The sequence below is a fragment of the Nocardiopsis sp. NRRL B-16309 genome (assembly GCF_001279585.1).
Taxonomy (GTDB): domain Bacteria; phylum Actinomycetota; class Actinomycetes; order Streptosporangiales; family Streptosporangiaceae; genus Nocardiopsis.
This window is the reverse complement of the sequence record NZ_LGEC01000065.1, coordinates 172,051-283,539: the sequence shown is the minus strand read 5'-3', so window position 1 is coordinate 283,539 and position 111,489 is coordinate 172,051. Positions and strand designations below refer to the sequence as shown.

The window sequence follows — 111,489 nt, the reverse complement described above, 5'->3', positions numbered from 1 at the left end:
TGGGCTACCTGGCCGCCGTCGACCACGCGCCCACCCGCGTCGCCGTCGTGGCCGAGCGCACCGTGCTGTCCGTGCTGGAGGGCGGCTGCGCCGCCCCCGTCGGCGCCTTCGCCGAGTACGCCGACGGCCGGCTGCGCCTGCGCGCCGCCGTGGTCGCCACCGACGGCACCGACGCCGTCCGGGGCGAGCGCACCGCCGACCTCGACTCCGCCCGCGACCTGGACGCGGCCGTCGCACTCGGCCGGGACCTGGCCCGCGAGATGATCGGCGAGGGCGCCGACCGCATCGTCGCCGCGGCCTTCGCGGAAAGAGACATGTCCTAGGAAACAGACGGGCGGGGCGCCGACGTGGCCGCCGCAGCCCAGCCGTCACCGCTCCGGTCCCGCGCACCGGGGCACAGGCGACCCACACCCGAGGAGCCAGCACGTGAACGCCAACGCCATCCCCCGTCCGGAGGAGCCGCGCCCCGCCCCGCGCCCCGGGCACGTCGCCCTGGTCGGCACCGGCCCCGGCGGCGCCGACCTGCTGACGCTGCGGGGCGCCGAACTGCTGCGCCGCGCCGACGTGGTCATCACCCTGCGCGAGCCCGCGGCCGAGGAACTGGCCGGCTTCCGCGACGAACTCCTGGCGCACTGCTCCGAGGACGTGTCCGTGATCGAGGCCGCCGAGTGCGGCGGCGACATCAACGCCCTGGCCGTCACCCGCGCCCGTGAGGGCCGCCGGGTGGTGCGCCTGTACTCCGGCGACCCGTTCTTCGGCTGCCGCGGCGCCGACCTGGTGGCCGCCTGCGAGCAGGCGGGCGTGGAGGTCGAGGTCGCCCCGGGCGTCTCCGCGGTCACCGCCGTGCCGACCTTCGCGGGCATCCCGCTGCTGGGCGAGGGCCCGGAGGTGCGTCTGCTCAACGCCCGGCCGCACGGCGGCGCCGAGGTCGACTGGCACGAGGCCGCCGCCAGCGACGCCGCCCTGGTGATCCTGGGCGCCGACGCGCCCCCCGGTGAGGAGCCCGGCCACCAGGGCCCCGGGTTCGACGTCATGTGCAAGACCCTCATCGCCGGCGGGCGCCCGCCGGCCACGCCCGTGGCGGTCGTGCGGGCGGGCGGCACCACCCGCCAGACGACGGTCACCTCGACGCTGGCCCGGCTGGTCGCAGAGCTCAAGTCCAAGGACGCCAAGGGCCACCACGCCACCGCCCCGGCCCTGATGGTCGTCGGGGCGCCGGTGGCGCGCCAGTCCGAGCTGTCCTGGTACGAGACCCGCCCCCTGTTCGGCTGGCGCGTGCTCGTGCCCCGGACCAAGGAGCAGGCCGCCGCCCTGTCCGACCAGCTGCGCGGCTACGGCGCGGTGCCCGAGGAGGTGCCGACCATCTCCGTGGAGCCGCCGCGCACCCCGCAGCAGATGGAGCGCGCCGTGCGCGGCCTGGTCACCGGCCGCTACCAGTGGGTCGCCTTCACCTCCACGAACGCGGTCCGGGCCATCCGGGAGCGCCTGGAGTCCTACGGACTGGACGCGCGCGCGTTCGCCGGGGTCAAGGTCGCCGTGGTCGGCGAGGCCACGGCCAGGGCCGTGCGCGACTTCGGCATCCAGCCCGACCTGGAGCCGCCGGAGGACGCCCAGTCCAGCGCGGGCCTGGTGTCGGTGTGGCCGCCCTACGACGCCGAGATCGACCCCATCGAGCGGGTGCTGCTCCCGCGCGCCGACATCGCCACCGAGACCCTGGCGGCCGGACTGGACGAGCGGGGGTGGGAGGTCGACGACGTCACCGCCTACCGCACGGTGCGCGCGGCGCCTCCGCCCGCGCCTGTCCGAGAGGCCATCAAGGGAGGTGGTTTCGATGCGGTGCTGTTCACGTCGTCCTCCACGGTGCGCAACCTGGTGGGCATCGCGGGCAAGCCGCACAACACCACCGCCATCGCGGTCATCGGCCCCGAGACCGAGAAAACCGCGATCGAGTTCGGCCTGCGGGTCGACGTCGTGGCGCCGAAGGCGTCGGTTTCGGCCCTGGCGGAGGCACTTTCGGAGTACGGTGCCGCCAAGCGCCGCGAGGCCGTGGAGGCGGGCAAGCCCGTCCTCAAGCCGAGCCAGAAGCGCCGGGGCCGTCGCCGCAAGGTCTGACGCGCTGACACGCCCGCCCGTCACCCGCCTCGACCGACGCCCGCGGCGCGGTACCAACCGCCCACCACAGCCCACAGTCATCAGGAGCCCGCATTGACCGCCTCCGACGCCGCCTTCCCCGCCGCCCGGCCACGCCGTCTGCGCCGTGGAGCGGCCCTGCGTCGCCTGGTCGCCGAGACCCGGGTGCGGCCGGAGAACCTCATCCTGCCGATGTTCGTCAAGGAGGGCCTCACCGAACCGGTGCCGATCTCCTCGATGCCCGGCCAGGTGCAGCACACCCGCGACAGCCTGCGCAAGGCCGCCCAGGAGGCGGCCCAGGCGGGCGTGGGCGGCGTGATGCTGTTCGGGATCCCCGAGCACAAGGACGAGCGCGGATCGGGCGCCGACGACCCGGACGGCGTCGTGCAGGTGGCACTGCGCGACCTGGCCGCGGACGTCGGTGACGAACTCGTGGTGATGGCCGACCTGTGCCTGTGCGAGTACACCTCGCACGGCCACTGCGGGCCGCTGGAGACCAGCGGCCACGTGGACAACGACCTCACCCTGGAGCGGTACGCGGCCGTCGCCGCCGCCCAGGCCGAGGCGGGCGCCGCCGTGGTGGCGCCCAGCGGCATGATGGACGGCCAGGTCGCGGCGATCCGCCGCGGGCTGGACGGCGCCGGGTTCACCCAGGTGCCGATCCTCGCCTACGCCGCCAAGTACGCGTCGGTGTTCTACGGACCCTTCCGCGAGGCCGCCGAGGGGGCGCCGCGGTTCGGCGACCGCTCCGGCTACCAGCAGGACCCCGCCAACGTCCGCGAGGCGCTGCGCGAGGTGGCGCTGGACGTGGCCGAGGGCGCCGACATGGTGATGGTCAAACCGGGACTGGCCTACCTCGACATCGTGGCCAGGGTCGCCGAGTCCTCGCCGGTTCCCGTGTCGGCCTATCAGGTCAGCGGGGAGTACGCGATGATCGAGGCGGCGGCGGAGAAGGGCTGGCTCGACCGGGAACGGGCGATCGTGGAGACCCTCACCTCCTACCGCAGGGCGGGCGCCGAACAGGTCCTCACCTACTGGGCGACCGAGGCGGCTCGCCTGCTGAGGTAGCACGACCAGGCCTTTCGCCCCGGTCGCGGTCGCCGGGCGGCGGGCCAGGACTCGTCGGCCGCGCCTGGATCTACACACGACCACCGGGGGTTCCATGGCCGACGTCCTGTACCGACGGAAGCGACGGCATGCGGCGGACAGCATGCTGGAGTCAGCACTGCGCTACGCGCGTCTGGGATGGCCGGTGGTGCGCGGCGCCGGGCCCGGCCGGGACCGGGCGTGTACGTGCGACCGGATGGGCTGCCCCGACCCGGCGGCGCACCCGGTGACGATGGCGTGGGGTGTCGAGGCCAGCACCGACCCCGACCGCATCCGCCGCTGGTGGACCGCGACCCCCGACGCGAACGTGATCCTGCCGACCGGCCGGGTGTTCGACGTCCTCGACGTGCCGCGCGAGGCCGGGGTGATGGCGCTGGCGCGGATGGGCCGCTCGGGTGTCCCGGCGGGCCCCGTCGCGGCGGTGGAGTCCTCCCGCTACCTGTTCTTCGTGGCGACCCGGTCCCCGGTGGACGAGGACGAGTGGTGGTCCTGCCACCTGGACACCGTCCCCGAGACGGTGGAGGAGACCCCCGGGCTGCGGTGGCACTGCCGGGACAGCTTCGTGCCGGGCGCGCCCTCGGTGCTGCCCTCGGGCGGCCGGGTCACCTGGATCCGGGCGCCGCGCGACGAGGACGAGGCGGTACCGCTGCCCGACCCCATCGCGGTGCTGGACGTCCTGGCCGACGCCAGCGAGGAGTTCCCCAGCGGCTGACCGGATGGCCGGGCCGGGCCGGGCGGCGCGGAGCCGCCTGGGGGCATGTGGGAGCACGTGGGACCACTCAGTGCCGTTACCGGTCCCACCCCCTGGCCTGATCCGCGGAGCCGGTGGTCGGCTTCGCGCGAGGTGCCTCATCGGCCGATCCGCGCTCGCCGACCCACAGGGCCAGGGCGGTGCGGTCCCGCAGCCCGAGTTTGCGCAGGATGCTGGTGACGTGGTTCTTGGCGGTGCCCTCGGTGATGAACAGGGCGCGCGCGATCTCCCGGTTGGTGGCGCCCGTGCCGACCAGGCGGGCGACCTCCGCCTCGCGCTCGGACAGTGGCGAGTCCGGCCGCGGGGGAGCGGACGGTGACGCGGGTGGGGGCGGGGCGTCCAGCGCGGCCACCAGGAGGTCGGCGGCCCGACCGCCGAGGACGGTGTCGCCCCGGGCCGCCCGGCGGATCGCCGACACCAGTTCGTCGGGAGGGACGTCCTTGAGCAGGTAGCCGCGGGCACCCGCGCGCAGACCGCCGAAGACGAGTTCGTCGTCGTCGAAGGTGGTGAGGATGACCGCGGCCACGCCGGGGTGCTCCGCGCGCATGCGGGCGATGAGTTCGATCCCGTCCATGCGCGGCATGCGGGCGTCCACGAGGGCCACGTCGGGGGTGGGCCCGGCGGCGAGGAATTCCAGGGCCTCGATCCCGTCGGCGGCGTCACCGACGACCTCGACTCCCTCCTCGATCTCCAAGAGCTTCCGCAGCCCCTGCCGCAACAGGATCTGGTCGTCCACGACCAGGACCGACACCGTGCTCACGCGACCCCTCCCTCCGTCAGCGTGGCGGGCCGTTCCGCCACGGGAATCCGCACCCTGAGCCGGAAACCGCCGTCGGGCCGGTTGCCGGAGGTCACCGAGCCCCGCACCGCCGTCACGCGTTCGCGCAGCCCGCGCAGGTCGGCGTGCGCCTCCTCCAGTTCGGCGAGCAGTTCACGCGTGTGCGCGGACCGCTGGGCGGAGACCACGAGCCCGATGAAGGCCACGCCCGACAGGAACGCCAGGAACAGCAGGCCGGCCGCGTACGTCAGGCTGACGGCGATCGGGTCCCCGGGCAGGGCCAGGGCCGCGACGAGGGTCGAGCCGGACAGCAGCGCCGCGTAGCCGAGCAGTCCGGACATCCCGAACACGGCCACGGCGTTCATCGCGGCCACGCAGACCAGCAGGTAGACCGTGGCGTTGCCGAAGAAGACGACGCTCAGGGTGAGGACCAGGAAGACCGCGCTGGCCGCCTTGCGCGGCCAGGGGGCGGCGGGTGACCAGGCCAGCAGCGGCCACAGGAGGAGGACGAGTATCAGGCCCACCGCGCTGGAGAGGATGAGCCCGCCCAGCAGCGGATCCAGCGCCAGCAACGCCTCGCGGCCCTCGACGGCGAACGCCAGACCCATGGTCAGGCCCGTGGTCACGACCGTGCCCCAGAACAGCAGGTCGAGGGCGCGGGGCGGGCGGCGCTCGCGCGGTTCCACCCAGGAGGACAGGTCGGGCAGGGGCGTGGGCGACCTCATGCCCCGAGCGTAGCCGGACGGGAGCCGGTCCAGCGGAGCAGCGGGAGGTGCGGATGGCACGTTCCCGCCATGACCTCCGGCATGCCGCCCGTCCGGGTACGGACGTGACCGCCCCGTGCCCGGCGGTCGATGTGCCGCTCAGCTCCGCTCCGTAGATTCTCGGTGACGGTGGCGGACGGACCCGGAGGAGGAACGGTGCGGGAAGAGATGACGAGGGGCCGCGACGACGAGGAGGGCTCCTCCTTCCCCTGGGCGGGAGTGCTCCTCTCAGTGTTGGCGGTGCTGGCGATGCTGGGTGTGTCGGTGGCCCTGTGGGCGGAGCTGCCTACGCGGGCCTCCGGGGACGCGGCGTTCGGCGGTGACGGGTCGCGGCCCCCGCGCCTGCTGATGGCGGCTGCGATGCCGGGCGTCACGGCGATGATCGTCGGCTCCATGGCCCTCGGTCCACTCCTCGGTCCGGCGCTCCACCGAGGCATGGGCCTGCCCCGGCACTGGTCGGGCCGGTCCGACCGTGCGCTGATGAACGCCTTCCTGGTGCTCATCGCCGTGTTCCTGCTGGCCGCGCACACGGTCCTTCTGCACGAGGAGGCGGGCCGCGCGCTGTTCCTGCCCCTGGAACGACTTCTCGTCCTGTTCACGTCGGGGCTGCTGGTCGGGCTCGGGCTGGCGGTGGCGCTCCGGCGCACGCCTACCGGGAACGGACACGTGGTCGCCCGCTGGTGGGACCGCGCGCGCCGACCCGTGGGAGCGGCGGTCGTCGTGGTCGGCGCGGTGGTCGCCTCGGTCGGGTCGCTGCTCCCCGAAGCGGTCCACGCGGCGCCCCTGGTCGCCCTGCTCGCACCCGCGATGGCCCTGGGGTGCGCCGTCCCCCTGGTCGGCGACCAGAGCTGGAGGCACGGGAACCGGAGCGGCTCGTGAGGGCCGGGAGCGGCTCGTGAGGGCTCTGGCACGAAGCGAAGACCCGCGAAGGGAAGGTGGCCGTCATCACTCCGCCGCTCATCGGCATCCTGGTCCTGCTCTCCGTCATCGGCGTGCTCGTCCTCGGAGGGACCGTCGTACTGGCGGTCGAGACCTCCCGGCACGTGGCGCGCACCATCCGGGCGGGGCGGTGGGCGTCGATCCGGGAACCGCCCGGGTCCGCGTCCGTGTCGGCACCGACCGTCGTGGGCGCCGCGGGCCCCTTCTCCGTGGACCTGCGCGGACAGGTCCGCGCCGCCCATGACCTCCTGGAGCGCGCGGATTCCGCGGGCGCGCCCGTGGGGGAACTGCGCGGGCAGCTGGCCGACCTGGACCACCACGCCACGCGGATCGACGCACAGCTGGCGGCCTTCGACCGGACCCGTGCCGAGGAGGAGCACGAACTCCTCGACCGGCTGCGCCGACGCGCCGACACCGTCTCCGGGGCGCTCGGCAGTATCCGCTCCTACCTCGCGCGGGAGGAGGCGGACCGGTCCGACGCCGAACTGTCCGACACGGTGGAACGCGTCCGGATCGAGACCGAGGTGCTCCGGTCGATCCGCGGTGAGGACGCCCTGGCCGAGATCGAGCACCCGCCCCACGCGCCCACCGGGCCGGACGCGCGGTAGCGGCGGTACCGTCCGCGGCGCCGCCGGAGCCGTCGCGCGGGGCGGCCCGTGCGACGGCCGCCGTGGTCCCGGTCGTCTCCCAGTGGTGCCGCCTCAGATCCGCGCGGCGTTGACGACGATGCCGTCCTCGTCGCTGTAGAGCCACTCGCCGGGGACGAAGGCGACGTCCCCGAAGGTGACGGGAACGTCCACCAGCCCGGCGCCGTCCTTGACCGACTTGCGGGGGTTGGCGCCCAGGGCCTTGACGCCGAGGTCGAGCCCGGCCAGGGCGACGGTGTCGCGCACGGCGCCGTGGATCACCACGCCCGCCCACCCGTTGGCCACCGCCGACTCGGCGATCATGTCCCCCATCAGGGCGCTGCGCAGGGACCCGCCGCCGTCCACGACCAGGACGGCGCCCTCGCCGGGTGAGTTGAGGACCTTCTTCACCAGGCCGTTGTCCTCGTGGCACTTGACGGTACGGATCGGGCCGGAGAACCGCGCTCGGCCGCCCAGCTGACGGAACTGCGTGGAGCAGCTGCGCAGGGTGTCGCCGTGGTCGTCGATGAGGTCCGCGGTGGTGAAGGTCGTGGCCATGACAGCTCCGATGGGTGGTCAGACGGGTGGTCGCCCCCAAACTACTGACCGGTCACCCCACCGCCTTTCGTCGGGGCGGCGCGTCTCCTTCGTCGGTCCGGGCGTATTTCCGGCTCCGACGGCTCCCGCGGGTGCCAGGATGAGACCTTCTCGTTCACCCATCCTTGGGAGTGCAGTCACCCGTCGGACATCCGTGCGTTGTCCGATCGTTCCCCCACCGTGTGACTTCTCCCCGATCACCCCTTGGAGAGAGATGACCACGGAGATCCTCCGCGTCAGTTCGGCCTGGTCGCGCGCGGTGGTCGGTGCGGTCGCCGAACTCGACCCCGCCTGGCGGCACGCGTTCGACCTGGGCACCGAACTCCTGCTCGGAGTCTTCGCGGTGCTGTTCCTGGCCTCGTGGTGGCGCGCCCGGTCCGTCGACGCGCGCGCGGTGGGCCTGGCGCTCCTCGCCCCCGTCGCCACGGTCGTCGCCTACCTGGTCAGCCGCACCGTCAAGGAGGCCGTCGCCCAACAGCGGCCCTGCCAGGCGATGACCGACCTGGTCACCGCGGCCGCCTGCCCGCCCGCCGGCGACTGGTCCTTCCCCAGCAACCACGCCGCCATCGCGGGCGCCGCCGCGGCGGCCCTGATCCTGGCCTGGCGGCGCATCGCCGTCGTCATCGCGGTCTTCGCCGCGCTGGAGGCCTTCTCACGCGTCGCCGTCGGGGTCCACTACCCGCACGACGTCACGGTCGGACTCCTGCTCGGCGCCCTGGTCGCGACGGTGGTCTCGCTCGCCCTGGCCCGCCCGCTCACGCTGTTCGTCGAGCGCCTCGCGACCGTCGACCGCCTGCGCCCCCTCGTCCGCTCCGCCGGGTCCGACCGACCCGCCGACCGCCACGACGACGAGCACACCCTCACCCACGCCTGACACCCGCCCCGAACCGTGTGCCCTGCCCCGCCCCCAGAGCGGGGCGCACGTGTTCACGGGCTTCTCCGATACCTCGGGTCCACGGGTGGCCGACCCGACGGCCCACCCCCGTGTCCGGTTCTCCGAACCGGCCGGCTTCCATGACGGACTCTGCCTGAGCGGATGAGCCATGTTCCCGAGCGATGGCCGTCGCGACCCCAGCACGGGGGTCCACCGGGTCGTCCGCGTCATGCTCCGTGACTGAGCGGCTGCTCAGGGCCCTGAACGAGCCTCCGGTGCGGGGCGGGTCACGGTCAGGTCGGGGGGCGCAACTGACACACTGGTGACGTGGGTACTCAACAGACTTCCGCAGAGCTCTTCCGTCGGGCCACCGCCGTCGTCCCTGGTGGCGTGAACTCGCCCGTGCGCGCCTTCGGCGCCGTCGGCGGCACTCCGCCCTTCTTCGCCAAGGGTGAGGGCCCCTACCTCACCGACACCGAGGGACACCGGTACGTCGACCTCGTGTGCTCCTGGGGACCGCTGATCCTCGGCCACGCCGCGCCCCCGGTCGTGTCCGCCCTCCACCACGCGGTCGACGCCGGGACCTCCTACGGCGCGCCGACGCGGGGCGAGGTGGAACTCGCCGAGCTGATCGTGGCGCGCACGCCCGTGGAGAAGGTCCGCCTGGTCAACTCCGGCACCGAGGCGACCATGTCCGCGATCCGCCTCGCCCGCGGCTACACCGGGCGCAGCAAGATCATCAAGTTCGCGGGCAACTACCACGGCCACGTCGACGCCCTCCTGGCCGCCGCCGGGTCCGGTCTGGCCACCTTCGCGCTCCCCGACTCCCCGGGTGTGACCGGCGCGAGCGCGGCCGACACCCTCGTGCTCCCCTACAACGACCCCGCGGCCGTCGAGCGCGCCTTCGCCGAGCACGGCGACGACATCGCGTGCGTCATCGCCGAGGCCTGCCCCGCCAACATGGGCGTCGTCCCGCCCAAGGACGGGTTCAACGCCCGCCTCAAGGAGATCGCGCACGCCAACGGCGCCCTGCTGATCCTCGACGAGGTCCTCACCGGCTTCCGCGTCTCCGCCTCCGGCTGGTTCGGCCTGGAGGAGGTCGCCCCCGACCTCATGACCTTCGGCAAGGTCATGGGCGGCGGCCTGCCCGCGGCCGCGTTCGGCGGCCGGGCCGAGATCATGGACCGCCTCGCGCCGGACGGTCCCGTCTACCAGGCCGGAACCCTCTCCGGGAACCCGCTGGCCACGGCGGCCGGGCTCGCCACGCTGCGCGCCGCGACCCCCGAGGTCTACGCCCACATCGACCGCGTCTCCGCGCAGGTGGAGGCCGAGGTCTCCAAGGCGCTCAGCGCCGCCGGCGTCGCGCACCGGGTCCAGGGCGGCGGCAACCTCTTCACGGTGTTCTTCACCGACCGGGAGGTGACCGACTTCGACAGTGCCCGTACCACCGACACCGCGGCCTTCTCCGCGTTCTTCCACGCGATGCTCGACCAGGGCGTGTACCTGCCGCCCGCGGCCTTCGAGGCGTGGTTCTTCTCCGCGGCCCACGACGACGCGGCCATCGACCAGGTGGTCTCGGCCCTGCCCCGGGCGGCTCGGGCTGCCGCCGAAGCGCAGGGCTGACCAGTCCCGACACCGAGACAAGGACGAACACGATGACCACGACCACCGTCGTGCACCTGCTCAGGCACGGCGAGGTGTACAACCCGGACAAGGTCCTGTACGGGCGGCTCCCCGACTTCCACCTGAGCGATCGGGGCCAGCGCATGGCCGAGACGGCCGCCGAGTGGTTCGAGGGGCACGACATCGCCGCCCTGTACTCCTCGCCGCTGGACCGCACCCAGGAGACCGCGATCCCGCTGCAGAAGATGCTGGACCTGCCGGTGACGCTGGACGACCGCCTCATCGAGGCGGGCAACAGGTTCCAGGGGATGTCGCTGTCGGCGCGCTCGGCCCGCGATCCACGGGTGCTCAGACGGCTCTACAACCCGTTCCTGCCGTCCTGGGGCGAGCCCTACACCGAGATCCTCGCGCGGATGGTGTCGGCGATCAAGGTCGCCCGCCGGGCCGCCTGGGGCCGTGAGGCGGTCTGTGTCAGCCACCAGCTGCCCATCTGGACGGCCCGCCGCGCGGCCGAGGCGAGGCGGCTGTGGCACCGCCCGGACCGGCGCGAATGCAATCTGGCGAGTGTGACGTCACTGACCTTCGCCGATCACCGCCTGGCCAGTGTGAGCTACGCCGAACCGGCCGCCGCGCTGTACGTCGACGGGGCCTCCGTCCCCGGGGCGTGACCCGGACCGCACACCCGTCACGGTAAGCTGGGCCTTCGGGTGCGGTAGGTGTGCGTTTCCAGCGTCGGCCTCCCCGGGGTCCGCCCCGGATCGCCCGGCTTCCGCGCGTGCTCCGTACGCGCCGATGTCCGGCGACCCCAGCAGTCGCATCCGAACCCCTGCCGGTGCTCACCGCCAGCGGTTCGGCATGTCCGTACGCATCGTCAGCGAGAAGGTGATCCCATGGGTTCCGTCATCAAGAAGCGTCGCAAGCGGATGGCGAAGAAGAAGCACCGCAAGCTGCTCAAGCGCACGCGTGTCGCGCGTCGCAACAAGAAGTAGACCGGTCGCGGCCAAAGTCGTCTCTCCGCGGGCGTGGGCGTGCCCCAGGGCCCGTCCCCGACGCGGAGACACCTTCCTCCTTGCGTGGCGTTTGCCATCGCTATGGAATTTTCTGGGTGGGGCACCGTTGTGTCTCACGGGTCGCGGGAGCCGATTCGCCTTCGCGGTGAACGGTCCGCGGGCCGTCCGGATCTGACTTTCCGTCTTCCCAAGGAACGTGTCTCCATGACTCGTGTCGTCCTCGTCACCGGTGTCTCCAATCCTGTGGCCGCCAGGGTGGCCCAGGCCCTGAGCGCGGAGCCCGGTGTGCGCCGGGTCATCGGCGCCGACTCCGCCCCGCCGCCACGGTCGGAGGCCGGGCCGCGGGCCTCCGGTGAGAGCGGTGACGGCCCGGACGGGGTCGAGTACGTCCACGTGGGCCTGCACGACGAGAGCCTCGGCCAGATCGTCGCCGACTCGGGTGCGGAGATCATCCTGCACCTGGGCCTGGACACCGCGCGCGGTCCGCACCGGGAGGACACCCTCCTGGGCACCATGCGGGTGCTCGCGGCCGCGCAGCGCTCGCCCCGCGTCCAGCGGGTCGTGGTGCGTTCCAGCGCGAGCCTGGACGCCGACGACGCGGCCGAGGTCGAGCGCGACACGCTCGGCCTCCAGCGCCGCCGCCCGGACGTGTCCGTGGCGGTCCTGCGCCTGGCCAACCTCATCGGCCCCTCGGTCGACACCCCGCTCACGCGCTACCTGGGCGCGCGCTTCGTGCCCACCGTGCTCGGCAGCGACCCCCACGTGCGGTTCGTCCACGAGGACGACGCGGCCGAGGCCCTGGTCCGCATGGCGCTCAGCGACGAGACCGGGCACTTCGACGTGGCCGGCGCCGACTCGGTGCCGCTGTCGGACTGCCTGCGCCGGGTCGGCGGCCAGCGGCTGCCCGTGCCCGCCCGGGGCCTGAAGGTCCTGCGGAGCGTGGCCAAGCACGGCCGAATCGACTACGCCAGCGCGAGCAACACCAGAGCCGTGAGCGTCGGTCGGCTCGCCACCGGGATGGACACCGCGCCGCTGGAGAAGGCGTTGGACTGGACTCCCGCCTACAGCTCCCCGCAGGCGTTCGAGACCTTCGTCGGCAGCCGCGCCCACTCCACCCCCGCCCGGGGCGCCGGACTCCGGCCCGTCCACGTCCTCGCGCTCGCCCGGGCCACGCTGGGCCGCTGACGCCCACGCTCTTGGCCCAACGTCCTCGCCACACCCCCGGCGTTCACGAGTCCCAGAGGCCTCATCTGACTCACCGGCCTCGTACCTGAGTTCTCAGTAGTCTCGCCACACCCTTGGCGTTCGCGGGCCCCTGTGGTTCCGTCCTGCTCATCGGTCTCGTACCGGAGTTCTCGGTGGCCTCACCACGCTCGTGAGGTTCAGGGGTCGGACTCCCGGGGCTCCTCCGTTCGGGCCCCGCCGAACGGAACCTCGAAGCCCTCCAGGCCGCTACCGCCCTTTTCGGCCCTCTCGCCCCTCAGGCGCTCTCGTGGCCACCGCACGTCCCATGCGCCGCGTCCGCCAGGCCATGAGTCCTGCGCGGCTCGTGTGGCGGCTGCGGCCCGCTCAGATCGCCCGCGCCGTCCGGCGGTGCCTGATCGCGCGCATCGCCACCGCTCCGGCCACGGCGCCCGCCATCGCCGCGGGCACGGCCACCTTCAACGCCGTCCGGTGGCGTCTGAAGTCGTGCACCGGCCACCCGTGCGTGCGCGCGTACCGGCGCAGGTCCCCGTCCGGGTTGACCGCGTGCGGGTCTCCGACCAGGGACAGCAGCGGCAGGTCGTTGGACGAGTCGCTGTAGGCCGAGCACGAGTCCAGGTCCCACCCCTCGCGACGGGCCAGCGCGCGGACGGCCACCGCCTTGGCGGGGCCGTGCAGCAGGTCGCCGTTGAGCCGACCGGTGTACACCCCGTCCAGGTTCTCGGCCTCGGTGCCCAGGGCTCCGGTCAGGCCGAGGCGGCGCCGGATGATCTGGGCGAGCTCGACGGGCGTGGCCGTCACCAGCCACACCTGCCGCCCGGCATCCAGATGCCCCTGGACGAGTTCCCGCGTGCCCTCCCAGATGCGGTCCGCCATGGTGTCGTCGTAGATCTCCTCGCACAGCGCGACCAGGTCGCTCACCCCGTGGCCCGCGACGAAGGCGAGCGCGGCCTCGCGGGCGGCGTCGATGTGCTCGGGCTGCTCGCTCCCCGTGACCCGGAAGACCGTCTGGCCCCACGCGAAGCGCAGGAGGTCGCGGGTGGTGAACAGGTCGCGGGAGGCCAGCCCACGGGCGAAGTGGTAGATGGACGCGCCCCGCATGAGGGTGTTGTCCACGTCGAAGAAGGCGGCACCCTTCGTCGACGGGGGCACTGTGTCGTGAGGCACGGTCGTCTCCTGGCTCGGATGGGGGCGGTCCGTCGGCTGTCCGATCCGCCCGAGGGCGCGCGCTCCGCGGACTGGTCCGGTCGGGCGCCGGCCTGCCGCTCGCGAGGGGCGGTGTCCGTGGAACACGCCCTGAATGCGAGACTACGGCCACTCGCGGGTCGTGTGCGGCCCCAGGGATGCGGCCGGAATCCAGGTGAGGAAAATCACAGTGTGAAGTGCGGGTTCGCGCCACACTCTGCGGGATCGTCCCGGAAACTGTCCTCCCGATCCCGTATGGAGTGCACATCCACCCGTCTGAGTGCAGCATCATTGTCGGGATGGTGACGGTAGGACTGGCATTCGTAAGCGCGTTGGTGGGCTGGAGCGCCACCGCCGCGCTCGCCGCGTACGCCCAACGCCGTCCCAGCGTGGCCTCCGTCGCGTGGCTGGTCGCCGCACTGGGTATGACGGTCGGACTGAGCGCCGGCGTCATCGCGGCGATGTTCGACTTCGGCGATCTCACGTTCCGCCTGTTGCAGATCGGCATCAGCCTCGTCGGCCCCCTCTACCTGGGCTGGGGCGCGGTCGAACACGGCGTGCGGTCGTTCCAGGGCCGCTTCACCTCCCGCCTGTTCGTCACCGCGTTCACGATCGTTCCCCTGGTCGTCCTGAGCGTCGACCGCCTGAGCGGCAGGTTCGGCGCCTCGTTCCCCGGGCTGGCCGACCACTACGACCTCATCCCGCGCGTACTCGTCAACGGCGCGCAGGCCGTGGCCGTGGTCTTCCTGGTCACCGCCCTGATCGCGGTCGCCCGCCGCGGCGGCAGGGACCTGACCGCGGACCTGTCCGTGCTGGGCCTGGTCGCGCTGTCCCTGGTGCTCGCCGTGGTCGTGGGCCGCCTCGGGCTCGGACCGGGCGGCCCGGTGCTGATGCTCGGCGCCGTCGCCGCGCTGTGGGGCGCCTGCGCGCTCGCCGCCCGACCCCGGCGCGGGTCGGAGGACGAGTACGACGACTATGACGACTACGACGGTTACGACGACGAGTACGACGACTACTACGACGACGCGGACGCGGAACCCGCCGCGTCCATGGAGGAGCCCGTGCGCCGCAAGCGTCGCAACGCCGACACCTACGCCGACCACCGGGGCGGAGCACCCGTGCGGGAGGCCGCTCCCCCGCGCGGTCGCGGCGTCATCACGATCTACACCCTCGCCGAGGGGCAGGACGCGGGCTTCGACCAGCTCGTCGGCGCCGTCGTGGCGCACGTGGCCGAGCACGAGCCGGACACCCTGATGTTCGCCTGCCACACCGTGCCCAGTGCTCCGCTCCAGCGCATCGTCTACGCGATGTACCGCGACGAACTCGCCCGGGAGGAGCACGAGCGCCAGCCGCACGTGATCGAGTTCGCCCGGCGCGGTGCCGCCTTCGTAACCGCCACCAACGTGATCGAGCTGTCCCTGTCGGGTGCCGCCGCCAGCGACGGCCTCGCGGCCATGCTCATGCCGCACTAGGGAGTGTTCTTCTGAAGGCTTTCGGGTGAGCGAGCGGTCGTCAGGCCATCTCTCGCAGGACGATGTGCGAAGTTCAGCCTGGTTGTGCTGCACGAGCGCAGAGGCGCGGCGAGAGGGCAGCCTGGCGGCCGCGAGCCCGGAATGCTGCAAAAAACGCGACCTGGCCGCCCGAGGGTCCCTCCGGGCCGCGCGTGTCCCACCCGTCCGCGGGACCCCTCTCGACCGCAGGTGTCCCGCGTCCCCGCGACGACGCCCGCGCCCGCGGGCCCGCTTCGCCTCATCCGGTGACGGGATGTCTCGAACCGGTGACTTTACCCGCGGCCGTGGAACCCGCCCGGACCCGGCGGAGTCCCACCACCGGTTGAAGTACCCTTCCCTTTGGGTTTGTCATGACCGGCACCCGTCGGGTGCCGATGGCGTGTGACCTGGACCGGCCGGAAGACCCAGCCGCGAGGCGCGCCGGAGCGAAAGAAAGTGTGCTGGGATCCAGATGCGTAAGTTTCTCGTCGTCTTCCTGATCCTCCTGGTCGTCGTCGTGGTGGGGGCCGACATCGCACTGCGCGGCTTCGCCGAGCGCGCGGTCGCCGAACGGGTGGCGCAGCAGATGCAGACCTCCGAGCAGCCGGACGTGACCATCGGCGGCTGGGCGTTCCTGCCGCAGGCGGTCAGCGGCACCTACTCGGAGATCACCATCACCGCGGGCAGCGCGACCGTCCGCGGGGTGACGCTGGAGCAGATCGACGCGACCGCGACCGAGGTCGACGCGCCCCTGTCCGACCTCGTCGACGAACCCTCCGTGGTCGCCGGTCAGGTCGACGGCTCGTTCGTCGTCCCCTACTCCTACTTCAACCCCCACCTGCCCGAGGGCGTCACCATCACCACGGAGAACGGCGAGCCGCGCATCAGCGGCGAGCTGGCCATTCCGGAGCTGGGCGTGAGCACCTCCATCAGCGCGTCCGGCCAGTTCGACGTGGAGGGCGGGACCGTCACCGTCACCCCGGTCGACATCGAGGTCAGCGGCGCCCCCATCGACGTCAGCGACATGGTCGCCGACATGCTCACGTTCAGCGTCGAGGCCCCCGAACTGCCCTACGGCCTCACCGTGACGGAGATGGAGAACGTCTCCAGCGGCGTGCGGATCACCGGCACCGGCCAGGACGTTCCCCTGATGGGCTCCGAGGCGGCCTAGGTGGACGCGGTCGGCCTCGTCGCCCTCGCGGTGACCCTGCTCGCGGCCACCGCCGTCGGGCTCGCCTGGCGGCGGGGCCGGGGGCGGTTCCGCGAGCACACCGCACGGGGACCGCTCACTGGCGGCCCGACCGAGAGCGGAGTCCGGAGCCCGGGAGACCGGACACCGGCGGAGGAGGATCCCATGACCGCGCACGAGGACATCCGCGCCGACGGGGGGACCGGCGTGCCGCACTCCGCCGAAGCACCGCCCTCCGCCGACGTGCTCACGCCCGACGACATCGACGCCGGCCTGGGGGAGCGCGCCACACTGGTGCAGTTCTCCACCGCCTTCTGCCAGCCCTGCCGGGCCACCCGCCGCATCCTCGACGAGGTCGCCGGGATGGTCGCGGGCGTGACGCACGTGGAGGTGGACGCCGAGGCCAGGCTCGACCTGGTCCGCCGCCTGGGCGTCATGCGCACGCCCACCGTCCTGGTCCTGGACGCCGCGGGCCGGGTGACCAGGAGGGCGAGCGGCCAGCCGCGCAAGGCCGACGTCATCGCCGCCCTCGGTGACGCCGTCCCGTAGGGCTGTTCCGCGGACGCGCGTCGGCGTCGCGACCGGCGCGGACGTGAATTCATGTGATCCAGCACACCAGTGACAAACACGCCGCGCGGCCTGTAGCGTCTAGACGTGACTTCCTTGACGAGCGCGTATCTGACGAAGCGGCGGGCAGTGGACTTCTGCCGCGTCGCCGCCGCGCTCTGTCTGTGTCCTTAGGGCGGACGGGCCCGCGAGCCCTCGCCTCCTCCGTGCGACTGGCCCATTCCGTGCACGCGACTGGGGACATCACACCATGCAGGTCGACCCCCGAGGGCAGCGCTTCGCCGCGGCCCTGACCACCCTCGTACTGGCCACGGCCCTGGCCACCGGAGATCCGCGGATCCTCGGGTTCCAGGCCCTGGTGTTCGGTATCGCGGTGGTCGCGGGAGTTCGGTACTCGCCCTACGCGCTGGTGTTCTCCACTCTCGTGCGCCCCAGGATCGGTCCGCCCGGGGAGACCGAGGACGCCCGGCCGCCCCGGTTCGCACAGGGAGTGGGACTCGTCTTCGCCGCTCTGGGACTCGTCGGATACCTGGCGGGCCCGCAGGGGCTCGGCGTCGCCGCGACCGCCCTCGCCCTCTTCGCCGCCTTCCTCAACGCCGCGTTCGGCTTCTGCGCCGGATGCGAGGCCTACCTCCTCATGCGCCGCCTGACGGCGACGGGAACGGCTCGTTGAGCACGGCGGCACGACCCCCGACACCTGGGACGTCCGCGTCCCGACCCACGCACCGACCGCACACGCGACACCGCACAAGAAACACTGGAGGTTCCCTATGAGCCGCTCCGACGTCCTCGTGGACGCCGACTGGGTGGAGGCTCACCTGGACGATGACAACGTGGTCCTCGTCGAGGTCGATGAGGACACGTCCGCCTACGACAAGGGACACATCCGCGGCGCCGTCAGGATCGACTGGAAGACGGACCTGCAGGACCCGGTCCGCCGCGACTTCGTCGACAAGACCGGTTTCGAGGCACTGCTGTCGGCCAAGGGCATCGGCAACGACGACCAGGTCGTGCTCTACGGCGGCAACAACAACTGGTTCGCCGCCTACGCCTACTGGTACTTCAAGCTCTACGGCCACACCAACGTCCGCCTGCTGGACGGCGGCCGCAAGAAGTGGGAGCTGGACTCCCGCGAGCTGGTCAAGGACGTCCCCGAGCGGGCGGCCACCCAGTACACGGCGCAGGAGCAGGACCACTCCATCCGCGCGTTCCGCGACGAGGTCGTCCAGGCCATCGGTGCCAAGGACCTGGTCGACGTGCGCTCGCCCGACGAGTTCACCGGCAAGCTGCTCGCTCCCGCGCACCTGCCGCAGGAGACTTCGCAGCGCCCCGGCCACATCCCGACCGCGCGCAACATCCCGTGGGCCAAGACGGCCAACGAGGACGGCACGTTCAAGACGGCCGAGGAACTGCGCGAGCTCTACACCGAGGCCGGTGTGGACCTCGACAAGGAGATCATCGCCTACTGCCGCATCGGCGAGCGCTCCTCGCACACCTGGTTCGCCCTGCACGAGATCGTGGGGCTGGAGAACGTGAAGAACTACGACGGTTCGTGGACCGAGTACGGCTCCCTCGTGGGCGTTCCGGTCGAGCTCGGAGAGGCGGAGGCCAAGTGAGCGACAGCTGCGGAGCTCCGGTCGGCGGCGTCGTGCTCGCCGACGTGGACGCGGGAAACCAGGCGGTCATCCAGGGCACGGTGACCCGTGACGGCAAGCCGCTCAGCGGGGCCTACGCCCGGCTGCTGAACGCGTCCGACGACTTCGTCGGCGAGGTGGCCACGGGCGACGAGGGGACCTTCCGGTTCTTCGCCGCCGACGGCACCTGGAAGGTGCGGGTCCTGGCCTCCCAGGGCTTCACCGGTGAGTTCGCCGTGGAGGCCGAGGTCGGCAAGGTCGTCGACCTGCAGGTCGAGGCGTAGGGAGTGCTGTCGAAGGCGGACCGGCGGACGCGCCCCCGGAACGCCGTGGACGACACCCAGTAGGAACGCGGGGGCGTGACCGGCGGACGCCGGGACGCGCCCCCGAGCGTGTGCGAGGCGCCGGTGGCGGACGGGCAACCGTCCACCACCGGCGCCTCGCCGTGTCCGGGCACGCGGCAGGGGCGTTGGTCCACAGGCCGCGGGTGGTCCCCTGGGCCGTGGACGGTTGTCCACAGGCGCGGGCGGGGTCTGGCAGGCCGCCGCGCGTCCTGCTTCACTTGAGGCCGGGCAGGTGGCAGCATCGGCCCACACTCCGGCTCCGGTCGGAGCCCCCGTTGGACCAGACTCCGCTCACCGCCCTGGAGGGGGAGCGGACCGACTTCGAGGACGCCTCCCGACCCGTGCGGAGGGCGCCCCGATCCCCGACGCCCCCCACGGCGGTCGGTCAGGAGGTGTTCGTACGGTGCCCACACCACGGTCAGGCGGTACACCCCGAGCCGAGGCAGGCCGGACCTACCTCGGCTGGCGCCACGCCGTCCTGCTCCCGGCGCCGGGACCCGCGCCCCGCCGCCCCGCGCCCGCCGACGCCGAGTCGCTGAGCGAGGACTGGCTCAGCGGACAGCGCGACAGTGAGGCGCGCACCAACCGGCCGCTGTACTTCGCCCTCGTCGGGCTGGCCGTCCTGGCCCTGCTGTGCCCGTTCCTGTGGAGCGCGCGCGTCCTCCCCGGCAGCCTGGCCCTCGGCGGCGTCCTCGCCTGCGCCGCGGTCGCGGCGCCCATCTCCTTCGCGCTCATGCAGAGCCGCCTGGTGATCGCGGAGCGGCTCGAACGCGCCAAGGAGCGGCTGGCCGCCGAACGCGAGGAACGCGACCGCGCGCTGCGCGAGCAGCAGGAGGCGCACGCGCGCGCCTACGGCGAGTGGCAGGCCGCGGCCCGCGCCTTCGAGGCCCAGCCCCGCTGGTACGGGGTCACCGTCCCGTCCGGCGTCGGCTCCGTGGTGGTCACCGGCGGCACGGACACCGGCTGGTCGGCCCTGCTCACCACCGTGGGAATCTCCCGCCTGCGCGAGGGCGGCGACCTCACGGTCATCGACCTCACCGGGCACGCCGTGGCCCGCGAACTCGTCCATCTCGCCCGCAGATGCGCGGTCGCGCCCCGCCGCTGGGTGCTGCCCGCGGACCTGCCACGGATGACCCTGGGCACCAACCTCGACGCCGGACAGCGCGCACGCGTCCTGTCCGCGGTCGCCGCCGCGGCCGGGACGGGCGAGGGCGCCGACGCCGACGAGACCCTGCTCCTGCGGCTGATGGAGGTGCTCGGACCGCATGCCGGGATCGGCGCCCTCATCGGCGGCCTGCGCGCGCTCATCACGCCCGACGACGACACCGCCCAGGACGACGCCGCGCTGGCCCTGCTCACCGCCGAGCAGCGCACCCGCGTCCGTGAGCGCTGCGCCGACGACCCGGACGTGTGGGAGCGCGCCTGGGAACTGGAACGGCGCCTGAGCCCGTTCGAGTCGGTCGGCACCCGCGCCGAGGACGGCGACTACGCGCAGGTGAAGATCATCTGCACCGACCGGGCCTCCGGCGCTTCGGCGGCCAGAGCGTACGGCACCTACGCCGTGGCCTCGCTCAGCGAACTCCTGGAGGTCGGCTCGCCTCGCGAGGGCCCCGGAGGAGGGTCGCGCCCCGGCCGGGTGCGCACCGTCGTGGTGTGCGGGGCCGAGGCCCTGCCCGACGACGAGGTGGACCAGGTCCTGTCGGCCGCGGCCGGCGGCGGCGTGGAGGTCGTGCTGATGTTCCGGTCGGCCACGCCCGCCGCCCTGGCGCGCCTGGACGACCCCGCCTGCCTGTCGGTGGTGATGCGCGAACCCGGCGCGTCCACCGAGGCCCTCGCGCGCGCCGTGACCGCCTCGGCCGGGGGAGGGGGCACGGCCGCCGGGACGGACCTGCACCGCCTGAGCGAGGTGATCGGCGACGCGGTGCGGGGCATGGTCACCGAGGCCGGAACGGACCCCGACGCCGACCCGATGGCCGACATGGAGTCCGACGACCGCTTCTTCCCCTCGCCGCACACCGAGTCCGGCGCGGTGATCCGCAACGCCGCCGCCGCGGTCGCCCCGCTCGACCTGGTCAGACATGTGAGATCGGCCACCGCGTGGGGTCGGGCCACGGCCCAGGCGGCCGATCTCGACACGCCCGTGACGGCCGTGGAGAGCGAGGACGCCGCCGTGCGCCCCCTCGACCTCGGGGCGGAGGCCCTGCGCGAGCTCCCCGACACCGTCGCCGTCGTTCTCACCGGCGATGGCCCTGTTCTCGCCGACACCAACCCAGGTATCCTCACCCTGTCCACAGCAACACTGGCCACGGTGGACGACTCCCGTCACACCAGTAACGGCACTGCCACCCGCACGCGCGGGGGAGGTTCCCCAGCCGAACAGCCCGTCGAGGGCGGTCGGCCGAGGATCGCCCCACCCGGCGCCCCGGCGGCCGCGGACGACGGTCGGACGGACCGGCCGGCCCCGGTCGGCACCGGCGTCCGGGATCGGCGGGTACCGCCCAACCTGGGTCCACCGCCCGAGCGGTTGGACTGGCGGGTGTGATCACCGGTGGACACTAGGCTGTGCCCGAGACATCACCTGCCGTGCGGACGCGCACAGGCGCGGGTGATCAAGCGACGTGGAGAGTAGATTGAGCGACCTTCCCCTGCGTGCCCAACTCGCATCGGTCCTGGGCAGGAGTGCGGCCAGCCTGTCCCGCGCGACCGGGCGGGGGGACGGCTCCGTCATCGGTGGGCGGGTCGCGCTCAAGGTCGAGCCGGATCTGCTGACCAAGCTCGCCAAGGGCCGCCGCCTGGCGCTCATCAGCGCCACCAACGGCAAGACGACCACGACCCGGCTCATCGCCCAGGCCCTGCGCGAGTTCGGCGACGTGGCCACCAACGAGTACGGCGCCAACATGCCCACCGGGCACATCACGGCGCTCTCGCAGAACGCCTCCGCGGTCAACGGCGTGCTGGAGGTCGACGAGAAGTACCTGCCGCAGGTCCTGGTCGCCACCCAGCCCGCGTTCGTGGTGCTGATGAACCTCAGCCGGGACCAGATGGACCGCGCCTCGGAGATCAACCTGCTCGCCAAGAAGTGGCGGACGGCGCTCGGCAAGACCAACACCCACGTCATCGCCAACGCCGACGATCCCCTCGTGGCGTGGGCGGGGCTCGGCGCGGCCAACGCCACCTGGGTCTCGGCCGGTCAGCGCTGGAAGGAGGACTCCTGGTGCTGCCCCGAGTGCGGCGGCCACCTCAAGCGGGACACCGACCCGTACTGGGAGTGCCCCGAGTGCGGCCTGTCCCGCCCGGAGACCACGTGGGCGGTGGACAACGAGTCCGACACCCTCATCGCACCGGACGGCCAGCGGCTCAAACTCCGCCTGAACCTGCCCGGTGACGCCAACCGCGCCAACGCGGCCATCGCCGCCGCGACGGCCGCCGGGTACGGCATCCACCCGGAGCGCACGGTGGAGCGCCTGCGCGAGATCACCTCGGTCGCGGGCCGCTACACCTCCCTGGTCACCATGGGGGTCGAGGTGCGGCTCCTGCTGTCCAAGAACCCCGCGGGCTGGCTGGAGTCCTTCGCGGTCCTGGACCCGCCCCGGGTGCCGGTGATCCTCGCGGTCAACGCCCAGATCCCCGACGGCAAGGACACCTCCTGGCTGTGGGACGTGGACTACACGGTCCTTCGCGGCCGGCGCGTGTTCGTCATGGGTGAGCGCCGCACCGACCTGGCCCTGCGCCTGGAGACCGACGGCGTGGCCTTCGAGGTCGCCGACCGCGTGGACGAGGTGCTCGGCCGACTCAAGGCCGAGGACCCCGACATCACCAAGGTCGACGTCATCGCCAACTACACAGCCTTCCAGCAGATCCGCACGGCCTACGGCCGCGTGCAGTAGGGGAGACCAACCTCATGACGGACACCAGCAGCACCCTGCGGATCGTGTGGATCTACCCCGACCTGCTGAGCACCTACGGGGACCAGGGCAACGTCCTCATCCTCAAGCGCCGCGCCGAACTGCGCGGGATTCCCACCGAGGTCCTGCAGGTCACCTCCAGCAGCCCTGTGCCCGAGCACGGCGACATCTACCTGCTCGGCGGCGGCGAAGACCGGCCGCAGATCCTGGCGGCCGAGCGCCTGCGCAAGGACGGCGGGCTCGCCCGCGCCGTGGCCCGGGGCGCCTGCGTCTTCGCGGTCTGCGCGGGCTACCAGATCATCGGCGAGTCCTACGGCGACGACGAGTCCAACCCGCTGCCCGGCATCGGGATCCTCGACATCCGCAGCGGCCGCGGCCAGACCCGCGCGGTCGGCGAGATCGTCGCGGACGTGGACCCCGCCCTGGGCGTCGGCCGCATCACCGGGTTCGAGAACCACCAGGGCCGGACCGCCATCGGCCCGTCGGCGCGCCCGCTGTCCACGACCGTGCGCGGGATCGGCAACGACGACCGCACCGAGGGCGCCTACCAGGGCCAGGTGCTCGGCACCTACCTGCACGGCCCCGCACTGCCCCGCAACCCGGAACTGGCCGATCTCCTGCTGCGCTGGCGCGTGGGCGCGCTGCCCGCCGTGGCCCCGTCCTGGGGCGAGCGCCTGCACGAGGAGCGCCTGGCCGCCGCCCTGCGCTGACCCCGAGCGGGATCCCGAACCGACCGTGGAGCCCGGTGCGCCCTCGAAGGCGCGCCGGGCTTCGCCGTTTCTTTGAGCAGCACCCGGGCCAGGAGCTTTGGGTGATCCGCGTCCGTCGTGTACGGGCTTGGCCGCGTCCGTGAGCAGCACGGGTGCGGGGTGGTTCCGTCCGGGCGTGCCGGGCTGCGCTGGGTCCACGAGTGGAAGGCGGAACGGCAGCAGCGGTGGTCCCGTCCTGTGGTGTACGGGTTTCACGGGCCGGTGAGCAGGACCCGCGGGCCACAGATCCGGGTGCGATCCCTTGGGTGCTTGGGTGCTTGGGTGCTTGGGTGCCAGAGGGCCGGGTGTGATCCCGTGGGTGCGTGGGTGCGTGGGTGCGTGGGTGCGTGGGTGCGTGGGTGCGTGGGTGCGTGGGTGCGTGGGTGCGTGGGTCAGCCGAGGGCGGCGATGAGGGCGACGGCGTTCACCGGCAGGGCGCGGCACGGCCGCCCCTCCCGGCCATACGGCGGGAGGGAACGGACGGCCGTGCGGGTCAGGCGGGCTCTCCACCCTGCCCCGGGACGTCGGTGACGGACGCGGGGCGGTCGGCGAGGTGCCGCACCTGCTCGTCGTAGCTCTCCAGCAGGGACCTGAGCTGGCGGCGGGCCTCCTCCGGCACCTCCTGGGGCGTGCCGTCCGCCAGATGGCGCACCGCGGCCATGAGCGCGGCGATCTCACGGACGTGCATGGTCGCCCGGATGACCGTCGGTTGCACCCTTTCCAGTCGCACGGTCACGCCTGGGAGCTGAGGTACTGGCCGATCTGGCCCAGCTCGTCCTTGAAGGTGTCGAAGTCCTCCCGCATCCCGTTCAGGTACGCGCTCCAGCCCAGGCTCGACTTGGCGTAGTGCACGGCCTCCTGGATCTCCTGGTCGGTGGCGCCGAAGAGCTTCGCCGCCTCGGTGTGGAACAGCGTGCAGTACGTGCACTTGGTCTCCGAGTGCAGGGCGACGCCCATCAGCTCCTTGTACTTGTTCGGGATGAGCGTCTCACCGAGCTCCAGGTGCTTGAAGAGCTCCCACTCTGCGCCGATCAGCTCGTCCGGGATGGCGGAGAAGAAGTGCGGGACGAGGCCCAGCGTGTTCTTGATGTCGGCCTCGACCTCACCGCGGCTCAGCGTGGTCATGTCGGCCTCCTTCCTGCGGTGCCCGCGCGCAGGGCGCGGACCAGCGGATGAGGGGCGCGATGCCGGTCACGGGCGACGCGATGCCGGTCACGGGCGAGCGGCCGTCCGGACGCGGAACCGTGGTCCGCGCGGTGCGCCCCTCTCCCCAGTCTGTGGCTCTGACCTGCGCGAATCCACACCTGCGCGCGCGATGACCACCATCGGCCCCGCGAGCAACCCCTGCCGCGGCCGTCGGTGGAGTGAACCGGGTCGGGCCGTCCCGGGCGACAGGCCCAGGACGGCCCGGGAGCCGCGTGCGCGTCAGGCCGGGGAGGACTCCAGGCCCAGTTCCGCGGCCAGGAAGCGGCGCAGGTGGGCGCGCGCCTGCTCGATGCTCAGCGGCGGAGCGCCCCGCAGGCGGCGCAGGGCCAGTCCGTCGACCAGCGCGTCACCAGGGGAACAGCGGCCTCCAGGATGAGCCGCCGCCGCACCTCGGTGGGCTGGCGGGTGCGCTTGTCCGGCGCCCGGACTCCGGTGTCTACTTCGGGCGGCGGCGCAGGTCGATCTGGGCGTTGGCGCCGGTGTCGGGATCCACCACGACCTCCTGGCCCGCGGCGATCCCGTCGACCTCCAGTTCGGCGTCGGTGGGAGCCGCGCGCTTGAGCACGCCCAGCGCGATGGGCCCCAACTCGTGGTGGCGGGCCGACGACCCCACCCGGCCCACCTTGCGGCCGTCGAGCTCGATCGGGGCGCCCACCTCCGGCAGGCGCTCGGCGGTCCCGTCCAGGTGCAGCATGACCAGGCGGCGCGGCGGACGCCCCAGGTTGTGCACCCGCGCCACCGTCTCCTGGCCCGGGTAGCAGCCCTTCTCCAGGTGCACCGCGCGGCCGACCCAGTCCACCTCGTGCGGGATCGTGCGCTCGTCCGTGTCGACGCCCGCGCGGACCCTGTGGTGCGCGATGCGGTCGGCCTCGTAGGCCCACATCCCGGCGGGCCGCGCCCCGGCGGCGGTGAGCGCCTCGGCCACCTCGGTGAGCCGTTCGGCGGGCACGAACAGGTCGGTCTCGTCCATCGTCAGGCGCGCGACCACGCCCTCCAGCACGTCGCCGGCCGCGTCGACGGCCTCCGCGCGCTTGGGGCCGAGCAACGTCAGAACGGCGAAGCCGTCGCCGAGGTCGGCGACCTCCACGCGCAGCATGAAGCGCATGGAGTCCAGGAACGCCGCCAGGTCGGCGCCGCGCCCCGGCTCGGTGTGGATCCAGGTGGACTCGCCGTCGTCCACCAGCGACAGGTGGTGGCGCAGGTGGCCGCGGTTGTCCAGGACCAGCGCCTCGGTGCCCACGCCCGGTGCCAGGTCGCTCGTGAGCTGGCTGGTGAGGTCGTTGAGCCAGGTGAGGCGGTCGGGTCCGCTCACCCGCACCACGTCCCGGTTGCTCCGGTCCACCCAGGCGGCGGCGCGTTCGGCGGCACGGCCCTCGTGGGCGGGGTCTCCGTAGTGCGCGGCGACGCCGGAGTCGGTGTGCTCGGCGGTCACGGCACCGGGTGTGCTCAGCAGCGGCGAAGTCATACCGCCGAGCCTAGCCGCCCCGCCAAGTCGCTCGCGAGTGCGCCTCTGACCTGCGATGACGCGAGTCAGAAAAACACTTGCCCGGCGGGACCCACGGGACGTACTGTCGGTGGCACGCAGGAAAGGAGGTGGTCCGAAAGATGATTTCTCTCAGGACTGGCGAGGTGGCCGTCCGCTAGGACGACGCTCGCGTTCGCGACGTCGTTCGCCGCGAATCCACGACGGACACCCGGACCCCGGGTCGCCGGAACTCGTCCGACCGGCCCCACCCCCTCGGTGGGAGGACACCCGGGGTCTGCCCCTGCCCGCGGCCCGGCCGCGGAGCTACGTCCCGGTTGGCCGCGCGCCGGCCTTCTTCAGCTGGGCCGACATGTACGACCGCAGCTCGTGCCCCCGCGCCGCCAGGTCCCACGCGTAGCCCAGGGTCTCCCGGTCGTCGCCGAAGAGCCCGTAGAGCCGGTGCGAGGCGGTGACCTCCAGGCCGGTGATCGTGTGCATCACCGCGTTGGTGGCCATCTCCACCCGGTTGGCGAACACGTTGCCCAGGTAGGACTCTATGAACCCCTCGTTGTGGGTGATGAGCACTTCGAGGTGGATGATGTTCTTGTCGTCGTCCTTGGCGTACTGCGCGGTGTCGGCCTCCGACAGCGCGCGCCAGTAGCCGGACTCCTCCGTGATGACCTCGCCCAGCGTGCCGTCGGCCTTCATGCGCCAGGCCTTGCTGCTGTAGGTCAGGTACGGAGCGTCCGGGCTGTGGGAGAACTCGACCTCCTGCCCGAACTGGAACTCTTCCTCTTCGGCGTAGCCGGCGACGCCGACGCCCTCCCAGCGGCCGAGCAGGAAGGACAGTTTCGCCAGATCGGGGTGTACTTCAGCGTCCATGACGTCTGAGCGTAGCCGGATCGGAGCACTGTCACGTCCGCTCGGGCCGACCCCGGCCCCTGCCACCAGCGCGTCCCGGGACGGCCATGCCCAATTGGCCCCGCTTTCCCGAAGAACTGGTAAAGATTGTCTGCGACACGGTGTGGTCACGGGGTGTCGAACCCGCCGTCGTCTCCCACCCTCCGACGCAGAATTAAGGGGCGGCCTGTGTTGCTGGTCATCGGTTCGGCGCTGCTCTTCGCCGCGGTCGTCCTCCTGCCGCTCACCGTCATCGGCCTGCGCCGCTGGCTGCGCCAGCGCGGCGTCGCCCAGCTGCGGCCCCGGTCGCTCGCCGCGCTGGAGGGGCGACGCGTCACCCTGTCCGGTGTCGCCGCCCCCGGGCCCGCGGGGCCCATCACCTCCGGACTGGCCGGCGCGGAGTGCGTGTGGCACGGGCACGAGGTGCTGCGGCACTACTGGCCGCTCAACCACGACGGGGGAACCGTCCGCGAACGCGCCTGCGACCCCATCGCCGAGTACGGCGGCGAGGAGCTGTTCGGCCTGGTGGCCGAGGGGGACCGCGCCGACGGTGACCGCGTCTTCGTCGACCCGGGCGACGCCGAGACCCGTGGCGCCGAACTGTGCCTCAAGCGTGTGGTGGGACGCCCGCAACCGGGTGTGGCCGCCGCCGCGGACGACCTGTTGCCGCGGGTGCGCGGTCGGATCTCCGGAGTCTTCCGCGGCGAGACGATCGAGTTCGAGTACCGCGAGTGGGTGATCCGCCCGGGCGCACGGCTCCGCGTCAGCGGACGCGTCCAGCTGCGCGAGGGCCGGGTCGTGCTGGTCGCTCCCGAGGGCGGGAAGCTGGCCATCGAGCACGGCGTCGACGCGCAGCCCGCCCGTATCCCGCCCCGGCGCCGGGAGGCGGTCGCGCTCACGGTGCTCTTCGGCGCCTGCGCGGCGGTGGGGGCGGTGCTGGTCCTCGTCGGCCTGTCACTAGGCTGACCGACATGTCCCGTTCCTTGGTGATCAAGGTCACCGCCGGAGAGAACGACCCCGAGCGGTGCAACCAGGCGTTCACGGTCGCCGCGGCGGCCCTGGCCAGCGGGGTCGACGTCTCGCTCTGGCTGACCGGTGAGTCGGCGTGGTTCGCCGTCCCCGGCCGGGCCGAGGAGTTCGCCCTCCCGCACGCCGCCCCCCTGTGCGACCTCCTCGAAGCCGTCCTGGCCGCCGGCCGGGTGACGGTGTGCACGCAGTGCGCCGCCCGGAGGGAGCTGACCCAGGACGACCTCATCACGGGGGTGCGCATCGCGGGGGCGCCGTCGTTCGTCGAGGAGGCCGTCGCCGAGGGCGCCCAGGCGCTCGTCTACTGAGGTCCGCCCCCGAAGGCACGGCGCCCGTGCCGCCGGAGGCGACACGGGCGCGAGCGCCGAGGGCGCCCCCGGGGCGGTGGCGGGCGACGGGTGGGCTACTTCTTGCCCTGGTTGGCCACGGCCTCGATCGCGGCCTTGGCGGCCTCCGGGTCGAGGTAGGTGCCGCCCGCGTTGCGCGGCGTGAAGTCGTCGTCGAGGTCGTACAGCAGCGGGATGCCGGTGGGGATGTTCAGCCCGGCGATGTCGGCGTCGCTGATCCCGTCCAGGTGCTTGACCAGCGCGCGCAGCGAGTTGCCGTGCGCGGCGACCAGCACGGTCTTCCCGGCGGCCAGGTCGGGGACGATGGAGTCGTACCAGTAGGGCAGGGCGCGGTCCAGCACGTCCTTGAGGCACTCGGTGCGGGGCTTCAGCTCCGGCGGAAGCTGCGCGTAGCGGGTGTCGGCGGCCTGCGAGTAGGGGTCGTCGTCGGCGATGGGCGGCGGCGGGGTGTCGTAGGAGCGGCGCCAGATCATGAACTGCTCTTCGCCGTACTCCTCGCGCGTCTGCGCCTTGTCCTTGCCCTGCAGGGCGCCGTAGTGGCGCTCGTTGAGGCGCCAGGAGCGCTCGACCGGCAGCCAGTGCAGGTCGGCGGCGTCCAGCGCCAGGTTCGCGGTGCGGATGGCGCGCTTGAGCAGCGAGGTGTGCAGGATGTCCGGCGTGACACCGGCCTCCTTGAGCAGCTCACCGCCCCGGCGGGCCTCGTCCTCGCCCGTCGCCGACAGGTCCACGTCCACCCAGCCGGTGAACAGGCCCTTCGCGTTCCAGACACTCTCACCGTGTCGCAGCAGTACCAGAGTTCCCATGGGACCAAGCCTAGCCACTCCGCCCTTCCGCTCGGGCGCCCCCATCTCCTAACGCTGTTAGGAAGTACTCTCCGGCGGGGTCGCGGGCTCGGTGCCCGTGTGCGGCTCGGCCAGGTGGGCGAAGGCCCGCAGGTTGCGCATGTCGTGGCCGCGCTCGGCCCGCCACTTCCACTCCTTGCGGATCGCCGAGGCGAAGCCCAGCTCCAGCGCGCGGTTGAAGTTCTCGTCGGAATAGGTGAGCACGCATCCCAGCAGCCGGTCGACCTCGTCGCTCGTCACGCCCTCCAGCGGCAGGCGCCCGCGGATGTACACGTCGCCGACCTCGTCGGCCGCGAAGGCCATCCCGAACATGCCCGAGTTGCGCTGCATCAGCCAGCGGTAGAACTCGCCGTGGTTCTCGTCCGGCTGCCGGCAGAAGAACGACGTGACGCCGAGGCTGTGCGGCCCGACCTCCAGCCACACGAGTGTCTTGAGCTTGGCCCGGCCGGGGATCGTGACGAGGAAGGAGCCCTCCCGGGGGAGCTCCGTCTCCAGTCCGGCCTCGGCGACCGCCTCGGTGATCGCCCTCGCCGCGGCCTCACGCGCCGTCTGCGTCTGCACCTGCGGGTCCCTTCCGGTCATCGGCACGCCGCCAGGGGCAGCGCGCGCGGGGTGATGCTCGCGCGGTACACGTCCAACAGGTCGTCGACGGTCCGCGACCAGCCCAGGGTGGCGGCGTGCTTGGGGGCCGCCATCGCCAGCTTGGCACGCCAGGCGGGCTCGGCGATGAGGCGGTGCAGTTCGGCGGCGTAGTCGGAGGGGTCGTGCCCCTCCACCAGCACCCCGGACACGCCGCCCGACACGGCCGTGGTCAGCCCGCCCACGCGCGCGGCGACGACCGGGGTGCCGCAGGCCTGGGACTCCACCGCCACCAGGCCGAAGGACTCGGAGTAGGACGGCACCACGGTCGCCGTGGCCGCGCGGTAGTAGTCGGCCAGCCGCCGACGGTTCTGCGCGGGTTCCAGGCGCACCACGTCGGCCACGCCCAGGGACTCGGCCAGGTCGGTGAGCAGGAGGGGTTCGTTCTGGCCGACGCCGGACAGGCCGCCCACCACGCCCACCACCAGGCGCGAGCGCAGGGAGGGGTCGCGCTCCAGGAGTTCGGCTGCGGCGCGGATGAGGATGTCGGGGGCCTTGAGCCGCTGCACCCGTCCCACGAACAGCAGGAGCTCGGTGCCGGCGGGCAGGCCGAGCCGGGCCAGCGCCTCGGCCCGCGAGCCGGGGGTGAAGACCTCCAGGTCCACACCCGGCGGGATCGTGCTGATCTGGTGGTCCCCGGCGCCGTAGTGCTGTTTGAGCTGGCGCGCCTCGTCGTCGGTGTTGGCGATCAGCCGGTCGGCCTGGCGGACCAGCTGGTCCTCGCCGCGCACCCGCATCTCGGGTTCGGGCCGGTCGCCCTCGGCCAGGGCGGCGTTCTTCACACGGGCCATCGTGTGCATCGACTGCACCATCGGCACCCCCCAGCGGCGAGCGGCCACCACGCCCGCGCGTCCCGACAGCCAGTAGTGGCCGTGGACGAGGTCGTAGTGGCCGGGATCCCCCTGGGCCTCGGCGCGCAGGAGTCCGAAGATGAACGGACACAGGTGCTCGGCGAGCGTGTTCTTGTCGAGGTGGCCGAAGGGCCCGGCGGGGACGTGCCGGACGTTGACGCCCGGCGCCAGTTCCACCACCGGAGGCAGGTCGGCGCGGGTGGCGCGGGTGAACACGTCCACGGCCACACCGCGTTCGGCCATCCGGCGGGCGACCTCGACGACGTAGACGTTGAGACCGCCGGCGTCACCGGTGCCGGGCTGGTCCAGGGGGGAGGTGTGCAGGCTGATGGTGGCGACGCGGGAGGGGAGTGGTGCGGGGTCTCCCTCAGTCACGGTTCCAGACACCGGTGGTCCCTCCACGTCGTGTATACAGCCGCTGTCGTCAACAGCGACGAAGGTACACACTGTTCCCGCCTGGATTGTCCGAGGGGTCTGGTATTGACCGACGCCGACCTACGGTGTAGCGGCCCACCCCGACACCAGGAAGTCGACCACGTCGGGCAAGGAACGTTCCCAGGTACGGAAGTCGTGCCCGCCGCGCGGCCGGAGCGTGGCGACCGTCATACCGCGGTCGGTGAGCAGTCCGGCGAAGCGCTCCGCCTCGCCCTGGATGCTCCCCTCCTGGAGCGGGGTGTGCTCCTCGGTCCCCTCGACCAGTACGAACCGCAGGTCCTCGACGCCGTCGGAGTCGAGCAGGAGGTCGGGGCTGTGGTCCGCGGCGCCGTCCCCTAGCACCTCGTGGGGGTCGTCGACGCGGAAGTAGCCCGCCCAGCTGGCGACCTGCGCGTACAGGTCGGGGTGGCGCAGCGCCGTGGCGGCCGCCCCGTAGCCGCCCATGGAGAACCCGCCGATCGCCCGCAGGTCCCGTGGGCGTACGTGCTCTCCCTCGACCGCCTCGATCACCGGTCCGGTGACGAAGCTCTCCAGCGCGAAGCGGCCGTCGGCGGCGTCGGCCCACTCGGTGGTGGTGCCCCCGATCTCCTGGCCGTACGGTGCGGCGATGACGAACTCGACCCCGGCACGGCACATCTCCTGGTCCAGGAGCGGACCGAGGCCCTGCGCCATGAGGGTCTCGTGGGTGGAGGCCGAACCGTGCAGGAGGTAGAGGACGGGCAGGTCGGCGCTGTCGGGGCCCGGCGGACGCCGGATCCACAGCGGACGCTCGCCGCCCGGCGCGGCCTCGTCCGGCAGTGCCACCACCCGGTCCGTGCCGGGTTCGTTGCACACCGCGACCTGGCCGGGCTGGGGGATCGGTGCGGGGACGGGGACCTCGCGGTCGGAGGGGAAGCCGAGCCGACCGGTGGCGAGCGCGGGGCCGGCCTCGGGCGGGTGCAGGCCCAGCCGGTCCGCGACCCCCTCGGGCGGGAGCGTCGCCAGCGCGGCCGCGGCCGCGACGACGACGCAGGAGGAGACGAGAATGACGGCCCGTCGGGAGAATGTCGCGCGCACACCGAACCTCAGAGTCGGGAACAGCGGTCACCACGCCCGTGGGGAAACACCGCGGGTCGCGGGTAGTGACCGAGTGTAGTCAACTGTCTCCGTTTCGTGCCCGGAACGGCGGATCCGGGCCGCGGTCAGACCGCCACCACCGCGGTCAGACCTCCACCGGATGCCGCAGCCGCAGGTCGTCCGGGTAGGGGAGCAGGTAGGTCTGCTCACGCGCCCACACGACGTCCTCCGCCGCGCAGTGGTGGCGCAGAAGGGCCACGGGCAGGCTGAGCGGGGCCTCGCCCACCCGGTACGACTCGATCGCCTCCAGCAGGTCGTGCCGTCGGGCGTCGTCCAGCAGCGGGCTGAGCATCCCGAAGGCGTGCTGGAGCGCGTTGGCGTGCTTGCCTCGGCTCGTGCGCACCGCCATCGTGGTGTGGAAGGCCTTCGTGTAGGCCCTCGCGGTCTCCGCGCGCGGGGCGTCGCCGACCGCGGCGACGATGCGCCCGGTCTCCCGGTACCCCTCGGGGGAGTGGGACATCAGCTGGAGCTTGTGCCGCGTGTGGAACTCCACCAGGTCACGGGGCCGCCAGTCGTCGGACAGCAGGAGCCGGAGGCGGGCGTGGGCGAAGACGCGCTGGACGAAGTGCTCGCGCAGCCCCGCGTCCGAGAGGCGTCCCTGCTCCTCCACCGGCAGGTCCGGCAGCAGGCGGGTCAGGCGTTCGGCGAAGGCTCCGCGCCCCTTGCCGTGGACCCGGTTCGCCGCGTCGTCGAACACCGGGAGCGCCAGGAGGCCGCAGCTCGGCGACTTGTTCTTCAGCACGTAGCCGTCCACGTGCTCCAGGCCGCCCAGGTGCCGGTCGGCGACCGCGGCGAGGTCGTCGGTGTGGTCGGCGCCGTCCTTGCTGGAGATCACCCGGTCCGCCTCCCCGATCCGCTGCAGGCGCAGGGTCGGGCGCGGAACGCCCAGGCCGATCTCCGCCTCCGGGCAGACGGGCAGCCAGTCCACGTGCCGCCCCAGCTCGTCGGTGAGGAACCGGGAACGGGAATGGCCTCCGTTGTAGCGGACCGGGGCTCCCAGCAGGCAGCTGGAGACGCCGACCACGGGCCGGGCCGGTTCGGGACGGGAGGTGGCGCGCGGCTGGCTCATACGCCCACGCTACTGCGCACGGGCCGCTCCGACCAGGGAGACATCGCCTAGGGTGATGATTCAGCTCCCCTGTGTTCTGGAGGTTCGGTGTGCCGCCGAGCGTGATCGTCCTGTTCACCCAGGACCTGCGGGTCCACGACCATCCGGCGTTGGGCGCCGCCCTGGCCGGGGGCCGACCCGTCCTGCCGCTGTTCGTCATCGACGACCGCCTCGTGGACACGGCCGCCCGCAACCGGAACGCCTACCTCGCCGAAGCCCTCGCCGACCTGCGGTGGTCCCTGCGCAGCCGGGGGTCCGACCTCGTCCTGCGCCGGGGGGAAACGGTCGAGGAGGCCCTGCGCGTGGCGAAGGAGACCGGCGCGGACACGATTCACCTGAGCGCCGGAGTCAGCCGCTTCGCCGCCCATCGCGCGCGGCGGCTGCGGGAGGCCGGTGTGGCCGTGTGGGAGTTCCCGGGGCTCACCGTCGTTCCACCCGGGGAGGTCGTGCCCCAGGGCGGGGACCACTACAAGGTGTTCACCCCGTACTGGCGGGCCTGGGAGGCGTCCTCCTGGCGCGCGATCGAGCCCGCTCCGGACGGGCTGCCTCCCCATGGGGACCTCGCCCCCGGTGAGCTGCCGCGCTCGCTGGGCGACCGCGGCCGGGGCGAGACGGCGACCGACCGGATCGCCGGAGGGGAGGACGCGGCCCGGGCCCGGCTCCGGACCTGGGTCGAGCGCGGCCAGGCCGAGTACCCGGACCGGCGCGACGACCTGGCCGGGGCGGCCACCTCGCACCTGTCGGCCGACCTGCGCTTCGGCTGCCTGTCCCCGCTGGAGGTCGCCCTCGCGGGGCGGGAGCGTCCGGGACACGGGGAGTTCGTGCGCCAGCTCGCCTGGAGGGACTTCCACCACCAGGTGACGGCGGCCTTTCCGGAGATCGGCCGCCGCGACTACCGGGACCGCGGGCGCCAGTGGCGACACGACCCGGACGCCGTCGCGGCCTGGCGGCAGGGCCGGACCGGCGTGCCCGTCGTCGACGCGGGGATGCGCCAACTCCTGAGGGAGGGGTTCATGCACAACCGGACCCGGATGATCACCGCGGCGTTCCTGACGCGCACGCTGCGGGTGCACTGGCGCGAGGGAGCCGCGCACTTCGAGGACCACCTCGTGGACGGCGACGTCGCCGACAACCACGGCAACTGGCAGTGGGTCGCGGGGACCGGCAACGACACACGGCCCAACCGGGCCTTCAACCCGCTCCGCCAGGCGCGGCGCTTCGATCCCGGCGGCGACTACGTCCGCCGGTACGTCCCCGAACTCGCCGGCCTCCCGGGCGCACGCGTCCACACGCCGTGGCGGGAGGAGCGTCCGCCGACCGGCTACCCGCCGCCGATCGCCGACCCCGGGCACTGACCGGGTGCGGCGTCGGGCACGCGGCGCGGATCGCCGCCGGGTCCTGCCCGGGAAGCGGTGCCGTTCAGGCGGTGTCGAAGGCTCGTTGGAAGGCGGCCAGGGCGGTGTCGTCGAACAGGACCAGCCGAATCTCCGGCACCCGCGCCTCGGCCGCGTGGATCGCCTCGGCGGCGATGCGCGCGGCGTCGTCGAGCGGCCACCGGTACACGCCGGTGGAGATCGCGGGGAAGGCCACCGACTCCGCGCCGAGGTCCCGTGCCAGACGCAGGGACTCGGTGTAACAGGAGGCGAGCCGTGCACCGCGGTCCTCCGTGGTGCTGTGCACCGGCCCCACGGTGTGGATCACCCAGCGGGCGGGCAGCAGCCCGGCCGTGGTGGCCACCGCGTGGCCGACGGGCAGGCCTCCGCCGAGGTGCCCGGATCGCAGACGGCGGCACTCCTCCAGGATCGCCCCGCCGCCCTTGCGGTGGATGGCGCCGTCGACCCCGCCGCCCCCGAGGAGGGAACCGTTGGCCGCGTTGACGATGGCGTCCACCCGCTGCTCGGTGATGTCGCCTTTGGTGACGATGAGGCGCATGTCATTGCTGGTGCCCATGGTGGGACTCCTTCCCGGGTGCGCGTCGGCAGTATCGCCGTCCGGGTCGGCTTTCGGTAGGAAATCTCGGCTGATCCGTCAGGGCCGCACACCCGTGAACGGGCGGCTTGGTCCGCGCTCCGGAGCAGACGTGCGACTCGCCGACGCGGGCCGCATCGCCCCGCCCGCCGGGTGATCCGAATTTAACCGGGGGTACGACAGCGTGTAGTACTAGCCCCGGTAGACTCGGATCCATGAATCGGCTTGGCGAACTTGAACGCGCGGTGATGGATGTACTGTGGGCACGAAACGAACCAATGACGGTTCGTGAGGTCGGCAAAGCGCTCACCGAACGCGACCTGGCACACACGACCGTCATGACCGTGCTCGATCGACTCGCCAAGAAGAAGGTGGTCTCCCGGGCACGTGAGGGTCGTGCGTGGCGATACAGTCCGGCCGCGAGCCGTGAGGCCTATGTGTCCGAGCTGATGTTCGACGCCCTCGGTCAGACGGGGGACCGCGACGCGGCCCTGGCCGCCTTCGTCCAGTCCATGGACGGCCAGGAGGCTGAAGCGCTTCGGCGCGCACTCGGGGAAATCGAGCAGCCAAGGAACTAGCCCGTATGGTCAGTGCCGCACTTCTCTCTCTCATCGCGGTCGGCTGCCTCATCGCCATGGAAGCACTCCACCGGGCGAAGTGGCCGACCCGCGGCCCCTACACCGCGGTCATCACCTGGCAGGCGCTCGGCCTGGCCTGGGGGGTGTCGACCATCGGTGCGCTCCTGGCGTTCGGGCTGTCCTCCTACGAACTCGGTGCCGCGCACGGCCTGCTCGCCCTGGCCGGCGACATCGTCACCGGCCGACTCATCTCCTCCGAGCTGTCCCTGGGGGCGGAGGGCGCCAGCCACATCGTGGCCGTGGCGCTGGCCGCCGCACTGACCCTCGTGCTCTTCTACGGTCTCGTCTCCTCCTTCGTGCAGGTCGTCCGGGTGCGCCGCCGCCACCACGACCTGCTGGAACTGGTCGCCAAGGACCACCCCGACGTGCCCGGCGCGCGGGTGGTGGACCACCCGGCCGCCGCCGCGTACTGCCTGCCCGGTGTGCTGCGCTCCCAGGTCGTCATCAGCGAGGGGGCCCTGGCGGTCCTGGACCGCGCGGAGCTGGCCGCCGTCCTCGCCCACGAGAACGCGCACCTGCGCCAGCGGCACGACCTCGTCCTGCTGCCGTTCTCCTCCCTCAAACGCGCGTTCCCGCGCGTGCGCCTGGTCCGCACCTACTACGAGAGCGTGGCCCTGCTCATCGAGATGTGCGCCGACGACCAGGCCCGACGGCACAGCTCCCGCCGCGAACTCGCCATGGCCCTGCTCCGCTTCGGCGCCGCGGGCCCCGCTCCGGTGCCGGCCGGTGCGATGGCCGCCGTCGAGCAGTCCGAGCCGGACGTCATGCGTCGCGTCAACCGCCTCCTGCGTCCCGACGACGAACTCCCGTACCACGCGGGCGCCGTCATCATGGGCGGATCGGCGTTCCTGCTGGCCTTCGTCACCTGCCTCTGGCACATCCCGGTCTGACCGGCCCGGTCACCGCACACGTGTGATCCGGGCCTCGACCGGGCACTAATCGCGGGTCTGATCCGTTTAGTGTGGAGAGCGGGCGGACCCCCGTTCGGGACGTAGTCGGGAGCGTGCATGTACTTGATCTGGATGGCCGTCTACACGGCCACCTTCGTGGCCAGCCTCTACGCACTGATCGAGGCACTGCGCACACCGGCCTCCGCGTTCGAGATCATGGACAAGCAGAACAAGCGGCTGTGGGTCATCCTCACCGGTGCCGCGACCGGTGTCTCCCTGCTGGCGGTGCTCACCGGCACGGGGTTCCTCGTGATCATGGGTCTGGTGGCCACGCTCATCTTCCTCCTGGACGTGCGTCCGGCGGTCAAGGGGAGCCAGGGCGGGCGCAACAACGGCCCCTACGGCCCCTGGTAGGCCGCAGACCTCACGCCCCGGTCCCTTGGGGGCGATGGCCGGGCCGCGGACTCTCGTCCAGAGTCCGCAGCACCTGCCAGAGCGACTCCGCGTAGGCGGGGTCGCCCGTGTAGCACGAGTGGCCCAGGATCTCCGGTCTGCGGGCCTCACCCGGCGGCGCGTCGTAGGAGCGCGGGTCGGGCAGCGGCTCGGCGATGGCGACCACCTCGTCCTCCCCGATCTCCCCGGCGGCGTCGCGCATGCGGACCGGCCCGGCGATGGCGTCCGTCATCCGCCACAGGTTGCGCCAGTCCGAGACCCGCGTGCGCAGGTCGGCGAAGGCCACCGGCCCGAAGTAGGCGGGGAAGTAGCGCGCGTACAGCCGGTTCAGCGGTGATCCGTGCGTGATGAGCGCGATACGCCCCTGCGTGTCGGCGGGTAGCTGCCACACCGTGGCCGCCGCCAGCACCGACCCCTGGGAGTGCCCCGACAGCACCACACCCGTGCCGTCCTTGGCCATCCGCGCCACACGCGCGGCCAGCTGCGGGACCGCCCGCTCCGCGTAGGAGGGCGGCGCCAGCGGGTGCGCGACCCGCGGCCAGAACGTCCCCACGTCCCACAGGGCGCCCACCGCCTGCCGCGTGGGTCTGTCCCGGTAGGCGCTGCGCCCGATCCAGGCCAGGGCCACCAGCGCGAGGCCGCCGATGAGGGAGCCGATGGACACCAGCCCCGTCACCGCGTCCTGGGCCAGCAGCCCCAGTCGCCCGGAGACCGCCGCGTTCGCGGTCACCGCGCCGGCGACCAGGTCGCCGGACAGCGCCGCGTACAGCACCAGCGCCACCAACAGCACCGCCGGTGTCAGGAACACCGCCATCACCGACGGCAGCACCTCCGTCAGCCGCCCGAGCGCCCGCGCCCGGGCGATGTCCCATGTGCGCCGGTCCCTAACACTCCGGGCGTACTGCTCGGTGACGGCCGGTACGTGGGCCCGGGTGCCGCGCCGTATCTCCAGGGCGAGCACGGCCGCCGTGCCCAGGGCGATGGCCGCCTCGAACGCGAACGCGAGCTGGAGCCAGGAGTAGGCCGCGGGCGGATCCAGCGGCAGGCAGTCGCCTCCGGAGGAGCCCCGCGTCCCGCAGCCGCTCAGCCACAGCGAGCCCTGGTAGACCAGCGCGGCGGAGAACCCGCCGCCGAGCAGGGCGCCCAGCACCGCGGTCGCCGGGCCCGCCAGGCCGCGCATCGCCGTGCCGTCGTGCGCGCGGTCCACGGCGTAGAGCACCAGCGCCGCCACCAGGAGCAGCACGGCGAACGTCCCCTGGACGGCGAACAGCGTGTTGAGCGCCGTATCGTGCCCGGGCAGCCGACCCTGCGCGGACCAGCCCGCGCGCGGCCACACCGTGTACCCGGCGACCGCGACCGCGAGCACGATGGTGGTGTCGCGCAGGATCCGGCAGACCCGGTCCGCCCGCGCGTTCCAGCGCGGATCGGCCCCCGGCACGAGCACACTCGCCGTGCTCACGGCCAGCACCGCGCCCAGGAGCACGGCCAGGGCCAGGCCCGCGTACGGTCGCAGCCCCGGATCCGCGTCGCGCGTCAGATCGTCCTGGAGCGCCGGAACCAGCAGGAACAGGGCGACCATCCCCACGGCCACCGCGATGTGCGCCGACCGCAGCCGCGCCATGGTCTCGCTGTTGCGCCAGAACTCCGCGTGGCTGAGCGGCGCCTCGGCCGCCTCCCGCGGCGGCACCGGCGAGGCCACGACCTCGTAGTCGGCGGCGGTCCGCCGCGACAGCCGCCACAGCACCAGCACCACCGCGATCGGCAGCGCCGCGCCCACCAGGAGCGCTATGCCCGGAGCGGAGAGCGGCGAGTCGGGCGCGGCCAGGAAGCCCAGCCACGGCCTGGTGCCGGCACACGTCTCGCCCAGGCCCCCGCACTGCCAGGCGACCAGGTCCATCCCGATCCCGGCCGTGGCCAGCGTGATGAGGGCTGTCAGCGACAGCGCGAGCAGCCGCACGCTCGCCCCGTACACGTTGTTGGCCACCCGGCTCAGCCCGACGGGCTGTCGGTCCATCCGGCCCGGGCGCATCCAGTACGCGACGTTGAGCAGCATGAACGGCAGGAGCAGCAGCCACAGCGCCCGCGAGGAGCTTCCCGAGGTCAGGTTGCCCCACGCGAAGATCTCCCGCCGCACGCCGGGGACGGTCTCGGTGTCGGGCTCGCGGCGCCACCGGAAGAACCCGGCCAGCCGGTCGCCGCCCACCCGCATGGCGGGCTCGACGTCCAACAGCTCCTCCGCCTGCCCGCCGCTGACGCCGTGCACGCGCAGTTCCACCCGGTCGGTGAGGGGCCGGGGGCCGCCGGGGGAGTCCTCCCGAGCCAGCGGTTCCGCGGCGCCGGGGTCGACGGCGGGGGCTCCGGTCGCGCGAGCTTCGGCGGTGCCGGAGGCGACGGTGCGGGCGTCCTCCCGCGCACGGGGTTCCACGAGACGGGGTTCGGCGGTCCGGACGTTCTGGCCCGGGCTCGACGGCGGGGGCTCCGGTCGCGCGGGCTTCGGCGGTGCCGGAGGCGACGGCGCGGGCGTCCTCCCGCGCACGGAGTCCTGCGGCGGGGCCGGTGGTGTCGGAGGGGCGGTGGGGGGCGGTGGTCCCGGGCGCGGGAGAACCCGGTGGGGAGTCGTGGTCCTGCATACGCAGCATCCTGCCACGCTGAGTGGCCGAGTGACAGCGGTAACGTACGGCCTGTGGACAACCGGCTCCCGGCCGGATCCGCCCGGGAGCGCCGCCCTACTCCACCAGGTCCTCGTCGTCCACGTCCCAGGTGTTGCAGGCACCCGGCGCCTGCTCCTCCCACCCCGTCCGCGTCCACCACACGCCGTTGTCCACCGAGCCGTGCGTGCGCTCCGACTCCGGGCCGTCCTCCCGGTCCGCGGTGGCCGCGGCGTCCTCCAACAGCGACTCCAGATCGCCGTCGTCCAACGGGTAGGTGACCCGTATCGAGCCCAGGAACGCGCCCGCCAGGCAGTTGGCCTGCAGTTCGCTGCGGCGCGTCCACGCGTTGCGCCCCTCGGGGTCCGGCTCCAGCTCGCGCTGCTCGTGGTAGTACTCCAGCAGCCCGGACTCGCCCTGGACGTGGTGGCTGTACTCGTGCGCCAGCAGCGACGCGTAGACCACGCTGCGGGTGGCGCCGTTCCACTTCTCCACCACGTCCGAGGTGCCGATGTAGATGCTCGTGCTCGCCCGGCAGTAGAAGGCGCCCGCCGCCGACGGGTAGGGGCGGCACGGGCTCACCCCCGGCTCGGACCAGAACACCCGATCCGGCGGCTCGAACGGGATCCCCGCCCGCGCGAACTGGGTCGTCCACGCCTCGTCCAGACAGTCCGCCACCGCGTGGAGGAACCCCTCCATCGCGACGGCGTCGTCCACGTCCGGCTCGTCGACCGGGCAGGGCAGCGGGCTCAGCCGGTCGGTGCCGTAGAGGGGGTTGGCCACCAGGGCGGCGTGCCCCGAGGGCCGCTCGGCCTGGTCCAGGCCGCCCGAGGCCCCCAGCACGCCCGAGCCTCCCGAGGGCTCCTGCGCGGGCTTGTCGTCGGGGCTGGTGACCGCCGCCCCGTCCGGGCGACCGGAGCCCGCAGCGTCCGGCGGCACGTCCTCCACGACCGCGGTCCACGACAGCAGGGCGAGCGCGAACAGGGCCGCGAGCAGGCCGCCCACCATGGTGAGCGGCCCCCGGCCCGCGCGGTCCCCGCTCACCGCACCAGGCCCTCGTCCGCGTTCCAGGTGTCACAGGACGCCGGGTCCACGCGGTCCATGCCGTGGGCGGTCCACATCCGGCCGTTCTCCGCCGATCCGTGGGTCCGGTGGCGGCCCCGGTCGCTGCGCAGCCGGACGTCGTCGAGGATGTTGCGCCGCTCGGCCGGGCCGTACCCCAGCGAGTCGCCGGAGGCCCCGAGGAACACACCGCCCAGGCAGTTGGCCTGGAGTTCGTTGCGCCGGCTCAACTCGTCGGCCTCCTCCTGCTCCGCACCCGCCCGTTCGCTGTGGAACTGCGCCAGGATCCGCGACTGCCCCTGGACGTGGTGACCGTACTCGTGACTGATGAGGAACGTGTAGGCCTCCGGGTTCTCGTTGTGGGCCGAGGCCGCCACGATGTCCTCCAGCCCCAGGTAGAGGCCCTGGTTGGCGCCGCAGTAGAACGCCGCCGTGCCCTCCGAGGGGAAGGCCCCGCACGGGCTGTGGCCCGCCGCGGTCCAGTAGACGCGGTTGGGCGAGCTGAACTCCAGCCCGGCCCCGGCGAAGTAGTCGCCCCAGGCGTCGTCCAGACAGTCCGCGATGGCGTGGGCGAAGGTCTCCACCGACTCGGTGTCGTCCTTGTCCAGCTCAGGAGCCGTGCAGGTGACCTCGCCAAGCTCGCCGATACGGTACAGGGGGCTGTCGTTCAGCGGAGCGCTCTGGCCGACGGTCGTGGCGGGTCCGCCGCCGGTGCCGTGCGCGGTCCCGTCATCCGCCGTGGCGCCGCCGGTGCCGTCCGAGGACGTGACGGGTGCGCTGTGCTCCTCACCGGCCCGCGGTCGCGACCACGCGGGATCGGCGGAGTGCAGCAGTTCGGAGATCGCGAGGAACCCCGTGAACCCCATCGCGGCCAGACCCGCGGCCAGGCACAGTGACACACCGAGCCCCATCCGCTGGAGGAACCCCTGTCGCTCGGACCAGAACTCCGGACCCGCGGACACGCTCCGGCTCACGTTCGGCCCTCCACTGTGCGCGGGTACGCGACAACGCCCCGTGGCGACGCGGTCCCATCGGACCGGATAGGCTCTCGCGACATGTGGTGGGTCGGCTCCTGGCGCCCGGCCGTCGCGGTGGCGACGGCTCTTTTCGTGTTCTCCTCGCTGCTCCTGGTGCCCGTCGTGACCGGGACGCAGGGGCGGGCCCACGCCGCGACGGCGGCACCGGGCTCCACAGTACCGGGGGCCCGGACGTCGGCGGCTGGCGCTCCCGCCGCCGCGGACCCGGAGATCAACAACGACATACGCCTGCGGCTCGACCAGCGGGGGGCGCTCCACGGCGAGGAGACCCTGACCTTCGACGGGACCGCTCCCGAGACCTTCACCCGGTCGCTCACCGAGACCATGCTCTACGACACCGACCACGACCGGAACTTCGACGTGAGCGCGGTCTCGGCGACCGATCTCGGCGGCGACCCCGTGCCGGTCGAGACCGACAAGGTCGACGGCAAGCTGCTCGCGCGGATCCACACCGCCGGGACCGGCGGCGTGGTGCTCTCCTACCAGGTCACCGGCACCGTCAGCGAGATCGCGCAGGGCGTCCAGATGGAGTGGCGGGCGGTCGGCGGCTACAGCCACCACGTCGCGGCCACGGACGTGACCGTGACCGCGCCGCTTCCGCCCGAGGCGCTCTCCTGCCTGGCGGGGGAACGGCTCAGCGCGATCTACTGCACCGCCTCCGACATGGGCGAGGGCTCCGACCTCGCGCACTTCCTCCAGGCCGACATGGCTCCGCAGGACCGCCTGGACATCGTCGTCAACTACCCGGCCGGCACCGCCGAGGGCGAGCCGATCCTCACCCGCCGCTGGTCCCTCGTGTCGGCCTTCGAGGTCACGCCGCTGACCTCCAGCGTGTTCGGGCTGCTGCTGGTGGTGCTCGTGGGCGGCCTGGTGGTGCTGATCCGCGTCCGGGGACGCGACGAGCGCGCGCTGCGCAAGGAGGCCGCCCGGGGCGACCAGGTGCCCGTCGGAACCGGTGACCACGGGCGGCCCAGGTTCGAGCCGCCCGACGGCGTCCACCCGGGGCAGATCGGCACGCTGGTCAACGAGACCGTGGACATCACCGACCTCACGGGCGCGGTGGTCGACCTGGCGGTGCGGGGCTACATCCGGCTGGAGGAACTGCCCCACGAGCACTTCACGTCCGTGGACTGGCGGCTGGTCCGCCTGGACGGCCCGCCGGGGGAGTCCCTGCTGCCGTACGAGTGGCTGCTGATGGACGCCCTGTTCGGGGAGCACGCGACCGTGCGCCTGTCGCGTGTGGGGTCGCGGAGCACGGTCGACGACTTCCCCGCCCGCATCGACCGGGTGCGCGAGGAGCTCTACCGCGACATGGTCAGGCTGCGGTGGTTCGCCCGCCCGCCCCACCAGGTGCGGGGCCGCTGGAGCACCGCCGGCATGGCCATCACCGTCTCCGGCGTGGTCCTGACCGGCCTGCTGGCGGCGTTCACCTCGGCGGCGTTCACCGGGCTGGCGGTCATCATCGCGGGCGCGGCCGTCACGGCGGGCGCCCAGTACATGCCGGCCAAGACCAAGCTGGGCAGCTCGGTGTACGCGCACACCATGGGCTTCCGCGACTACCTGCTCAGCCAGCGGTCGGCGACCGCGCCGCCGGGGCAGCGGGTGGAGCTCTACTCGCGCTACCTGCCGTACGCGGTCATCTTCGACGACGTCGACCGGTGGGCGAACATCCTGGCCTCGGCCGCGCTCGCCGACCTCAGCGACGAGGAGCTCACCGGCGACGGCCTGGCGTGGTACACCGGTCCGCGGGAGTGGCGGATCGAGGACTTCGCGGACTCCATCAGCGCGTTCACGGTGATCCTCACCGGCATCATCACCAACAGCCGCCGCCTGGGGCTGCTCAACCAGCGCAGGCCGCGGTAGCGGTCCGGCGCAGGGGGCCGGGGCCGCGGTCGGCAACGCGCCCGAGGGACGGGCGGGAACAGAGGAGGAGGGACGCCATGAGGGCTGTGGTCCAACGGGTGTCGCACGCGTCGGTGACGGTCGGCGGCGAGGTCGTCGGGGCGATCGACCGGCCCGGACTGATGGCGCTGGTGGGCGTGACCCACGAGGACACCGAGGCCGAGGCCCGCAAGGTCGCGAGGAAGCTGTGGGGCCTGCGCATCCTGGAGGACGAGAAGTCGTGCTCCGACATCGGGGCCCCGCTTCTCGTCGTCAGCCAGTTCACGCTCTACGGCGACGCGCGCAAGGGCCGTCGCCCCACCTGGCAGGCGGCCGCGCCGGGGCCCGTCGCCGAACCGCTGGTGGACGCGGTGGTCAAGGAGCTGCGCGACCTGGGCGCGGAGGTCGCCACGGGGGTGTTCGGCGCCCAGATGTCCGTCGCCCTCACCAACGAGGGCCCCTTCACGGTCATCGTCGAGGTCTGAGGTACGTCACTCCACCGGCCCGCGGACGAGACCGGGGCGGGCATCGCCATTGGAGGAGGGGCGCCGAGCACCGAAGCGTCCGTTCGCGGGCCGCGCCGTACTCCCCGTCTGAGTCCTCGTTCACGCCCGTGTGCCGGTGCCCTGCCGGGGGACGGGGGTACGCCGGAGTGGCGCTCGAACGGGCACGTGCGCCGGAATCGTGCCCGAACGGGCACGTACGCCGGAGTGGCGCTCGACCAGGCACGTACGGCGGATACGCGGTCGGAAGCGGTCCACGGGCGCGCCAGCGGCCCGGAGACGGCGGTCCCGGGAGGTGGCGGGCCACGTCCCGGGACAGGGGGAGAGGGAGGGGTGGAGTCCTACTCCACCGCGGCGGTCACCGGCTCGAACTTGTAGCCCAGGCCGCGCACGGTCACGATGTACCTCGGGGTGCCGGGGTCCTCCTCGATCTTCGCGCGCAGGCGCTTGACGTGCACGTCGAGGGTCTTGGTGTCACCGACGTAGTCGGCACCCCACACACGGTCGATGAGCTGCATCCGGGTGAGCACCCGCCCGGCGTTGCGCAGGAGCACCTCCAGCAGCTCGAACTCCTTCAGGGGAAGCTGCACGTGGTCGCCGCGCACCGTTACCACGTGCCGCTCCACGTCCATGCGGACGGGACCGGCCTCCAGGGCGGCGGGCAGGACCACCTCGTCCTCGCCCCGGCGGCGCAGCACCGCGCGGATGCGCGCCACCAGCTCGCGGGACGAGAAGGGCTTGGTCACGTAGTCGTCGGCGCCGAGTTCCAGACCGACGACCTTGTCGATCTCGGAGTCCTTGGCGGTGAGCATGATCACGGGGACGTTGGACTTCTGCCGCAGGGTCCGGCACACCTCGGTGCCCGACAGCCCCGGCAGCATCAGGTCCAGCAGCACCAGGTCGGCGCCGGTGCGGTCGAAGGTCTCCAGGGCCACGGTTCCCGTGGGCGCCACGGCGACCTCGAAGCCCTCCTTGCGCAACATGTACGACAGGGCGTCGCTGTACGATTCCTCGTCCTCGACAACGAGTACGCGCGTCACTGTGCCGCCTCCTGACGGTCGGTGTTCCGGGAGGCTTCGGCCCCTCGGCTCTCGGGTCTGGGCAGACGCAGAGTGAACGTCGACCCGGACCCCTCCTTGCTCCACACGTTCACTTCTCCACGGTGGTGGGTCATGATGTGCTTGACGATGGCCAGGCCGAGACCGGTTCCGCCGGTGGCCCGGCTCCGAGCGGCGTCCACACGGTAGAACCGCTCGAAGATCCTTTCCAGGTCCTGCTGGGGAATCCCGATCCCCTGGTCCGCGACGCTGATGTCGACGCTGGTCCTGGACACGCCGACCGAGACGGCGACGCGCGTGTTCTTCGGACTGTAGGCCACGGCGTTGGCCACCAGGTTGCGCAGGGCCGTCCCGAGCAGCCCCTCGTCGCCGAGGACGGTGACGCCCTCCGCGCCGCTGCCGACCAGCTCGATGCCCTTGGCGTCCGCCGGCATGCGCACCGCGTCGAGGGCCTCCTCCACGACGGCGCCCAGGTCCACCCGGGTGGGCTCGGCCATCGGCTCCGCGCCCTGGATGCGCGAGAGCGTGATGAGGTCCTGGATGACCGCGGTGAGGCGGGACGCCTCGGTCTGCATGCGGTCGGTGAAGCGGCGCACCGCCTCGGGATCGTCGCTGGCGTCCTGTACCGTTTCCGCGAGCAGCGACAGCGCGCCGACCGGGGTCTTCAACTCGTGCGAGATGTTGGCCACGAAGTCGCGCCGGACGGCTTCCACCCGGCGGTGCTCGGTCTGGTCCTCGGCCAGGACGAGGACGAGCCCGGTTCCGCCCAGGGGGGCCACGCGTACCGCGAAGGACGTGGCGTCGGGGCCGAACTTGCGGACGGCCACCTCGATGTCCGTCTCCCGGATCACCCCGTCCCGCCGCACCTGCCTGGCCAGGGCCAGGAGTTCGGTGATGACGAGTTCCTCGCCCCGGACGATGCCGAAGGCGCGGGCCGCGGACGAGGCGCGCAGGACGCGGTCCGCGGAGTCGAGGACGACGGCTGAGGAGGGAAGCGCGGAGAGCACCTCGGCGATCCCGGGCGGCAGCGCGCCGCTGTCGGGACGAGGTGGGTCCGGTGTCCCGCGGTCGACCGCGCGGGTACGGAAGAAGGGACCGGCCAGGACACCGAAGACGATGCCTGTCACGAGTCCGAAGATGCCGGTCACGGCAGCGAGTAGTTCCCCTTGCACGGTTCGATCGTAAACGGACCGACTCAGTCTTTACCCTCCGAGGGACCGCGACACAACCGAGCTTCTTCCACCGTTCACCAACTCTTGGCCGACACTTCAAACAACCACTGGGAGCATTGACGCCATGCGCGATACCTACCACGAGGACCTCGACAGCCTGAGTGAACGCCTCGTCGAGATGACCAGGCTGGCCAGGCACGCGGTCGCCCGCGCCACCACGGCGCTGCTCGACAGCGACCTCACCGCCGCCCAGGAGGTCATCTCCGGTGACGAGGCGATCAACCGCCTCGACCAGGACATCGAGGACACGGCGTTCAGCCTGATGGCCCGCCAGCAGCCGGTCGCCTCCGACCTGCGGATGATCATCACGTCGCTCTACATGCGCGGTGACCTGGAGCGGATGGGCGACCACGCGGTCCACCTTGCGAAGATCGCCCGTCGGCGCCACCCGGACTCGGCGATCCCCAAGCCGGTCCGCTCGATCGTGCTGGAGATGGGCCACCAGGCGGAGATGCTGGTGACCAAGGCCGGCGAGGTCATCACCGAACGCGACCCCGACACCGCGCTGGAGCTGGACAAGGACGACGACCGGATGGACCGGCTGCGTCGCAAGCTGCTGCAGCGGATCCTCACCCCGGGCTGGGAGTACGGGGTGGAGGCCACCATGGACGTGACGCTGGTCGGCCGCTTCTACGAACGCTTCGGTGACCACGCGGTGCACGTCGCGGACAACCTGGTGTACATGGTGACCGGCGAGAAGCGGGAGGACTACGAGCCGGAGTCCTGAGCCGGGCCGAGTGGAGCCGCGCGTCCGGGGCGGAAAGGGTCGGAGGGGCACTCGAAAGCGGAGGGGGACGAGCGCCGACCGGCCTGTGTCGAAATCGTGACATGTATCGCTCCGGCGCGGGGAACCCTACCGGTTCGCGCCCCGACACGCTTCACCGGCCCCCTTCCCCCGGAGCGCGGGTCGCCCAGGCCAGCAGGGGTCCGAGCGCTCACTGACCTGGTCCGACCCGGCGTCGGTGCCGTTCGGGTAGACTTTGTCAAGCCCCAAAAAGGTACCCTTGACCTGCGTGTTCGCAAACCTATTAGGTACGTTAAGTCACAGATTCGTGGTATCCTTGTGGTAGCGGAAGGGGTACCTGTCACATGGCTTTCAAGGTCGGCGACACTGTTGTCTACCCCCATCATGGGGCTGCTCGTATTGAAGCGATCGAGACTCGCACCATTAAGGGCGAGGACAGATCCTACCTCGTTCTGAGGGTCGACAAGGGCGATCTGACGGTGCGTGTGCCCGCCTCGAACGCCGAGGATGTCGGCGTTCGCGACGTGGTGGGGCAGGAGGGCCTGGACAAGGTCTTCGAGGTGCTTCGCGCACCGCACACCGAGGAGCCCACCAACTGGTCCAGGCGCTACAAGGCGAACCTGGAGAAGCTGGCGTCGGGCGATGTCAACAAGGTCGCCGAGGTTGTTCGCGACCTGTGGCGCCGGGACAACGAACGCGGTCTGTCCGCCGGCGAGAAGCGGATGCTCGCCAAGGCGCGGCAGATCCTCGTCAGCGAACTCGCACTGGCGGAAAAGACCAACGAGGACAAGGCGGAAGCCCTCCTCGACGAGGTTCTGACGGGCTGAGGGCACGGTCGTAGAATCGCGTAATTGATGACGAATATGCCTCGGGTGGGCGTCGGAACCGACGTCCACCCGTTTGCTCCTGGACGAACCCTTTTCCTGGCCGGATTGGAATGGCCGGGAGAAGATGGTGTCAGTGGCCATTCCGATGGCGATGTCGCCGCGCACGCCGCGTGCGACGCGCTGTTGTCGGCCTGCGGGCTCGGGGATCTCGGATCCAACTTCGGCACGTCCGACCCACGGTGGAAGGGCGCGTCCGGTGCCGCCCTGCTCACCGAGACGGCCGCGCGCGTGCGTGCGGCCGGCTTCGAGATCGGCAACGTGGCGGTTCAGATCATCAGCAACCGGCCCAAGTTCGCGCCCCGGCGCGCGGAGGCCGAGAAGACGCTGTCAGAGGTCGTGGGAGCGCCCGTGAGCATCTCGGCGACCACGACCGACGGCCTGGGCCTCACCGGGCGGGGAGAGGGCATCGCGGCCGTCGCGACGGCCCTCTGCGCTCCCGGGGGCTGAGCGGCCGGGCTCCGTACGACGCGAGGGCCCCGGGGCGCACACGGAGGAAACGTGTGCGCCCCGGGGCCCTTTGCCATGCCCTGGGTGGGTTCGGGGTCGGGGGCTCGGGTCCGTGCGGGATCGGTCGGGAGGGGTCCCGGGTCGGTCTCGGTGGCCGTGGGCCCACGGCGGTGGCCGTCGGCGGGCCGTGTGGACGGGCCTGAGCCCGCACGGCGGAGGCCCGGGAGGGTCGAGTGCGGCCGGGGCCGTTGAGAGCGGCCGGGCCGAGAGCAGTCGGCCGGGAGAGCGACTGGGGCGGCTCGGACCGACCGGGCGGCGGCGGAGCTACTCCTCCGGGGGCAGGGGCTCGCTGCGTACGCGTCGGGAGGGCGGCTCGGCCGAGAAGTCCGGCATCGGGGGCCGCGGCGGCTTGAGGACCATCGACCGCTTCTCCACGGGCTTGCGCAGCGGCCGCTTGCGCAGGGCGGGGCGCTCCGGTTCGGCGGCGTACGGCGGGTCGGCGGGCCGTCCGGGTGCCGGGTCCGCCGAGGACTCGGGCGCGGGTTCCGTGCTCCGGTCGGGGCGCGGGGTCGATCCAGACTCGGGCGCGGGTTCCGTGCTCCGGCCCGGGTCCGAGACCGTTCCAGGCTCGGAGGTCGGGTCCGGAACCGATCTGGAACCGGGCGCCGGTTCCGCGACCGGGGCCGTCGTCCGTTCGGACTCGGACACCGGTTCCGGGTGCGTGGCCGCCGTCGGTCCGGGCTCGGACGTCCGGGACCGTTCCGGCCCGGGTCCGGGCTCGGTGGGTCGCGGGTGCTCCGGAGCAGTCGGTTCCGGCTCCGGTTCCGGGGTGGGGCGGGCCGCGCCGGGCGGTACCGTCCCCGAGACGTGGGGCGCGTGAGGCGAGCGTGGTGCACGGGTCTCCACCGCGGATCGCGGCGGAGTGGGAGGCACCGCGCCGGAGGGTTCCGGAGCCGGTGGGCCGATACGGAAGGCGGCGCGTACCTCCGGGCCCGTGTCGTGGTCGAGGGCGGGCGCGGGTGCCACGGGTGCGGTGGGCGCGGTCGGCCCGCCGGTGTGGCCGGCTCCGTCCCCGTCCCGGGGCTCCTCGGGGTCCTCGGGCTCCTCGCCGGGCGGGGTCCACACCGGCGGGACGTAGTCGTCCAGGGCGCTGGTGTCGGCCTCCTCCTCGGGTGGTTCCCAGAGGTCACCGGCCGGGGAGGGCTCGGCCGGAGCGACGGGTCCGGGCGGGACGTCCTCCTGGGAGGGCGCGCCGACGGGCGCGGTGCCGTCCGTGTCCGCGATGTCGTCGGCGTTTTGGTCCGAACGGTCGGAGCCCCGGCCCGAGCGGCCGTCCGTGCCCTCGTCCGCGGCCAGGCCGAGACGCGGCGCGCGCTCGTCCTGCCGCGCTGCCGCGTCGTTCCCCGGGGCGTCCGGTCCCACCGTCGTGGCGGACGTCGACGACGCGCCCGGTGCGGCGCGGTCGTCCGTCCGCACGTCTCCGGCCCAGGGCTCCGCGAAGGCCTCCGGCTCCGACGTCGCTCGGGACGACGTCGACACGGTCGACTCCACGCGCCCGTCAGGCTCCGTGGCCGTATCGTCGATTTCCCTGGTGCCGTCCGAGTCCGTGGCCCGGGTCGACGCCGCTGGCCCGCCGGGTAGGTCGGCTCCGGTCCCGGGCGCGGACCGGTCCTCCCGCGGCACGGCCGGGTCGGTGACGGGGGAGAGCGGCTCCTCGTCCTCCTCGTCCGACGACGGGAGCACCACGGCCGGTCCGGGTTCCGGTGCCGGGGGCCCGGTGACGGCCGGAGGCGCCTCCGCCTCGTCCGTCGTGGGGTCGCCGGGCGGGGGTTCGTGCTGGAAGCCCTCGTCCGTGAGGCCGTCCGCCACGTCCGGGCCGTCCTCGGTTCCGGTCTCCACGGGCGCGGGCCGGGCCGCTCCGGGTACCACCGGCACCGTCTCGACGGCGCGCTTGATCGGGTTGTCGCCCCGGCTCGCGCGGCGGGGCAGCGGAACCGTCGGGACGGAGGCCTCCGGCAGGTCCGGCTCCTCCGGTCCGCCCGGCTCGTCCTGACCGTGTGCCTCAGGGGCCGTCCGCGCGTCGTCCTCCTCCGAGGGGTCCTTCTCCGGGGCGTCGTCCGCGGGGGCGTCGGGCTGCGCGCGCAGGCGGCCCACGGGCGGTGCGTCATCGTCCCGAGGTGCGGCGGTCCGGGCCGGAGAGGTGCGGATGACGGTGTCGTCGGCGGCGCCCAGACGCAACAGCCGCGTGCTGAGGGCGCCGTCCTCCTCGTCATCGTCCTCGTCGAACTCGTCCTCGGGCGGGGCGACCGCCCGGGCGGGCAGCACCGTGGTGCGGTCCTCGTCGGGGCGCGGACGCGGGGACGTCCGCCGGCGGCGCCGGATGTGCGCGCGCACTGTCAGCCACAGCAGGAAGGCGACCAGGAGCGCGGCCAGGGGCGCGACGGCGACGATGACGTTGGCGACGCGCTGGTTCACCGACTCCACGAGCTGGAAGTTGCTCAGCAGCATGGCGCCCGCGGCCAGCAGGACCAGCGCGGGGATCAGGATGACGTCGACCCACAGGCGCTGCCTCGGCCGTGCCTCGCGCAGCATGTAGCTGACCCAGAAGGCCATCAGGACCAGCAGCGCGTAGGTCGCCGGGAACACGTGTGCCAGCGGGCTCCCCTCGTGTCCGCCGTACTCGGCGAACTGGAAGATGCCGTGGTAGGAGATGACGAGGGCGCACACGGCGATGACGCCGACGAACAGGGCGCCACCGACGAGAGCACCGGCTCCCGAGCCGCGACCTGCGGGCCGACTGTTCCGTGTCCCTGTCTCGGGGGCGTTGTTGTAAGGGGCCATCGCCATCGCAGCGTAGTCCAGCCGGTGGCGCTAACACGAGATTCCGGCCGATTACGGTCGCTTCCCGATCGGACGATGTCGTGTCGTTCTGTGGGCGTTTGTCAGGTTTTTGCCTGCGGTGGAAGGCGGCGCTCGGCGGCGGAAGCGAGTTATCCCATGCCCCGATGTCTCGAATACGGTTCAGTCCATATCCGGGTCGTGACCTGTCCGGGAGCCGATTCAGCCCCGGCACGCTCCACGTTTGTGACGCGGGGCCGAGGGGAAAGCGGATACGCTTGACAACGTGAGTCTGCGCTTCTATGACACCAGTGCCCGACAGGTCCGCGAGTTCACCCCGCTGCGTGAGGGGTGCGCCTCCCTGTACCTGTGTGGTGCCACCGTGCAGGCACCCCCCCACATCGGCCACATCCGGTCCGGCGTCAACTTCGACATCCTGCGCCGATGGCTGACCCACCTCGGCTACGACGTCACCTTCTGCCGCAACGTCACCGACATCGACGACAAGATCATCAACGTCGCCGCGGCCGAGGGCGTGCCCTGGTGGATGGTCAGCGAGCGCAACCAGCGCGCCTTCACCCACGCCTACGACGTCCTGGGCTGCCTGCCGCCCACCGTCGAGCCGCGGGCCACCGGCCACGTGCCCGAGATGATCGACCTCATGCGCCGGCTCATCGACGCCGGGCACGCCTACGCGGCCGACGACTCCTCCGGCGACGTCTACTTCGACGTGGGCTCCTACCCGCGCTACGGAGAGCTGTCCAACCAGCGCCCGGACCAGGTCGTGGAGTCCGCCGACGCCGCGCGCGACAAGCGCGACCCGCGCGACTTCGCCCTGTGGAAGGGCGCCAAGCCCGGCGAGCCGAGCTGGGAGACCCCGTGGGGCCGCGGCCGCCCGGGCTGGCACCTGGAGTGCTCGGCGATGGCCACCAAGTACCTCGGGCCGACCTTCGACATCCACGGCGGCGGGCTGGACCTGGTCTTCCCGCACCACGAGAACGAGCTCGCCCAGTCGCGGGCGGCCGACGACGGCTTCGCGCGCTACTGGCTGCACAACGGCCTGCTCACCGTGGGCGGCGAGAAGATGAGCAAGTCGCTCGGCAACTCCCTGCGCATACCGGAACTGGTCGAGAAGGTCCGGCCGGTCGAACTGCGCTACTACCTGGGCCAGGCGCACTACCGGTCCACCATCGACTACTCCGACGCCGCGCTCCAGGAGGCGGCCGCCGCCTACCAGCGGATCGAGGGCTTCGTCACCCGTGCCGTCGAGGTACTGGGCGAGGTCGTCCCCACCAGGGACGTGCCCGCCGAGTTCGCCGCCGCGATGAACGACGACCTCGGCGTCTCGCAGGCCCTCGCCGTCGTGCACGGCCACGTGCGCGAGGGCAATACCGCCCTGAACGCGGGCAACAAGGAGAAGGTCGCGGAACTGGCCGGGCAGCTGCGGACGATGCTCGGCGTCCTCGGACTGGACCCGCTCAGCGAGCAGTGGGCCAGCGGGGAACAGGGCCTGCGCGAGGTCGTGGACGCCCTGGTCGCGGTCGCCCTCGAACAGCGCCAGGCGGCCCGCGCCCGCAAGGACTACGCGGCGGCCGACGCGATCCGCGACCGGCTCACCGAGGCGGGCGTCGTGGTCGAGGACACCCCGCAGGGGCCGCGCTGGGACCTGCGGCGCGGCTGACGAAGGACACGCGCGGTGGCGCGGCGGCGTTAGTCTGGAAGTTCGCCGCCGCCCGCGCGCTGGTCGGCGGATTCCACCAGCCGGACACACGAGTGCTTCCGGCATGCTCGCGCGATGATGTACGGGGAGGCGGCGACCATGCCGGCGAAGAAGAGCAAGAAGGGCCCGACCAAGGGCAGCGGCGGTAAGGGCAAGCGTTCCCTGGAGGGGAAGAGCGGCACCCTGCCCGCCAAGGAGCGGCACTGGTACCAGGGCAAGCAGCGCGCCCGCGCGGCCAACCGCCCGGCACAGCCCGGTGGACAGCCGGGACCGCGCAACGAGCGCCGCGGTGAGGGCGCCGACCTGCTGATCGGGCGCAACCCGGTCGTGGAGGCGCTGCGGGCGGGCATGCCCGCCACCCGCCTGTTCCTGTCCAACAGCCTCGACCCCGACGACCGGGTCAACGAGGCGGCCAAGCTGGCCGGGTCCCAGGGCGTGGACATCGTCGAGGTGAACCGCACCGACCTCGACCGCCGCTGTGAGAGCAACGGCCTGCCCGACGCCACCCACCAGGGCATCGTGCTCCAGGTGCGGCCCTACCAGTACTGGGCGCCCGAGGGGCTGCTCGACGCCGCTCTGGAGGCGGACACCCCGCCGCTGGTCGTCATGCTGGACGGCGTCACCGACCCGCACAACCTGGGCGCCATCGCCCGCTCGGCCGCGGCGTTCAACGCGCACGGGATCGTCATCCCGGAGCGGCGCTCGGCGAGCGTCACCATGACGGCGTGGAAGACCTCCGCCGGCACACTCGCCCGCCTGCCCGTGGCCCAGGCCACCAACCTGACGCGCACGCTGGAGTCCTTCAAGAAGGCGGGCCTCTTCGTGGTCGGCCTCGACGCCGAGGGAGACACGCAGCTGCCCGAGCTGGAGCTGGCCACCGGCCCGCTGGTGGTCGTCGTGGGCTCCGAGGGCAAGGGACTCTCGCGCCTGGTGCGAGAGGCCTGCGACGTGGTGGCGAGCATCCCGATCGGCGGCGCGGAGTCCCTCAACGCCTCCGTCGCGGCCGGGGTGGCCCTGTACGAGGTCGCCCGCCGCCGCGGCGCGTCCGCCTAGGACACCAGCGGTCCCGGAGCCTGCTCCGGGACCGCTCTCCTGCTCAGTCCCCCTGGTCCGACCAGGGTTCGAGGACCACGATCGCGGTCCGGCCGGGCCGAAGCGCCGCATAGGCGTCAAGGTCCGTGCCCAGTTCGTTCCACCGGGCCCAGAGGCGGGCCCGCTCCTCATCGACGGCTTCCCGCCCCCGGACCCCGCGTCGACCGTCCACCAGCTCGACGTCGGCTTCGGGACGGGCCCGCAGGTTCAGCCACCACGCCGGCTCGGGCTCGGCCCAGCCGTTCATCGCGAGAGCGACCAGGTTCGGACCGTCCTGGAAGTAGGCGAGGATCATGCTGCGTTCGCGGCCGGTGCGGCGGCCGACAGTGGTCAGGCGCATGGTGCCCCAGCGACGGGCGGTCGGAGCCCAGAGACCGACCCGGCCGCGTGTGACGCGGTACAGGGCGCGGTGTACGCGCCACGCCGTCCGAATGAACCACCGCGGCGGAAGCCGCGTCGATCGCCTGCGTTCGTCGACCATGGCACCCCAGCTCTCGGTTGATCGACACTATCCCCTCGCCGACAGCACGCGACAGTGCCCGAAGCCCCCGTCGTCCGCGACCGGGGCCGGGGGCCGCCTGGATCCGCCCCTGAGGGCGGGGACGGGTTTCACCGCGGAGATGTCCCGGCTCGTGCACCACCAAGTAGGCCTGTGGGCGTTCGAACCGGTACCATTCGGGTGGACGCGCCCGAGGTCGTCAGGCTTTGGGAGCCCGCCAGCGTAGCTCAATTGGCAGAGCAATCGCCTTGTAAGCGATAGGTTAGGGGTTCAAGTCCCCTCGCTGGCTCTCACATGGTCTGACCTGGGACATCTTGAGGCGGAGTCACTCCGCTGACAGCCTCACCGCCTGGAGAGTAATCGCCTATGGGGCACCCGGCGTGTGCGCCGGGGACCGCGCAACCTTGCCGCAGGACCCCTGAAGACCCACGTCGACTCCTTCGTCCTGACCCTGCGCGCCGCCGATCGCAGTCCCGGTCGTGTCACCGCGGGCGAAGCGTTCGGCCGCCCGTTTCCGCACCTGGTGCACGGGGGAGGTCGTGCCGCCGGGGCCGGTGTCAGGGGGGATCGGAGATCACGAGTTCCACCTGGGTGGAGGGCGACTCCGTCGCGGAGTGCTGGGGGCAGGGGGGATCCGCGCAGGGGCGGAAGCGCATCCAGGCCAGCTCCCGTGCCCGGCGCCGGTCGAGTGCGAGCAGACTGCGCGCGCTCGGCGTGAAGGCCGCGGGCCCGTGCCGGGTGGCCGCGCGCAACTCCCGCCAGCGCCGCGAGTGCATCCGCTGGCTGCGCTCGGTGACCCGTCGTCCCCGGGCGTTCTGGCCGGTCAGGGCCTCCTGGGGGGTGGCGTCGATCATCAGCACGTGCACCTCGTACCGGCGGAGGCGGCAGAGCAGGGCGAGCAGCATGCGAACCGGGCGCCGGGTCCCGCAGTCGTGCACCACGACCGGGCCGCCGCGCAGCGCCGCGGCCACTCGGGCCAGGTGCAGTACGTGCACCACCCAGCGCCACAGCGGGTAGGGGACCAGGCGAAGCAGGGGCCTCAGCTGGTACCGCGACTGTAGCGAGTCGATCACCCGCACACCGTCCGCGGTGAGCACGGTCCGCTCCTCGTCCCCGCGGAGGCCGAACAGCCGCCTCAGCAGGGTACTCTTCCCGGCCCCGGGCACCCCGGTGACCAGGACCAGGGACCGCCGAGGGTAGACCGCCCCGCGCACCAGCGCGTCCTTCGTGGGCACATACGTAAGCACGGTTCCAGTACCGCCTACCGAGCGTCTGTCAGATCTCCCGAACCACGAGACATGCTCATCGTATGACCTTGGGTCGCTGACGGAACACGCCCTGACGCTCGGGCCGACGGCACCCGGACGGCCCTCGTCGAGGACGTGGGCCCCGTCCTCTCGTCCCGTTCCCAGCCGGACCTGTTCGTGCCTGATGGTCGGGCACCGGACCGCCGGCGGCACCTCAACACCTGGTCTCGCACGGATCCGGTGAAACGCCCTCCGTTCTCACGCGATCGCGGTCCCCGCGGGCCCTCCCGGCGTCCTGGCGGGTCCCGGTTCGTCGAGCCATCCCTGATGCCGGTAGAGTAGTACCGGTATAGTTATTGGTTTCATGAGTGGGGTGCCGCATGGTCGAGATTCTGAGCCCCGCCGGGGTGTCCCGCGCGAGGGAGACGGGTGCCCTGGTCGCCGAGATCCTGCGGACGGCCAGGAGCCGCTGCGCGGTCGGCACGAATCTGCTGGAGATCGACCGGTGGGCCCGGGACATGATCGTCGAGGCCGGGGCGCGGTCCTGCTACGTGGACTACGCGCCCTCCTTCGGGCGCGGGCCGTTCGGCCACTACATCTGCACGGCCGTCAACGACGCCGTGCTGCACGGGCTGCCCCACGACTACGCGCTCGCCGAAGGCGACCTCCTGACGCTGGACCTGGCCGTCTCTCTGGAGGGAGTCGCCGCGGACGCCGCCATCAGCTTCGTCGTGGGAGAGTCCCGGCCACCGGAGAGCGTCGCGATGATCAGCGCGACCGAACGCGCGTTGAGCGCGGGGATCGCCGCGGCGGTCCCCGGGGCCCGGACCGGCGACATCTCCCACGCCATCGGCTCGGTCCTCAGCGCGGCCGGATACCCGGTCAACACCGAGTTCGGCGGCCACGGCATCGGATCGACGATGCACCAGGACCCGCACATCGCGAACACCGGTCGGCGCGGGCGCGGGTACAAGCTGCGTCCCGGCCTGCTGCTCGCGCTGGAGCCGTGGGTCATGGCGGACACCGCCGAGCTCGTCACCGACGCCGACGGGTGGACGCTCCGCAGCGCGACGGGGTGCCGGACCGCGCACAGCGAGCACACCATCGCCATCACCGACGACGGGGCCGAGATCCTCACCCTGCCGAGGTAGGCGCCGAGGGGCTCACCCTGGTCCCCGCCCTTCGGGTACCGGGGTGGCGCGCCTTTCCCGGCGCCGGGCGCTCAGCTCGTAGACCGTCACCGATATCATCCACAGCGCTGTGAGGGGGATGACGAACCACAGCATCGCCGCGCTGAACGGACCCAGAGCCGCGTGCTCGGTGGCCTCCACGACCAGGTAGGCGATGTAGGCGGCGTAGAACCCGACGAGCAGCCCGCCCTCCCAGCGGACCACCTCCAGCCGGGTCAGGGCGATCGGGAGCAGGACCAGGGCGACCGCCACCATGATCGGCAGGTCGAACCGCAGGGCCGCCGGGGCGATGGGGATGCCGCCGGGGGACACGAGGGCGGCCAGGCCGAGGACCGCGCCGATGTTGAAGACGTTGCTGCCCACGATGTTGCCGACCGCCATGTCGCGCTCGCCCCGCAGCGCGGCGACCACACTGGTCACCAGTTCGGGCAGCGACGTACCGACCGCGACCACCGTGAGTCCGATGAGCAGGTCGCTCACGCCGAACGCGGTCGCGATGGAACTGGCCCCGTACACCAGCAGCCGCGCACCGGCCACGAGCAGGGCCGTGCCCAGGAGCACGAGCGCCAGGTCCGCCCAGAGCGGGCGCGTCCGCTCGGCGCCGTCGGTGCCCGGCCGGTCCGGAGCCGGGCCCCTGGACGCCCGGCGCAGGGAGACCAGCACCGTGACGGCGACGTAGACCGCCAGGGACGCCAACAGGAGGAACCCCTCGACGCGGCCCAGGTTTCCGTCCAGGGCCATCAGGAGCGCCACGATCGAGAGCGCCACCATGACGGGGATGTCGGCGCGCACGACCTGTGAGTGCACGGCGAGGGGGACGAACAGCGCCGAAGCGCCCAGGACCAGCAGGATGTTGGCGATGTTGCTGCCCACGACGTTGCCCACGGCCAGGCCCGGATACCCGGAGAGCGCGGCGTCGGCGCTGACCGCCAGCTCCGGTGCCGACGTCGTGAACGACACCACCGTCAGGCCCACGACCAGCGAGGACATCCCCAGTTTCCGCGCCAGTGACCCGGCGCCGCGGACGAGTGACTCCCCTCCGGCCACCAACAGGACCAACCCCGCCACCAGGGCGAGCACCACCAATGCGTCCACACGAACCCCTCGATCTCCCCAAGCCGCCGCACGTGGCATACCCGTGCACCGCGGATTCCTCCCGCGCAGGCCACAAGCTATCGCCCGGCCGCCTCGCGGCACCCGTCACGGTCGGCCGCGGTCGCCTCCCGGGTCGGTGCCGAACACGCGGACGGGGCCCTCGCCCACGGCGCGTACGGTCGCGTGGAGCGGCATGTCGCGTCCGCGGTGGCGGGTGTGCCTAACAGGACCCGGGCGCGGGGAGCTCCACCGACTGGCGGTGGCGGAACACGTTGAGCGGGTCCCAGCGCTGCTTCACCCGCTGGAGCCGGGGGTAGGCGTCCTTGTAGTAGAGCTTCGACCACCGGTCGGCGGAGCCGTTCCAGGACGAGTCGTTGAGGTCGGCGTCCGGGTAGTTGATGTAGCAGCCGTCCGTGGCCTCGCCGATCACCGGGACGCCTCCGGTCGAGGCGAAGGTCTTGCGGTAGATGTCGCGGATCCACGCGATGTGCCGGTTCACGGCCGACTCCTCCTCGACGCGCTTCCAGTACACCTGGAACTGCAGTTTGAGGATGGAGTCGCGCTGGGGCACGGCGGTCGGCCGGGGCGGCCGGTTGACGGCGCCCCCGTAGGAGTCGACCTGGATGAGCGCCTCCTTGTTCACGTAGTCGCCGTAGCGCTTCTTGCCCAGGTAGTCCCACATGGCCTCGATCTGCGCCGGGCTGAAGGGGCGGCGAAGATAGGCGGACTTGTACTTGCCGCAGCGGTTCTCACCGGAGGCGTTGAGCGCCTGGGTGGCCGTCAGCCAGGGCAGCCTCCGGGGCACGCGCATCCCCTGCACGGGCGGGTGCTCGCCCATGGGCGCCGCCATCTGGGTGGACTCGGGCCGGATGCGGCCGTCGACGGAGTCGAGGAAGTGCTCCAGGGCTCGGGCGCCGTCGGGATCGTCGTCGTCGACCTGGGCGAGGAAGCCGATCTCCCCGTTGCTCATGTGGTTGAGTTTGAGCATCGCGAACAGCTTCCCCGACGCCTCCTCCGGGTCCTGGTGGTCGCGGAAGTACTCGCCGTAGGCCGTGACCAGCTTCGCGAACTCCTTCTGGGTGAAGTCCGACCACTGCCAGGAGCGCGCGGTCAGGAGCACCTTCGACGGGGGTTCGGGCAGATCTCGGAACCAGAAGCGGGTGACCGCCCCGAAGTTCCCGCCACCGCCTCCGGTGTGCGCCCACAGCAGGTCGCGGCGGTCGGGGTCGGGGTCGTCGCGGGTGGCCAGGACGAGTTCGACCGAGCGGTCGGGGCGCACCACGGCGACCTCCACCGCGTACAGGTAGTCGACGGTGAGCCCCTGCTGCCGGGAGAGCAGGCCGAATCCGCCGCCGGTGATGTGGCCGCCGCTCCCCACCGAGTAGCACGAGCCGCCGGGCAGGGCCCGGCCGCTGAGCGGGTACAGGTGGCTGTACGTGTGCCAGTTGGTGGCTCCGGATTCGACACAGTACGCCTCCAGCGCGGGGTCGTAGTAGATCCCGCACATGGGGCTGACGTCGATGATCACCCGGACGTCGTCGCCGCAGACGAAGTCCTCGTAGCAGTGGCCGCCCGACCGCACGGTGATCCGGGTGCGGTCGGGGTGCCCGCCTTCCTGGTTGACGGCCTCGGACAGGGCGCGGGCCACGCCTTCGGGCGAGCCGGTCAGTCGGACGTGGTCGGGCCGGGCGATCCAGCGCTGGTTGAACCCCCGGCTGAGTGCGGGGTAGCGCTTGTCGGTCGGCGTGATGGTGGTGGTGGGAGGAATGCCGTGGCCATGGGTCATGGGAGCCGCCTGTCCTGGGAGGGAACGGGACACCGGCTGAATACCCAGCGTCATCGAATGCGAAAAGTGACCGAGACACTCCCCCTGGTTATGGACCCTGGTCGCCGGGGTGGACTCCGAACCGAAACCGGTGCGTCCCGGGGGCCGTCTCGTGCGCCACCTGGCATCGAGGCCCGGGGCGAAGGAACGGAGGTTCGCGCCGGGGGCCGTACGCGTGGTGCCGGTGCTGAGGCTGCCGTCCGAACCCGAACGACCCATCGGGGATCGGACTCTGTAGTCGACGAGGAATCCGTGGCAGGACAGGCGGATCGCCCATCTCTACGAAAGCTGAGGCCGCACATGCGAGTACCCGGAGCAGAGGCACCTTCCCACGCGGGTCGGCGGCCCAGGCGGCGGCTGGTCGCGGGTCTGGTGATCGCGGCCGTCTGCTCGATCGGCCTGCTCCTGCTGCTCCTGACGCCGTCCAGCCACCCCCTGGGCTCGCACGAACCCAGTCCCTGCCACCCCGTTCTTCCGTGGGTGTTCCACCCGAGCGATCCGCTCTTCCAGAACGAACGGCTCAACTCCTGGACGAGGGACCAGTGCGCGCTCGCCCGGCAGGGACGGGCCACCGCGGCACTGTTCGTGGCCGTGCCGGTCATCGCCCCCGTGGCCCTCGGCGCGTGCGGGGTGCTGTTCAGGCGCCCACGTACTCCGCGAGGTGTTCCCCGGTGAGGGTCGCACGGGAGGCGACCAGGTCGGCCGGCGTGCCCTCGAACACGACCCGGCCGCCGTCGTGGCCCGCGCCCGGACCGAGGTCGATGATCCAGTCGGCGTGCGCCATGACCGCCTGGTGGTGCTCGATGACGATCACCGACTTGCCGGAGTCCACGAGCCGGTCCAGCAGGGCGAGCAGGTGGTCGACGTCGGCCAGGTGCAGCCCGGTGGTCGGCTCGTCCAGGACGTAGACCCCGCCCTTCTCCGCCATGTGGGTGGCCAGCTTGAGCCGCTGGCGCTCGCCGCCGGAGAGCGTCGTCAGGGGCTGGCCGAGGCGCAGGTAGCCCAGGCCGACGTCGTCGAGGCGGGTCAGGATCGTGTGCGCGGCCGGTGTGCGCGCCTCGCCCGAGCCGAAGAACTCCTCGGCCTCGGCCACCGACATCGCGAGCACCTCGCTGATGTCCCGGCCGCCCAGGCGGTGCTCCAGCACGGAGGCCTGGAACCGCTTGCCCTCGCACTCCTCGCAGGTCGTGGCGGTGCCGGCCATGATCCCCAGGTCCGTGTAGATGACCCCGGCGCCGTTGCAGTTCGGGCAGGCGCCCTCGGAGTTGGCGCTGAACAGCGCCGGCTTGACCCCGTTGGCCTTGGCGAACGCCTTGCGGATCGGGTCGAGCAGCTTGGTGTAGGTGGCGGGGTTGCTGCGCCGCGAGCCGCGGATCGCGGTCTGGTCGATCGCCACCACGTCCTCGCCCGCGGGGATCGACCCGTGGACGAGCGAGCTCTTGCCGGAGCCGGCGACGCCGGTGATGACGGTCAGGACGCCGAGCGGGATGTCGACGTCGACGTCGCGCAGGTTGTGCGCGTTCGCGCCGCGGATCTCCAGGGCGCCGGTCCGCGCGCGGACCTCGTCCTTGAGCGCGGCACGGTCGTCGAGGTGGTGCCCGGTGAGGGTGTCGCTGGCCCGCAGCCCCTCGACGGTGCCCTCGAAGCACACGGTGCCGCCCTCGCTCCCGGCGCGCGGGCCGAGGTCGACGACGTGGTCGGCGATCGCGATCGTCTCCGGCTTGTGCTCGACGACGAGCACCGTGTTGCCCTTGTCCCGCAGCCGCAGCAGCAGGTTGTTCATCCGCTGGATGTCGTGGGGGTGCAGGCCGATGGTGGGCTCGTCGAAGACGTAGGTCACGTCGGTCAGCGACGACCCGAGGTGGCGGATCATCTTGACGCGCTGCGCCTCACCGCCGGAGAGCGTGCCCGCGGGGCGGTCGAGCGAGAGGTAGCCCAGCCCGATCTCGACGAAGGAGTCGAGCGTGTGGCCGAGCTTGGCGAGCAGCGGGGCCACCCCCGGCACGTCGAGGCCGCGGACCCACGCGGCCAGGTCGCTGATCTGCATCGCGCAGGCGTCGGCGATGTTGACGCCCTCGATCTTCGAGGAGCGCGCGGACTCGCTGAGCCGGGTGCCGTCGCAGTCGGGGCAGGTGGTGAAGGTGACCGCCCGGTCCACGAACGCCCGGATGTGCGGCTGCATCCCCTCGCGGTCCTTGGAGAGGAAGGACTTGCGGATCTTGGGGATCAGTCCCTCGTAGGTGAGGTTGACGCCCTCGACCTTGACCTTGACCGGGTCGTGGTAGAGGAAGTCCCGCATCTCCTTCTTCGTGTACTCGCGGATCGGCTTGTCCGGGTCCACGAATCCCGACTGGGCGTAGACCTTCACCGTCCACAGGCTGTCCGACTTCCAGCCCGGGATGGTGAACGCGCCCTCGGACAGCGACTTGGAGTCGTCGTAGAGCTGGGTGAGGTCGATGTCGTTGACCGTGCCCCGCCCCTCGCAGCGCGGGCACATGCCGCCGGTGACGCTGAAGCTGCGCCGCTCCTTCGTGGTCGTTCCGCCGCGCTCCACCGTCACCGCGCCCGCTCCGCTGATGGAGGCGACGTTGAACGAGAACGCCTGCGGTGAACCGATGTGCGGCTGTCCGGCCCGGCTGAAGAGGATGCGCAGCATCGCGTTGGCGTCGGTGGCGGTGCCGACCGTGGAGCGGGGGTCGGCCCCCATCCGCTCCTGGTCGACGAGGATCGCCGTCGTCAGACCGTCGAGGACGTCGACCTCGGGGCGCGCCATCGTCGGCATGAAGCCCTGCACGAAGGTGCTGTAGGTCTCGTTGATCAGCCGTTGCGACTCGGCGGCGATGGTGCCGAACACCAGCGAGCTCTTGCCCGAGCCGGAGACGCCGGTGAAGACCGTCAGCCGCCGCTTCGGGATCTCGACGCTGATGTCCTTGAGGTTGTTCACACGCGCGCCGTACACGCGGATGAGGTCGTGGCTGTCGGCCTCGTGCCGTGCGGGCACCGGCGCGTCTGTCTCCGTGGGCGTGCTCATCGTGTCTCCGTCTGTGAGGGTGGGTCGGTCACCTGGATGGGAGCCCCTGGCGCAGGGCGGGGGCGGGCGTGCCGCTGGTCGGCGCCGCCGCCGCGCCCGTGGCCCGGCTCAGCGCGGTCGCTGGATCCGGAGCATGTCGCCCGCGGACTCGCGGAAGGCGGAGCCGCGGAGTCCGTACGGCCGGTCGACCGGTCCCTGGACGGCCTCGGCGCCGCCCGTCCGCGGTCGCGCGACGGCGGCGCCGAGGCCGAGCGCGTCGCGGCGGAAGACCGGCGAGGCGCCGGGATCCGGGTGCGGAAGGAAGCTCTGGTGAACGGTGATGTCCATGTGCGTCAATCTAGACCGGGGCCCCGGGCCTGCGCTTCTCGATTCCTGACCGGTCTGGTGACCTGCTTGGCCACGCACGAGGGCATGCCCTCGGTGGACTTCTCGGCCTCGTTCCGGTAGACGCTGGGCGGCATCCCCACCAGCTCGGTGAAGCGGGTGCTGAACGTGCCCAGCGACGAGCAGCCGACCTCGAAGCACACCTCGGTCACGCTGAGTCCGCCCCGCCGCAGCAGCGCCATCGCCCGCTCGATCCGCCGCGTCATCAGGTACGAGTACGGCGACTCCCCGTAGGCCTGCCGGAACCGCCGGCTCAGGTGCCCGGCCGACATGTTCACGCCCCGGGCGAGCGCCTCCACGTCCAACGGCAGGGCGTACTCCCGGTCGATCCGGTCGCGGACACGACGCAATCGGGCCAGGTCGCTCAGGTGCTGCGTGGCGGAGGTGGTCACGTGCGTGATCGTGCCACGTCCCCGCGGCGTTGGCCAGGGTGACATGTTCCGGGGCCGGTCAAGGAACGACAGACCGTGCGCGGTGCGCGGGCCGCGTGTGCCCGCGCACGCCCGCGGAGGTCCCGGACCGGCACGGACGGGCGTCGGTCAGGGGAGGGCGCGCTCGACGAGGTCGGTCACGAGGTCGTGGACCTGCTCCTCGGGGAAGACGTCGGGCAGGGTGAGCCGCTCCAGGATCAGCCAGTTGAGGGACAGCAGGAGCTGGACGACGGTCGTCCTGTCCCCGGGGAGCCCGGACGCCAGGTGGAAGTCGATGTTGGCGTCGACGTCGGCGCGGATGCGCTCGGTGAGCAGGCGGCGCAGTTCGGGACGGCGGGTCGCCTCCAGACGCAGCTCGATCAGCGCCAGGTAGCCGGAGCGGAAGGAGCTGACCCGCTCGACCAGCTCGTGCATGAGCGCGGTGACCTTGGCACGGTCGTGCGGCCCCTCCCGCACATGGGCGACGAGGGCGGCGTCGGGTTCCAGGCGCTCGTAGAAGCGGTGGCCGATCTGGGTGAGCAGGGCGTCGCGGTTGGCGAAGTAGTTGGACGCCGTCCCGCCCGGGACGCCGGCCTCGGCGTCCACGGCCCGGAAGGTCAGGCCGCGCATGCCCTCACGGGCGAGGACTTCGATGGCGGCGTCCAGTAGGGACGCGCGTCGCTCGGGGTTCTTCCGCATTCCGGGCTCCTCGGGTTGACACCACTATGAGTGTAGTACTACGTTCTGACCACGTCAGACAAAGTACTATGTCCCTAGTGTTATGGAGCCGCACATGCGAGCCACCGATGCCCGTTCCCTCACCTTCGGACTCGACATCGACCTCGGCCTGGGGAGTGCCGCTTCCGGGCCGCGGGCGGTTCGACCCCGGGCCGTTTCGCCCGTCCCGCCGCCGACGCGCCACCGGAGCCGCGGCCAGCGGACGCAGCCCCGTTCCGCGCCGCGTCCGCGCCCGATGCGCAAGCCCGGAGGCGTGCGCTGACCACGCGTGCGCCCCCACGCGAACAGAACGCCGCCGCTGGGGCAGGGGGTGGCCCGAGCCCTTCGGCGGCTCGGCGGGCGCCCTGTGACGAGGACGTGACGGCCCGTCGTGTCGCCCGTCCGCCGGACCGCCCCGCGGGCGATACTCGGCCCATGCGAAGCGGAATCCTCGGTCACGTCCTCCCCGTCAACCAGCGCCGATCGCTGGACGAACTGGCGGACGGCGTGGACCTGTCGGCCGGGGACAGCCGGTCCAAGCGGTCGGCCTTCTGGACGATGCTGACGCTGTCGGCGGTCATCGCCGCCGGAGGCGTGCTCACCGACTCCACGGCCACCGTGATCGGCGCCATGATCATCGCTCCGCTGTCCACGCCGATCATGGGCATCGCGCTGGGGGTGGTCCAGAAGCGGCGGACCGGATCGGTCCGGGTGGTCGTCTTCGGTTGTCTTCTCGTGATCACCGTGGGGCTGGTGTTCTCATGGGTGATGCCCGGAGGCGCGGAGCTGCTCGGCAACAGCCAGATCTCCGGGCGCACCTCGCCGGGCCTGATCGACCTGGTCTCCGCGATGGCGACCGGACTGGCCGGCGCGGTGGCGCTCTCGCGCAAGGACGTCGCGGCCGTCCTCCCCGGCGTGGCGATCGCGATCTCCCTCGTACCGCCCCTCGTGGTCGTGGGGGTGTGCCTGGGACACGGCGCGTTCTGGCTCGCCCTGGGAGCCCTGGTGCTGTTCCTGTCCAACCTCCTGGCCCTGGTCTTCGCGGGGATGGTGGTCTTCGCGGCCTCCGGGTACAGCACCCCGGAGAACCGCGACACCGGGCACTCCTCGCGCCGCGCGTACACGGGCCTGGCCCTGCTGTTCACGGCGGTGCTGCTGCTCCTGGTCGCCAACACCACGCTCAACGTGCTCATCCACGTCTGGACGGGCCGGGGGGAGTCCGCGGCCCAGGAGTGGCTGGCCGACGAACCGACCGCCACCGTGACCGGTGTGACCATGCATGCCAGGACCTTGCACGTCGACGTGCGCACCCGCGAGGACCTCCCGCCCACCGACGACCTGGTCGCGCGGCTCGACACGCGGATCCCCGCGGGCATCCCCGTCGTCGTCGAGACGACCCGCGGGCAGCGGGTCGACGCCGGGCAGACCGGGAGCTGAGGAGGGCGGACATGAGGTGGAACGTCGAACGGGCCCGCGAGGCGTTCGCGGCGAGCCGCGCCGCCAGGCTCGCCACGGTCGACGCCGTCGGGCGCCCGCACCTGGTGCCGGTGACCTTCGCCGCCCACGCGGACACGGTCGCCATCGCCGTCGACGACAAGCCGAAGCGCTCCCGTGCCCTGCGCCGGCTCCGCAACATCGCCGAGAACCCGCGGGTGTCCCTGCTCACCGACGAGTACAGCGACGACTGGGAGCGCCTGTGGTGGGCGCGCGCGGACGGGTTCGCGCGCGTCGAGCACGAGGGCCCGGCCTGGTCCGACGCGCGGGCGCGCCTCATCGCCCGCTACGTCCAGTACGTCGAGGCGCCGCCGGACGGGGCGATCATCCTGGTGACCGTCGTGCACTGGTCGGGATGGTCGTTCCGGTAGCGCGCGGGCCGGCGCGGTAGCCGTGCGGTGCGCCCTGGCGGCGGAGGGGCGCACGGCCGCGGCCCCTCGTGGCCGAGGCGGTGGCGCTCGGCGACGGTGTCCACGGTGCCCGTCACGTGTTCGGGGTCGGCTCGGCCGTCGCGTACCGCGGGCGGCCGTCGGGCCGGTAGACCTGGATCGTCACTCCCCTCGGGGTGGTCCGCGAGTCGACCAGGCCGAGTGCCGTGTCCGGGCCGCTGTCCGGGAACAGCCGGGTGCCCTGGCCGAGGACCACCGGGCAGACGAACAGGACGGCCTCGTCGACGAGCCCGTTCCCGAACAGCCAGCGGACCAGGCCCCCGCTGCCGTGCACCTGCAGCTCACCCGGCCGCGTGTCCTTCAGTTCGCCGATGGCGGCCGCGACGTTACCGGAGAGGACGGTCGTGTCCGCCCACCCCGGTTCGGTGAGGGTGGTGGACGCGACGTACTTGGGCCGCGTGTTCAGGGCCGAGGCGATGGGATTGTCGTCGGGGTTCGGCATCACTCCCCAGTAGCCCGCGAAGATCTCGTAGGTCCGCCGGCCGAACAGGAACGCGTCGGCGCGCTGGTAGACGCCGTTGAGGAACGCCGCGGCCTCGTCGTCGAAGTACGGCATGGCCCATCCGCCGCGCTCGAACCCGCCCCTGCGGTCCTCGTCCGCTCCGCCGAGCCCCTGCATGACGCCGTCGACGGTGATCCATGTGGTGGTGGTGAGCTTCATGGCGTGGCCTCCGTGGTCGGTTGTCGCCTGGACTGACCAGGACACCGGACCGAACTCATCGGCCGCGTGTGCCGGGACCGTCGCCTGGGTCCCGGCGCACGGGCTCCGGGGATCGAGGCTAGACGAGGACTCCGCGGAGCACCTGGTCGCGGAGCCGTTCCAGGAACCGCGGGTCGGTCGGGTCCGCTTCGGCCATCGCCCGGCCCAGAACGCCGTGCAGCAGCCCGCCGAGCATGGTGTTCGCGGCGTCGCCGACGTCCTCGACCCCGACCGCGCCGTCGGCGTGGCACTCGGTGAGGAGGTCCCTCAGCGGACCGGCGATCCACTCGTCGTTGGCCTTCAGGACCTCGTTCATCTTGCCCGCCGCTCCCAGCGCGCCCAGCAGCCCCACGCAGACTCCCGGACGGTGCGCCAGGTAGTCGGCGAGCGCGCCCACCATCTCCCGCAACCGCCGCTCGGGCGATCCGTCCGGGTCGATGGCCTGGTGTACCGCCCGGGCCCCGTCCTGGGCGTGCGTGGTCAGCAGGAAGGCGAGCAGGTCGTCGCGACCGGCGAAGTAGTAGTACAGCGCGGCCCGCGACGCCCCGACCTGCTTGGCGATGTCCTCCAGGCGGGGCGGGGGCGTGGCACCCAGTACCGACTCGCTGACGTCGAGCAGGCGCTGTGCGAGGTCGTCAGGTGGTCTCTTCACGTCGGACAGCCTATCCGCTTGTCCTGGACTCGAACTTAGATTACAGTCCAAACCATGGTTCAAATCTTATCCTATGGCCCGTGGGCGGTCGTGACCGGAGCGTCGTCCGGCATCGGCCGCGCCTTCGCCGAACACCTCGCGGAGGCCGGACTCCACCTGGTCCTCGCCGCCCGATCCACCGACCGCCTCGAAGCGCTCGGCGCCGAACTCACGCGAGAACACGGCATCGAGTGCCGGATCGCCACCGTCGACCTCAGCCGCGAGGGCGCCGCCGCGACGATCATCGACGCGACCGCCGACCTCGACGTCGGACTGCTGATCTCGAACGCCGGTGCCGGAAGGCCCGGCCGCTTCCTCGACCAGGAGGTCGCCGACCTGCACCGACGGCACACCGTCAACACCACCGCCCACCTGGACCTGGCGCACGCCTTCGGTCGGCGGTTCGCCGCGCGCGGGCGCGGCGGCATGGTGCTCGTGTCGGCCCTGGGCGCGAAGCACGGGCTGCCCAACATGGCCCACGAGAGCGCCTCCAAGTCCTACGCGCTCAACCTCGGCGAGGGCCTGCACCACGAGCTCGCCTCCTCCGGGGTCGACGTCATGGTGCTGCTCCCGGGGAACGTGGACACGCCGGTCATGGACGCCTACGGACTCGACCGCGCCTCGCTGCCGATCCGGCCCTACCCGGCGCGCGCGGCCGTGCGGGACGCGCTGGCCGCGTTCCTGCGGGGCCGGGCGACTCACGTCCCCGACCGTCGCATGCGGGTGATGTCCCGCCTGCTGCCCCGTGCCCTGTCCATCCGGATCAACGGGCGCATGCTGGGCCGGGCCGCCCAGGTCCTCGCCGAACGCGAGGCCGCCGCGTCCCCGTGAGGAAGGGGACGGCCGAATCCCCGCGGGCCCGGCCGTCGGGGATCCGGCTTCGTCGCGCCGAGTGCGGGTCGTTCCGCCTGTCATCGAGGGGGGTCGACTGCCTCGCGCGGGGGCGGCCGGGGCGGCGCCGGGCTACGGTGTCGGGATGCACATGGACCTGGTGACGATCGTGGTGGACGAGTACGACCCCGCGATCGCGTTCTTCGTGGACGCGCTCGGCTTCGCGTTGGTGGAGGACGTCCCGTCGCTGACCAACGACGGCCGCGCGAAGCGGTGGGTCGTGGTCCGGCCGCCGGGCGGTGGCACGGGCCTCCTGCTGGCGCGCGCCGACGGGGAACGGCAGTCGGCCGTGGTGGGCGACCAGGTGGCGGGGCGGGTGGGGTTCTTCCTGCGGGTGGACGACTTCGAGCGGTCGTACGCCCGGATGGCGGCGGCGGGCGTCCGGTTCGTCACCGAGCCGCGTGAGGAGCCCTACGGCCGGATCGCCGTCTTCCTGGACATCGCGGGCAACCGGTGGGACCTGTTGGGCCCGAGTCCCGAGGAGGAACCGCACCGGAAGAGCGGGCGCATCGGCTAGCCGAGCGCAGTTCGATGGTGCTCCCCGCACACGCGGGGATGGTCCGGCGTGGGACTGCCGCGAGAACCGGGTGCGGACGTGCTCCCCGCGCACGCGGGACTGGTTCTGTTTACCGCGGTAAACAGGACCATCCCCTCTCATGATTTCCCCGCGCACGCGGGGATGGTCCCGGGATCGCTTCGTGCCTGAGACCGTGACCAGGCCGGTGGGGCGGCCGGGACCACCGACGGGTCGTGCGTTCTGCGTCGCTCGCTGCCCGATGTCGCTCATTGGCGCTCATTTCCGCAATCGCCAGCGGCGCCCGCCCCCGAGCGGTTACGGTCTCCCCACCGGCCGCGCCCCCGTTCACGGCACGGCATCGCCCGCGGCTCCCGCTCCGCCCAAGCACAGACCGGAGCATCACCGTGTCCTACCCCCAGAACCCCGGGTACCCCGGAGGTCCTCCGCAGCCGCCCTACGGCGTCCCTCCCCAGCCTCCGAAGCAAGGCATGTCCACCGGCGCGAAGATCGGACTGGGGTGCGGCGGATGCCTCGGCGTCCTCGTCTTCCTCGCGATCATCGGTGGGTGCATGGCCGCCCTGTCGGGCGACTCCACTGACACCGCCACCCCGTCCACCTCCTCCAGCAGCGAGGCGGAGGAGGAGCCCGCCGAAGAGCCCGTCGAGGACGAACCGGCCGAGGAGTCATCCGGTGTCACCATGACCGCCTCCGACGCGGGGACCGTCGGCGACACCATCGACGACACGGTGTACACCGCCATCGACATCGAGATCGTCAACGACTCCGAGGAGAGCATCGAGGTCAACCCCGTCTACTTCACGGTCGAGCTGGCCGACGGGACGGTCGTCTCGGACTGGAGCGACAGCCTGTTCGCGGACATCGACCCGATCGACGCGGTGACGGTCCAGCCCGGCCAGCGGGCGAGCGGCCAGATCGCGGTCGTCGGCGAGGTAGAGGTCAGCAGCGTGACCATGGAGGAGCTGTTCGGCCTGGAGGAGTCCATCACCGCCGAGGTCGAATAGGTCCCACGACGACGGCCCCGGCCGGTGCGCACGCATCGGGCCGGGGCCCTGCGTTCACGCACGGGCACGGGACCTTCGCCCGCAACAGGACCGCAGGTCAGTAGGTGCTCCACGCGCACGGGGATGATCCCCGGGGCGTTGACCGGGGTGGGGCGCTGCACCCATGCTCCACGCGCACGCGGGGATGGACCCTGCTGCGCCGGATCTTCGGCCAGGGTGTCGGCATGCTCCACGCGCACGCGGGGATGGACTCTCCACGCTCTTGCAGGCCACGGAGACGATCGAGGACGCTGCTCCCCGCACACGCGGGATGGGGTGCGGCCTGGTTCAGCGGCGTGCCGACCAGGCCTTCCACAGCTCCGCGTACGGGCCCTCCGCCCGCACCAGCTCCTCGTGCGGGCCCGACTCGACCACGCGGCCTCCCTCCAGCACCACCACCCGGTCGGCCTCCGCCACCTGGGTGAGGCGGTGGGCGACGACCAGTCCCGTGCGGCCCTCCAGGGCGCGGGTGGCCGCCACCTCCAGCCGGCGGGCGCCGGCGCTGCCCGCGTCGGCGGTCGCCTCGTCCAGCACCGCGATCGGACGGTCGGCCAGGACCAGGCGGGCCAGGGCGACCTGCTGGGCCTGGGCCGCGGTGAGCTTGTGCCCGCCGGTGCCCACCACCGTGGCCGTGCCCTCCGGCAGGGCCCTCACCCAGTCGAGCGCGCCCACGGTCTCCAGGGCGGCGCCCAACTCCTCGTCGGTGGCGTCCGGGCGGGCCAGCCGCAGGTCGTCGGCCAGCGGCCCCGCGAAGACGTGCACCTCCTGGCTGATCAGGGTCACCGCGTGGCGCGCCGCGATGGGGCCCGTGACGGCGAGGTCGAGCCCGCCCACGCGCAGCGAGCCCTCGGCGGCCGGGTGGATCCCCGCGACGAGCTTGGCCAGGGTGGACTTGCCCGCACCGCTCGCGCCCACCAGCGCGACGCGTTCACCCGGGGCGACCTCAAGGTCGACGTCGGACAGCACCGGCAGGCCCGGGCGGTAGGCGTGTCCCACACCGGTCAGGGACAGCGAACCGTCCGGCGCGGGGTGGTCGTCGGACTCCTCCTCGGCGGGCAGGTCGCACACGCCGATCATCCGGGCCAGCGCGGCCCGCGCCTTCTGTGCCTCGTCGGCGAGTCCGATGGCCGTGTTGATCGGGTTGAAGAGGTTGTGGAAGTACAGCGCCGCAGCCGTGGCCGTGCCGATGGTCGCCATGTCCTGGCCCACGAGCCAGTACCCCGTGATCAGCACCCCCGCCAGGCCGATGAACTCGGCCAGGTTGAGCAGTGAGAACAGGCGGGTGGCGAGCCGCAATCCGGCCACGGCCAGGTCGGCGGCCCGCTGCGAGGCGTCGCCCACCCGTCGCGTGTGCTCGTCGGCCAGGCCGAACGCGCGGACGGTCCGGGCGCCGCTGATGGTGTCGAGCAGCCGGTGCTGGCGCACGCCGACCGCCCGGCGGTGCTCGTCGTAGACCGGGGCCGCCAGCTTCAGGTACCGGCGCAGCGAGTACGTCTGCACGGGCACGGCCAGCAGCACGGCCGCCAGGAACCGCCAGTCCAGCAGCGCCAGCGCGCCCAGGGTGAGCACGATGGTGAACAGCGCCTGGGCGAGCCGCGGGAAGGCGTCGCGCACCGCGCGGGTCACGACCGTGACGTCGCCCGTCACCCGCGAGGTCAGGTCGCCCGACCCCGCCAGCTCCACCCGCTCCAACGGCAGCCGCAGGGCACGCGCGACGAACCGCTCGCGCAGGTCGGCCACCACGCTTTCACCGAGTCGGGCCACACCGGCCACGCCCAGGGCGTGGCCCAGACCGCTCAGGGCGGCGATGGCCAGCAGTAGCGCGACCGGGACGGCGAGGGAGGAGGGTTCACGGCCGTCCGCGACGAGGTCGACGATGTGGCCGAGCACCGGCGCGGTGCCCAGCCCGACGGCGGTCGCGCCCACCAGGGTCACCAGCGCCCAGGCGGCGGTGCCCTTGTGGGCCATGACGAGATCGGCGACGGCCCGCCGGACGCGGCGGGACTCGGCGGTGGGCAGCAGGGTCATGCGAACACCGCTTCGCGGTAGGTCTCGTACGTGCGGGCCAGGTCCGCGTGCCTGCCCTCGGCGGCCACGGTTCCCCCGTCCAGGAACAGGACGGTGTCGGCGGTGTCCAGCAGGGCGGGGCTCGTGGTGACCAGCACCGTCGTGCGACCCCGCCGCAGGCGGGCCAGGCGCTCGGCCACCCGGGCCTCGGTCACGGTGTCGACGGCGGTGGTGGGGTCGTGCAGGACGAGCACGGGCGGGTCGGCCGCCAGTGCCCGGGCGAGCGCCACCCGCTGGCGCTGGCCGCCGGAGAGCGAGCGCCCGCGCTCGGCGAGCCGGGTCTCCCGCCCGTCAGGCAGCGCCTCGGCGACCTCGTCGGCGGTCGCCGCCTCCAGGGCGCGGTCGATCGGCCCCCGGGCGGCGGCGGCCACGTTGTCGGACAGGGACGCCTCGAACAGGGCGGCGTCGTGCTCGGCCACGAGCACCGCCCGACGCAGGTCGTCCAGGGCGAGCTTGGCCACGTCCACGCCGTCCACCTCGATCGAGCCCTCCTCGGGGTCGGTGTCGCGCGCCAGGCAGGCGAGAAGGTCGGCGGCGGCCGCCGGGTCCGGGGCCACCACGCCGACCAGGCGGCCGGAGCCGATGCGGGCGTCGACGCCGCGCAAAGACCGGGACCGGACCCCGTCCAGGCGCAGCTCCCCGGCGGGCTCGGGCGGCAGTGCCGCGCTGCCGTCGGGGACCGCCCAGGGGGATTCCAGAACGTCGGCGATGCGCTGGGAGGAGGCCCGCGCCTGGGCGAACACGCCGTTGACGAAGGCGAGCAAGCGGAACGGGCCGTGCAGGAACTGCGCCAGGCCGACGGCGGCGACCAGACCGCCGATGCTGACCTCGCCGCGCATGGCCAGCACCGCCCCGGCCAGGGCCACGGCCGCGATGAACCCGCCGGTCAGGGCGAGCACGGCGCCGTCGTGCCCGGCCTGGGCACGGGAGGCGCGCAGCGCGGAGAGGAGGGAGGCGCGGCTGGTGGCGCGGTAGCGCTCGGACGCGGCGTTCTCCGCGCCCAGGCCCTTGAGTACGCGCAGGCCCGCGACGAGGTCGGCGGCGGTGCCGGAGGCCTGGGCCGCCCGGTCCTGCTCGCCCTCGCTGCGCCGGGCCAGCGGCCGACTCACCAGGTGGGCGAGGTAGAGCAGTGGGGGAGTGCCCAGGAGCACCAGCAGCCCCAGCGGTACCGAGATCCGGAGCAGCGCGGCGGCGCTGACCGCCAATCCGGCGATCGAGGCGATCCCGAGGGCCAGGAGGCCCACGGCCGTCCCGACCCGTTCGGCGTCCCCGGAGGCGATGTTGGTCAGGGCGCCGGGCAGCCGGTCGCGCTCGGCGCCGCCCCGGGGGTCCAGGACCCGCCGCGTCAGCCGGAGCCGTAGTTCGTGGGCGGACTGTTCCGAGGCGCGCTCGGCGATGCGGGCCGCGAACCGGTAGCTGAACGACAGCAGGACGAACGTGCCGCCGAGCACCGCCAGCCACATGGCCAGGGCGCGCGGGGAGCCGGTGGCCACGGCGAGGTCGATCACCACGCCGATGATGACGGGGACGAGCGCCTCGCCCGCCTGGTGCCCCGAGCCGAGCACGGAGGCCGCGGCCACCCGTCCGCGCTGGCCCGCGACGGCCCCGCGCAGAACGGTCCCGCCGGTCCCGCCGACCCCGCTGGCCCCGCGGGACTCCTGGGTCCCGGATGCCCTCGCGGATCCACCGGACTCCTGGGACCCGGGTGCTCCCGCGGATCCGCGTGCCCCTTCGGAGTCGCGTGCCGTCTCGGGCTGACCCGACTCGTCGGGCTCGCTCCTGTCGGTGGAACCGCTGCCGTTCGCCGAGGCGCTCACGCGCTGGGCCGGGAGTGCGGTGTGAGGCATCTGCCCATGCGGCGGAAGTACTCGCTGGTGGCGAGCTCGGCCCCTCCGTCGGTGCGCACGCGTCGGCGCCCTCCGGTCTGGCGACCGGACATCGCGATGCGCATGGAGGTCCTCCTCGTGTCGATACGGCGGCGCCCAGTAAAGCAAGGCTTGCCTAAGGAGGCAACTCGCCCCAGGTCGAGACCAGGGGGATCCCTGGGCAGGAACTCGGGTCGGGCCTGCCTTCATGCACGAGGCATCCTGTGCGGCCCGGAGTGCGTCACGTGGCCGGACGGTGCGCCCCCGGCTCACACCGAGAGTGGGGGCGCTCTGCTCAAGAGAGGGTCCCCCGAAGACGTCACCGGACCGCGGCACGGCCGGTGCGGGGCGCGGGGGTCAGCGTTCGGAGTGGCCGAGCTTCCGGTCCGGGGCGACGCGGTCGCGCACCAGGCGCTTGAGTTCGGCGGCGTCGGTGAACGCGGCGTCGCTCGTGCGCGACCACACGCTCTCCCCGTCGAGCCGGACCTCGAACACTCCGCCGGTGCCGGGGACGAGCGCGACCTCGCCCAGCTCCTTCTCGAACGTCGTCAGCAGTTCCTGCGCCATCCAGGTGGCCCGGGGGAGCCACCGGCACTGCGTGCAGTACTCGATCTCCAGCCGCGGCCGCTTGTACTCCAAGGTCATGGCCCCAGCATGGCACGGCACGGGAATCGGCGGCCTCGCGGGGGAGTGGACCGCGAGGCCGCCGTGACCCCGGCGGAGTGAGACCGGGGCTTCTCCGGGGGAGGCCGGAGGTCAGAGGGTCAGAGGGCGATCCCGAACGCCCATCCGGCGAAGGCGTACATGGTGAACATGACCATGAAGACCGCGATGAGGTTGAGCCAGATCCCGCCGCGCAGCATCTGCCCGATCTTGACCTCGCCGGAGCCGAACACCACCGCGTTCGGCGGCGTCGCGACCGGCAGCATGAAGGCCATCGAGGCGGCCAGCACGGCGGGGACGACCAGCGTCATCACCGGCAGGTCCATGCCGAGGGCGATGCCCGCGACGACCGGGAGGAACGTGGCCGTGGTCGCGGTGTTGCTGGTGAGTTCGGTGAGCAGCAGGACCATGGCCGTGATGACGAGCACGACGACCCACGTGGGGACGCCGTCCAGGACGCCGACCTGCACGCCGATCCACTCGCTCAGCCCGGTGTCGCCGAACTGCTTCGACAGGGCGATGCCGCCGCCGAACAGGAGCAGGATCCCCCACGGGAGGCGGACCGCCGTCTCCCAGTCGAGCAGGCGCTCGCCCTTGCCGACCGGGATGAGGAACAGCGCGATGGCGACGGTGATCGCGATGACCGAGTCCGAGACGCTGCCCAGGAAGGGCACGGCCTCGGCGACCGCCTCGTTCCGGTTCAGCAGGGGGACGACGATCCACGAGCACGCGGCCAGGGCGAACACCGTGGCGACCAGCTTCTCGCCGCGGCTCACCGGGCCCATGTCCTTGATCTGCTCGCGAATGAGGTCCTGGGCGCCCTCCAGCTTCTTCGTCTCGGGCGGGAAGACGAAGCGGGTGAGGACGACCCAGGAGATGAGGAGGAACGACGCCGCGAGCGGGACGCCGACCATCATCCACTGGCCGAAGCCGACGGTGATGTCGTAGTTCTCCGCGAGGAAGCCGACCATGAGCGCGTTGGGCGGGGTGCCGATGAGGGTGGCGACCGAACCGATCGACGCGGAGTAGGCGATGCCCAGCATGAGCGCGGTCGCGAAGTTCGCGTCCTTCTTGCCGCCGCGCAGCTGCGTGACCAGTCCGACGACGGAGACGCCCACGGGCAGCATCATGATCGCGGAGGCGGTGTTGCTCACCCACATGGTGATGAACCCGGTGGCGAGCATGAACCCGCCGATCAGCCGGACGGGGCTGGACCCGACGGCCGCGACGATGCCCAGGGCCATGCGCTTGTGCAGGTTCCACTTCTGCATGGCCAGGGCGAGCATGAACCCGCCCATGAACAGGAAGATGACGTCGGCGCCGTAGGAGGGCGCCACGTCGGAGATGCCGACCTCGGGCAGCAGCGCGGGGAACAGCACCATCGGCAGCAGCGCGGTGACCGGGATGGGGATGGCCTCGGTCGCCCACCAGACGGCCATGAGCACCGCGACACCGGCGGTGATCCTCCCGCCGGTTCCCAGTGACTCCGGCAGGACCGCGAAGAGCAGCAGTCCGAGGACGGGGCCGAGGACCAGGCCGATGATCTTGGCGCGGCCGGGTTCGGGCCGGGCCGCCTGTTCGGTGGTGAGGGCGGGCAGACCCGCTCTGCCGCGGGCTTTCGAGGTCGCCATGTCGGTCTCCTCCTTCGAGGGGGACGGGGAGAACGGGCTGGACGGTGCCCGGCTCCCGGAGGGAAACCGGCGACGACGACGCTGTTGCCCCGGGGTTTCCCGAATGTTTCTCCTTGGTGTGAGTGATGGTGGTCACTGTGCTCCGGAGCACGCAATTTCACGGGGAAGAGTTGGGATTCCCTTGACATTGGGAGACTCTGGGTGATGTGCGCTGTTCTCCGCGTGATCGTCGCGGGTCCTGGGGGTCGGGCCCACGAGCGTCGCCCCGTTCCCTCGCGAGGAGTGCGCGGGGATGGCATGATCGGGCCGGAGACCGACGGCGGCGCGGAGAGGGCGACATGAGCGAGAGATCCGCCGGGGGAGACCTCGGCCGCAGTCTGACCGGTGCGTTCGACGAGTTCGACACGGACGACACCGTGCGCCTGCGGGCCAAGGTGTGGACGGCCTTCGCGCTGTGCGTGTTCGTGCTCGGGGCCAGCGCCCTCCTCGTCCTGCTCGTCGCCTGACGGGTCCGGCCACAAGACCGCGCGCGAAGTGAAGACCGGCTCCCGTGGCGGTCACGACGGACACGGCCCACGGACCCGCGCACGCCTGAGGAGGTATCCGGTCGCGGACCCCTCCCGGTGAGCGCCCGTACGCGGGTCGTCCCGCGCGCGGCGGCGGGCGACGCCGCCGAGCAGGCGCGCCGTGCCCTCGTCCTGGTCGTCGACCGGCTGGGTCGCGCCCCCGACGCCGTGCACGAACCCGTGGTCCTCACGCCCAGCATGGTCGTACGCGGCACGAGCGGCCCTCCGCGGCCGGAGTGAGCGCCCTGGCCGCTGCCCCGGCGACCGGGTGCGGCAGTGGTCAGCCGCCGCACAGCCTGGGACGTTGCCGCCGGAGCAGGGGGTAGCTTCAAGGGAGGCCGGATCCTGGCTCTCCTGTCACCCCCGCACGCGCTCATCACGCATGCCGCCACCCTGGGTGAGGCGTAGGAGCCCCGGGTGACAGTGCGATACGACCCGATGACGGAAATGTCATGATCGCATCACCTTGGCCGGTATGCGTCATCCCGTCACGGGTCCCATTTGTCCTGTTCGTGTGCCCTTTGTGTGTCCGGCACGTCCGTTCAGGTCCGGTGGCTGTGCCCGCCGATCCGCTTCAGCGAAAGGCTGTCCATGTCTCTGGCGGCACGCCTCAGCCGCGTCGGTGAACGCCTCATGACCCCGTCCGCGCGCGCCCGCGCCGAGGAGCGCCGCAGGGAGGCCGCGGCCCAGGCGGCCGAGGAACGGCGCCTGGCCAGGATCGCGGAGCGCCGCGCCGCCCTGCTGGCCGACGACCCCGCCCTGCGCGCCTTCACCGCCGACGGCTCGTCGGCGGCGGACCTGATCGGGCGCACGGTGGACGACTTCACGGCCGCCGACGCCTCCGCCCACAACCTGCGGCTGGTCACCGACGTCCTGGAGGGCGAGGGCATCGACTACTTCCTCGTCCCCGGCCGCTCCCCGCTGCGGCACGTCGTGGGCGTCCACCGCCGGGACAGGAAGGGCCTGCTCGACGCCATGCGCGAGGCCTACCGCGTCAGCGCCGTGTACGCGGTCAAACCCGGCCCCGGCGGAGTGGTGGCGGTCAGCTCGGCCTACGTGGACGGCGCACTGGACGCGCGGATCAAGTCCGGATTGGTCATCCGCTTCGCCGAGCACCTGCTGACCCCCGACGGCCGCTGCCTCGCGGGGCCCGAGTACGGCTGCGACGTCGAGTTCTGGCGGGACGGCGAGGCGGTCCTCGCCGGATCCGATCCGGAGGAGGCGCGCCGGCGGCTGCGGGTGCGCGTTCCCGACGACGCGCTGGCCGGCGCCCTCGTGGCGCCGCGGCCCAACCGCGTCGCCGACGTGCTGCCCGACGAGTGCCGCAAGCACGCCACCGTGGCCGTGCGGGAGCGCCACCACCCGACCTACGAGCCCTTCTCCCACCAGCGTTCCGACGAGGTGGGCTTCCCGATCGACGCCGTGTACACCTGGGTCGACGGCGCCGACCCCGAGCACGCCGCCAAGCGCGCCCGGTACCGCGAGGGCCGGTCCGGTCTGGCCTCGCACGCGGCCAACGACTCCCGCTACACCGACCACGACGAACTGAAGTACTCCCTGCGCTCACTGCGCATGTACGCGCCCTTCGTCCGGCACGTCTACGTCGTCACCGACGGCCAGACCCCGAGCTGGCTGGACACGCGGGCCGAGGGGGTCACCCTCGTCGACCACCGCGACGTCTTCGCCGACCCCGGCGCCCTCCCCGTCTTCAGCTCCCGTGCCATCGAGTCGCAGCTGCACCGCATCGAGGCACTGTCGGAGCACTTCCTCTACCTCAACGACGACATGTTCGTCACGGCGCCGGTCGGCGCGGAGCACTTCTTCCACCCGAACGGCATCGCCCGGCTGGCGTTCTCGCCGCACCAGATCGGCGTGGGCGAGCCGATCCTGGAGGAGGCGGCGCCCAACTGGGCGGGCAAGAACGCACGCGCCCTGCTCCAGGAGTCGTTCGGCGCCTACATCGCGCACAAGACCAAGCACGTACCGACGGCGCAGCTCAGGTCAGTGCACCGCGAGCTGGCGGAGCGCTACCCGGAGGAGCTGGAGCGCACGGCGCGGTCGCGCTTTCGCGATCCCGCCGACGTGGCGCCGGTCACGACGCTCTACCACCACTACGCGCTGCTCACCGGGCGCGGTGTACCGGGGGAGTACCGCGGGCGGTACGTCGACATCGGCGCCGAGGGCGCCGGCGAACGGCTCACCGCCCTCGCGGAGCCGGACGAGGCGGCGCGCTACGACTTCCTGTGCCTGAACGACTTCGACACCCCGCCCGAGCGCCAGGAGGAGGTCGGCCGCATGGTGCGCGCGTTCCTGGAGTCGCGCTTCCCCTTCCCCGCCCCCTGGGAGCGGGCCGGCTCATCCGCCTGAGCGCAGGATGTGGCGCAGGACGGCGTCGACGTCTCCGACGGTCGGCGTCTCCCCGCCCAGGAGGACGCGCGCGCACAGGCCGTCGGCGGCGGAGGCGAAGGCGCTCACGGCCGTGGGCTCGGCGGTGTGGCGCCGCGCCACCTCGGTGAGGAGTTCCCGCCAGCGCATCGCCATGGGGCACCGGGCCTTCGCGGGGCCCGGCCCGGCCCCGTGGGGGCGCACCCGGGGCCGGCGCGCGGGCCGGGTCGGAGGTGTCGGTCGAGGGGCGGGCTGAGCCGAGTGGGGCGGGCGTCGGCGGAGGTGGGCGGCGGGCGGGATGCGCAGTGTCACGACGAGGTCACGGAACTGGCGTTGACGTCGAAAAAGCCCCGATGTAACGTTCCGGGAGCGCTCCCATAGAAGAAGTATCGCGCCGACTGTCGACATGACCCGAGGCTCGCCAGCGCGTCCTACCCTGGAAGGTGCCATGGGGCTCCTCCTCGGCCTGCTCGGTCCCGTCCGCCTGCTCGATGACCCCGACGACTCCTCACCCGGCCCGCCCAAGCTGCGCACACTCCTGACCGCGCTGGCACTCCAGCCCAACCAGGTGGTGCCCCTGCCGCGCCTCATGGCGGCCCTGTGGGAGGAGCACCCGCCCCGCTCCGCCGTCGCCAACCTGCGCACCTACGCCAACCTGCTGCGCCGCCGACTGCCGCCCGCCGTCTGCTCGGCCGACCGGGCACGCCTGGTCGCGAGCAGCCCCGGCTACATGCTGCGCGTGTGCCCCCACGAACTCGACTCCCTCGCCTTCGCCGAACTGCACCGGCGCGGCCGACGGGCCCTGGCCGACGGCGATCCGGCCGCGGCGGTGCCCGCCCTGGTCCGCGCCCTGGACCTGTGGCGGGGGGCCGCGGCCGAGGACGTGCCGCGCGGACCGGAACTCGGCGCCCGCCTGGACGCGCTCGACGAGCAGCGGCGCAGCGCGGCCGAGGACCTCGCGCACGCCCGGCTCGCCCTGGGCGCCGACGTCGAACTGGTCGCCGACCTGCGCGCCCTGGCGGCCGAGGACCCGGTCCGCGAACGGGTGTGGCACGACCTCATGCTCGCCCTCTACCGGACCGGCGAGACCTCCGCCGCCCTGGACGCCTACCACGCCGCCCGGCGGGCCCTGTCCCTGCACCTGGGCGTGGAACCCGGCTCCGAGCTGGTCCAGCTGCACGCCGCGATCCTGCACCGCGATCCGTCCCTGGACGAGTACGCGCCCGGCCGCGTCCCGGAGCACGCCGCCTGCCGTGCCGTCCCCGCGCCCCCGACCCCGTTCGTGGGCCGGCACGCGGCACTCGACGCGCTGGAACGAGCCCTGGAACCGGGCGGGCACGCCCCCGTCGCCGCGATCGACGGCCCTGTGGGCAGCGGCAAGTCCGCGCTCGCGCTGGAGGCCGCCGCGCGGATGGCCGACCGCTTCCCCGACGGATGCCTGCACATCGATCTCGCCGACGCCGACGGATCGGAGCGCACCGGCCAGTACGACACGTGGCGGCGGGCCCGGAGCGGCGGAGAGCGGGTCCTGGTCGTGCTGGACAACGCGGCCGACGAGGCACAGGCCCGACCGCTCGTGGCGACCTGGCCCGGGGCCGCGACGCTGGTCACCAGCCGCCGCCGATGCGTCACCCTGGGCGGAGCCGTCCACGTCGGCCTGGACCCGCTGACCAGCGACGAGGCGGTCGAACTGCTGGCCGCGCTCTGCGGGCCCGAACGGGTGGCGGCGGAGCGGTCGGACGCCCTTCGGGTCGCGGAGCTGTGCGACCGCCAGCCCCTGGCCCTGTGGCTGGCGGGCACCAGGATGGCCACGCGGCGTGAGTGGCCGCTGCCGGCGTTCGCGCGGCTGCTGGCCGACCCCCGGCACCGACTGGACGTGTTGAGCTGCGGAGACCGTTCCCTGCGGGCGGCCCTGGACTCCGCCTACCTCCCGCTGCGCGACAGCGCCGACGCGGGGGACCGGCGGGCCGCCGCCCTGTTCCGGCTCCTGGGGCGCTCCGACCTGCGGGAGATCGGTCCGGCCGGTGCCGCGTCCCAGCTGGAGACGGACGCCAACACCGCCATCGCGGCCCTGGGGCGCCTGGCGGAGGCCCGCCTGCTGGAGCCGACGGGCGAGCTGCGCTACACGGTGCCGGGGCTGTTGCGGATCTACGCGGCCGAGGCCGTGCCCCGGGTCCCGGAGCCCCGGAGGGCGGACCGCAGATCCCCCGCCGTCCTCACGCTCTAGGACACGGGCGCGGCGGGTCCGGCGCGGGGCCGGCGCGGGGCCGCGGTGGCCGGGGCCAACGAGGGGGGTGTCGGCGCGGGACGACACCGGGCGCGGTGTCCGGCGGGCGGCGGGCCCGCCGGGACCCCGCGGGCGATCCGTGCCCCGGTGGCGGTCGTGGACGGCCCGGGGCAGGGGGCGCCGGTCAGGTGGCGGAGGGGATCAGCATCTGTAGAGGCAGCTGCCGCAGCGGGCGTACTCGGGCAGGCCGCTGATGTAGCAGCAGTAGCGCGAGTGGCACGGGCTGCCGCACCTCTCGTACCGGCAGGAGGCGGCACCGGCGCGGGCCCGGGGGACGATGGCCGCGAGCAGCCGGTCGCCGAGGCCTCCGATTCGGTCGATCATGGGGACTCCTCGGAGTCGGGGCGGTCAGGTCAACCGGCAGGAGGTGCAGGACACCTGGCCGACGCCGGCGACGTAGCAGCACTTCTTCTGGAGGCGGGCGTTTCCGCCGCAGCCCTCCCACCGGCAGAAGAATGTGGAGGCGGTGGCCCGGGTCGTGGGGACGACGCGGGCGAGGAGGCGGTCGCCGAGGGTTCCGATTCGGTCGATCATGGGGGGTCCTTCCGGTTGTGGGTCGGGGGCGGGCGGTGACGCGGTCAGCAGACCACCCAGCGGGTGCACTGGACGCCGACGGCGCCGCCGACGTTGCAGCACGTGCGGCACACGTTGGCGGCGGCAATGGACTCCCGCCAGCAGGCGGTGGCGCCCGCACTCGTCCTGGGGGCGACGAGGGCGAGGAGGCGGTCGCTGATCGTGGCGATGCGGTGGAACACGGGGTCTCCTCGGGTCGGTGCGGCGTGGCAGCCCGTCAGCAGTTGTTGACGGACCAGTAGCCGCAGATGGGAGCACCCGGGGCGGAGGTGTCGATGCAGCAGCGCCGGCAGACGGCGCGCCCGTCGTGGTTCGTGCGCTCGGTCCAGCAGGCCCAGGAGCCGGCGGCCCGGGCCCGGACCCTGGGCGCCACGCGGGCGAGGAGGCGGTCACCGAGCGATCCGATGCGGTCGATCATGGGGCTTCCCTTCTGGACCACGGTGGCGCCGTGGTCCGACTGCGGGGCCGCCGGGGTCGTCCGGCGGTCGGTGCCACGCTAGGGAGCGGGCCGACAGCCCTCGTACACGCCCGATACAGGTGGCGTACACGCACTGGTGGAGCCGACGGCGGCGCACGGGCCGACGCGTTGGCCAGGGGCGTTAATCCTTTGCCCGGGGTCCTGAGGCGCTGTTAGCGTCGCCGGAATGAGACCCGTGACCGAGCGTGAGATCCGTGCGTCCTTCGTGAACTGTTCCAAGGGGGAGGCCAAGCGCCTGGCGCTGCCGCGCGACCTCGCCGAGAGCCCGTGGGAGGACCTGGACTTCCTCGGCTGGCGCGACCACACCGCGCACGAGCGCGCATACCTCGTCGTCGAACGCGAGGAGGGGCTGGTGGGGGTGGCGTTCCGGCTGGCGAACGGGCGGGACGGGTTCCGCCGCAGCATGTGCTCCGTGTGCCTGACCACCCACCCCGGCCAGGGCGTGATGCTGATGGTCGCGCCGAAGGCGGGCAAGGCCGGGCGCGACGGCAACTCGATCGGCCTGCGCATGTGCACCGACTTCGGGTGTTCGCTGTACGTGCGCGGGTTGAGGGAGCCCGAGCCCGGCGGCCGGTTCGAGGAGTCGCTGACCGTGGAGGAGAAGATCGCGCGGGCGACGCACAACCTGGAGGGGTTCATCGCGCGGCTGTCGGCGTGAGTGCCCGACGTGTACGGCGACAGGCGGCGCCCGGACCCGTGCCCGTGACGCCGCCGGTCACGTCGCGGCCGGACGGTCGGGACCCCTGTCCCCACCGCCCCGCCGCCGCGGCCTCCGGGCCCCCGCCCGGAGCCAGGTGTTCGGTGCGCGCTAGTCCGCCGGGAAGCGGGGCTCCACCACGGTGTGCGGCCCCGGGTAGATGAGCCGTTCCTCCCCGTCCGGGAAGCGGACCACGTACGGCGGACCGTTGTCGGCGCCCTTCACCTCCACGATCCTTCCGCTGTGCTGGCCGTCGCTGCTCGCGACCCCGTGGGTGTGGACATAGTCCCCGATCGACGCCCGCATACTGTCCCCCGTTCGACGCCGCCGGTCCCTCGTGCCGGCCTATCGGGGACGTACCCGGATCGTTGACCTGCCGAAACCGAGGGCATTTGGGGCGTGTCACCGCACAGCGGGAGGAAAGGCGCGGCTCTTCTCGTGCCGAATCCCCGGCAGCGCACGCGGGCGGGATCAGCCGCCCGAGCGTCACCGACGCTCGAACCACGGGGCCGTGAACGCCGCGAAGCGGTCCGTCAGCCCGTCCTGGGGGTCCAGGTCGGACACCAGGTCCCTGTGCCCAGCGGGGTCGGCGGCCACCTCCAGCTCGTCGAGCAGTCCGAAGACCCGTTCCCGGGAGACCGGGGAGTAGGCACAAGGGGGTAGCAGGGCCCTTCCGAAGCTCCGATGCCCCTGGTGGCCGGGCTTTCTAGCGTGGTGCGCACGACGACTCCACGAGAGGGGCGACCGTGCTGACGGTAACCGCGCTGACCAAGCGCTACGGCGGGAGGACCGCCGTCGACGACCTGACCTTCACCGTCGAGCCGGGGCGGGTGACGGGCTTCCTGGGCCCCAACGGGGCGGGCAAGTCCACCACGATGCGACTGCTGCTCGGCCTGGCCCGCCCGTCCTCGGGCGAGGCGCTGGTCAACGGCCGGGAGTACGCGCGGCTGGCGGTGCCCGCCCGGGAGGCGGGTGCCCTGCTCGGCTCGCGGGCCGCCCATCCCGGCCGTACGGGGCGGGCCCACCTCGTGGCCAAGGCCCTGGTCACCGGGGTCGCGCGCGGTCGCGTGGACGAGGTCCTGGACGAGGTCGGACTGACGGAGGCGGCCGGACGGCGGGTGGGCGGCTACTCGCTCGGCATGCGCCGGCGGCTCGGTGTCGCCGACGCCCTGCTGGGCGATCCGGGCACGCTGCTGTTCGACGAACCGGTCAACGGGCTGGACCTCGACGGGGTGCGCTGGATGCGCGGCCTGGCGCGGCGGCTGGCCGACGAGGGGCGCACGGTGTTCGTCTCCAGCCACCTGATGAGCGAGATGGAGCTGGTCGCCGACCACCTGGTGGTCGTGGGCCGCGGGCGGCTCATCGCCGACGCGCCGCTGGGCGAGGTGATCGCGGCGTGGTCGCGGACGCACGTGCGGGTGCGCAGCCCGCAGGCCGGGGCGCTGGGCGCCCGGTTGGCGCGGCTGGGACCGCCGGTGCGGGTGGAGGACGACGGCGACGGAGGGCTGCGGGTGTTCGGACTGACCGCGGAGGCGGTCGGCGACCACGCCCATGAGGCGGGCGCCCGGGTGCACGGACTGCGTGTCGCCGAGGCCTCGCTGGAAGAGGCGTACCTGGAGCTGACCGACGAGACCGTCGAGTTCGGCGCGCACGGAAGGGAGTCGGCGGCATGAGGGGCGCGAGCACGGGAGGCGGGGGTGTGGCCGCGGCGGCCGGGCCGGTGGCGTTCGGGCGGGAGGTCGCCGCGGAAGGGGTGCGGCAGGCGTCGCTGCGGTCGACGTGGTGGTGCGTGGGAGCGGCGGTCCTGGGCCTGGCCGCGTTCGCGGCGATGATGGGCCTCTCCTCGCTGTCGCGGATCACGGAGAACGCGGTCGAGGCGGACTCGTCCTCGTTCGTCCAGCTCCTGTCACAGGGGCACTTCTACATCGTGCAGTTCACGGTGCTGACCCTGGCCGCACTGGCCGCCACGGGCGAGTTCGGCAACGGCAGTGTCACCAGCACCCTGCTGTGGACGCCCCGGCGCGGACGGCTGCTGGCAGCCCGGTCCGTGGTGACCGCGGGGCTCGCGTTCGTCATGGGCCTGGGAGCGACGGCGGCGGGGGTGGCCGTGCTGGCCGTGTTCCTCGGCGGGTACGTGGACATCGACCTCCTGGATCTCCTGACGACCGGGGTGAGTGCCGGGGTGTGCATGGCGCTGTTCGCGGTGCTGTTCGTGGGACTCGGCACGGCCCTGCGGGGGACGGCGGGCACGATCACCGTGGGGTTCCTGCTCCTGCTGGGCGTGCCGTTGGTCATGCAGCTGTCGGGGGTACGGGCCCTGGACGACCTCGCGGCCCTGCTGCCGGGCCTGGCCGGGATCGAGTTCTACGCCGGGGGAGACGTCGGCTTCTACACCTCGCCGCACGACGGGGCGGTCAACGTCGCCACCGTCGCGGGGTGGGCCGCGGCCGCCCAGATCGTCGCCCTGGCGGAGCTGCGCGTGCGCGACGTCTGAGCGGGAGTGGACGGCGGGGCCCGAGACGCCAGGAGCGTCCGGGCCCCGCGCCCGTCGCCGCGGCCGTCAGGGCGCGTCGACGAACGCGATCCCGGGGTACTCGTCGGAGGGGCCCTCCAGGAGCGGCTCCTCCTCGTCACGCAGGTGGGCGTCGAAGAACGCGGTGACGTAGGCCCGCTGGGCGGCGGTCGACGCGGCCGGATCGACGGTGCCGACCGACTCCGCGACCGCCTCCCTCCACGTGCGGTGGTCGGTCCCGCGCCCCTCCTCGATGGCCGGGAGCACCCACTGGTAGTCCATGAGGCTCATGTGCTCGCCCTCCGCCATGATCAGCTCCAGCACGGGGCCGGTGGAGGCCGCCCGGAACAGGCGCAGGTCCTCGTGGTGGGCGCTGGTGTGCGGCAGGTTCCGCGCGCTCGACGTCCCGGCCATGAGGAGCGCGAACGGCCGGTCGGCTCCGCGGGTCGTGGCGTCCGCCCAGGCCCCGTTCCCCACGTGGTAGGCCAGGCTCCCGTCGAGGTCCAGGCCCGCGTCCACACGATCGTCCACCAGCATGATCTCCGCCGTGGTCAGCCCACCGGCGGAGTGGCCGAACATGCCCGTGCGGGACGTGTCCAGGGACTCCGCCAACCCGTCCGGCGGGGAGCCACCGCCCGCCTGGGGCGCTCCGCCCGCGGCGAGCTCGTCCAGGGCGTCCAGGACCAGCCGCGTGTCGGCCACCCGGGTCGCGATGGCGTCCCGGTACGCGGGGGTCTCCCCGTTCGGGACCCGCGAGCGCAGCACCCGGCCGTCCGGCAGGTCCACCGCGTCGGGCTCGTAGGGGTGGTCGATGGCCGCCACGACGTACCCCTGCGAGGCCAGCTCCTCGGCGTTGGCGGTGTTGAGGAAGCGCGACACCCCGAACCCGGGCGAGAACAGCACGACGGGGAACGGTCCCGCGTCCGGGTCGGCGTCCGCCTCGGCGAACGCGTGGGAGCGCGACGAGGCGAGGTCCACCGCCGAGCGCGGCAGTCCGACCTGTTCGAGGCCGGACGCCAGCGCCGAGCCCGCGGCCGGGGAGGTGTAGGGGGCGCGTTCGTCGTCCCCGTCCGGCTCGGCCGGGTACCAGAGGCTGACCATGACGTCGCGTTCCGTGGCGCCCTCCACCCAGGGGTGGCCCCGGTCGGGGTCGACGAGGTGGAGTTCGGTCCGGCCGACCCCGTGCGGACCGGTCGGTGCGGGCGGGGTGAGGACGACGCTCCCGGGATCGGTGACGGCCGCGACCGCGGCCGGGACGGCACAGGCGGTGGACAGGACGAGGGCGGCGCTGGCGTAGGCGGCGCGACGCGTGGGCGTGCGGTTTCGGGTGACCATGCCGGAATCCTCACGCGTGGCGGCCGTCCGGCACATCGCCAGGACGACGGCGACCGGCTAGGCACATCGGGGTAGCGGGGGAGCGGTCGTCGGCGCGTTCACGGGGGCGGAGCCCGGTGCCGGGCTCGGAGCGGCGGTGGTGCCGGACGGGCGTGGGTGCCGGGCGAGCGCCGATCGTGGCGCGGGGTCTGGTGGGGCTGGAGCTGTGGGCGGGACGGGCGCGGGTGCCGGAACAGGAGTCGATCGCGCTGTGTGTCCACGGGGACGGAGCCCGGTGCCGGGGAGGGAGGTATTGGTGGTGCCGGACGGGCGTGGGTGCCGGGGCGGGAGGTGTCGGTGATGCCGGGGTGAACAGTGGGGCGGGTGCGCTCAGGAGCCGCCCACGAGTCCGGCCTCGTAGGCGAGCACGGCCGCCTGCACCCGGTTGTGCACGTCCAGACGGGCGAGGATGGACCCCACGTGCACCTTCACCGTGCCCGGGGCGATCGCCAGACGGCGGGCGATCTGGTCGTTGGACCAGCCCTCGCCGACCAGGGCCAGCACCTCGCGTTCGCGGCCGGAGAGCGCGGCGACCCGCTCGCGTGCGGCCGTGCCCCGGGACAGGCGCGGCCCGGAGGCGCCGAGTTCGTCGATCACCCGCCGCGCGATCTCCGGGGACAGGTACGCGCCTCCTTCGGCGACCGAGCGCAGGCCGGTCACCAGATGCGTGGGGTCACCGGATTTGAGCACGAACCCGCTCGCGCCGCCGGCGAGCGCCCGGGCGATGTAGGCGTCCTCGGAGAACGTGGTGAGGATGACGACGGCCGTGCCCGGGTGGCGCGCCGTGATGGCCTCGGTCGCGGCCAGTCCGTCGGTCCCCGGCATCTGCACGTCGAGCAGGGCGATGTCCGGGCGCAGTTCGGCGACCAGGTCGACGGCGGCGGCCCCGTCCCCTGCCTCACCCACGACCTCCAGGCCGGGCACGGCGGTGAGGATCGCGCGGATCCCCGCCCGCATCATCGCCTCGTCGTCGGCGAGGACCACTCGCAGCGGGACCTGGGTACCGTCCGGTTCGCGCACGCGGTCAGCCTAACGGTCGATCCGGCGGAACTCGCCCTTGTCCGTGAGGACGCCGTCGGCGAAGCACAGCCGGTACACGGGCGGCAGGCCGCCCTCGTGGTCCACCAGGTAGAACCGGCACTCGGCGCCGGGCGGTGCGGGCGGCAGGGGGTCGACGGACCGCTCGGGGTAGGCGAACAGCGGCAGGACCCGCTCGACGTCCTCGCGGGCGTCGCCCACGGACAGGCGGTCGTAGTCCTCGGCCGGCAGGTCCGAGTTGGCGCTCACCCACCACAGCAGCGCGAAGCCGAGGGCGGTCAGCACGGCGGCCAGTCCCAGGGGGACGGCCAGAGCCGTGGCCAGCGAGCGCCGGGCCCGCCCCCGGACCTCGTCGAGGGCGCGCCGTGTCTCGGTGGGCTCGCCCTCTTCCTCCGCGGAGGCGGCGCCCGGCCCCTTGGTGCCCGCCGCCCCCGCCCCGACCCCCGGGTCCCCGACCTCCCGAGCTGGGGCGGCGCTGTCGGTCGAGTCGGGGACGACCGCGTGGACCGCGAATCCCCGGTCGGTCCCGCCCGCCCGGAACGTGCCGCCGAGCCCCTCCACCCGCGCGCGGAGCGCGGCGAGCCCCGAGCTCCCGGTCCCCCCGCTCCCCGGAACGGCGACGGGTCCCTCCCCGGCGGGGCCGGTGTCCTCGACGTCGATCCGGGTGCGGCCCGCCGACCGGACGACGGTGACCGACACCTCGGTGCCCGGGGCGTACCTGGCCGCGTTGGTCAGACCCTCCTGGACCACGCGGTGGACGGCCTGGCCGCCCGGGTCGGCGGGATCCGGATCGGGCCCCTCCCGCAGCAGCCGGATCGCCATGCCCGCGTCCGTCGCGCGCTGGACCAGGTCGGCCACCGGTTCGGCCGCGGGCACCTCGGTCTCCTCACGCAGCACACCGATGATCTCGCGCAGCCGGAGGTTGGCCGCGTGCGCCGACGCGCGCAACTCGGCGGCGGCGCTCCGCTGCTCGGGTGTGTCGGTGGACGCCATCTCCAGGGCGGCCGCGCGGACGGCGATCAGGGCGAGGTCGTGTCCGAGGGAGTCGTGCATCCGCGAGGCGATGCGCGTGCGTTCGCGCAGGCGGGCGCGGTCGGCGTCGGCGGCGCGCGCCCGCTCCATGCGCTCGGCGACCTCCCAGCCGCCACGGGACAGCCGCCGGTGCCAGGGCAGGTACCGTCCGAACAGCCACGGCGCGACCACCACCCCGACCACGATGATCGCGGCCCCGACCCAGTCCACCAACCGGGAGAGGAGGTCGCGGACGTCGAGGCCGGCGACCACCGCCTCCGCCACGACCAGCCCGAGCAGCACGAGCACGGCCGTCAGGGTGATCGCGGCGACCGTGCGGACCCGGGCCGAGCGCTGCCCGGAGAGGAAGGCCGTGGCCGCGACCGTGGCCAGGGGGGCGAGGCCGAAGCCGTCGAGCAGTCCCATGGCGATGGCGAACTGCTGTCCCAGGGGGAAGGCCATCGCGATCGCGACGGCGGCGTCCGGGTGGCGGCGGGCGACGGTGAGGGCCCCGGTGAGGCAGAGCAGGGCCGCGGCCGTCTCCGCGACCGGTGGGGAGGCCGCGCCGTCGAGGAGGTCGAGGACGGTCGTAGCCGCCAGGACCGCCCACAGGAGGAGGTCGGGGAGCAGGTGCGCCCGCCGCCGCAGGATCTCGCGCATACCCTCAGCGTCCCTGATGTCCCTGATCGGTCCCGTGACCCGCTGCCAACGGACAGAACGAGCGGCTCGTCTCGTGTCCCTGACGTCCTTGATCGGTTCCGCGACCCCGCGCCGGGCCACGGCGCCCGGCGGGGGACGCCGTCACCGCGACGGCGCGGCGCGTGCGTCCGGGCGCCGGGGCGCGTCCACGTGTGGTCATGCCGGGATTCTCGCCTTCGGAGCCGGTCCGCGCATCACCGGGACGTCGTCGGCCGGGTAGGCACAAAGGGGTAGCGCTTCCTGCACCGGCCACCGGTGCGGCCCGCCCCGCCGTGGCACCGCCGGTCAGCGCGGGACGAGGCCGAACAGGAGCAGGTCGACCACACCGGTCAGGCTCGACTCGACGTAGGGGCGCGGCGCCGAGCCCTTGATCGCCGCGAACCCGTGGAGTGTGGCCGCGACGCCCATCGCGATGACGGACGGGTCGCCGTCGATGATCTCCCCGGCCGCCTGGCCCTCGGTGATGGGACGCATCACCGTGGTGAGCAGGCGCGAGACGGCCTCGGCCATCTCCGCCGGTGACCCGGAGTCGTGCTTGCGGGTGTACATCAGGTCGATGAGGGCCTCGTTGTCGAGCGTGAACCCGACGTAGCCCGCGGCCAGCGCCTGGACGCGGTCGCGGATCGTGCCCGGAGTGTCGGCGGCCTTCTCCAGCCGGCCGGTGAGCCGCTCGAACCCCGAGAGCGCGAGGGCGTCGAGCAGGGCCTGCTTGTCCTCGAAGTGCCGCTTCGGCGCCGCGTGGCTCACCCCGGCCTCGCGCGCCAGCTCGCGCAGGGACAGCGCCGCCGGTCCCCGCTCGGCGAGCGCGCGTTCGGCGTTCGCGAGGAGGACGGCGCGCAGGTCACCGTGGTGATAGGGGCGGTCGGGCATGGTGTTCAGCATAGCCCGGCGTCCGCGGCGTCAGCATGGTCGTCGTTGACCGCCCGGCCGGGTGGCCCTAGTGTTCCGGGATGAGTATGGACGCGGTCACCCTCCCCGATCTCAGCGGCCGCACGGCGGTCGTGACCGGAGCCAACAGCGGTCTGGGCGTCGAGACCACGCGCATGCTGGCCGGCATGGGCGCGCGCGTGGTGATGGCGGTGCGCGACGTGGACAAGGGCCGCGAGGCGGCCGACACGGTGCGCGGGGAGACGGAGGTGCGGCGGCTCGACCTCGCCGACCTCGCCTCGGTCCGCGCCTTCGCGCAGGAGTGGGAGGGCGACCTCCACCTGCTGATCAACAACGCCGGTGTGATGGCCATCCCCGAGTCCAGGACCAGGGACGGGTTCGAGACCCAGTTCGGAACCAATCACCTCGGTCACTTCGCGCTCACCAACCTGCTCCTGGAACACGTCACGGGTCGGGTGGTCACGGTGTCCTCCTCGCTGCACCGCATGGCGCCGGGCATCGACTTCGACAACGTCGACCTCGTGGGCCGCTACACGCCCTACCGTGCCTACGCGCAGTCGAAACTGGCCAACATGCTGTTCACGCTGGAGCTCCAGCGCCGGCTGATGGACGCGGGATCGCCCGTCCTCGCCGCCGCGTCCCACCCCGGCTACGCGGCCACCAGGCTCCAGTCGCATTCGAGCAGCCGCATCCAGCGCGGTCTGCTGGCCGTGGGGAACAGGATCTTCGCGCAGAGCGCCGCCGCGGGCGCCCTGCCCACGATCTACGCCGCCACGCAGGACGTGCCCGGCGCCGCCTACGCCGGTCCCAAGAACCTGGGCGGCCAGCGCGGGGCTCCGGCCCTGGCCGGTCGGAGCGAGGCCGCCTGGGACGGCGTCGCGGCCCAGCGCCTGTGGACCCTGTCCGAGCGGCTCACCGGGGTGACCTTCCCGCTCAGGGCGAAGCCGGACTGAACCGAGCGCTCGGCCGCCCGGTGCGCGCCGTCCGGTCCCTGAGGACCCGGGCGCGCACCGGGCGGCCGTGTCGGCGCCGCCCTACGGCGTGAGGGTCAGCTCGTCCGTCGCCGCCGCGCGGACGGCCTCCTCCGACACCACGAACGGCAGGGTCCGGCCCTCGCTCCACAGCGGGAGCTGGTCGTCGTAGTTCGGATGGAAGGCGTGCCCCGAGTTCCCGGTCAGGTGGATCCAGGTGGAGGCGTCGCGGTCGGACAGGTCCACCACCATGCGCATGGACGGCACCGCCGTGATGCCGTACCCCTGGTGCGGCACCCAACCGGTCGCGTTGACGATGGACGATCCGCCGGAGCTCTCGACCGGGCCCCGGTTGAACAGCCACTCCACCGGGCCGATGCCCGACGTCCCGAACGACTCGTGCGTCGCCGTGAGCGTGTGCAGGTCGCCCCAGCGCCAGTCGGCGGGGTCGTCGCCGAGTAGCTCGGTGAGCTCGTCGGCCGCCGCGGTCATCGCCGCGGCCAGCACCTCGTCACGGCCGTCGGCCTCCTCGCCGTCCCACCACGCCGAGTCGGGGTCGTCCAGCAGTCCGCCCACCACGTACATCCCGCGGGAGCTGCCGCTCATCTCCACCGTCTCCAGCTCGTCGAAGAGCAGGGGCAGCAGGTGGCGCCACGTGGCCTGGTAGAACGCCGCTCCGGCGGAGTCGGGGCCGGTGTGCAGGTCCCAGTCGCGCAGCAGGTCCTGGGCGCGGCCGGCGGTGCCGTCCACCTCCACGCCGAGGAGGTGGGGGGTCACGACCTCCGCGCTGGCGTGGAAGGAGTCCAGCTGGATGTCGGACATGTCGTCGGCGGTGACCGGCCCGGCGGCGATCGCCTCGTCCAGCCGGTCGTGGATGCGCTGGGCGCGGTAGCCGTAGTCCCAGTCGCCGGTGAGCCAGTAGGGGTAGTCGGCGTCCACACCCGACTGGTTCGCGGTGACGATGACGCCGGACTCCGGGTTGTGCACGCTCGGCAGCTCGTCGAAGGGGATGTACTCCTCCCAGTCGTAGGCGGAGTCCCACCCGGGAGCCGGGTAGCGGCCGTCGCCCTCGCCTCGGACGGGGACGAGGCCGGGCGCCTGGTAGCCGATATTGCCCTCGTCGTCGGCGTAGAGGAGGTTCTGCGCGGGGACGCTGAACCGGCTCGCCGCCGTGCGGAAGTCGGACCAGTCGCGGGCGCGGTTCATCGTGAAGATGGAGTCGGCCGTGGTGCCGGGCTCCAGGGCGGTCCAGCTCAGGGCGACCGCGTACTCGCCGCCGCCTTCACCGTCCCCCTCGGCCAGGACCGGGTCCTCCGCGATCCCGGCCAGGTCGGCGCCCGCCTCGGCGTCCGACAGCAGAGGGCCGTGGTGGGTGGAGCGCACGGTGATCTCGACGTCGTCCCCGCCCGCCACCTCGATGGTCTCCTCGCGCGTCTCCAGGGGCCGGACCTCGTTGTCGACCACGTACCCGTCGCCGTCGATCCGCTCGACGTACAGGTCCATCACGTCGGGGTTGAGGTTGGTGAAGGCCCAGGCGATCGACTCGTTCTGCCCGATGATGACGCCCGGCAGGCCGGAGAAGCTGAACCCGCTGACGTCGAACGGGCAGGCGTCGGTGAGCTCGGTGCAGTGCAGCCCGATCTGGTACCAGGTGGAGGGCATGGACGCGCCCAGGTGGGGGTCGTTGGCGAGGAGTGGGAGGCCGCTCTCGGTGTGGTCGCCGCTCACCACCCAGGAGTTGGAACCGGTGTCCGGTCCGCCGGGGCCGAGCAGGTCGGGGAGCCGTTCCGCCCCCTCGGCCACACCGGCGAGCGCGGGCACGGCCGCCTCGGGCAGGTCCGGAGCGGAGTCCGTGTCCGCAGCGGAGTCCGTGTCCGGAGCGGAGTCCGTGTCCGCAGCGGAGCCCGTGTCCGCAGCGGTGCGCGCGTCCGGTGCCGCATCCCGCTCGGCGGCCCGCGCTCGGGGCGTCCGTCCCTCGCGGGGCGCGCGCCGCTCGTCGGCACGGGCGTTCTCGGCCCCGGCCTCCTCTGCGCCGTCGTCGGCCGCGATCCCGTTCAGCTCGTCGGTGTCGGTGATCGGCCGGTGCTCGTCGAAGGGGTAGGCGGGGTAGAGCTCGTCCACCTGCTCCTCGCTCAGGCCGGCGGCCAGGAGCTGGGCGCGCTCGGTCTCCTGCTGGAGGTTGCCGCCCAGGTCCCAGGCCATGGCCTTGAGCCAGGCGAGGCTGTCCGCGGGGGTCCAGGGCTCGATGGTGTGGCCGCCGTTGAGCGCCGAGAGCAGGGCGTACTCCAGGCCGGCCTCGGCCCCCTCGTGCTCGTCGAGCCAGGCGTTGACCCCCATGGCGTAGGAGTCCAGGTAGTCCCGGGTGTCCGGGTCGAGCAGCTCGTACTCCTGCTCGGCGACGTGGCGCCAGCCCATCGTGCGCAGGTAGGCGTCGGTGTCGACCTGGTCCGGGCCGAAGAGTTCGGCCGTGCGCCCGGCCGTGACGTGGCGGCGGAAGTCCATCTCCCAGAAGCGGTCCTGGGCGTGGGTGAAGCCCTGCGCCATGAACAGGTCGTGGGTGTTGTCCGCGTACACGTGCGCGACGCCGTGTTCGTCGCGGAGCACGGTGACCGCCGACTCCAGGCCGGGGAGCGCGAGTTCCCCGGATGTCTCGGGGAAGGACCGCCGGACGGTCCAGACACCGAAGAGCGTGCCCACCAGAGCTAACGCCACAACGACTGCAATGGCCCCCAAAAGCACACGAAAGAGGACATGTTTCCGCAATCCACTCATGCGGGGAACTCTAGAGTGTCCCGACTCACACCTTCCAGCGATTCCGGGCTCCGAACGCAATTGTTACCAACTGGTCAGTATGGAGTGTTCCCCGGTCGGCATCCCCGTGAACACCGGTTGGTGCGGGTCGGTCGGCCGTTCAGCGGGGCCGGCCGCCTCAGATCCGCGCCCCGCGGGCGGCCGCCTCGTCGCGCAGCCGTGCGACGACCTCTCCGGCGGGCCGCTCCTCCGCCGCGCGGAACCCCTGTCCCGCCCACAGCGCCATGCCGCCGGGATCGCCCGCCGCGGCGGCCGCCGACCGCAGCGGCCTGGTCATGTGGTGCAGCTCCGGGTAGGCGTAGTGCCGCCCGGGGTGTTCCCGGATGAACCGGTTGACCAGCCCTCGTGCCGGGCGGCCGGTGAAGGACCAGGTCACGGCGGTCTCGGTGAAGCCGGGATCGGCCAGGGCCGCCTTGTGCGCGGGCTGGGCGCCGCTCTCGGGGCAGCGCAGGAACGCCGTGCCCAGCTGGGCGGCGCGGGCCCCGGCCGCCAGGGCGTCCGCGACGTCGTCCCCGGTCATCAGCCCTCCGGCGGCCACGACCGGGACGTCGACCGCCGCGACCACGTCCGGCAGCAGGTCGGACAGCGGCCGGTCCCCGCCGGTGCGCGGATCGTAGGAGGCCCGGTGCCCGCCGGCCTCCAGGCCCTGGACACAGACCCCGTCCGCGCCCCGCTCCACCGCGGTGCGCGCTTCCTCGACCGTGGTCACGGTGGCCATCGTGGCCGAGCCCGCGCGCCGCAGCCGGTCGAGGACCGCGGAGTCCGGACAGCCGAACGTGAAGGTGACCAGGGGGACGGCCAGCTCGCACAAGAGGTCGATCTTGGCGCGCCACTCGTCGTCGTCGTGCAGCGGTTCGCCGGGCTCGGCGCCGTACCGGCGCGACTCGGGGGCGAGCCCGGCCCGCAGGTCGCGCAGTTCCCCTGGAGCGGCGACGGCGGGGGAGGGCACGAACACGTTGACCCCGAACGCGGACGTACCGCCCTCGCGCACCGCGCGGACCTGGTCGGCGACCGCCTCGGCCGTCCGGTAGCCCGCGGCCAGGAAGCCGGTGCCCCCGGCCGCCGCGACCGCGGCCACCAGCGCGGGTGTGGACGCCCCGCCGGCCATCGGTGCCTGGACCAGCGGCCGTTCCCCGAGCAGATCCTCCAGAGCCATCCCGTCCCGCCTCCCACGTCGGTGCCGGAAGGCTAACAGGGACCCTCCTCCCGGCCCCGGCACGGGGCCGGATCCCTCAGCCGGGCCGGTCGTCCGGCCTCGGTTCCACCGCCTGAGGTCCCTCCGACCGCGGTGCCCCCGGCCTCGCCTCCACCTGGACCGACGCGGGGAGGAAACGGGCCGAGAGCGGCGTCAGCAGTGCGGCGACCGCGCTCACGGCCACCAGGACGGAGATCGCCACCGGGAGTCCGCCCAGTTCCCACAACCAGCCGAAGCACCACTGGGTCGCCGCGTACGTGACACCGCTGACGACCGCCATGGCGGAGAACATCGTGTTGCGGTTGGCGTCCGCGTACATGAGCTGCTGCCAGGCGGCGGAGACGACCCCCGTCACGCCGAGGAAGAACTCGGCGACGACCAGGCCGGGCACCAGCGGAAGCCACCCGAAGGCGAGCAGGACCAGGGGCACCCCGGTGGCCAGGGCGAACACCGGGCCCCACACCTGGGGCCGCAACCGGTCGGTGAAGCGCGAACACGCCGCTCCCGCCATCAGCCCGAGCGTCATGACCAGCAGCACCAGCCCGTTGCGGCGCACGTCCTCGCCGTGGGCCGCCAGTAGCAGCGGCTGCCACGCCATGATGAGCGTCGCCATCACCGCGCCCGTCGACACCGCCAGGAACACCAGCGGCCGGAACCGCCGACCCGTGATGGTCGCGGCCGACTCGCGCAGGATCGCCAGGACCGGGCGTCCCGGCCGCCGCCGGTCCGCGGGAAGGCACAACGGCGTCAGCGCCGCGAGCACCACCAGGGCCGCCCCGGCGGCCAGCACCAGCGTGTCGGCCCGCGCCCACGTGCCGCCGACCAGCACGGCCCCGGCGCCCAGCACCGAGCCGCCGCGGGAGGCGACCTGCCCCCACCGCACCGCGCGCCGCACCCGGCGGACCCGGGCGTGGTCGCCGATCCGGTTGACCACGATCGCGGTGAGCGTGCCCGACTGCAGACTGTGCCCGCACACGCCCAGGGCCAGGCCGAGCACGGTCGCCGGAAGCCCCTCGGCGCCCCCGAACACGGCGAATCCGACACCCCACGCCGCCAGGCCCGCGCACAGCAGCCGGCGGTGCCCGTACCGGTCGCCCAGCGCCCCGCTCGGCGCCTCCAGCACCATGCCCAGCGCGATGTTGGCGGCCAGCATCGACCCCAGCGCCCACGGCTCCACGCCCCTGCCGAGGAGAACGGTGACGAAGACCGCCCCGTAGACGAAGTCGGCCGACACCGAGAACAGCGAGAAGAGGACGTATCGGGTGCGCAGGGGAATGGCGTCCGATGCCGTATCTGCGTCCATGGCGGGACTTTCCGTTTCGCGTGGTCGCCCACGGAGACCGGTTTCGACGGGTGACGTGAGAATCTCCGCGAGTGACGTGAAACGCTAGCACGGCGTTCTTTCCGCGAGCCACGTATTTTCCCTGGCGGTGCCGCCGCCGATCTCGTGGATAACGCTCTGACCAGCAATAGTAGACTTTTTCTACTAAGTAGACTACAAAGTAGACATCGGGCCGCGGCAACGGTTCACCGTTCCGCCACGGCACCGTGACAGGAGGCATCCATGAGCGACGCGCCACCGCCCGCCCGACCGCCGCTGTCCCGCGACTCCGTTCTGCGTGCCGCGCTCGCGATCGTGGACCGCGAGGGCCCGGAGAAACTCACCATGCGGCGGCTGGGCGCCGAACTCGGGGTGGACCCGATGGCGGTGTACCGCCACGTGCCGAACAAGTCCGCCCTGTTCGACGGCATCACCGAGGTGGTCTGGCGGTCCGTCGACGTCGACGGCATCGACGTCGCGGGCACCTGGCGGGAGGAGCTCGTCGGGGTCATGCGCTCCCTCCGCGACGCGCTCCGCGCCCATCCGCGCGCCGTCGTCATCCTGGGCACCCGCCCCGTGGCCGGGCCCGAGCTCTTCGCCCTCCTGGAACGGATGCTCGGCCGCCTGGCCGCTGCCGGGATGCCCCCGGACGCCGACACCGCCGAGCTGCTGAACATCCTGGTGACCTACACCACCGGGCACGTCCTGGCCGAGGCGGGTGAGCCCGTCGGCGGAGAGACGGACCAGCCCAGCGACCCGGGGCTGAACCCTACGACCCATCCGCACCTGGCGGCCGTGCTCGCCGACGGCTGGGAACACGACCCCGACCGGGCGTACGAGCGCGGGCTGCGCGCGTTCGTCGACGGCTGGCGGCACGCTCCCGATCCCGGCGAGCGACCGCGATGACGCCGGCCACGCCGCCCGTCATCCCCCGAGTGAAGGGCACAGGAACCATGGAAACCCTCCAGGAACGGCACGTGCGGGATAGGGGCGGGGTGGGGTCGTGAGGAACTCACTGAAGCTCCGCTACGCCGCCAACGACCTGAGGCGGAACAAGGGCGTCAACGCCGCGCTCGTCGTGATCCTCGTCCTGAGCGCGTTCATGATGGCCACCGGAGCCATGGTGATGGAGCGCCTGTTCGGATCGGTCGAGCGGCTCTTCGCCGAGGCGCGGGCACCGCACTTCATCCAGATGCACATGGGCGACTACGACCCGGCCGAGCTGGACCGGTTCGCCGAGGAGCACCCGGAGGTCGAGGAGTGGCTCATCGAGGAGATGGTCGGCTTCGACAGCGCCGCCATCGCCTGGCACCGCCCGGCGACGGGCGAGTCGGGCGACCTCTCCGACAGCCTGATCGACAACCTCTTCGTGTCGCAGAACACGGAGTTCGACTTCCTGCTGGACGAGGCCGGGGCGATACCGCGACCCGCCCCCGGCGAGGTCTACGTTCCCGTGGCCTACCAGCAGGAGTACGGACTCCAGGTCGGCGACGAACTCACCGTGGCGACCGAGTCCGGGCCCCGCGACCTGGAGGTCCAGGGGTTCGTGCGCGACGCCCAGATGGCGTCCTCGCTGTCCTCCTCCACACGGTTCCTGGTCGCCGAGGAGGACCGGCGTGACCTGGAGGAGGCCGGCGGCGGCGTCCCCGAGATCATCGTCGAGTACCGTCTGACGGACGTGGACGCCGCCGCGGACGTCCAGCGGGCGTACGAGTCCGACGACGCGCTGTCGCGGGACGGTCAGGCGGTCACCTACCGGCTGATGCTCATGATCTACGTGCTCAGCGACGGCCTCGTGGCGATCGCCCTGGTGTTCGCGAGCCTGGTCCTCATCGCCATCGCGCTGCTCAACCTGCGCTTCGTGATCCGCGGGACGCTGGAGGACGAGGTCCGCGAGATCGGTGCGATGAAGGCCATCGGCCTCCCGCACAGGACGATCACCGGCCTGTACCTGCCGAAGTACCGCGTGATGACCCTTCTCGCGTGCGTCGTCGGCGGAGCCCTGGCCGTCGCCGCCACCGGCCTGCTGACGCGCGGCATCCAGGTGAACTACATCGAGGCACCGGTCGGCGCGGCCACGGTCCTGGCGCCCGTGCTCGCCCTCGTGCTCGTCTACGTCATCGTCATCGGCATCTGCCGTGGAGTCCTCAGCGGGGTCCGACGGATCCAGGTCGTCAGCGCCCTGGTGCACGGCAGCGTCCACGACGAGCGGCAGACCGCCCGGCGCACCAGGCGGCAGGCGAGGCGGGTTCGGCGGAGCAGCCTGACGGCGTACCGGGGCGGGAACCTCGGCGGACGCCTGCTCCTGACGGACCTGCGCGCCGAGGCCGGACAGTGGGTGCTCATCCCGCTCGTCTTCCTCCTCGCGGCCGTCATGATGGTGCTCCCCATGAACATGCTCAACACGTTCGAGAGCCCGCGCTTCGTCACGTACATGGGGGTTCCGGAGGTCGACGTGCGCGCCGACCTGCGGTTCATCGACGATCTCGACAGCGCGCGCGACGACGTGCTCGCGGAGATGGAGGGCGACGACCGGCTGACGGATGTGCGCACCTTCGCCGACGTGACCTACGAGGTCGACGTCACGGTCGACGGGGAGGAGGTACGGGACCTCCTGCGGGTCGAGGTGGGCGACTACTCCGGCGACACGATCGAGTTCTTCCGCGGCGAGCGCCCGGGCCCCGGACAGATCGCCCTCTCCGTTCTGGCCGCGGACGAGTACGGCGTCGCGGTCGGGGACGACCTGACCATCCACCGGGACGGGGAACCCACCACGGTCGCGGTCAGCGGCGTCTACCAGAGCATCACCGGAGGCGGGTACGGCGCCAAGCTGCACGGCGATGCGCCGACCGGCGCGGTCGGCCACGTGGTCTACGCGGACGCGGTCGACGGAGTGGACGCCGACGCCGTCGCGGCCGAGTACGACGAGCGCTTCGCGGACGCCTCCGTGCTCCCGATGCCCGAATACACCCGGCAGACGCTGTCGAACCTGACCGGGTCCTTCCAGAGCACCGCGGTCCTGGCCGGTGTGTTCGGGCTCGGCGTCGCGTCGGTCATCACGGTCATGTTCCTCGAACTGCGCCTGACCAGGGAGCGGACCAGGATGGGTCTGCTGTCCGCCATCGGCTTCTCCACCAGGGAGATCATCGCGCAGGTACGCGTGAAGACTCTCCTGGCGGCTGCCCTGGGCACCGTGCTCGGACTGGTGTTCGCGGCGACGGCGGGGGAGTCCCTCGTCAGCATGCTCCTCGACCTGTCCGGGCTGGGGATCGTGGACCTGGAGTTCATCACCAATCCGGTGCTCGTGTACGCGGCCTACCCGGCCGTCCTGATCGGCGCCGGATACCTCGGCGCGGTCCTGCGCACCGCACGGCTACGCCGCGCCGACAAGAGCGCGTGGCTCACAGGAGGATAGGAACACCGATGTCGAACGCCGGCGGCACCATGCTGCAATCCCGGGAACTGACCAAGACCTACTACTCCACCGACCCGCCGAGCCAGGTCATCAAGGGCGTCGACCTGGCCGTCGGGCGAGGCGAGTTCCTCGTCGTGATGGGCGCGTCCGGATCAGGGAAGTCGACCCTGCTCTACAACGTCAGCGGAATGGACCGCCCGACGGGCGGCAGCGTGTCCCTGGAGGGGCGGGACCTGACCTCCCTGGGCGACGCCGAGATGAGCCGCGTCCGGCTGACGCGGATGGGGTTCATCTTCCAGCAGGCGTACTTCCTGGCCAACCTGAGCATCCGGGACAACATCCTCCTGCCCGCCCTCAAGGCCGCTCCCAGGCAGAAGGCCGCCGCGGCCTCCCGCGTCGACGCCCTCCTGGAGCGGTTCGACATCGCGCACGTCGGTTCGCACGGCATCACCCAGGTCTCCGGAGGGCAGTTGCAGCGGGCCGCGATCTGCCGGGCCCTGGTGAGCGAACCGGCCGTGCTCTTCGCCGACGAGCCGACCGGCGCGCTCAACAGCAGCATGTCGGCCGAGGTCATGGACGCGCTCACCGGTGTGCACCGTGAGGGGACGACGATCGTCATGGTGACGCACGACCCCGCCTGCGCCGCCCGGGGCGACCGGGTGATCTACCTCCGGGACGGGCTGGTGGTGGACTCCCGCGCGCTGGGGACGTGGAGCGCGGAGGAGTCCTCGCGCCGCGAGGACGACCTGTACGCGTGGCTGAGGGACATGGGGTTCTGAGCCCGCCGACCTGTGCGGTTCGTGCGATTCGTGCGGCCCACGGGCCTGTAGGTTCGTGCGGACCGTGCGGCCGGTGTGACTCGTGTGGCCGGTGCGGCTCGTGGGCCCGTGGGCCCGTACGGCTCGTGTGGCCCGTACGGCTCGTGCGGTCATGCGCCCTGTGGCCCGTGCGGCCGGTGTGACTCGTGCGGTCATGCGCCCTGTGGCCCGTGCGGCCGGTGTGACTCGTGCGGTCATGCGCCCGTGCGGCTCCTGTGGCTTGCGCGGTTCCGAGTGTCCCGTGTGGCTCCGGCGGAGCGGCCATGCCTGCGGGGCCCTGACCGGGGCCGGGGCGCGTCGCTTCCGGCCGGTCTCAGTGAGAGCGCGTCGGTTCCGCCGGGCCGGACAGCGGGAGGCGGAGGGTGAACGTCGAGCCGACGCCGACCGTGCTCTCCACCGTGACCGAACCGCCGTGCAGCTCGGCGAGGTTGCGCACGATGGCCAGCCCGAGGCCGCTCCCGCCGGTCTGCCTGCTCCTGGACTTCTCCGCCCGCCAGAACCGGTCGAACACCTGCGGCAGGTCCTCCGGCCCGATCCCGGCGCCCGTGTCCGCGACCTCGAACACCGCGTCCGCCCCCTCGCGCCGCGCCCGGACGGTGACGCTCCCGGGGGAGGAGGTGTGCCGCAGCGCGTTCCCGACCAGGTTCCCCACGGCCTGGGCCAAACGCGTCCGGTCGGCCCGCAGCACGACCTCGTCCGTCTCGGAGTCCAGGCGCAGCCCGGCCTCGTCCGCGCGCAGCCGGTAGCTCGACACGACCTGCTCGACCAGGGCCCCGGCCGCCACCGGCTCCGGCGACAGCCGCAGCTTGCCCGCGTCGGCCAGCGCGAGGTCCTGGAGGTCGTCGATGATCGCCTGGAGCAGCAGTGTCTCGCCCACCAGCATCTCCATCCGCTCCGGCTGGAGGTCCGCCACCCCGTCCTGGGCGGCCTCCAGCCAGCCCCGGAGGTTGCTCAGCGGAGTCCGCAGCTCGTGGGAGACGTCGCTGACCATGGCCTTGCGCTGCTCCTCCAGGCGCTCCAGGTGCTCGGACATCTCGTTGAACGCCGCCGCCAACTGGCCGAGCTCACCGGCGTCGCGCACCTCGACCCGCCCCGCTCCCTGGCCCGCGCGCATCCGCAGCACCGCGTCGGTGAGGGCGCGGACGGGACGCGCCAGCCGCGTGGAGAGCGTCACGCTCACCCCGACGGTCAGCACCAGGACCAGCAGCACCACGCTGGAGACCCGGAGCACGCCCTCACGCGACAGGGACAGACCCGCGGCCGGGTCCTCGGCGGGGTCGTCGATGAAGAGCAGGGCGGCCGGGGCGACGTAGGGGTCGAGTAGTTCGCGCCGGGCGGAGTCGACGCAGTCGGCGCTGTGCTGGTCCAGTTCCGGTGACACCGGGGCCCACGGATCCGGCGCAGGGGACGGCAGCCCCTCCTCCAGGGCCGGCCGCCCCTCCTCCGACGCCTCCGCCTCGGCCGCCCGCTCCTCCTCCAGCACCCGTTCCTCGTCCGGGGTGGGCTCCAGCGGCTCCTCAATCGGTCCCGCGTTCGAGCCCGCCTCCCCGGAATCCTGCGGGGCCGACGCCTCAGAGGTGGGTTCCGCCAGCGGCGGGCTGGGGGCGTCGGGTTCCACGGGCGCGCGGGCCTCGTCCGCGGGCGGGTCCGCGGCGGACCCCTGGCTCTCGGGGACCGCGGCGTCGGGTCCGGCGCCGACGCCGGCGCCGCTCATGGCTCCGTCGGCCGCGGCACCCGCGGGCACGGCCACGGGGACGCTGGTGGCGCTGTCCATCCGGAACTCCACCCCGGCACCGGCCGGGGCCAGGCACGACTCGGCGATCCCGGCCAGGTCCTCCAACGCGGCGCGCTCGCTCGCGACCGGCTCGTCCAGGAGGTCGACCCCGCAGTCGGCCCGGACGAACTCGTCGGCCTCCGGAGCGGTCACGTACGGCCGTCCGCTCGGCCCGACCTCCACCTCGGCGGTGATCCCGTACAGCTCGGTGAGGCAGGCGGCGCCCTCCCGCGCGCTCGCGAGCAGCTCCTCCCGCTCCTCTGAGGTCAGGGCGAAGGGGCCGACCGCGCGCGGATCGATGCGGTCCACGCCCTCGGGCACCAGCGTCACGTCGACCGCGAGCGCGTCCACGACGGAGGAGGCGCGAGGCGGGAGCGGGGCCTCGGAGTCCGCCCCGGAGTCGGCGATGAGGCGGCGGTTCTCCGTCGCCAGCGCGATCCGCCGCCCGGTCTGCTCGGAGAGTTCGCGCACGGTGGCGCCGACGCCCTCCCACCCCGGGTGGGTGGCGGCGTAGCCGACGAGTTCGTCGTGGATGCGGGTGTCGGCGGCCAGTGTCTCGCCCTGCTCGACGCTGAGCGACTCCGACGTCCCCTGCACGGCCAGCCACGCGGTCGCCGTGATGGAGCAGACCGCGACCAGTACCGAACTGGCCAGCAGTCGGGCTCGCAGGCTGTGGCGCAGCGCGGTCCTGCGCGGCGGTCGCGCGGCCCGCGACGCCCGTCGCCATGACCGTGCCCGCGCCCGTGTCTGCGGACATGACCGTGCCCGCGGCTGTGTCCGTGCGTGCGAGGGAGGTCGTGAGTGCGACGGTGGTCGTGAACCCGGCTGGGAGGCGGGCGTCGACCGTGCCGAGCGCTCGGGTTCGTCGTCGCCCGGCGGTTCCGGCCTACGCCGGGGCGGTGCCATCGGCGGATCCGTTCAGCTTGTATCCGACCCCGTACACGGTGACCAGCAGCGCGGGCTTGCGCGGGTTCGCTTCGAGCTTGCGGCGCAGGTTCTTGACGTGCACGTCGATGGTGCGCTCGGTGATGAACCGGCTGATGCCGTGGATGTGCTCCAGGAGTTGGGCGCGGGTGAACACCCGCCCGGGCTGGGCCGCCAGCGCCGCGAGCAGCTGGAACTCGGCCCGCGTGCAGGACACCGGCTCCCCGCCGAGGTGGACGGTCCGCCGGGCCGGATCGACCGCCAGCGCTCCCGCGCGCAGCACGGGATCGGCCTCCTCGACCGCGCCCTCCCCCTCCGTGCCGCGGACCGGACGCCGTGCCCGGCGCAGCAGGGTGCGCACGCGCGCCATCAGCTCGCGCGGGCTGTACGGCTTGGTGACGTAGTCGTCCGCCCCGAGGTCGAGCCCGGTCAACAGGTCCTCCTCGGTGGCGCGGGCGGTGAGCATCAGCACCGCGACGTCGGACTCCGCGCGCAGCGCGCGGCACGCCTCCAGACCGTTCATGACCGGCATCATCACGTCCAGCACCACCAGGTCGGGGCGGTCGCGGTGGTGCGCGGCCACGGCCGCGCGCCCGTCGTGGACCACGCACACGCGGTGTCCCTCGTGTTCCAGGTATCGCCGGATCAGGTCCGCCTGGTTCACGTCGTCCTCGGCGACGAGCACATGGGCCACGTGGCCACCTCCGAACCTCGGGTGCGGACCGATCGTATGTGCCCCTGACCGGGGCCCATCAGGGGGCGGAGACGGTGCCGCAGGTCAGAACATCGCGGGCACACCACGGGCACACGACTTCTTCACATTCGTGCGCCAGTGTTCGGGTCGTCCGGCGGAGGCGCGCTCCGCCGGACATGTTCCCCTCGCGGCCGGGAACCGGGTGACGCCCGAACGGCCGCCTCCCGTGAGAAGAACCCGGATGGTTCCCCATGCTCCGATCTCCGCTCGCTCCGCACCCGGCACGGACCGGGCCCCGCTCGGTCCTGCCGCCACTGGCGGCGGCCGCGCTCCTGGCCGCGCTGACGGCCTGCTCGTCCGGATCTCCGGAGGAGGACACCGGCGCCGACACCGCGGGTTCGGAGGAGGCGGCGGCCCCGCCCGGCGCCGAGATCGCCACGGTCACCGGCGCCCAGATCGAGGTGCTGGCGGACAAGGACGGGGACGAGGTACTGGAGACGCTCGCGAGCCCGAACGACTTCGGGGAGGAGCGCGCCTTCCTCGTCGAGAGCAACGAGGGCGAGTGGCTGGAGGTCCTCCTACCGGTCCGCCCGAACGGCACCACCGGGTGGGTGCGCAGCGAGGAGGTGTCCCTGAGCGGCACCGACTTCCGCGTGGAGATCGACATGGCGGCGTTCGAGTTCACCGTCCTCGAAGGCGAGGACGAAGTGCGTACCGGTGTGATCGGTACGGGCGAGAACGAGACGCCCACCCCGCCGGGCCGGTACTACTTCACCGAACTCCTCCAGCCCCCGGACCCGGACGGCCCCTACGGCGAGTACGCGTTCGGACTGAGCGGGTTCTCCGAGTCGTTGGAGACCTTCGCCGGCGGTCCCGGCCAGTTGGCGGTGCACGGCACCAACGACGAGAGCGCGCTGGGACGCCAGGTGAGCCACGGGTGCGTCCGGGTCTCCAACGAGGACATCACCTGGATGGCCGAGAACCTCCCGATCGGGACCCCGGTCGAGATCTCCGGGTGACGCCCGGTTCCGCCTCACGCGCCCGCGCGCGACCGCGCCGGCGCTCCACCACACAGACAACCGAAAGGTCGACCATGCGACTGAAGTCCTACCTGCTCGTCACCGGCATCACGGCGGCGGCCCTGTTCGGCGCCACGCCCGTCTTCGCCGACGAGGCCTCCCCGGAGCCCACCCCGGTGGTCCCCTCCGAGGCGGAGGCAGCGCCCGACCAGCCTTCGGCGGCCCCCCTGACCCCCGAAGAGGAGGAGTGCTGGGCGATGATCGAGGAGTCCAGGGCAGCGGGCATGGGCACGGAGGACTTCGTCGGCGCGCTCGAAGACGGCGCGTCGTGCGAGGAGATCATCGCGGAGTGGGAGGAGAGCGGAGCGGGCCCGTGGGACCCGGCCGTCCCCGCCGAGCCCCAGCCCGCCGAACCCAACTACACCGGCTGATTCCGACGTGACCCAGTGACCCACCCGTGGGCCGGTCCGCCGACCGGCCCACGGGCTTGCTCTGCTCCCCTCGGGTACCTGCCGGTCAGCGGGTCATCGCGAGATAGGCACGAATCGCCGCGGTGAGGTCGCTCAGGTCGTCCGGATCGCTCGACCTCCTCAGCGCGGGTGTCGGTGACGCGGCCAGCAGATCGCCTTCGGGCGCACGGGGCCGGGGGACGAACGGTCGGAGCGGCGGCGGTGGGGGCATGTAGGGGCGCACCAACGGGCCCGGGCTCTCATCCGGCTCGGCCTCGCCCGCTTCGGCGATCGGTACGTGCGGAGCCGGAAGCGGGCGGCGCTGGGGGAGTGGCGGGAGCGCGAACTGTTCCCGATGTGGCTGGCGGGGTACGAAGACGAACATCAGAGCCGCCGCGAGGAGTGTGGCCGCGACATTCCAGACCTGTTCGGCCAGGGTTCGATGCGGCCTGCGATGGCGGCCGTTAGGCTGATCCATGGATGACTTCCTGGTGCTTTCAGGTGGTGGTCCCGCCCCGGCCCGGTGGTCCTACGCACCGGACGGGGCATCTTCATGTCTGCCGTTCGAGGCGAGTGTCCATGGCCCCGCGGGGCTGCGCTTCTCGCCTCCACGACAGGGGTTTCAGACGTCGGCGGGCGAGCGATTGGGGTCGATGAGCGCCCACACGGCCAGCCCCCGGGGGTGGTCGGTCCACCACCACTTCTCGGAGAGCGCGGAGACCAGCGCCAGGCCGTACCCGCCGACACTCGGCCCCCCGACCCGGCCGGGGACATAGGGGCGGGTCACCGTTCCGCCCACGCGGGGTCCGTCGTCGACCACGCGCAGCAGCACGATGTCGCCGGGCATGACCTGCACGGTGGTCCTGATCCGTCCGTATCGGGCGCCCGAGGCGGAGTGCTGAATCGCGTTGGTGGCGAGTTCGCTGACGATCAGCAGGACCGGCGCTGCCCGCTCGTCGTCCATGCCGATGGCGCTCTGGCACCAGTCGCGGATCCGCCTGACCTGGTCGATTCGCCCGTCGAAGTAGCCCGTGGACTCTCCGCGCCACCGGTTCCTCGTCTGTACCGGGCCCCCACCCACCACCCGCCGGTCCCCGTTCTGGTCGACCGTCGGCGTCGGGATTCCAGGCCAGTCCGGCGGCTGGCCCGGGCCTCGACTACGTGACTTCGTCATAGCTGGCTCTCCTCGGTGAACAGGGATTCGGGCCCACGTGCCACGGCGACTCAAAGCCACACACAGCAGCGGACACCGACCGTGTCCTCACGGACACGCCTCGCATGCCATCGATCATGCGCTACAGGAAATTTCTTAGCAACTAGTTCTAGGAAATTTCTTGTAGATCTCTGGGAGATGGCTTCCAGAAGACCCGCCAGCCGGGATACTGGGCATGACCGACCGACGCCGAGGGAGAACACGCATGCCCCAGGAGCAGCACGGCCCGATCGCCAGCCGCCTTCTGCTCGGCAAGGCCCTGCAGCAGCTCCGCAGCGAAGCCGGGATGAGCGGCGCCGAGGTCGCGAGGGCGATGGGGTTCGGAGCCGCCAAGCTCTCGAAGATCGAACGGGGTCAGGCGCCGATCACCAAGGCGGACCTGCACCTCTTCTTCGAGGTACTCAAGGTCAGCGAGGACGTTCGGCCCACACTGCTCGAACTCGGCGCGCAGTCTCGTCGACCACGGCGCAACCGCACCAACACCTCCGAACAGGAGCTGCCGGGCAAGAACTTCGAGCGGTACCTGGGACTCGAAGAGATCGCGATCGGCATCAAGGACTGGCACCCCTACCTGATCCCTGGACTCCTGCAGACGCCCGAGTACGCGCGTGCGCTGATCGCCGCGAACCCACTGCTCCTACCTGATCAGGTCAAGTACCTGGTGGAGTTGCGCATGGAGCGCCAGCGTGCCCTCCACCGGGAGACCGAGCCGCTACAGCTGTGGTCGATAGTCGAGGAGTATGCGCTCCGCCGTGTCATCGGAGGCAAGCAGACCCGGGACGATCAGCTCCGCCACCTGCTCACCATGGGGCGCAAGCCCAACATCAACATCCAGGTCATCCCCGACTCAGCGGGTGCGCATGCTGGACTTGACGGTGCCTTCGCCATCCTCGACGCCGGAAACCACCTGCCGCCCGTGGTCTACATCGACAGCCGGGGCATGAACACCTACGTCGAAGGTGTCACCGACCTGGCGGTGTACAAGGCGACCTACGACCAGATCCAGTCCTCCGCCCTGTCGCCGGTACAGTCGGCCGCAGTGATCACGGCGATTCTGGAGGAACCGGAATGAGATGGACGAAGTCGAGCTACAGCAGCACGGGAGCGACTTGCGTCCAGGTCCGTGCCCCGCGTCCGGGCGTGACGGAGATCGGTGACACCAAGAACCCCCACGGCCCCACCCTTACGGTTCCCAACGCCGCCTGGGATCACTTCCTGGACCAGGTCGCCACGGGCGGCACCAACTTCGGCCGCCTGCACGCCGAGTTCCTTCCTGACGGCGGATTCATCCTCACCGACACCAACAGGCCCGGTGTCCCGGCCCTCACCTACACCCGGACCGAATGGGACGCTTTCAAACTCGGTGTCGAAGCCGGAGAACTCCGCAGCGGCAACCCTGTCGGCACACTCGTCAGCTGACGGAGGACCAGCGGCCGAGTGAACTCGTCGTTGTGCGTCGCGGTAGTTTCACGGCATGGACGGGACCGAAGAGAGCCAGGGCCGCTGGGTGGTGCACGGCGAGAGCACCTTGTACGACAACCCGTGGGTGCGGCTAGGCAAGGCCGACGTCACCACGCCCTCCGGGCGCAGATTCGAGCACCACACCGTCACCCTGCCCTCAGCGGCGGTGATCGCGATCCTGGACCATCCTGGAGAACATGTCCTGATGAGTTACCGGCACCGGTTCGTGCCCGGTGTGTGGGGATGGGAATTGCCCGGAGGGCTCCTTGATCCTGCGGAGACGCCGGAGCAGACCGCTGTTCGTGAAGCACTGGAGGAGACCGGTCACCGGGTCGGCTCCGTGGAACACGTCGCCACGTTCGAGCCGATGATCGGTACGGTCCGCAGCCCTCACCACGTCTTCGTCGGTCGTGGTGCCGAGCTGGTCGCGGATCCGACCGAGTTCGACGAATGCATCTACGAGTGGGTATCCCTAGCCAAGGTCCGCTCCTTGATCGCCGAGGGACGTGTCCAGAGCTCAGGCACCCTCGTTGCCCTACTCCACATCCTCGCTTCCTGAGGGGCCACAGCTTCGCAAGCTGGGCCAGGCGAGCCTGTGAGCAGCTTGAAGACGTCTGGTTCACAATGGCTGACCATCTCGCCATGTTCGTCTGACGAGTGAAAGTTGTTCGGCCTGGCGCGGACAAAAATGCGGCCGCGGGCAAGGCCTTACTACTTGCTCGCTCAGTTCGGTACTGTGCTTCCATGACTTCTGTCTTCGCGAGGGATCTGCTGGGCTGGAGGAAGCCCAGTGGCAAGAATGAATATGTTCCGAACTGCGCAGACTCCGACAGCGTGGCGTCAACGCTGATTTCTGAAGGGATGCTGCTTGCCCTTGGGCTGGAGCCCGGTGTCGATGTGGACCCGCCTAAGCATCCAGGAAATATTCTGGAGAATAATGTCCGGGATGACATCAAAAAATTCCTTTCGCAGGATACGCTTCGGCGGGACTGGGAAGTAGGCCGGGGCCGGTTAATCACATACTTCTCGCAATATTCTCACCTAAAGAGGGTGGATGAACTTGTTCAGGCTAACCCGGAGCTCAGAATTACGATCGGTCAAGATTATCTCATCAGGCCGGATGTCACTGTAGGTATGGTTGGGCCCAATGGGGCAGGTGGAAGTCCTTTTTTGCACGCCGCCATCTCTTGTAAATGGACGATTCGTTCGGATCGTGTGCAGAACATCCGACACGAATTCAATCAGATGATTCGCCATAGGAGGGGGCGCCAGCCCCACTTGGTCGCGGTTACTGCGGAACCGCTGCCGAGTCGATTGGCTGCGATCGCGCGCGGAACAGGTGAGGTAGACGCTGTCTACCACGTTGCCTTCGATGCATTGCGGCAGTCTATTGATGACTGTGCCAATCCCATGCAGAAGGATGCGTGGAGCGAATGCGTTGAGCAGGGACGTCTATTGAGCTACGAGGAGCTTCCAGGCACTCTTGCGCGTTGGTGAATCGATCGCCCCCTGTGCTTCGTGGTGCGTAGTCTATTTTATCCTTAGAGGACAGATCTAGGATAACGCCCCTCAAGATGGTTAATTTGATTGGGTAGAGCGCAGTTCTTTTGGTTATTCCCAGGGATGGCTTCTAGGGGCGTCCGCTGTTTCGGGGCCGCAACTCGGGTCTGGGAGGGGTGCTCGGGTGCCGCTGCATCTACGGCATTGGCCCCAGTGACGCCTCTGGACCCGGTGCATCTGCGCAGCACCGGCAGCCAGGTCACGTTCACGGCCAAGACCGTGTCGCGGTGGTGCGCGCTGCGGGGTCTGTTCAGCTTCTCCGGGCCCGGCGCCGACGGGGGAGGCATGACCGAGATATGCGACCGCTACGACCTTAGCCTGTCCACTACCGCTGACCTGCGCCTCCACGTGGAACGATGCCTGGTTGCGGTACGCCCGACTTCCCCGTGTGGGCCGGTGAGGAGGGGCGGTCTTCGCATGATTTGCCTGC

The 111,489-nt window shown here is 72.4% G+C and carries 110 protein-coding genes and 1 tRNA gene (1 of these 111 only partly in view); 59 read left to right on the top strand and 52 right to left on the bottom strand.

Translation table 11 applies throughout. The features are described 5' to 3' along the window. The 4 genes from hemC to ADL05_RS11015 form a co-directional block, all read left to right on the top strand. On the top strand, positions 1 to 323 hold the final stretch of the coding sequence (gene hemC, locus ADL05_RS11030) for a hydroxymethylbilane synthase (protein ID WP_053616792.1). Its footprint begins 649 nt before the window's first position; the window shows 323 of its 972 coding nt (coding positions 650–972); its start codon lies off the left edge, out of view; its stop codon occupies positions 321 to 323. Positions 324 to 426: 103 nt separating this feature from the next. Further along, entirely contained in the window at positions 427 to 2,112 is a 1,686-nt protein-coding gene (locus ADL05_RS11025; RefSeq protein WP_053616791.1) for a bifunctional uroporphyrinogen-III C-methyltransferase/uroporphyrinogen-III synthase, read from the top strand. Between the two features lie 93 nt (positions 2,113 to 2,205). Then, positions 2,206 to 3,198: a porphobilinogen synthase gene (gene hemB / locus ADL05_RS11020; protein ID WP_053616790.1), complete on the top strand. Its 993-nt coding sequence runs from the start codon at positions 2,206 to 2,208 to the stop codon at positions 3,196 to 3,198. Between the two features lie 142 nt (positions 3,199 to 3,340). Continuing rightward, positions 3,341 to 3,949 (top strand): bifunctional DNA primase/polymerase, encoded by a 609-nt coding sequence (locus ADL05_RS11015; protein ID WP_053616789.1) that lies wholly within the window; start codon positions 3,341 to 3,343, stop codon positions 3,947 to 3,949. 76 nt (positions 3,950 to 4,025) lie between these two features. On the opposite strand, the gene ADL05_RS11010 is transcribed toward ADL05_RS11015, so the two are convergent. Then, positions 4,026 to 4,748: a response regulator transcription factor gene (locus ADL05_RS11010; RefSeq protein ID WP_053616788.1), complete on the bottom strand. Its 723-nt coding sequence runs from the start codon at positions 4,746 to 4,748 to the stop codon at positions 4,026 to 4,028. Next, positions 4,745 to 5,491, bottom strand: a complete 747-nt coding sequence (locus ADL05_RS31090) for a hypothetical protein (protein ID WP_053616787.1) — start codon at positions 5,489 to 5,491, stop codon at positions 4,745 to 4,747. Before ADL05_RS31090 ends, ADL05_RS11010 begins: the two co-directional genes overlap by 4 nt. 195 nt (positions 5,492 to 5,686) lie before the next feature. Between ADL05_RS31090 and ADL05_RS30490 the strand changes: the two genes are divergently transcribed. Then, complete coding sequence (locus ADL05_RS30490) at positions 5,687 to 6,409, top strand: hypothetical protein (protein WP_156365806.1); 723 nt, start codon at positions 5,687 to 5,689, stop codon at positions 6,407 to 6,409. A 56-nt stretch (positions 6,410 to 6,465) separates the two neighbouring features. Next, entirely contained in the window at positions 6,466 to 7,077 is a 612-nt protein-coding gene (locus ADL05_RS10995; RefSeq protein ID WP_053616785.1) for a hypothetical protein, read from the top strand. Between the two features lie 93 nt (positions 7,078 to 7,170). On the opposite strand, the gene rraA is transcribed toward ADL05_RS10995, so the two are convergent. After that, positions 7,171 to 7,653 (bottom strand): ribonuclease E activity regulator RraA, encoded by a 483-nt coding sequence (rraA, locus tag ADL05_RS10990; protein ID WP_053616784.1) that lies wholly within the window; start codon positions 7,651 to 7,653, stop codon positions 7,171 to 7,173. A gap of 253 nt (positions 7,654 to 7,906) precedes the next feature. Here rraA and ADL05_RS10985 point away from each other — a divergent pair, with 253 nt between their 5' ends. From ADL05_RS10985 to ADL05_RS10970, 5 genes are all read left to right on the top strand, one after another. Further along, positions 7,907 to 8,566: a phosphatase PAP2 family protein gene (locus ADL05_RS10985; RefSeq protein ID WP_053616783.1), complete on the top strand. Its 660-nt coding sequence runs from the start codon at positions 7,907 to 7,909 to the stop codon at positions 8,564 to 8,566. Between the two features lie 327 nt (positions 8,567 to 8,893). Continuing rightward, positions 8,894 to 10,189, top strand: a complete 1,296-nt coding sequence (gene hemL / locus ADL05_RS10980; protein ID WP_082376269.1) for a glutamate-1-semialdehyde 2,1-aminomutase — start codon at positions 8,894 to 8,896, stop codon at positions 10,187 to 10,189. Positions 10,190 to 10,221: 32 nt separating this feature from the next. Further along, positions 10,222 to 10,857: a histidine phosphatase family protein gene (locus ADL05_RS10975; protein ID WP_053616781.1), complete on the top strand. Its 636-nt coding sequence runs from the start codon at positions 10,222 to 10,224 to the stop codon at positions 10,855 to 10,857. Between the two features lie 222 nt (positions 10,858 to 11,079). Then, complete coding sequence (locus ADL05_RS29595) at positions 11,080 to 11,178, top strand: 30S ribosomal protein bS22 (RefSeq protein WP_013155353.1); 99 nt, start codon at positions 11,080 to 11,082, stop codon at positions 11,176 to 11,178. Positions 11,179 to 11,403: 225 nt separating this feature from the next. Further along, positions 11,404 to 12,384: an NAD-dependent epimerase/dehydratase family protein gene (locus ADL05_RS10970; RefSeq protein ID WP_053616780.1), complete on the top strand. Its 981-nt coding sequence runs from the start codon at positions 11,404 to 11,406 to the stop codon at positions 12,382 to 12,384. 384 nt (positions 12,385 to 12,768) lie between these two features. On the opposite strand, the gene ADL05_RS10965 is transcribed toward ADL05_RS10970, so the two are convergent. Further along, a complete protein-coding gene (locus tag ADL05_RS10965; RefSeq protein ID WP_053616779.1) occupies positions 12,769 to 13,569 on the bottom strand; it encodes an HAD family phosphatase in 801 nt (266 codons plus the stop codon). 317 nt (positions 13,570 to 13,886) lie between these two features. Between ADL05_RS10965 and ADL05_RS10960 the strand changes: the two genes are divergently transcribed. From ADL05_RS10960 to ADL05_RS10920, 10 genes are all read left to right on the top strand, one after another. Then, positions 13,887 to 15,059, top strand: coding sequence for a putative quinol monooxygenase (locus tag ADL05_RS10960; protein WP_053616778.1), 1,173 nt, complete (start codon positions 13,887 to 13,889; stop codon positions 15,057 to 15,059). Positions 15,060 to 15,549: 490 nt separating this feature from the next. Then, a complete protein-coding gene (locus ADL05_RS10955; RefSeq protein ID WP_053616777.1) occupies positions 15,550 to 16,248 on the top strand; it encodes a DUF2993 domain-containing protein in 699 nt (232 codons plus the stop codon). 183 nt (positions 16,249 to 16,431) lie between these two features. Further along, a complete protein-coding gene (locus ADL05_RS10950; RefSeq protein ID WP_082376283.1) occupies positions 16,432 to 16,815 on the top strand; it encodes a thioredoxin family protein in 384 nt (127 codons plus the stop codon). 105 nt (positions 16,816 to 16,920) lie between these two features. Beyond that, positions 16,921 to 17,007, top strand: coding sequence for a putative leader peptide (locus ADL05_RS32425; RefSeq protein WP_352983320.1), 87 nt, complete (start codon positions 16,921 to 16,923; stop codon positions 17,005 to 17,007). Between the two features lie 76 nt (positions 17,008 to 17,083). Then, positions 17,084 to 17,506 (top strand): DUF4395 domain-containing protein, encoded by a 423-nt coding sequence (locus ADL05_RS10945; RefSeq protein ID WP_053616776.1) that lies wholly within the window; start codon positions 17,084 to 17,086, stop codon positions 17,504 to 17,506. A gap of 97 nt (positions 17,507 to 17,603) precedes the next feature. After that, positions 17,604 to 18,449 carry a sulfurtransferase gene (locus tag ADL05_RS10940; RefSeq protein ID WP_053616775.1) on the top strand — a complete coding sequence of 282 codons (846 nt, stop codon included), beginning with the start codon at positions 17,604 to 17,606 and terminating at the stop codon, positions 18,447 to 18,449. Beyond that, the gene (locus ADL05_RS10935) at positions 18,446 to 18,751 is read left to right on the top strand and encodes a DUF1416 domain-containing protein (RefSeq protein WP_053616774.1); all 306 of its coding nucleotides are present in this window, start codon (positions 18,446 to 18,448) and stop codon (positions 18,749 to 18,751) included. Before ADL05_RS10940 ends, ADL05_RS10935 begins: the two co-directional genes overlap by 4 nt. Before the next feature lie 463 nt (positions 18,752 to 19,214). Further along, positions 19,215 to 21,353: a hypothetical protein gene (locus ADL05_RS10930; RefSeq protein ID WP_053616773.1), complete on the top strand. Its 2,139-nt coding sequence runs from the start codon at positions 19,215 to 19,217 to the stop codon at positions 21,351 to 21,353. A gap of 88 nt (positions 21,354 to 21,441) precedes the next feature. Further along, complete coding sequence (locus ADL05_RS10925) at positions 21,442 to 22,698, top strand: MurT ligase domain-containing protein (protein WP_053616772.1); 1,257 nt, start codon at positions 21,442 to 21,444, stop codon at positions 22,696 to 22,698. A gap of 14 nt (positions 22,699 to 22,712) precedes the next feature. Further along, positions 22,713 to 23,426 (top strand): type 1 glutamine amidotransferase, encoded by a 714-nt coding sequence (locus tag ADL05_RS10920; RefSeq protein WP_053616771.1) that lies wholly within the window; start codon positions 22,713 to 22,715, stop codon positions 23,424 to 23,426. A 532-nt stretch (positions 23,427 to 23,958) separates the two neighbouring features. Here the strand turns inward: ADL05_RS10920 and ADL05_RS10915 are convergent. From ADL05_RS10915 to ADL05_RS10900, 4 genes are all read right to left on the bottom strand, one after another. After that, positions 23,959 to 24,201 (bottom strand): hypothetical protein, encoded by a 243-nt coding sequence (locus ADL05_RS10915; protein ID WP_156365804.1) that lies wholly within the window; start codon positions 24,199 to 24,201, stop codon positions 23,959 to 23,961. Beyond that, positions 24,198 to 24,590, bottom strand: coding sequence for a carboxymuconolactone decarboxylase family protein (locus ADL05_RS10910; protein WP_053616769.1), 393 nt, complete (start codon positions 24,588 to 24,590; stop codon positions 24,198 to 24,200). Before ADL05_RS10910 ends, ADL05_RS10915 begins: the two co-directional genes overlap by 4 nt. A gap of 517 nt (positions 24,591 to 25,107) precedes the next feature. After that, positions 25,108 to 26,136, bottom strand: coding sequence for a folate-binding protein YgfZ (locus ADL05_RS10905; RefSeq protein WP_053616768.1), 1,029 nt, complete (start codon positions 26,134 to 26,136; stop codon positions 25,108 to 25,110). 324 nt (positions 26,137 to 26,460) lie between these two features. Further along, a complete protein-coding gene (locus ADL05_RS10900; RefSeq protein WP_053616767.1) occupies positions 26,461 to 27,018 on the bottom strand; it encodes an FABP family protein in 558 nt (185 codons plus the stop codon). A gap of 207 nt (positions 27,019 to 27,225) precedes the next feature. Between ADL05_RS10900 and ADL05_RS10895 the strand changes: the two genes are divergently transcribed. Together ADL05_RS10895 and ADL05_RS10890 are read left to right on the top strand one after the other, a co-directional pair. Then, positions 27,226 to 28,002, top strand: a complete 777-nt coding sequence (locus ADL05_RS10895; RefSeq protein ID WP_053616766.1) for a GIDE domain-containing protein — start codon at positions 27,226 to 27,228, stop codon at positions 28,000 to 28,002. A gap of 5 nt (positions 28,003 to 28,007) precedes the next feature. Beyond that, the gene (locus ADL05_RS10890; protein WP_053616765.1) at positions 28,008 to 28,370 is read left to right on the top strand and encodes a DsrE family protein; all 363 of its coding nucleotides are present in this window, start codon (positions 28,008 to 28,010) and stop codon (positions 28,368 to 28,370) included. 95 nt (positions 28,371 to 28,465) lie between these two features. On the opposite strand, the gene ADL05_RS10885 is transcribed toward ADL05_RS10890, so the two are convergent. The 5 genes from ADL05_RS10885 to ADL05_RS10865 all read right to left on the bottom strand — a co-directional run bounded on the left by ADL05_RS10885 (position 28,466) and on the right by ADL05_RS10865 (position 33,361). Then, the gene (locus tag ADL05_RS10885; RefSeq protein ID WP_053616764.1) at positions 28,466 to 29,212 is read right to left on the bottom strand and encodes a phosphoglyceromutase; all 747 of its coding nucleotides are present in this window, start codon (positions 29,210 to 29,212) and stop codon (positions 28,466 to 28,468) included. 57 nt (positions 29,213 to 29,269) lie between these two features. Continuing rightward, positions 29,270 to 29,833 (bottom strand): YbjN domain-containing protein, encoded by a 564-nt coding sequence (locus ADL05_RS10880; RefSeq protein ID WP_053616855.1) that lies wholly within the window; start codon positions 29,831 to 29,833, stop codon positions 29,270 to 29,272. Then, positions 29,830 to 31,116: a D-inositol-3-phosphate glycosyltransferase gene (gene mshA / locus ADL05_RS10875; protein ID WP_369800925.1), complete on the bottom strand. Its 1,287-nt coding sequence runs from the start codon at positions 31,114 to 31,116 to the stop codon at positions 29,830 to 29,832. Before mshA ends, ADL05_RS10880 begins: the two co-directional genes overlap by 4 nt. A gap of 120 nt (positions 31,117 to 31,236) precedes the next feature. Beyond that, positions 31,237 to 32,232, bottom strand: a complete 996-nt coding sequence (locus ADL05_RS10870) for an esterase family protein (protein WP_053616762.1) — start codon at positions 32,230 to 32,232, stop codon at positions 31,237 to 31,239. Positions 32,233 to 32,377: 145 nt separating this feature from the next. Continuing rightward, positions 32,378 to 33,361, bottom strand: a complete 984-nt coding sequence (locus ADL05_RS10865; RefSeq protein WP_053616761.1) for a DUF523 and DUF1722 domain-containing protein — start codon at positions 33,359 to 33,361, stop codon at positions 32,378 to 32,380. Between the two features lie 89 nt (positions 33,362 to 33,450). On the opposite strand from ADL05_RS10865, the gene ADL05_RS10860 reads away from it, so the two are divergent. Further along, entirely contained in the window at positions 33,451 to 34,755 is a 1,305-nt protein-coding gene (locus ADL05_RS10860) for a deoxyribodipyrimidine photo-lyase (RefSeq protein ID WP_082376281.1), read from the top strand. A 64-nt stretch (positions 34,756 to 34,819) separates the two neighbouring features. Here the strand turns inward: ADL05_RS10860 and ADL05_RS10855 are convergent, their stop codons facing one another. Further along, positions 34,820 to 35,350: an O-acetyl-ADP-ribose deacetylase gene (locus ADL05_RS10855; RefSeq protein ID WP_053616759.1), complete on the bottom strand. Its 531-nt coding sequence runs from the start codon at positions 35,348 to 35,350 to the stop codon at positions 34,820 to 34,822. Positions 35,351 to 35,583: 233 nt separating this feature from the next. Between ADL05_RS10855 and ADL05_RS10850 the strand changes: the two genes are divergently transcribed. From ADL05_RS10850 to ADL05_RS10840, 3 genes are all read left to right on the top strand, one after another. Then, on the top strand, positions 35,584 to 35,946 hold the full coding sequence (locus tag ADL05_RS10850) for a BlaI/MecI/CopY family transcriptional regulator (protein ID WP_082376267.1): 363 nt from the start codon (positions 35,584 to 35,586) through the stop codon (positions 35,944 to 35,946). Between the two features lie 5 nt (positions 35,947 to 35,951). Next, positions 35,952 to 36,896, top strand: a complete 945-nt coding sequence (locus ADL05_RS10845) for a M56 family metallopeptidase (protein WP_053616757.1) — start codon at positions 35,952 to 35,954, stop codon at positions 36,894 to 36,896. Between the two features lie 117 nt (positions 36,897 to 37,013). After that, the gene (locus ADL05_RS10840) at positions 37,014 to 37,310 is read left to right on the top strand and encodes a DUF2516 family protein (protein ID WP_053616756.1); all 297 of its coding nucleotides are present in this window, start codon (positions 37,014 to 37,016) and stop codon (positions 37,308 to 37,310) included. 10 nt (positions 37,311 to 37,320) lie between these two features. On the opposite strand, the gene ADL05_RS10835 is transcribed toward ADL05_RS10840, so the two are convergent. The 3 genes from ADL05_RS10835 to ADL05_RS10825 form a co-directional block, all read right to left on the bottom strand. Further along, positions 37,321 to 39,624, bottom strand: coding sequence for a hypothetical protein (locus ADL05_RS10835; RefSeq protein WP_053616854.1), 2,304 nt, complete (start codon positions 39,622 to 39,624; stop codon positions 37,321 to 37,323). Positions 39,625 to 40,075: 451 nt separating this feature from the next. Continuing rightward, positions 40,076 to 41,005: a neutral zinc metallopeptidase gene (locus ADL05_RS10830; RefSeq protein ID WP_082376279.1), complete on the bottom strand. Its 930-nt coding sequence runs from the start codon at positions 41,003 to 41,005 to the stop codon at positions 40,076 to 40,078. Between the two features lie 32 nt (positions 41,006 to 41,037). Continuing rightward, entirely contained in the window at positions 41,038 to 41,970 is a 933-nt protein-coding gene (locus tag ADL05_RS10825; protein ID WP_053616853.1) for a neutral zinc metallopeptidase, read from the bottom strand. A gap of 144 nt (positions 41,971 to 42,114) precedes the next feature. Here ADL05_RS10825 and ADL05_RS10820 point away from each other — a divergent pair, with 144 nt between their 5' ends. Both ADL05_RS10820 and dtd read left to right on the top strand, forming a co-directional pair. Further along, positions 42,115 to 43,959 (top strand): DUF2207 domain-containing protein, encoded by a 1,845-nt coding sequence (locus tag ADL05_RS10820; protein ID WP_053616754.1) that lies wholly within the window; start codon positions 42,115 to 42,117, stop codon positions 43,957 to 43,959. A 77-nt stretch (positions 43,960 to 44,036) separates the two neighbouring features. Further along, positions 44,037 to 44,462 carry a D-aminoacyl-tRNA deacylase gene (gene dtd, locus ADL05_RS10815; RefSeq protein WP_053616753.1) on the top strand — a complete coding sequence of 142 codons (426 nt, stop codon included), beginning with the start codon at positions 44,037 to 44,039 and terminating at the stop codon, positions 44,460 to 44,462. Positions 44,463 to 44,821: 359 nt separating this feature from the next. On the opposite strand, the gene ADL05_RS10810 is transcribed toward dtd, so the two are convergent. Next, the gene (locus ADL05_RS10810; protein ID WP_053616752.1) at positions 44,822 to 45,520 is read right to left on the bottom strand and encodes a response regulator transcription factor; all 699 of its coding nucleotides are present in this window, start codon (positions 45,518 to 45,520) and stop codon (positions 44,822 to 44,824) included. Beyond that, positions 45,517 to 46,686, bottom strand: coding sequence for a sensor histidine kinase (locus tag ADL05_RS10805; protein ID WP_369800927.1), 1,170 nt, complete (start codon positions 46,684 to 46,686; stop codon positions 45,517 to 45,519). The genes ADL05_RS10810 and ADL05_RS10805 overlap by 4 nt, the downstream gene beginning before the upstream one ends. A 148-nt stretch (positions 46,687 to 46,834) precedes the next feature. Here ADL05_RS10805 and phoU point away from each other — a divergent pair, with 148 nt between their 5' ends. The 3 genes from phoU (at position 46,835) to ispF (ending at position 48,849) form a co-directional block, all read left to right on the top strand. Then, positions 46,835 to 47,497: a phosphate signaling complex protein PhoU gene (phoU, locus tag ADL05_RS10800; protein WP_053616750.1), complete on the top strand. Its 663-nt coding sequence runs from the start codon at positions 46,835 to 46,837 to the stop codon at positions 47,495 to 47,497. Positions 47,498 to 47,859: 362 nt separating this feature from the next. Next, positions 47,860 to 48,342, top strand: a complete 483-nt coding sequence (locus ADL05_RS10795) for a CarD family transcriptional regulator (RefSeq protein WP_053616749.1) — start codon at positions 47,860 to 47,862, stop codon at positions 48,340 to 48,342. A gap of 36 nt (positions 48,343 to 48,378) precedes the next feature. Then, positions 48,379 to 48,849 (top strand): 2-C-methyl-D-erythritol 2,4-cyclodiphosphate synthase, encoded by a 471-nt coding sequence (gene ispF / locus ADL05_RS10790; RefSeq protein WP_082376266.1) that lies wholly within the window; start codon positions 48,379 to 48,381, stop codon positions 48,847 to 48,849. A gap of 324 nt (positions 48,850 to 49,173) precedes the next feature. On the opposite strand, the gene ADL05_RS10785 is transcribed toward ispF, so the two are convergent. After that, positions 49,174 to 51,696, bottom strand: coding sequence for a DUF2637 domain-containing protein (locus ADL05_RS10785; protein WP_053616747.1), 2,523 nt, complete (start codon positions 51,694 to 51,696; stop codon positions 49,174 to 49,176). Positions 51,697 to 51,973: 277 nt separating this feature from the next. Here ADL05_RS10785 and cysS point away from each other — a divergent pair, with 277 nt between their 5' ends. Both cysS and rlmB read left to right on the top strand, forming a co-directional pair. Continuing rightward, positions 51,974 to 53,368 (top strand): cysteine--tRNA ligase, encoded by a 1,395-nt coding sequence (gene cysS, locus ADL05_RS10780; RefSeq protein WP_053616746.1) that lies wholly within the window; start codon positions 51,974 to 51,976, stop codon positions 53,366 to 53,368. Positions 53,369 to 53,506: 138 nt separating this feature from the next. Continuing rightward, positions 53,507 to 54,460 carry a 23S rRNA (guanosine(2251)-2'-O)-methyltransferase RlmB gene (gene rlmB / locus ADL05_RS10775; protein WP_053616852.1) on the top strand — a complete coding sequence of 318 codons (954 nt, stop codon included), beginning with the start codon at positions 53,507 to 53,509 and terminating at the stop codon, positions 54,458 to 54,460. A 43-nt stretch (positions 54,461 to 54,503) separates the two neighbouring features. On the opposite strand, the gene ADL05_RS10770 is transcribed toward rlmB, so the two are convergent. After that, the gene (locus tag ADL05_RS10770; RefSeq protein ID WP_053616745.1) at positions 54,504 to 54,980 is read right to left on the bottom strand and encodes a nitroreductase/quinone reductase family protein; all 477 of its coding nucleotides are present in this window, start codon (positions 54,978 to 54,980) and stop codon (positions 54,504 to 54,506) included. A 234-nt stretch (positions 54,981 to 55,214) separates the two neighbouring features. Between ADL05_RS10770 and ADL05_RS10765 the strand changes: the two genes are divergently transcribed. After that, positions 55,215 to 55,287, top strand: a tRNA-Thr gene (locus tag ADL05_RS10765). Between the two features lie 268 nt (positions 55,288 to 55,555). Here ADL05_RS10765 and ADL05_RS10760 read toward each other — a convergent pair. Then, positions 55,556 to 56,233, bottom strand: coding sequence for an AAA family ATPase (locus tag ADL05_RS10760; RefSeq protein WP_231640693.1), 678 nt, complete (start codon positions 56,231 to 56,233; stop codon positions 55,556 to 55,558). A gap of 392 nt (positions 56,234 to 56,625) precedes the next feature. Here ADL05_RS10760 and map point away from each other — a divergent pair, with 392 nt between their 5' ends. Further along, positions 56,626 to 57,396 carry a type I methionyl aminopeptidase gene (gene map / locus ADL05_RS10755; protein WP_053616743.1) on the top strand — a complete coding sequence of 257 codons (771 nt, stop codon included), beginning with the start codon at positions 56,626 to 56,628 and terminating at the stop codon, positions 57,394 to 57,396. A 12-nt stretch (positions 57,397 to 57,408) separates the two neighbouring features. Here map and ADL05_RS10750 read toward each other — a convergent pair whose 3' ends face one another. After that, a complete protein-coding gene (locus ADL05_RS10750; protein ID WP_053616742.1) occupies positions 57,409 to 58,530 on the bottom strand; it encodes a calcium/sodium antiporter in 1,122 nt (373 codons plus the stop codon). A 220-nt stretch (positions 58,531 to 58,750) separates the two neighbouring features. Beyond that, complete coding sequence (locus ADL05_RS10745; protein ID WP_053616741.1) at positions 58,751 to 60,316, bottom strand: FAD-dependent oxidoreductase; 1,566 nt, start codon at positions 60,314 to 60,316, stop codon at positions 58,751 to 58,753. Positions 60,317 to 60,655: 339 nt separating this feature from the next. Here ADL05_RS10745 and ADL05_RS10740 point away from each other — a divergent pair, with 339 nt between their 5' ends. Further along, positions 60,656 to 61,030: a hypothetical protein gene (locus tag ADL05_RS10740; RefSeq protein WP_156365803.1), complete on the top strand. Its 375-nt coding sequence runs from the start codon at positions 60,656 to 60,658 to the stop codon at positions 61,028 to 61,030. Here the strand turns inward: ADL05_RS10740 and ADL05_RS10735 are convergent. The 4 genes from ADL05_RS10735 to ADL05_RS10720 form a co-directional block, all read right to left on the bottom strand. Further along, positions 60,993 to 63,386, bottom strand: coding sequence for an excinuclease ABC subunit UvrA (locus tag ADL05_RS10735; RefSeq protein ID WP_053616739.1), 2,394 nt, complete (start codon positions 63,384 to 63,386; stop codon positions 60,993 to 60,995). The genes ADL05_RS10740 and ADL05_RS10735 overlap by 38 nt on opposite strands. Before the next feature lie 108 nt (positions 63,387 to 63,494). Then, complete coding sequence (locus tag ADL05_RS10730; RefSeq protein ID WP_082376277.1) at positions 63,495 to 63,713, bottom strand: hypothetical protein; 219 nt, start codon at positions 63,711 to 63,713, stop codon at positions 63,495 to 63,497. A 5-nt stretch (positions 63,714 to 63,718) separates the two neighbouring features. Continuing rightward, positions 63,719 to 64,171, bottom strand: a complete 453-nt coding sequence (locus ADL05_RS10725; protein WP_231640700.1) for a helix-turn-helix transcriptional regulator — start codon at positions 64,169 to 64,171, stop codon at positions 63,719 to 63,721. Between the two features lie 138 nt (positions 64,172 to 64,309). After that, positions 64,310 to 64,879: a TetR/AcrR family transcriptional regulator gene (locus ADL05_RS10720; RefSeq protein WP_053616736.1), complete on the bottom strand. Its 570-nt coding sequence runs from the start codon at positions 64,877 to 64,879 to the stop codon at positions 64,310 to 64,312. Positions 64,880 to 65,332: 453 nt separating this feature from the next. Between ADL05_RS10720 and ADL05_RS32275 the strand changes: the two genes are divergently transcribed. Beyond that, on the top strand, positions 65,333 to 66,334 hold the full coding sequence (locus ADL05_RS32275) for a TIGR00341 family protein (RefSeq protein ID WP_053616735.1): 1,002 nt from the start codon (positions 65,333 to 65,335) through the stop codon (positions 66,332 to 66,334). A gap of 11 nt (positions 66,335 to 66,345) precedes the next feature. After that, entirely contained in the window at positions 66,346 to 66,762 is a 417-nt protein-coding gene (locus ADL05_RS10710; protein ID WP_053616734.1) for a TIGR03668 family PPOX class F420-dependent oxidoreductase, read from the top strand. A gap of 112 nt (positions 66,763 to 66,874) precedes the next feature. Here the strand turns inward: ADL05_RS10710 and ADL05_RS10705 are convergent, their stop codons facing one another. Further along, positions 66,875 to 67,501 (bottom strand): dihydrofolate reductase family protein, encoded by a 627-nt coding sequence (locus ADL05_RS10705; protein WP_053616733.1) that lies wholly within the window; start codon positions 67,499 to 67,501, stop codon positions 66,875 to 66,877. A gap of 118 nt (positions 67,502 to 67,619) precedes the next feature. Then, the gene (locus ADL05_RS10700) at positions 67,620 to 68,192 is read right to left on the bottom strand and encodes a TetR/AcrR family transcriptional regulator (protein ID WP_053616732.1); all 573 of its coding nucleotides are present in this window, start codon (positions 68,190 to 68,192) and stop codon (positions 67,620 to 67,622) included. Positions 68,193 to 68,246: 54 nt separating this feature from the next. Between ADL05_RS10700 and ADL05_RS10695 the strand changes: the two genes are divergently transcribed. From ADL05_RS10695 to ADL05_RS10685, 3 genes are all read left to right on the top strand, one after another. Continuing rightward, the gene (locus tag ADL05_RS10695) at positions 68,247 to 69,062 is read left to right on the top strand and encodes an SDR family oxidoreductase (RefSeq protein WP_053616731.1); all 816 of its coding nucleotides are present in this window, start codon (positions 68,247 to 68,249) and stop codon (positions 69,060 to 69,062) included. Positions 69,063 to 69,207: 145 nt separating this feature from the next. Continuing rightward, entirely contained in the window at positions 69,208 to 69,639 is a 432-nt protein-coding gene (locus ADL05_RS10690) for a VOC family protein (protein ID WP_053616730.1), read from the top strand. Between the two features lie 488 nt (positions 69,640 to 70,127). Beyond that, on the top strand, positions 70,128 to 70,661 hold the full coding sequence (locus ADL05_RS10685; protein ID WP_053616729.1) for a hypothetical protein: 534 nt from the start codon (positions 70,128 to 70,130) through the stop codon (positions 70,659 to 70,661). Between the two features lie 327 nt (positions 70,662 to 70,988). Here the strand turns inward: ADL05_RS10685 and ADL05_RS10680 are convergent, their stop codons facing one another. The 5 genes from ADL05_RS10680 to ADL05_RS10665 all read right to left on the bottom strand — a co-directional run bounded on the left by ADL05_RS10680 (position 70,989) and on the right by ADL05_RS10665 (position 76,926). Next, positions 70,989 to 72,728: an ABC transporter ATP-binding protein gene (locus ADL05_RS10680; protein ID WP_053616728.1), complete on the bottom strand. Its 1,740-nt coding sequence runs from the start codon at positions 72,726 to 72,728 to the stop codon at positions 70,989 to 70,991. Then, on the bottom strand, positions 72,725 to 74,614 hold the full coding sequence (locus ADL05_RS10675; RefSeq protein WP_082376263.1) for an ABC transporter ATP-binding protein: 1,890 nt from the start codon (positions 74,612 to 74,614) through the stop codon (positions 72,725 to 72,727). The genes ADL05_RS10680 and ADL05_RS10675 overlap by 4 nt, the downstream gene beginning before the upstream one ends. Next, the gene (locus tag ADL05_RS30485; protein ID WP_156365801.1) at positions 74,581 to 74,718 is read right to left on the bottom strand and encodes a hypothetical protein; all 138 of its coding nucleotides are present in this window, start codon (positions 74,716 to 74,718) and stop codon (positions 74,581 to 74,583) included. The genes ADL05_RS10675 and ADL05_RS30485 overlap by 34 nt, the downstream gene beginning before the upstream one ends. A 271-nt stretch (positions 74,719 to 74,989) precedes the next feature. Next, positions 74,990 to 75,277, bottom strand: coding sequence for a SelT/SelW/SelH family protein (locus ADL05_RS10670; protein ID WP_053616727.1), 288 nt, complete (start codon positions 75,275 to 75,277; stop codon positions 74,990 to 74,992). Positions 75,278 to 75,396: 119 nt separating this feature from the next. Beyond that, on the bottom strand, positions 75,397 to 76,926 hold the full coding sequence (locus tag ADL05_RS10665) for a DASS family sodium-coupled anion symporter (RefSeq protein ID WP_053616726.1): 1,530 nt from the start codon (positions 76,924 to 76,926) through the stop codon (positions 75,397 to 75,399). A 338-nt stretch (positions 76,927 to 77,264) separates the two neighbouring features. Here ADL05_RS10665 and ADL05_RS30480 point away from each other — a divergent pair, with 338 nt between their 5' ends. From ADL05_RS30480 to ADL05_RS10655, 3 genes are all read left to right on the top strand, one after another. Continuing rightward, positions 77,265 to 77,432: a hypothetical protein gene (locus ADL05_RS30480; RefSeq protein ID WP_156365800.1), complete on the top strand. Its 168-nt coding sequence runs from the start codon at positions 77,265 to 77,267 to the stop codon at positions 77,430 to 77,432. A 117-nt stretch (positions 77,433 to 77,549) separates the two neighbouring features. Further along, positions 77,550 to 77,732, top strand: a complete 183-nt coding sequence (locus ADL05_RS10660; RefSeq protein WP_053616725.1) for a hypothetical protein — start codon at positions 77,550 to 77,552, stop codon at positions 77,730 to 77,732. A gap of 351 nt (positions 77,733 to 78,083) precedes the next feature. Continuing rightward, positions 78,084 to 79,859, top strand: coding sequence for a stealth family protein (locus tag ADL05_RS10655; RefSeq protein WP_053616724.1), 1,776 nt, complete (start codon positions 78,084 to 78,086; stop codon positions 79,857 to 79,859). Here the strand turns inward: ADL05_RS10655 and ADL05_RS10650 are convergent. Next, positions 79,848 to 80,033, bottom strand: coding sequence for a hypothetical protein (locus tag ADL05_RS10650; RefSeq protein WP_053616723.1), 186 nt, complete (start codon positions 80,031 to 80,033; stop codon positions 79,848 to 79,850). The two genes, ADL05_RS10655 and ADL05_RS10650, sit on opposite strands and share 12 nt — an antisense overlap. 292 nt (positions 80,034 to 80,325) lie before the next feature. Here ADL05_RS10650 and ADL05_RS10645 point away from each other — a divergent pair, with 292 nt between their 5' ends. Next, the gene (locus ADL05_RS10645; RefSeq protein ID WP_053616722.1) at positions 80,326 to 82,104 is read left to right on the top strand and encodes an AfsR/SARP family transcriptional regulator; all 1,779 of its coding nucleotides are present in this window, start codon (positions 80,326 to 80,328) and stop codon (positions 82,102 to 82,104) included. A gap of 201 nt (positions 82,105 to 82,305) precedes the next feature. On the opposite strand, the gene ADL05_RS10640 is transcribed toward ADL05_RS10645, so the two are convergent. From ADL05_RS10640 to ADL05_RS10630, 4 genes are read right to left on the bottom strand one after another with little or no spacing between them, the layout of a single operon-like run. Next, positions 82,306 to 82,488: a hypothetical protein gene (locus ADL05_RS10640; RefSeq protein ID WP_053616721.1), complete on the bottom strand. Its 183-nt coding sequence runs from the start codon at positions 82,486 to 82,488 to the stop codon at positions 82,306 to 82,308. Positions 82,489 to 82,512: 24 nt separating this feature from the next. Further along, positions 82,513 to 82,698 (bottom strand): hypothetical protein, encoded by a 186-nt coding sequence (locus tag ADL05_RS10635; protein ID WP_053616720.1) that lies wholly within the window; start codon positions 82,696 to 82,698, stop codon positions 82,513 to 82,515. Between the two features lie 44 nt (positions 82,699 to 82,742). Continuing rightward, positions 82,743 to 82,919, bottom strand: a complete 177-nt coding sequence (locus tag ADL05_RS30475; protein ID WP_156365798.1) for a hypothetical protein — start codon at positions 82,917 to 82,919, stop codon at positions 82,743 to 82,745. Between the two features lie 35 nt (positions 82,920 to 82,954). Beyond that, positions 82,955 to 83,155 carry a hypothetical protein gene (locus ADL05_RS10630; RefSeq protein ID WP_053616719.1) on the bottom strand — a complete coding sequence of 67 codons (201 nt, stop codon included), beginning with the start codon at positions 83,153 to 83,155 and terminating at the stop codon, positions 82,955 to 82,957. 226 nt (positions 83,156 to 83,381) lie between these two features. Here ADL05_RS10630 and ADL05_RS10625 point away from each other — a divergent pair, with 226 nt between their 5' ends. Further along, positions 83,382 to 83,873 (top strand): FBP domain-containing protein, encoded by a 492-nt coding sequence (locus tag ADL05_RS10625; RefSeq protein ID WP_053616718.1) that lies wholly within the window; start codon positions 83,382 to 83,384, stop codon positions 83,871 to 83,873. A gap of 150 nt (positions 83,874 to 84,023) precedes the next feature. Here the strand turns inward: ADL05_RS10625 and ADL05_RS10620 are convergent, their stop codons facing one another. Beyond that, on the bottom strand, positions 84,024 to 84,218 hold the full coding sequence (locus ADL05_RS10620; RefSeq protein WP_053616717.1) for a DUF1918 domain-containing protein: 195 nt from the start codon (positions 84,216 to 84,218) through the stop codon (positions 84,024 to 84,026). Positions 84,219 to 84,658: 440 nt separating this feature from the next. Between ADL05_RS10620 and ADL05_RS10615 the strand changes: the two genes are divergently transcribed. Together ADL05_RS10615 and ADL05_RS10610 are read left to right on the top strand one after the other, a co-directional pair. Further along, positions 84,659 to 85,585: an ATP-binding cassette domain-containing protein gene (locus tag ADL05_RS10615; protein ID WP_053616716.1), complete on the top strand. Its 927-nt coding sequence runs from the start codon at positions 84,659 to 84,661 to the stop codon at positions 85,583 to 85,585. Further along, positions 85,582 to 86,406 carry an ABC transporter permease gene (locus tag ADL05_RS10610; RefSeq protein WP_231640692.1) on the top strand — a complete coding sequence of 275 codons (825 nt, stop codon included), beginning with the start codon at positions 85,582 to 85,584 and terminating at the stop codon, positions 86,404 to 86,406. The genes ADL05_RS10615 and ADL05_RS10610 overlap by 4 nt, the downstream gene beginning before the upstream one ends. A 66-nt stretch (positions 86,407 to 86,472) precedes the next feature. Here ADL05_RS10610 and ADL05_RS10605 read toward each other — a convergent pair whose 3' ends face one another. The 4 genes from ADL05_RS10605 to ADL05_RS10590 form a co-directional block, all read right to left on the bottom strand. Beyond that, positions 86,473 to 87,759 (bottom strand): acetylhydrolase, encoded by a 1,287-nt coding sequence (locus ADL05_RS10605; RefSeq protein WP_053616714.1) that lies wholly within the window; start codon positions 87,757 to 87,759, stop codon positions 86,473 to 86,475. Between the two features lie 369 nt (positions 87,760 to 88,128). Then, positions 88,129 to 88,818 carry a response regulator transcription factor gene (locus ADL05_RS10600; RefSeq protein WP_255351841.1) on the bottom strand — a complete coding sequence of 230 codons (690 nt, stop codon included), beginning with the start codon at positions 88,816 to 88,818 and terminating at the stop codon, positions 88,129 to 88,131. Positions 88,819 to 88,827: 9 nt separating this feature from the next. After that, complete coding sequence (locus ADL05_RS10595) at positions 88,828 to 90,507, bottom strand: sensor histidine kinase (protein ID WP_053616713.1); 1,680 nt, start codon at positions 90,505 to 90,507, stop codon at positions 88,828 to 88,830. A 324-nt stretch (positions 90,508 to 90,831) separates the two neighbouring features. After that, positions 90,832 to 91,416 carry a TetR/AcrR family transcriptional regulator gene (locus ADL05_RS10590; protein ID WP_053616849.1) on the bottom strand — a complete coding sequence of 195 codons (585 nt, stop codon included), beginning with the start codon at positions 91,414 to 91,416 and terminating at the stop codon, positions 90,832 to 90,834. A gap of 80 nt (positions 91,417 to 91,496) precedes the next feature. On the opposite strand from ADL05_RS10590, the gene ADL05_RS10585 reads away from it, so the two are divergent. Beyond that, on the top strand, positions 91,497 to 92,387 hold the full coding sequence (locus tag ADL05_RS10585; RefSeq protein WP_053616712.1) for an oxidoreductase: 891 nt from the start codon (positions 91,497 to 91,499) through the stop codon (positions 92,385 to 92,387). An 81-nt stretch (positions 92,388 to 92,468) separates the two neighbouring features. Here the strand turns inward: ADL05_RS10585 and ADL05_RS10580 are convergent, their stop codons facing one another. The 3 genes from ADL05_RS10580 to ADL05_RS10570 all read right to left on the bottom strand — a co-directional run bounded on the left by ADL05_RS10580 (position 92,469) and on the right by ADL05_RS10570 (position 97,714). Further along, the gene (locus ADL05_RS10580) at positions 92,469 to 95,177 is read right to left on the bottom strand and encodes a penicillin acylase family protein (protein ID WP_082376262.1); all 2,709 of its coding nucleotides are present in this window, start codon (positions 95,175 to 95,177) and stop codon (positions 92,469 to 92,471) included. 157 nt (positions 95,178 to 95,334) lie between these two features. After that, positions 95,335 to 96,372, bottom strand: a complete 1,038-nt coding sequence (locus tag ADL05_RS10575; protein ID WP_053616710.1) for a nitronate monooxygenase — start codon at positions 96,370 to 96,372, stop codon at positions 95,335 to 95,337. Between the two features lie 76 nt (positions 96,373 to 96,448). Then, the gene (locus ADL05_RS10570) at positions 96,449 to 97,714 is read right to left on the bottom strand and encodes an MFS transporter (RefSeq protein WP_053616709.1); all 1,266 of its coding nucleotides are present in this window, start codon (positions 97,712 to 97,714) and stop codon (positions 96,449 to 96,451) included. Between the two features lie 261 nt (positions 97,715 to 97,975). Here ADL05_RS10570 and ADL05_RS10565 point away from each other — a divergent pair, with 261 nt between their 5' ends. The 3 genes from ADL05_RS10565 to ADL05_RS10555 all read left to right on the top strand — a co-directional run bounded on the left by ADL05_RS10565 (position 97,976) and on the right by ADL05_RS10555 (position 101,926). Beyond that, a complete protein-coding gene (locus tag ADL05_RS10565) occupies positions 97,976 to 98,638 on the top strand; it encodes a TetR/AcrR family transcriptional regulator (protein WP_053616708.1) in 663 nt (220 codons plus the stop codon). A gap of 97 nt (positions 98,639 to 98,735) precedes the next feature. Continuing rightward, complete coding sequence (locus ADL05_RS10560) at positions 98,736 to 101,147, top strand: ABC transporter permease (RefSeq protein WP_053616707.1); 2,412 nt, start codon at positions 98,736 to 98,738, stop codon at positions 101,145 to 101,147. An 8-nt stretch (positions 101,148 to 101,155) separates the two neighbouring features. Further along, positions 101,156 to 101,926 (top strand): ABC transporter ATP-binding protein, encoded by a 771-nt coding sequence (locus tag ADL05_RS10555; protein ID WP_053616706.1) that lies wholly within the window; start codon positions 101,156 to 101,158, stop codon positions 101,924 to 101,926. Positions 101,927 to 102,278: 352 nt separating this feature from the next. Here the strand turns inward: ADL05_RS10555 and ADL05_RS10550 are convergent, their stop codons facing one another. Then, positions 102,279 to 104,336, bottom strand: coding sequence for an ATP-binding protein (locus ADL05_RS10550; protein ID WP_369800924.1), 2,058 nt, complete (start codon positions 104,334 to 104,336; stop codon positions 102,279 to 102,281). A 289-nt stretch (positions 104,337 to 104,625) separates the two neighbouring features. Beyond that, positions 104,626 to 105,348, bottom strand: coding sequence for a response regulator transcription factor (locus ADL05_RS10545; protein ID WP_053616705.1), 723 nt, complete (start codon positions 105,346 to 105,348; stop codon positions 104,626 to 104,628). Positions 105,349 to 105,608: 260 nt separating this feature from the next. Here ADL05_RS10545 and ADL05_RS10540 point away from each other — a divergent pair, with 260 nt between their 5' ends. Both ADL05_RS10540 and ADL05_RS10535 read left to right on the top strand, forming a co-directional pair. Beyond that, positions 105,609 to 106,376, top strand: coding sequence for a L,D-transpeptidase (locus ADL05_RS10540; protein WP_053616704.1), 768 nt, complete (start codon positions 105,609 to 105,611; stop codon positions 106,374 to 106,376). Positions 106,377 to 106,450: 74 nt separating this feature from the next. Further along, positions 106,451 to 106,807 carry a hypothetical protein gene (locus ADL05_RS10535; protein WP_053616703.1) on the top strand — a complete coding sequence of 119 codons (357 nt, stop codon included), beginning with the start codon at positions 106,451 to 106,453 and terminating at the stop codon, positions 106,805 to 106,807. A gap of 85 nt (positions 106,808 to 106,892) precedes the next feature. Here ADL05_RS10535 and ADL05_RS29590 read toward each other — a convergent pair whose 3' ends face one another. Then, the gene (locus ADL05_RS29590) at positions 106,893 to 107,303 is read right to left on the bottom strand and encodes a hypothetical protein (protein WP_082376260.1); all 411 of its coding nucleotides are present in this window, start codon (positions 107,301 to 107,303) and stop codon (positions 106,893 to 106,895) included. A gap of 144 nt (positions 107,304 to 107,447) precedes the next feature. Further along, positions 107,448 to 107,999 carry an ATP-binding protein gene (locus tag ADL05_RS10525; protein WP_231640691.1) on the bottom strand — a complete coding sequence of 184 codons (552 nt, stop codon included), beginning with the start codon at positions 107,997 to 107,999 and terminating at the stop codon, positions 107,448 to 107,450. A 244-nt stretch (positions 108,000 to 108,243) separates the two neighbouring features. On the opposite strand from ADL05_RS10525, the gene ADL05_RS10520 reads away from it, so the two are divergent. The 4 genes from ADL05_RS10520 (at position 108,244) to ADL05_RS29585 (ending at position 110,996) form a co-directional block, all read left to right on the top strand. Continuing rightward, positions 108,244 to 109,110 carry a helix-turn-helix transcriptional regulator gene (locus ADL05_RS10520; protein ID WP_053616700.1) on the top strand — a complete coding sequence of 289 codons (867 nt, stop codon included), beginning with the start codon at positions 108,244 to 108,246 and terminating at the stop codon, positions 109,108 to 109,110. Further along, on the top strand, positions 109,107 to 109,457 hold the full coding sequence (locus tag ADL05_RS10515; RefSeq protein WP_053616699.1) for a DUF397 domain-containing protein: 351 nt from the start codon (positions 109,107 to 109,109) through the stop codon (positions 109,455 to 109,457). Before ADL05_RS10520 ends, ADL05_RS10515 begins: the two co-directional genes overlap by 4 nt. Before the next feature lie 55 nt (positions 109,458 to 109,512). Continuing rightward, positions 109,513 to 110,058: an NUDIX hydrolase gene (locus tag ADL05_RS10510; RefSeq protein ID WP_053616698.1), complete on the top strand. Its 546-nt coding sequence runs from the start codon at positions 109,513 to 109,515 to the stop codon at positions 110,056 to 110,058. A gap of 185 nt (positions 110,059 to 110,243) precedes the next feature. Continuing rightward, entirely contained in the window at positions 110,244 to 110,996 is a 753-nt protein-coding gene (locus ADL05_RS29585) for an NgoMIV family type II restriction endonuclease (RefSeq protein ID WP_082376259.1), read from the top strand. Positions 110,997 to 111,489 lie beyond the last annotated feature (493 nt).

Coding starts and splice junctions, on each gene's coding strand:
- ADL05_RS11015 (WP_053616789.1), top strand. CDS start 3,341: ATGCTGGAGTCAGCACTGCGCTACGCGCGTCTGGGATGGCCGGTGGTG.
- ADL05_RS31090 (WP_053616787.1), bottom strand. CDS start 5,491: ATGAGGTCGCCCACGCCCCTGCCCGACCTGTCCTCCTGGGTGGAACCG.
- rraA (WP_053616784.1), bottom strand. CDS start 7,653: ATGGCCACGACCTTCACCACCGCGGACCTCATCGACGACCACGGCGAC.
- ADL05_RS10985 (WP_053616783.1), top strand. CDS start 7,907: ATGACCACGGAGATCCTCCGCGTCAGTTCGGCCTGGTCGCGCGCGGTG.
- ADL05_RS10975 (WP_053616781.1), top strand. CDS start 10,222: ATGACCACGACCACCGTCGTGCACCTGCTCAGGCACGGCGAGGTGTAC.
- ADL05_RS29595 (WP_013155353.1), top strand. CDS start 11,080: ATGGGTTCCGTCATCAAGAAGCGTCGCAAGCGGATGGCGAAGAAGAAG.
- ADL05_RS10970 (WP_053616780.1), top strand. CDS start 11,404: ATGACTCGTGTCGTCCTCGTCACCGGTGTCTCCAATCCTGTGGCCGCC.
- ADL05_RS10960 (WP_053616778.1), top strand. CDS start 13,887: ATGGTGACGGTAGGACTGGCATTCGTAAGCGCGTTGGTGGGCTGGAGC.
- ADL05_RS10955 (WP_053616777.1), top strand. CDS start 15,550: ATGCGTAAGTTTCTCGTCGTCTTCCTGATCCTCCTGGTCGTCGTCGTG.
- ADL05_RS10950 (WP_082376283.1), top strand. CDS start 16,432: ATGACCGCGCACGAGGACATCCGCGCCGACGGGGGGACCGGCGTGCCG.
- ADL05_RS10945 (WP_053616776.1), top strand. CDS start 17,084: ATGCAGGTCGACCCCCGAGGGCAGCGCTTCGCCGCGGCCCTGACCACC.
- ADL05_RS10940 (WP_053616775.1), top strand. CDS start 17,604: ATGAGCCGCTCCGACGTCCTCGTGGACGCCGACTGGGTGGAGGCTCAC.
- ADL05_RS10920 (WP_053616771.1), top strand. CDS start 22,713: ATGACGGACACCAGCAGCACCCTGCGGATCGTGTGGATCTACCCCGAC.
- ADL05_RS10910 (WP_053616769.1), bottom strand. CDS start 24,590: ATGACCACGCTGAGCCGCGGTGAGGTCGAGGCCGACATCAAGAACACG.
- ADL05_RS10905 (WP_053616768.1), bottom strand. CDS start 26,136: ATGACTTCGCCGCTGCTGAGCACACCCGGTGCCGTGACCGCCGAGCAC.
- ADL05_RS10900 (WP_053616767.1), bottom strand. CDS start 27,018: ATGGACGCTGAAGTACACCCCGATCTGGCGAAACTGTCCTTCCTGCTC.
- ADL05_RS10890 (WP_053616765.1), top strand. CDS start 28,008: ATGTCCCGTTCCTTGGTGATCAAGGTCACCGCCGGAGAGAACGACCCC.
- ADL05_RS10885 (WP_053616764.1), bottom strand. CDS start 29,212: ATGGGAACTCTGGTACTGCTGCGACACGGTGAGAGTGTCTGGAACGCG.
- ADL05_RS10880 (WP_053616855.1), bottom strand. CDS start 29,833: ATGACCGGAAGGGACCCGCAGGTGCAGACGCAGACGGCGCGTGAGGCC.
- ADL05_RS10865 (WP_053616761.1), bottom strand. CDS start 33,361: ATGAGCCAGCCGCGCGCCACCTCCCGTCCCGAACCGGCCCGGCCCGTG.
- ADL05_RS10855 (WP_053616759.1), bottom strand. CDS start 35,350: ATGGGCACCAGCAATGACATGCGCCTCATCGTCACCAAAGGCGACATC.
- ADL05_RS10850 (WP_082376267.1), top strand. CDS start 35,584: ATGAATCGGCTTGGCGAACTTGAACGCGCGGTGATGGATGTACTGTGG.
- ADL05_RS10845 (WP_053616757.1), top strand. CDS start 35,952: ATGGTCAGTGCCGCACTTCTCTCTCTCATCGCGGTCGGCTGCCTCATC.
- ADL05_RS10840 (WP_053616756.1), top strand. CDS start 37,014: ATGTACTTGATCTGGATGGCCGTCTACACGGCCACCTTCGTGGCCAGC.
- ADL05_RS10830 (WP_082376279.1), bottom strand. CDS start 41,005: ATGGTGGGCGGCCTGCTCGCGGCCCTGTTCGCGCTCGCCCTGCTGTCG.
- ADL05_RS10825 (WP_053616853.1), bottom strand. CDS start 41,970: ATGGGGCTCGGTGTGTCACTGTGCCTGGCCGCGGGTCTGGCCGCGATG.
- ADL05_RS10820 (WP_053616754.1), top strand. CDS start 42,115: ATGTGGTGGGTCGGCTCCTGGCGCCCGGCCGTCGCGGTGGCGACGGCT.
- dtd (WP_053616753.1), top strand. CDS start 44,037: ATGAGGGCTGTGGTCCAACGGGTGTCGCACGCGTCGGTGACGGTCGGC.
- phoU (WP_053616750.1), top strand. CDS start 46,835: ATGCGCGATACCTACCACGAGGACCTCGACAGCCTGAGTGAACGCCTC.
- ADL05_RS10795 (WP_053616749.1), top strand. CDS start 47,860: ATGGCTTTCAAGGTCGGCGACACTGTTGTCTACCCCCATCATGGGGCT.
- ispF (WP_082376266.1), top strand. CDS start 48,379: ATGCCTCGGGTGGGCGTCGGAACCGACGTCCACCCGTTTGCTCCTGGA.
- ADL05_RS10785 (WP_053616747.1), bottom strand. CDS start 51,696: ATGGCGATGGCCCCTTACAACAACGCCCCCGAGACAGGGACACGGAAC.
- rlmB (WP_053616852.1), top strand. CDS start 53,507: ATGCCGGCGAAGAAGAGCAAGAAGGGCCCGACCAAGGGCAGCGGCGGT.
- ADL05_RS10770 (WP_053616745.1), bottom strand. CDS start 54,980: ATGGTCGACGAACGCAGGCGATCGACGCGGCTTCCGCCGCGGTGGTTC.
- map (WP_053616743.1), top strand. CDS start 56,626: ATGGTCGAGATTCTGAGCCCCGCCGGGGTGTCCCGCGCGAGGGAGACG.
- ADL05_RS10745 (WP_053616741.1), bottom strand. CDS start 60,316: ATGACCCATGGCCACGGCATTCCTCCCACCACCACCATCACGCCGACC.
- ADL05_RS10740 (WP_156365803.1), top strand. CDS start 60,656: ATGCGAGTACCCGGAGCAGAGGCACCTTCCCACGCGGGTCGGCGGCCC.
- ADL05_RS10735 (WP_053616739.1), bottom strand. CDS start 63,386: ATGAGCACGCCCACGGAGACAGACGCGCCGGTGCCCGCACGGCACGAG.
- ADL05_RS10730 (WP_082376277.1), bottom strand. CDS start 63,713: ATGGACATCACCGTTCACCAGAGCTTCCTTCCGCACCCGGATCCCGGC.
- ADL05_RS10720 (WP_053616736.1), bottom strand. CDS start 64,879: ATGCGGAAGAACCCCGAGCGACGCGCGTCCCTACTGGACGCCGCCATC.
- ADL05_RS32275 (WP_053616735.1), top strand. CDS start 65,333: ATGCGAAGCGGAATCCTCGGTCACGTCCTCCCCGTCAACCAGCGCCGA.
- ADL05_RS10710 (WP_053616734.1), top strand. CDS start 66,346: ATGAGGTGGAACGTCGAACGGGCCCGCGAGGCGTTCGCGGCGAGCCGC.
- ADL05_RS10705 (WP_053616733.1), bottom strand. CDS start 67,501: ATGAAGCTCACCACCACCACATGGATCACCGTCGACGGCGTCATGCAG.
- ADL05_RS10695 (WP_053616731.1), top strand. CDS start 68,247: ATGGTTCAAATCTTATCCTATGGCCCGTGGGCGGTCGTGACCGGAGCG.
- ADL05_RS10690 (WP_053616730.1), top strand. CDS start 69,208: ATGCACATGGACCTGGTGACGATCGTGGTGGACGAGTACGACCCCGCG.
- ADL05_RS10685 (WP_053616729.1), top strand. CDS start 70,128: ATGTCCACCGGCGCGAAGATCGGACTGGGGTGCGGCGGATGCCTCGGC.
- ADL05_RS10680 (WP_053616728.1), bottom strand. CDS start 72,728: ATGACCCTGCTGCCCACCGCCGAGTCCCGCCGCGTCCGGCGGGCCGTC.
- ADL05_RS10675 (WP_082376263.1), bottom strand. CDS start 74,614: ATGCCTCACACCGCACTCCCGGCCCAGCGCGTGAGCGCCTCGGCGAAC.
- ADL05_RS30485 (WP_156365801.1), bottom strand. CDS start 74,718: ATGCGCATCGCGATGTCCGGTCGCCAGACCGGAGGGCGCCGACGCGTG.
- ADL05_RS10670 (WP_053616727.1), bottom strand. CDS start 75,277: ATGACCTTGGAGTACAAGCGGCCGCGGCTGGAGATCGAGTACTGCACG.
- ADL05_RS10665 (WP_053616726.1), bottom strand. CDS start 76,926: ATGGCGACCTCGAAAGCCCGCGGCAGAGCGGGTCTGCCCGCCCTCACC.
- ADL05_RS30480 (WP_156365800.1), top strand. CDS start 77,265: ATGAGCGAGAGATCCGCCGGGGGAGACCTCGGCCGCAGTCTGACCGGT.
- ADL05_RS10655 (WP_053616724.1), top strand. CDS start 78,084: ATGTCTCTGGCGGCACGCCTCAGCCGCGTCGGTGAACGCCTCATGACC.
- ADL05_RS10650 (WP_053616723.1), bottom strand. CDS start 80,033: ATGGCGATGCGCTGGCGGGAACTCCTCACCGAGGTGGCGCGGCGCCAC.
- ADL05_RS10645 (WP_053616722.1), top strand. CDS start 80,326: ATGGGGCTCCTCCTCGGCCTGCTCGGTCCCGTCCGCCTGCTCGATGAC.
- ADL05_RS10640 (WP_053616721.1), bottom strand. CDS start 82,488: ATGATCGACCGAATCGGAGGCCTCGGCGACCGGCTGCTCGCGGCCATC.
- ADL05_RS10635 (WP_053616720.1), bottom strand. CDS start 82,698: ATGATCGACCGAATCGGAACCCTCGGCGACCGCCTCCTCGCCCGCGTC.
- ADL05_RS10630 (WP_053616719.1), bottom strand. CDS start 83,155: ATGATCGACCGCATCGGATCGCTCGGTGACCGCCTCCTCGCCCGCGTG.
- ADL05_RS10625 (WP_053616718.1), top strand. CDS start 83,382: ATGAGACCCGTGACCGAGCGTGAGATCCGTGCGTCCTTCGTGAACTGT.
- ADL05_RS10620 (WP_053616717.1), bottom strand. CDS start 84,218: ATGCGGGCGTCGATCGGGGACTATGTCCACACCCACGGGGTCGCGAGC.
- ADL05_RS10610 (WP_231640692.1), top strand. CDS start 85,582: ATGAGGGGCGCGAGCACGGGAGGCGGGGGTGTGGCCGCGGCGGCCGGG.
- ADL05_RS10605 (WP_053616714.1), bottom strand. CDS start 87,759: ATGGTCACCCGAAACCGCACGCCCACGCGTCGCGCCGCCTACGCCAGC.
- ADL05_RS10595 (WP_053616713.1), bottom strand. CDS start 90,507: ATGCGCGAGATCCTGCGGCGGCGGGCGCACCTGCTCCCCGACCTCCTC.
- ADL05_RS10590 (WP_053616849.1), bottom strand. CDS start 91,416: ATGCCCGACCGCCCCTATCACCACGGTGACCTGCGCGCCGTCCTCCTC.
- ADL05_RS10585 (WP_053616712.1), top strand. CDS start 91,497: ATGAGTATGGACGCGGTCACCCTCCCCGATCTCAGCGGCCGCACGGCG.
- ADL05_RS10580 (WP_082376262.1), bottom strand. CDS start 95,177: ATGAGTGGATTGCGGAAACATGTCCTCTTTCGTGTGCTTTTGGGGGCC.
- ADL05_RS10575 (WP_053616710.1), bottom strand. CDS start 96,372: ATGGCTCTGGAGGATCTGCTCGGGGAACGGCCGCTGGTCCAGGCACCG.
- ADL05_RS10570 (WP_053616709.1), bottom strand. CDS start 97,714: ATGGACGCAGATACGGCATCGGACGCCATTCCCCTGCGCACCCGATAC.
- ADL05_RS10565 (WP_053616708.1), top strand. CDS start 97,976: ATGAGCGACGCGCCACCGCCCGCCCGACCGCCGCTGTCCCGCGACTCC.
- ADL05_RS10555 (WP_053616706.1), top strand. CDS start 101,156: ATGTCGAACGCCGGCGGCACCATGCTGCAATCCCGGGAACTGACCAAG.
- ADL05_RS10540 (WP_053616704.1), top strand. CDS start 105,609: ATGCTCCGATCTCCGCTCGCTCCGCACCCGGCACGGACCGGGCCCCGC.
- ADL05_RS10535 (WP_053616703.1), top strand. CDS start 106,451: ATGCGACTGAAGTCCTACCTGCTCGTCACCGGCATCACGGCGGCGGCC.
- ADL05_RS29590 (WP_082376260.1), bottom strand. CDS start 107,303: ATGGATCAGCCTAACGGCCGCCATCGCAGGCCGCATCGAACCCTGGCC.
- ADL05_RS10525 (WP_231640691.1), bottom strand. CDS start 107,999: ATGACGAAGTCACGTAGTCGAGGCCCGGGCCAGCCGCCGGACTGGCCT.
- ADL05_RS10520 (WP_053616700.1), top strand. CDS start 108,244: ATGCCCCAGGAGCAGCACGGCCCGATCGCCAGCCGCCTTCTGCTCGGC.
- ADL05_RS10515 (WP_053616699.1), top strand. CDS start 109,107: ATGAGATGGACGAAGTCGAGCTACAGCAGCACGGGAGCGACTTGCGTC.
- ADL05_RS10510 (WP_053616698.1), top strand. CDS start 109,513: ATGGACGGGACCGAAGAGAGCCAGGGCCGCTGGGTGGTGCACGGCGAG.
- ADL05_RS29585 (WP_082376259.1), top strand. CDS start 110,244: ATGACTTCTGTCTTCGCGAGGGATCTGCTGGGCTGGAGGAAGCCCAGT.